Below are 115343 nucleotides of genomic sequence, written 5' to 3' on the forward strand. Positions count from 1 at the left end.
TTTGCAGCCATTCAACCCCGAGGCGAAATAAAATAATCACCGACGCTGCACATATGCCACCTATTATCCCCAATACACACAACTGAATTGACGTGCGGGGGGTGGCAAGCTCTTGTCGAAATGCGTCGAGGGACATATATTAGCAAGGATTAACGGGTGGAATATTTCTGCATCTTATCACAAGTCGCTGTAATGTAAGGAATTACCTCAAACGTTTACACAGTACCCATTCTCAGCCTGACCGGAACCGACAAATTAGTGAAATTTTCTGCCTTAAAACAACAATATGGTCCGTATCAAATCTATGCAGCGTGTTTATTAGCATTGCTGGTGATCGCTTACCTCGCCTTCACCTTGGGTCGCAATATAACTCTGGAAGAGCAACGCTATATACGGCAACTCAAACAAACCACAGCCAGTTTGCACGACGAAAATGCCCTGCTGACCAGCAAGGTCAATATAATGGCAATGGAGCTGGAACTGGCCAAAGGCGCTGAAGCTAAAACCGTTATTGAGCTTGAACACGGCTTGTCAAGAGAAGTGGCCTTGCGCAAGGAACTGGCATTTTATCAACAAGTCATGGCTCCGGAGCTAACCCCCGCCGGTCTGGCGATAGATGGCTTTGCCATAGAGAAAACCCTGAGTGAAGCCTATTACCGCTTTAAACTCGTATTAGTGCAACAGGAAAAAGTCAAAAACACCCTTAAAGGTAAGGTAGATATTACTTTGCACGGCAGCCAGGGGGGCCAGCCGACTAGTTATGCCCTGGTAAACCTCATGGAGCATCACGAAGACTTATTTACTTACAGTTTTAAATATTTTCAGATGATCGAAGGAGAATTTCAATTACCAAATGATTTTCTGCCAGAGAAAGTAAGCATCCACACCACTATATATAAGTACAAACGCAAACTAGGTGAATTGGACAAGAGCTTTGACTGGATATTATCATCAAGCGAATAGTTGATTAGATTACTCAGGTATAAGATAATAGTGCCATTCAGGTTTAACACAGTGCAAGCAGGTAAATTTGCGCTATGTTAATCTATTTATCATCAAACAAATTACAGAGGCAAATTATGTCGGTGCAAATTGCAGTACCTATAGAGTTCTCCGACGCCGCAGCAAAAAAAGTGAAGGCTTTGGTAGCGGAAGAAGAAAACCCTAATTTAAAGTTACGTGTATATGTAACGGGCGGAGGATGTTCCGGCTTTCAATACGGCTTTACGTTCGATGAGAAAGTCAACGAAGGTGACACCACCATAGATAAAGATCAGGTGACCCTGGTAGTCGACCCCATGAGCTTGCAATACCTGGTTGGCGGAGAAGTTGACTATACAGAAGGATTGGAAGGTTCGCGCTTTTTGGTTAATAACCCCAATGCCACTACCACTTGCGGCTGTGGTTCGTCTTTTACCGTCTGATCCGTAATATTCCCAGGTGTTGTCTAACCAACATCTGGCGATGGGCTCCCCCACGAATTATCCTCTTTTGTTAACGATCTCCTGGCTATCACTCAATCAAATAACCCACCACTTAGTGGGTATTTCTTTCGCATGGCAAGACAAAATTACTTAACATTGCATTAACATGTCCAATGGCATTTTTTAACCACTTGAAAAATAGCGTATTTTTCTTGGCACCAATTATGTATTAAATAACTCGACTAAAGATGTCTCCTAGGTAGTTTTAAGGAGAAAACCCTAATCGAGGAACTTAAGTATGAACAAATTAACTCTAGCCTCGCTGATCAGCGCAATTTTAGTTGCCCCAGCGATGGCCGCAGCAGCCAACAAGCCAGATGTGGCACAACAGAACCCGACTACTATGACCAGCGGGGATTTTGCGATCCTTGATACTAACCAAGACGGATTTATTTCCCAAGATGAGGCAGATGAAGACAAGGTATGGACTTATTTCGCCACAGTGGATGCAGACTCAGATGGCCAACTGAGCCCAACTGAATTTGAAAGTTATATCAGTAACCACAGCCAGACCGATGTAAGCCACGACAGTGATACCGCTGAACAAGCCGCTAACGCCAATGCTCTGACGGTGACCGACCAGCCCGTATCGGAAACTAAACAAGCGCAGCACGAGAGCAAAAAACACGCTGAGGAGGTTATGGACAGCGCTGACGTTAACGCGCAGATGACAAGTGGAGCAGAAGACCAGGTGCTAAAAGAGTCTATGGATGAGTCTATGGATGAGTCATTGGAAGAGTCCGAAAGGTACTCAGCGCGGGAACCCGTTGCGCCAACAGATATACAAGGCAGCCAGGACAACGCCAGCTCCAAGCATGCGCCTAAAAATGCGCTAGAAACTGGCCAATCCAGCAGCCAAGATACTAGCGCCGAGGTACACTCAAAAGTATCTGCAACTGTGAGCACTAAGGCTAAATCAGCCAGCATGGCTGATGCCTCAGCAGACGTCGATAATCAGGCAGCACATCAGGATGCTGAGCAAATGACCACAGAAGATGCAGAGCAGCCCATACCGGCGGATGATTTTCCTTATGTAGAAGATGAAGAAATCGAGGATTCAGACGCAAAAGACAGAGAACCCACCGGGCTTGACGGTCAAGATGCCAGTCAGATTGCTATAGATAAAGCTAATCAACTTGCCGCAGAGCAAAAAAACGCTGAGATTTTAGGCCAACCCGGGGCGATTTCCCCCACCGAGCGTGAGTTCAGTTCGGTTGATGTCGACAAAGATGGCTACATTGATCAAGACGAAGCCCGGTCCATTGACATGACGCCCCACTTTAGTGAAGCAGATAAAGATCAGGACGACCGCATCAGTGAAGCTGAATATAAAAGCTATACCAGTGCTAACGTTAAGTCACACTAGTTGTAAACACTGTTATTGCACATAGGGAGTCAAGGTTTCAGGCTTTGACGCCAGCGTATTGTTAACCCGTACCCAAGCCGAGTTCAGTAGAATTCGGCTTTTTATGATTTCCCCGCCCCCGGACCTATCCCCATAATTGAGCAGCCTTCAGTTTTTTTGATTAATGACTGCGCCAATTCAGGCCCATCAACAGCCCTTTGGCTACCCACAACAGATTAAATTCATCGCGCAAACTCCGCTAACCGAGAATATAGCAGCAGTAGCCATCCCCAAGAGCGACTAATGCACTTACCGCAGACATTGCCATCGGCACTCCCCTGCCCTTTGCTTTTATTGCCTGTGTATATCAGCAAAACTGCCAGGTAAGATTACAGGCAAGGGTGAATAAATAAAAAACACAAAAAAATGCACTTATTTAGCAAAAAAAGCTTGAGATCATTCAGCCTAACCCCATCTCTGGACGCAGAACAGTATTCTGAATAGATGAATATTCGTCTGTTCACTGTAACCTACCGAGCAATCGGCAACTTTAATATAATTCACATTTGAATTTTCAGGAGATTTGAGAATGGCAATTCGTCCTTTAAACGATCGCGTAATCGTTAAACGTCACGAACAGGAAAGTAAATCTGCCGGCGGGATCGTATTAACCGGTTCAGCAGCAGAAAAATCAACTCGCGGTAAAGTTATTGCAGTCGGCAATGGCCGTACACTGGATAATGGCGATGTTAAAGCAGTAGACGTTAAAATCGGCGACATCGTAATTTTCAACGATGGTTACGGTGTAAAAACTGAAAAGCTAGATGGCGAAGAAGTGCTTATTCTTAGCGAAAACGACATCCTAGCAGTAGTTGAATAAACGCCCTTACATAACCAGGCGTTTCATCACCCGAATCAGTTAACCAGAATTTAGAGGAAATTTATCATGGCAGCAAAAGAAGTACGTTTTTCTAATGACGCTCGCGCCAAAATGCTTAAAGGCGTTAACGTTCTTGCAAATGCAGTAAAAGTTACGTTGGGCCCTAAAGGTCGTAACGTAGTATTAGACAAATCATTTGGCTCACCTACTATCACCAAAGATGGTGTTTCAGTCGCTAAAGAAATCGAATTGGAAGATAGATTCGAAAACATGGGCGCCCAAATGGTTAAAGAAGTGGCGTCGAAAGCTAATGACGAAGCCGGTGACGGAACCACCACAGCAACCGTTTTGGCTCAGGCCATAGTGACTGAAGGATTGAAGTCAGTTGCCGCTGGTATGAACCCAATGGATCTTAAACGAGGCATCGATAAAGCCGTTATCGCCGCAGTTAAAGAACTACAAGCCCTGTCAGTACCTTGTGCCGATAGCAAAGCTATTGCCCAGGTCGGTACCATTTCTGCTAACTCTGATGTTGAAGTGGGCGATCTCATCGCTGAAGCAATGGACAAAGTCGGCAAAGAAGGCGTTATCACCGTTGAAGAAGGCCAGGCACTGCAAAACGAATTAGAAGTTGTAGAAGGTATGCAATTCGATCGTGGTTATTTGTCTCCTTATTTCATGACCAACCAAGAAAATGGCAGTGTTGAACTAGACAGCCCTTACATCTTGTTAGTAGACAAAAAAATCACCAACATTCGTGAGATGTTACCTACCCTTGAAGCCGTAGCTAAATCGTCTAAGCCGTTGTTGATCATTGCAGAAGACGTTGAAGGCGAAGCCCTTGCTACGTTGGTAGTCAACAACATGCGTGGTATCGTTAAAGTCGCTGCCGTTAAAGCCCCTGGTTTCGGTGACCGTCGTAAAGCCATGTTGCAAGACATCGCTACGTTAACTGGCGGTACTGTGATTTCTGAAGAAATCGGCCTAGAACTTGAAAAAGTGACTCTGGAAGATTTAGGTACAGCCAAACGTGTCGTTATCAACAAAGATAACACCATCATCGTTGACGGTGCTGGCGAAAACGACGCGATTAAAGGTCGTGTTGCGCAAATTAAGGCCCAAATCGAAGAATCTACTTCTGACTACGACAAAGAAAAACTCCAAGAACGTCTGGCTAAACTAGCCGGCGGTGTTGCGGTAATTAAAGTTGGCGCAGCCACTGAAGTTGAAATGAAAGAGAAAAAAGCTCGCGTAGAAGATGCATTGCATGCTACCCGTGCAGCAGTTGAAGAAGGTGTAGTACCTGGAGGCGGTGTGGCTCTGGTTCGTGCAGCTTCTAAAGTGCTTGACCTTAAAGGCGATAACGAAGACCAAACTCATGGTATCAAATTATTGTTACGTGCCTTGGAAGCACCTATGCGTCAAATCGCAGCGAATGCCGGTGCTGAAGCGTCTGTAGTAACTAACGCCGTGAAACAGGGTGAAGGCAACTACGGCTTTAACGCTGCTAACGATACCTATGGCGACATGATCGAAATGGGTATTCTTGACCCAACTAAAGTTGTGCGTTCAGCTCTGCAGTTTGCTGCATCTATCGCCAGCTTGATGATCACCACTGAATGTATGATCACCGATGCGCCCAAAGAAGAAGCGGCCGGTGGCATGCCTGATATGGGCGGCATGGGCGGCATGGGTGGAATGGGCGGCATGATGTAGTGCGACGAGAGTCGCGTAGGTCACTAACCTAACTGGGCTATACATCAACTAGCTTCCTCTGAGGAAGCTAGTTGAATTCCAGTAAATTAGTAGTCGTCACCGGCAACTGGTGTGAATATAGTTGCCGAACATTTCCTTGAAATGGATGCGCAGCTATATTATCTTTAGCTGTAATAAAGCGAGACCGTTCGGTCATCGCACCTAAGAGTAAATACTAAACTAAAATTACACTTGTGCTGCATTCTTTCACGAAGCGGTATCTCAACGAGTGTACCTGAAGTTTACGAAGGACCATCTGGCAATCGGATGTTCGAACCCTTCGACTAACCATCTGCGACTTGATATCTCGTAAAGACCTATACGAAGAGATAGCTTCTTGGAGAAATCGTATAAGTCTGATAGTTAGTGTCGTCAATCTAGGTGCTGTAGAAGGGGAACTGGCAATTGTCATTTCCTCCCTACAGTCTCCCTTTTACATCTATTACGACTATGGCCTACGTAACGTAAGCTGATTTAGTTATTGTCTCGATAGAATAATTAATTCTATTAGTGAGACCTGCTATGCGACTAGTAGTAGCCTAGGGATAATGCATTATTGGTAACGATTTTGTGTGAAGCTTCCTGACAACGTACCTCTGTGTTTTTGCAGAACTGCACCTGTGAGGGTTATGTTTAATTCATTAGCAATGAATGGATTGAGGGCTAGGCTGAACAATACGATTAACATATGTGAATTGTTGTTAAACACCGTCAACCGCAATGAGCGAAATTTTTGCTGATACGCTTTGACCAAAAGGTACGTGGCTAGCTATTCCTTTTACATCTGGGAATACGTCGTTATTAAGCCACCGGTGGATAGACAGAATCTAAGTTGTTCGTGTAACTAAATTGGAACTCGGTAAGTCCGATTGTTCGCCTGATTTCATCAAAATTTAGGCAGGTATCTTGCGAAAGATACTGTTGGATGAGCGGGTATAGGATGTTGGACTAAGCGAATGCACCGCTGTAATGGCAGTGATAGAAGTTCTAACTTTGCTTCGACCGGAAACGGTGCAGACTTCCAACTGGTCTTTAATCGTGTATTGACCTTTTAAGTCATCATTTATCAACCCAAGGGGGATTAGCTGCCCCCTTTAGGGGGGAGCTTTTCTCCTTTCTCGGTAATTGGAGGAAAGCAAGATGAGTACGGAACAGAGGTTCAATGTACCTGCGTTCTCCCACCCACCAACTGGGTGGCATACTATTAATTGGTGTGCTGTTCAAAGGCAGGTGAGAAGGCATCAGGTGAGGATCGCGAAGGCAACTAAGCAACAACAGTGGCGGAAAGCGAAAGCTTTGCAACGCATGTTGGTGCGCTCGTTTGCAGCTAAAGCTTTGGCTGTTAAACGGGTGACTGAGAATCGAGGCAAAAGGACTGCCGGTGTAGATGGGGAGTTATGGAGTACACCTAATACAAAATGGTTAGCTGTTTTTCAGTTAAAACGGTCTAGGTATAAACCTAAGCCATTGCGGCGGATTTACATTCCAAAGAGTAACGGTAAACGTCGCCCTTTAGGAATACCGACTATGTTAGATAGAGCTATGCAGGCGTTATACCTGTTGGCACTTGAACCTGTGTCGGAAACTACCGCAGACTGGAATAGTTACGGTTTTCGCCCCATGCGCTCAACTGCTGATGCGATAGAGCAATGCTTTGTCAATTTAAGCCGTAAAAGCTCTTCGGAGTGGGTGCTTGAGGGTGATATTAGGGGGTGCTTCGATAACATTAGCCACGACTGGTTACTTTCCAATGTAATGTTGGATAAACAGGTACTTAGAAAATGGTTGAAGGCGGGGTTTATGGAATCCGGTAGATTAAATCCCACTGATGCGGGGACACCACAAGGAGGGATTATTTCTCCTGTGTTAGCCAATTTGGCACTTGATGGTTTGGAGGACGTATTGCTATCCCATTTTGGGAAGAAAAATACAAAAGCCAGCTACAAGACCAAGGTTAACTATACGCGGTATGCGGATGACTTTATTATTACTGGTATCTCAAAAGAGCTATTGGAAAATGAAGTTAAACCACTGGTTGAAGCTTTTATGGCTGAACGGGGGTTAACGCTATCGCCAGAAAAAACGGTGATTACTCATATCAGCGAAGGGTTTGATTTTCTTGGGCAAAACTTACGTAAATACGATGGGAAGATGTTAATTAAACCTAGCCGTAAAAACGTAAGTAATTTGCTAAGGAAAATCCGCGATATTGTTAAAGGCAATAAGACTGTTACGGCAGGAGTATTGATTAGTCAGTTAAACCCCGTTCTTCGGGGATGGGCTAACTACCATCGTCACATTGTGGCGAAGGAAACCTATAACTACGTGGATTATCGGGTATGGAAACTTCTATGGCAGTGGTGCCGACGACGACATAACAATCGTCACAAACGTTGGATTAAAGGAAAATATTTTAAATCAACGGGCTCACGAAATTGGACGTTTTCGGGTATTCGGCCTGATGGCAACACAAACAGGTTGATATACACCATGGACACACCGATAAAGCGACATATTAAGTTGAAGGCGGAAGCAAACCCGTATGACTTAGCGTTTGAAGAATATTTTGAGAAGCGCCTTGAGCGGACTTGGGTTAATTCAATGCAAGGTCGGGATAAATTGCTAACACTTTGGCTCAGACAGCGGAAACGCTGTGTTATTTGCCACCAACTGATTACCAAAGAGACAGGGTGGAATATCCATCACGTTGTTGAAAGGGTAAAAGGCGGTGGTAATGAAATGAGTAACTTAGTGTTGTTGCACCCTAATTGTCATCGGCAGTTGCATAATTGCTATTAGTCTTATCTGATTGAGGTTAGGAAATTTATATGAAAATCATGAATGCTGATGAAGCAGCACGAAAGAGTGGCTTTGGTACACAGAATAGTAGTTATGTCGCATCAGAATCTCTTAAAGCTATTAACAAAGCAGTTGATAAGCAAAGAGAGATGACTGCGAGAGTTGAGTTCCAGAAGTTTAAACTCACAAAAACGGCTCTTGTTGAGGCTGCCAATGCTTTCAAAAAGTGTGGTTTTAGGGTTAAGGCTCAAGAAGAACATGGCGTTATAACACTCCGTTTCTACTGGGGCCTGGCTCACGGCAAACATGATGTGTTACTTCCATGATCCAAATCAGTAAAATATGATCGCGATCGCTTGAGTTTTTCAAACGCAACTGCACGACCAGTTGACTGGTCTGTCCAGTTGCGTTATGATCATAACAACAGCATCGTTCTCGGTGAGTTGCAGTTAAATTCATACGAGGGGCTGTTATTAATTCTTTTACAAAGGAAGACTTATGTACAGCAATGAATATAAAATTTTATCTGCAATTCAAGATGGAGATTTGAAAGAGTTTCATGACAAATGGCCTCCGAATAATACCTTGGTTAACAAGGACTGCTTCGACAGGCTTAATCGTGAAAATTTGATACATACTCCCATTGATGTTTCCTCCGACGATGGTTGGGGTTACATGGATGTGGCATTGAACTCTTCCGGTATTTTACTACTGGATAAGCTAAGAAGGGAACGTGAAGAGTTATCATTTACGGGCAAGCTTACGAAGTTCATTAAACAGCATGTATTTGCTTCAGTATCAATAGGAGCTTTAGTTTCGGCTGGAGTTATCGTATTGGTTCAGGAGTCTATAAAATCTCTGTTTAGGTAGTTGCCGGTCAGCATCTAGATACTGACTTATAAAGGCTTGAGCCGTATGCGGGGAAACTCGCACGTACGGTTCTTAGGGGAGGGACAAGCAGCAATGCTTGTTCCTTACCCGACATAGGTTTTTAAATCTATTACATATAGCTCTAATCATTTGAACGAAAGCCCGAATATTGTTATTCGGGCTTTTTTTATGAGTTATTTATAAATGTGCGTATTATCGACATTAGTTATATTCTAAACATCTCCAATCACTCAATGCTTAGATATGAAACTGAGATTAAAGTGTTTTAACATAAATTCCTTAAGGCTTTCATTAACTTACCACAAAGGTAAAATTTAGATTAAGGTATAAAGATTCATTTACATTATAATAGGGCAGTTTTTTTTTGATTGCATTTATCGTTTTATGATTTTACAAAGCATAGAGTTACTTCCTGTTAATATTTTACAAATTGTTTTTGCCTGTCTGATGAGCTTTATTGCTTTAGTGATATGGAATCAAAAACGTTATCGCAGTCTTGCAGTACTTTTAATGTTTCAAGCGCTTCTTAGCACAATGAATGTACTTGAAGGAACCAATACAACTACTCAATATTATCTAATCACACCTGTATTCACATTGGTTATTGGGCCAATACTGTACTTCTTTATTCGTTCTCTGGTAAATGATATTGCCTTAAGCGCACAACACAAAGCAGCACATTTTATTTTGGCGTTTCTGGCGCTGCCTTTTACTCAATATACTCAACATATTATTGCCTTGGGTACCTTAAGCCAAATTATATACTTGCTATTATCATTTGATCTTATTGCTCGATACCATGCTACTTCTAAAGCCGTCACTGCTGATGCATACAGGTATAAATTAACTTGGTTGGTAAAAGCCTTAACGGTTTTTACTATTGCACTTGTGTTTGACCTCATCCGGATGAATCTGCAAACTATCACACCAGACTTCATTAAAGGGCTATGGTATTTACTGAGTGAGGCCATCTTTTTTAGTTTATCTTGTTATTTAGCGTTTAAAATAATTAGGCAGCCATTATTATTTGATGGCATGACGTCCTATGAAAATTTAGATGAACATAAAGATACCGACGATAAACAAGCAGAAAAAGCGTTAGCAAATAGCATATTTAACAATATTGAAAGTTATATATTACAAGATGAAATGTTCAAAAAGCCACGTCTAACCGTGACAGAATTAGCAGACATAACAGGGTTTAATGTAAAAGATATCTCCTGGGCAATTAACTTAACAAGTAATCGAAATTTTTGTGATTATATAAATAACTTGAGAGTAGTAGAGGTAAAGAAAAAACTTTTAGCCTGTGACAGTCAACATACGTCCCTATTAGACATTGCCTTTGCGTCTGGATTCAATTCAAAATCTACCTTCAATGCTGTATTCAAAAAAGAACTAGGTAAAACCCCTTCGCAGTTTATTCGTGAGAATACTATGCCCGTGTAGCTCCTCAATGAGTGCGAAAAGACATTTTTACGTCTGAAATCCTGATTTCGGACGATTTTTTCTCAAAAAACACCATGATAAATTTTATTTTTAATTTCTACTAAAGGCAGTGAAATGCATTCCAATCGATTTATTTATAATTTCATCATCACATTAATGAGCATATTTTCCACCCAAGCTTTTGCCACGAATAAAGCAAGTGAAATAACAAACAATGCCATAGGCCAATCTCCTACTATTAGCAAAGTAACAGTGCCAGCAGAATATTATGCAGAGCGAGTAAAAGCACTTAAACTAGTGCGACAAGAAAATTGGCTAGCCGCTCGGCCTATTATTGAATCCTTGACCAGTCAATACGTCGATGATGGTGATACTTGGTTCCTATTAGGACTGACTTATTTTCAATTAGCGCAATGGGAAAACTCAATAGTAGCTTTTAAAAGAACATTGGCTTTAGGCACAATACTGTCGGACATTCCAACAGGCTCTGCTCCTTCAAATGATCTTATGATTAATATTGCAGAAGCTTATTCAGAGCTTGGAGATGAAGATAATGCACTCATTTGGATTAATAAATCATTACAAGCACGTTACGACGGTAGAAAAGATTTAATTAGTAATGCTCATTTTAAAAAACTCGCAAACACAAAAGCATTTCAAAAAGCATCTGGCAGTTTTATTCCTAAAAACCTAAACAGAGTTCAATCATGGCAGTATGACCTAGACTTTCTGGTGGCTGAAATAAAACGACTTCATATCAATATCTATCATTCAGTCAGTAAAGAAAAATTCGAACAAATGGTTAGCAATATTGGTAATAAAATTCCAACTCTTTCAGATCAGGAAATAGTGTTTGAGTTTATGAAACTCGTTGCTTCATTAGGAAACGGGCATAACTTTATTGTGCCAGCATACGCCGAAAAGGGATCTTTCAATCAATTACCGTTACAGTTTTATCAATTTAGCGATGGCCTTTTCATTGTAGGGGCAGACAAGGACTATCAAGACTTAGTTGGCAGTAAAGTTATTAGCATAGGAGATACAGCAGTAGCTGAAGCATTAGCTAACACTAAAATGGTTAATGCTAGAGACAATGAAATGCAACACCTTTGGTTAGGTCCGCACTATTTAGGATTAGCCGAGGCACTTAAAGGATTAAATATAGTAAATGATACTAAAGATATTTTTCTTACTATTGAAGATGTTAAAGGTGGGGTGCAGAAAGTAAAGCCTAAACTAAAGACTATGGAGTTTAATGGCTTTCCTAAATTGCCAGCATTAGCTAATAACCATGCAATCCATAATCTGCGAGCTAAGGAACGTTATTGGTATCAACATATCCCAGAGCAGGCGGCTTTCTATATCCAATATAACTACGTAAACAACGCCTCTGCGCAATCGTTTGAAGAATTCAATAGTGAACTTAGAGTAGAAATTTCGCAGCTTAAAGTTGAAAATATTATTTTAGATCTGCGACATAATGCTGGTGGCAATGGCAGCACTTATCCTCCTCTATTAAAAACATTAGTACAATTTGAAACATTAAACCCAAAAGGAAAAATATTTGTGCTTATCGGCAGAAATACGTTTTCAGCAGCACATAATTTATTACTTGATATTAATAAATTAACTAAGCCTATTTTAGTTGGTGAGCCAAGTGGTTCAAGGCCCAATGCATTGGGTGAGGCAGGTTGGTTTAAGCTCCCTTACAGCGGTACTTGGGGTCTTATCTCAACACAATTCCACCAAGCATCTAAGGCTGAAGATCATAGAGTTTGGGTGGCGCCACATGTGCCAGTGAGTTTATCCTCTAGGCAATATTTTGCAGGGGAAGATCCTGCAATGAAAGCAATCATCAATATATTAACGCATCAAATTTCAAAAGATTTATGAGTACGTTTAATTGGTTGGGGGAAAAGTGGGGTGTCAGTAATCGTTCCCATAAAACTATTGCAATGAAAACAGATGGTTATGCACTGTAAAGGCGGCTTGATGTAATCAATCAGAAATGATTATTACATAGAAGCTGAAACTTATTTAAAGAGCCCGAATAGCAATATTCGGGTTTTTTTATTGCCCTCAAATTAACACTCTTGAGATACACGCATAATATGCGCATAATACGAACTTATATGACTGGAGAGTAAATTATGAATATTACTTTAGGTAAAGAATTCGAAAGAAGGATCTCTGAAAAAGTTTCTGATGGCTTATATACCTCAGCAAGTGAAGTGATCCGTGATGGGTTGAGACTATTATTTGAGAAAGACGTTGCGAAAAGCCAACAACTTGAAATATTGCGCGAAGAAGTCGCGAAAGGTTTTGAACAGCTAGCTGCGGGCGAATCATCAAAGCACAGTGTGATGGATATATATGAAAAAGCTTCTCTTTCGGCAGGTAGCAAGTTTGTAAGCAAGAGTAGCAATGCCGAGCTATAGACTACCTCCTTTAGCTGAAGAAGATTTATTCAAAATAATTTCAACAACTATTGAATCTTTGGGGAGCACACAAGCAAAGGTGTATGCTCAAACTATTGATGCCGCATTAATGAAACTTGCTCAATACCCTGATTTTGGTAGACAAAGAAGTGATGTTTTTAACGGTGCTAAAAGCTTTCCAGTAGAGAAGCATATTGTCTTTTATCAAATTAGTGAAAGTGGTATTGACGTTGCCCGTATTCTTCATCAGCGTATGGATCCATCAAAACATTTCTAATTGTATTTTGGTAAGATTAAAAGCATGTCTGAAAGTCATATTAATAAGCTTGAGAAGTTAGATGCTCGTCTTCAATTAATAAATGAAGAGCGACTTACGTTACTTAGTGAACGGCAAGCGTTAATAACACAGCATGAAGCTGAATTAGCTCAAAATTTTAATCTGTACGCCTCCCCTGAATCTAAAATTGAGCTTTTTCTATCCTATTTTAAGGGTCGTAATGATGTTTACCCATTTAGATGGGAATCAAAAAACGGTCGAAGTGGTTATTTACTTGCTTGCTGGAATGAATGGCAACCAAAAATTTGCAACAAACCAAAGATTAGCTGCACTGAATGTAATAACCAGAGATTTAAGGTACCTGATCATCAAGCCGTCTATGGTCATTTGAAAGGTATTCAAACCATCGGCATATATCCACTATTGAATGATAATTCAACGTTTATTCTTGCTGCCGACTTTGATAAAGGAGATTGGTTTAAAGCTGTTGTCGCATTTTCATTGACGTGTGACTCATTGAATCTTCCTCATTTACTCGAACGCTCTAGAAGCGGCAATGGTAACCGTTCACCGGGGAGCTATTGACTTAAGGCCGTTAGTTCAGGGAGTGCCGGATATTCCGAGCGAGTGATCACGGCGTGGACGATTTGCCTTAGCCAGTCCAGAGGATTGGCCCCCAGCTTGCGGCAGCTTTCGACAATGGTGAGAATGCGTTGCCGAAATTGCTCGCCCCGGTGTGAGTACACGCCATAACTGCCTTTGCGCCACAGTACATAGCTGCGCAAGGAGCGCTCTGCCTCGTTGTTGGTCAGGGGAATATCCTTATCCGTCAGAAATGTCCAACAGCTTTCATCGTGTTTGAGCAATAATCCGCAGCGGTTTCGATACCGCGGGGTAACACAAGCTTCGGTGGCATGTTCCAGGGTGGCTTGCCAACGTTTGCGTAGTTTACCCATACGCTTTTGATACAAATAAGGCGATAGATCCCCTCGCTCAAATCGGTGGCGGGTACGAAAGATAAGATGGATCAAGGTTTCTAATCGCTGCCCTATGGGTTTATTCGGCCCCCAACTATCTGCTATTGCCCCCACATTACGTAAAATATGGGCCCAGCAAAATTGCCGCTGAGATGGGGGGAGATATGGTAGCCCGCATATTGATCGGTAACGATCACGGCTTCGGTGACGTCGCCTAATAATGCCCTGGCGGCATGTTGCGCCCGGGAATAGTGGATCATAAAACAGGATAATTCATCGGTGCAGGCCAGCCACATCCAGCGGTTTTCGTTCTCACGCTTGTGCCGGGTTTACTCACCTCATCCCTGAGGCTCACCGTTTCACGGCACGCTGAAGCGGTTCAAATGCTTTCCCGAAGCATTTGTCGTCAGCGTGGATAACGGTAGGATCCTGGACTAGCTGTTTGATCTGCTGATGAACGGGCGTGAGCATCGCGCTGACCTTGCCTTGGGCTTCAGATATGGCACCTCGGCTAAAGTACACCCCGAAGTTCTACTGCAACTGTTGCTGGATTTGGCTGATACTCTGATGGAACTGCCCGGCCTGTAAGGCGATAAAGGCCAACATGTTGGCCCCCATCTGACCATTGTTGACGGTTTCGGGCAACGTCGCCTGAACAGCCTCCCCACAGCGGCAACAGCTACCTTGATAAAGCGGGTGCTCCGTCACGTTGTAGGCTTGTTGAGGGATATCAAACACCTGATGACGATAATAAGGCGTGGCATTGGATACCACTTTCCCCCCGCATGCACATTCGCCGGGAGGATAATATGACAGTGTCACATCCACCTCATCTACTCGCGCGCGATTGCTGCCCTTATGCCCCGGCTGGGCGCCTCGCGGTTTGCCGCTAGTTTTACGCGGGCGATCTACAGCCGCTGGGCCATCGGAAGAAGGCGGGCGAGACGAGTTGCGACTGGATTGTTTCAGCCTGTCTTCAATGTCATTGAGCCTATCCCATAACGATTGAATAAGCGCATTGGCTTGTTCAAGCGTGTCGACTTTAGGGGCGGCTGGACGGGATTTTTTGCGTGTCATGTTGACACCATGCCACATGGGCGGGATCGCGCAATAGGATCATCGGGATCATGCAAAATAAATATTTTTTTTATGTCAATACCTGTCCGGTGAACGGTTACCTGTGGGACGGCTATGCACTTAGTGCACATATGGTCTGCGACTAGTTAAGGATGTGCGTTGCGCATAAGGCATCATTTCGTGACGGGGCATGCACTTCGTGCACCAAGCATGCGCTGCGCTTACGTCATCCTTGCCGCACCAGTTACTCTTTCTTCAACAGCTAAGAAAGAAGCCACTCTCCAGCATTCCTCCTAATCCTGCGCCTCTCGATTAAAACAGGTCGTGATTACGCGCTCCCGGCGCGGGTATCCCTTAATTTTCATCCATGAATCACGCGGTGACCGAATTAACCTGCTTTAATCTGCGCTGCTCGGGGAGTGATGAGTCGAGAATAAAAACACAGCTCCGCTGCTAGGAAAATCAAAGGCACAGAGCATCGTGAATGATTCTATCCAACAATTATTTTTATCGTGGCTGATGTCTTTGTATATCCTATTTCAATATCTCAGTCCCTTTTGATTGGGCTTGTGTCGATAAAACACCATAAAATCGACACGTAAGCTTGTTGTGTCGATGGGATCGACGTAAACTACTTTGTAAATACTATGTGTCGAAATTATTAAGGAATGTGTACATGAGTTGGCAAGCCGATCAACCTTACAACCAATTGCCATTGTTGCCACCCGATCTTGATAAGCTCGAGACTATAACCGTACTGAAGGCTTGTATTTCCGCTCGTGCAGCCTTAGCCGCACTAAAACAAGCGGGAGCGTTGATACCTAATCAAAGTATGTTAGTCAACTTACTACCTTTGTTGGAAGCTAAAGATAGTTCCGAAATAGAAAATATTGTTACAACAACCGATAGATTATTTCAGTATGCACAGGAAGATAATGGGGCGGACAACGCGACTAAAGAAGCCTTACGCTATAGAACTGCGTTATACCAAGGTTTCGTTCAATTAAAAAGTAGGCCTTTATGTAGCTCTACAGCGATTGAAATATGCAGCACTCTCAAGCACATCGAGATGGAAGTTCGTAAATTTTCAGGCACTGTAATAGGAAATCAAACGACAGGAGTAATTATTTATACGCCACCATCGGGCGAAACAGTAATTAAAGATTTGCTGACAAACTGGGAGCGATTTTTACATCAAGATGATGGGTTTGACCCACTCATAAAAATGGCGGTAAGCCACTATCAATTTGAGGCTATCCATCCGTTTTATGACGGTAATGGTCGCACTGGTCGCATTTTGAATGTTTTATATCTGATAGAACAAGATTTGCTGACACTCCCTATTCTCTACCTTAGTCGTTTCATTGTTCAGAATAAACAAGATTATTATCGGTTTCTGAATGAAGTCACTAGTGATCAAAACTGGGAACAGTGGTTACTATTTATGTTAAGGGGTGTTGAGCAAACAGCCGCTTGGACTTGCAATAAAATCTCAGCCATTAGAGTATTGATGGATGAAACGACTGATTTTATTCGCGAAAAATTACCTAAAATCTATAGCTATGAACTTGTACAACTTATCTTTGAACAACCTTACTGTCGTATCAGTAACTTGGTTGACAAAAACATTGCGAAACGACAAACAGCCTCGGTGTACCTAAAACAACTGGCAGATATTGGTATATTACAAGAGATTTCATCTGGGAAAGAAAAGCTATTCGTTCACCCAAAACTGATGAAACTCATGACTCAAGATGGTAACTAGGTAATGATGTAGACGATGTAAAAAGTTTAACGATAACCGGTAGGGGTATAAAGTGGGGTATTGATACGACTCCCACCCAAGCATTCATTTAATAACAATAACTTAACCCTGATATGGGCGGCATGATGTAATTGCATTAGATTGCACAAAAGCCCGCAGTTCACGAAGTTTGCGGGCTTTTTTTGTTTTATGATTTTGTAAGAATTTTTCCTAATATCAGCAAGTTTGGATTTTTTATGGGATATAAGTTGGGGTATCGTTTCGTTACGCGCTTGTATTTTTTTGATACACCTTCTATTTGAACGCACTAAAATCATATCGTCATATTTATCATCAATTTTATGAAGGTAAAGCACTTAAAAAACCCGAAATTCTTGACCATACATTCCGAAATATACGTATGTAACTTCCGAATTATACGGTATCGCAGTCCGAAATTAACGTAACCTATCATTATGGATTAAATGGATTTGTACTCTCGACTTATCAAACTACGAAACTACGCCTCCTTGAGTCACAGAAAGATACGCCTGTCACCTTACTTGCAGGCCCTCGTCAAGCGGGCAAAACAACCTTGGTCAAACAAATAGCAACACAGCAAAAGCTCCAGTACTTGGCGATGGATGACCAATTAAAATCAAAGGGGTCAGAGTCTGAGGGATCCCCACGAAATTCAATAACACGCTTGTGGCTCCGCGATTAATGAATTTAACTGAGCTATTGCGGCTTCCCAATGTTTTTTTAATAAAACAAGTTGCTTATCTTTATATGCCCGTAATCCAATAAATTGATTTGATAATACGTTGCGGTTTTTAATCGAATTGGCCTGGTAACGATAGTGATATTCTGCCGACTTCACTGCTAAACCCAGTAAAATTAGTAAGTATTGTGAAACCAATGCAATTAGCAATAACACTTGTAATCGAGGGGAACGCCGAGAGCCACTATTATTCATTTTCAGCCCTGTTTTTAGATCGCGAAAGCTTTCTTCTATTTGCATTCTTGTCGCATAAATTTTGACTGCTTTTTTTGATAAGTTCTTCGTTTTATTCAAAGAGGTGGCTAATAGCCAGGGCTCCTTTTCTCGCTCAGCACACGCTCTGGATTTTTTACTTCTTCTGGCGCGCTCACCTGTGGCGGTTTTATCTTTTCGCCCTTTAGATTTACGCCAGACGATGATCATTCTCGACTTAAAAGCAATTTTCTCTCCTTGTTGATATATCCCTAAATCTTTCGGCCGTAAAGTGCCCAATTGATAAAGTGATTTCACTGGAGCCCACTCGTCATCTTGCAGCTTTTTGCAATGTGTTTTATTTCGTACTCGTCCAACGAAGTCCCAGCCCAGTGATTCAACAAGTTTAAACCAGGGGATCCGAAAGCCAGCGTCGGTGACAATAATAGGGTGGCAGTCCTCGGGTAACATAGCCTTTAGCTGTTGCATAAATAGAAGATGAGTTTTAGGTTTTTCTTTCATATCTAATGGATGGATTTCTTCGTAAAGCGTTAATGAACGCCCTTGCGTGGCCAGTGAGGCTCGAATAATAAAGTGTTGCTTACGATCATCCATATCTGACCAATCAACATGTATAATCGGTCGTTTAGTGGTATGGATAAGTTGAGCACACATTCGATGATAAACCGATGATATTTCTTGTTGTAAATGAACATTACTACACAAACGGTCAACTCGTTTTATACGATGTTTTTCAAGCGCCTTATTATCAATATTTCGACCAAGTCCGGTAACGGATAACGTGCCGCCATTAAGGGTGCTTTCAATGGCGGCAAACAAACTTAATCGACGAACTTTGTGCATTGTTGGAGTGATATGAGTTAAACATTTTGATAAGATTTGTTTTACATTCATGGTGTAATCCCGTGGTTATTTTTGTTTGGCGATAGATCTGATCACCAAACACCATGAATGTTCCATTTAACTTTCAATTATCTTATTGTTTTCTAATCATATTTCGTGGGGATTCGTCAGATTCTGACCCTATTGATTCTTTAACCCAGCACAAGAATTGAAGTGCACCACCTTTACTAGCCTATGATGAAGGAAGTGCATCATGAAAGCCCTTTTACTGACGAAGTCTGTAGCCGGTTTTGAAGATCCACCAGATAAGCGTCAAGCAAATCAGCATAAACAACAAGGTCATGCCTACACTTATGCCAATATGCACATCGGCAACCCCATAAAAACTCCAGCGAAAGCCGCTGATCAAATAAACCACTGGGTTAAACAGGGTAATGGTCTGCCACAGCGGCGGTAACATACTGATGGAATAAAAACTGCCGCCCAAAAAAGTGAGGGGTGTGATGACGAGTAAGGGCACCACCTGTAGTTGCTGAAAGTTATTCGACAATATGCCCAAAATAAAGCCAAACAAACTGAAGGTAATGGCGGTTAACACCAGAAATGACAGCATCCACAAAGGATGTTCGATCTCATAGTCGACAAAAAAGCGTGCGGTGCACAGGGTCAAAAGCCCTATAACAATAGATTTACTGGCCGCAGCGCCCACGTAACCCAACACTATTTCTACATGAGAGACAGGTGCGGAAAGTATTTCGTATATGGTGCCAGAAAATTTCGGGAAAAAAATCCCAAAAGAGGCATTGGAAATACTTTCGCTCAGTAAAGAGAGCATAACCAGACCCGGAATAATAAACGCCCCGTAACTGATGCCGTCTATATTGCCCATACGTGAGCCGATGGCGGCACCAAATACAATAAAATACAACGAAGTCGACAGTACCGGAGAGGCAAGGCTTTGCATCAAGGTTCGCATGGTGCGTGCCATTTCGAACTTGTAAATGGCTTTAATGGCATAAAGATTCATTATTTGGCCCTCACCAGATTAACAAAAATATCTTCCAGCGAACTCTGGCTGGAATTGAGATCTTTAAAATCGATACCGTACTGATCCAGTTGCTTCAACAATACAGCGATACCGGTATTTTCACTTTGCGCATCAAAGGTATAAATCAGTTCATGGCCTTCGCCAGACAGTTCTAACGGCAGATCTTGTAGCTCGGGGGGAATAACAGCAAGTGGGTTTTGCAATTGTAAGGTGAGTTGCCGTTTACCCAATTTGTGCATCAGGGATTTTTTGTCGTCGACCAGAACAATTTCGCCTTTGTTGATTACACCAATTCGATCGGCCATTTCTTCGGCTTCTTCAATATAATGGGTAGTTAGAATAATGGTTGCGCCGCCTTCACGTAAGCCATGGACCATTTCCCACATGTCACGGCGTAGCTCCACATCTACTCCGGCCGTGGGTTCATCCAGGAACAGGATGTGGGGTTCATGGGATAAGGCTTTGGCGATCATTACCCGGCGCTTCATGCCGCCGGAGAGTTGCATGATCTTGTTGGCGCGCTTATCCCATAAAGACAGTTGGCGTAATATTTTTTCGATATAAGCAGGGTTAGCTGGTTTGCCAAACAAACCACGACTGAATACTACTGTATCAATAACCCGTTCAAACGAATCGGTACTGATTTCTTGTGGCACCAGCCCAATTTTGGCGCGGGCCGCACGAAAATCTGTTACCACGTTATGACCATCAGCGATAATCTCGCCACGGCTGGGAGTAACAATCCCGCAAATTGCACTGATCAAGGTGGTCTTACCCGCGCCGTTGGGCCCTAGCAAAGCAAAAATCTCACCTTTGTGAATATCCAAATTGATATTTTTTAGTGCCTCAAAGCCCGAGTCGTAGGTTTTATCCAGATTATTGATGGAAATAATCGATGCCACGGTAATTCCCTTTATAAAAGGTTAATGTAATTCAGTCTGATTAAAAAAATAGCGAATTTATACCTATTTTTGCACCTAGAAGTTAAAAAGTCAGAAATGGCGATCAGTCCGCGAGCAATTTATAGTGACATCCATGTTAATTATTTAAGGTTCATAAGACCCAGTCGCACTTCTAGGTTGAACTTAGGGGTTGTGCTTTAACTGCTCGCGATTATAGCGGTCCGGTTGTTAAAAGGTGTTCATTTTGGGGCGATTTAAGCGCCGAGTAAATCCCGCCCAGAAGAGGCTTTTACATGCAAGCAATGGTAATTACTGGTTCAAGCCCCTATGCTGGGCAACTGACGCACTGCTGTGCGATCCTAAATATTCGAAAGCGTACATAATCGAGAAAATTAAATGTCAAAATTGAATGTGGTAGCACTGCTTTTCATGACGTTTTTACTATCATCCTGTGCCACTTTGGCTCCGGATTACGAGAAACCTGATTTGCAACTTACCAACTTACAGATCCTGCCATCGCAAGGTCTGGAGCAGCGATTTCGCTTGAGCTTCCGTATTGTGAATCCCAATAACGCAGCCTTTCCGGTGGATGGCATGAATTTCAAGTTAAGCTTGCGTGGGCTACAAGTAGCCACTGGAGTGAGTGATAAGACATTTGTGCTGCAGCCATTAAGCGAAAATACGTTTGAAGTGGACGTCAGTGCCAGTCTATTTAATTCAGGTCGGGTGCTGTTGGACATTCTGAACTCAAAACCTCAGGAATTAGCCTATGAGGTCAATGCCAAAATTTTCACCAGTAAAGCTTTATGGGGTAGCATTGTGGTGACTCGCACCGGCGTCATTCCATTTGGGCCAAATAAGCAAAGCAACAACGTTAACTAAAATCAATGGGGTCAAATACCTTGTTCTGCTGGGCAAGTGCACAAACATAGATATATGCTCACATTTTAGATACAGCATTAATCAAGCTTGCTGAAAACTCAGTTTTTGGTCGTCAAAGAGATGAAATTTATGATCGTTACCGTTAAATTTTAATGCAGTTACTTTACTCAACAAGTAAAGCCCTCGACAAATGGCTAAAAGCCGAGTTACCTACATTAGAGGGGACTCAGAAGGGTAGAAATACTATTACAACTGATGTGAATACGTTAAGTTGGCAGCTCCATATCATTGATAACCGCTACCGTTCATCAGAGAAGACAATTATTGCTACAGAAGCGCATAGTCGCTTTACTTGTTTTCTACCTATATTAAGGCCACTGACTTTAACTGAATTACACCAAAAGCTATCAATGCAATGGCAACAGTTATTAGTCGAGATGATAAGAGCCAATCAACTATTAGCGAATAGTGATGCTATTCTATTGTTAAATAAGTTAGACGAACTGCAATTTGAGATTAGCTGGGCTAAAAATACTGACTTAAGCATTAATGGTCATATTACCGATGCAGCCTTATGGGTAACGCAAACCCTAGCAGAGCAGAGACTAGAAAATATGCCTATAAAACTAGCAGAAGATCTAGTGACTTACCTTAATGGGCAAGCGAAGCGGATCAAACAACGTAAAGAAAAATTTGTACCTTTAGATAGGTTTTTTAAGTACTGCCAGCAAATTACTCAACTTGATGATGATAAAATGTCTAAACAGAAATCAGACATAGCTCTACCTGACAATGTTTTAAGGTTTAATGATTATAAAAAATAACTCAGGAAATTAAAGGGGTCAGCGTCAGATTAACCAAGAATTCGTAGTACATTCTTGTACTGTCGTTGAGGCTGAGCGCTATTGCGTCGCTAAAAATCCCCGTTACCCGCCAATTGCTCCCTGCAATTCTTCAAGCGTTAGCCTGCGGTGCTCGGGCAGTATTAGTTCGAGAAGACAAACACAGCTTCGCCGATGTATTAGAAAGTTAGCGTTAACGCCCTGGTTAATGTCCTGTATTACCGACATTAAATCCATGGTTTCCTAGGGCCGTTGCTTATATCACGCGGCCCTTGGAGAGGTTGTTTTTGAGTAGGCTGGTTTTAAAATGTTATGGTTACATTACGTTAATCATTTAAACCAAACGGATCATCTATGCTGCTGCTTGGCTGTGTAAACCAGCGTGGGCCCTTGTCAGTCATATAAAAATGGTCTTCTAAACGAACACCAAACTCATCGGGTACCACTAGCATGGGTTCGTTACTAAAGCACATACCTGTGGCGAGAGGCGTTTTATTGCCGCCGACTAAATAAGGCCACTCATGAATGTCTAAACCAATACCATGGCCGGTGCGATGCGGACACCCAGGCGTTTGGTATTGCGGCCCTAATCCTTGTGATGCTATGTAACGACGGGCGGCATCATCGACAGCTTCACAGGGCTGACCAATTTTCGCCGCGTTAAAGGCAGCAAGTTGTGCGGCTTTTTCAACATCCCAAAACTCTCGTTGCCTACTTGTTGGCTCACCAAAAACATAAGTGCGAGTAATATCAGATAAATAATCGTGCACTTTACAGCCTGTATCTATTAACACCATATCGCCCTTTCCCAGTAGTTGTGCATCTTTAACACCATGGGGGAAAGACGTGGCTACACCAAATAACACAATACAAAAATGGTTACCTGGCGCACCCACTTTTTGGTGTGCTTGTTTGATAAAAGCCTCTACTTCTGTAGTGCTTATACCTTCATAAAGCATACTTGCCGTTGCTTGATGTACAGCAAGTGTCATGTTCATTGCAGATTGCATTAACGCAATTTCGTTATTAGATTTATGCATTCTGCAGTGGGCCGTGGCCGCTTGTGCGTTTATTAGCTTTAAGCCACTTTGCGCTTTGCTAATACCGTCGAAGATAAAGAATTGCGCACTTTCATCAATGCCAATAGTGGCGGTATCGCTTATATTTAGTTGCTTTAATACCTCTACAAATAAAGTGTAGGGGCTTTGGTGTTCTTGCCAGCCATGTATTGGCCCATCTACTACCTTAAATCCATTTAAGGTACCAATTTCAAAAAATGGCGCGATATAATGCACCATGCCGGCGGCCGGCAATATCGCACCGACCATGCGCTCACTCGCGTACCATTTCATACCGGTGAAATAGGTAAGATTTGTACCTGCATTGAGATAGAGAGCATCAATATTGTTGGCTTGCATATAAGCTTGCGCTTTAGCAATGCGTGCCAGATGTTCTTCAGGTTGAATTGGGCTAAGCGTGTTTGTCATATCGCTTAAGGTTGCTAATGCTTGCTCTGATGTTTGAGTGCCAACACCTTTGGTTATCATTTTTTCTCCTTCAAATTTTGGGTATACACGAACTACAAATTAGATGATTTTTGGCAGCTTGAATTATCAAACAAAACGTACAGTAATTGTCTTTAAATTTATACCCAAGTGATCACGCACCAGTTTTATTTGAATAAGCCTTTCTCAGCGCTTTTGTGGCTACTTGTTATAATTGTGTGCAAATAGCATCAGTGTTAGCAAGGGGAATAATATGGCAACGGCGAGTATTAGATTGGATGAAAGCTTAGTTCTTCAAGCAAAAGCAGTCGGTTCTGTTGAGTCACGAAGTGCCGCTAAGCAAATTGAATATTGGTCAAAAATCGGTAAAGCAAGGGCCGAAAACCCTGAGCTTCCTTACGAGTCTGTCATAGACGCATTAGTCGCAAAAGCGGAACAAGCATAGCAAAAAGGGGTCGTAGTGCATTTTTGTACTGCCGTTAACTAAGAAGTCTTATTGCGCAGCTAAAAATTTCCTTCCCCCTGTTGCCGCTGCAATTTTCCCCAACTTTAGTCTGCGGTGCTCGGGGAGTGTAGAGTCGAGAGTAAAAACGACCTTTTTCCGACTTAATACATCATTTTAAGGTACGTCCTGTTAACGTAATACGTCTACGTCTCTGCCCCTATTGAGTGGTTAGTTTTTATCTGATGTTTACTTTGTGCCAATAAGGATTTTAATGCGTAATGCAATCTTGTTAACCAGTTTTTTAGTGCTGGGTTTGAGTGCCTGTGCGGAGCCAAGAGTGGTTTCTGCTGTTCCAACTGAACCTGAACAAAATGACTTTCAATATCCATTTGGTGGAAAATGTGAAGAAGCCAAATATCAACTTGATAAAACGGTTGAAGGAGGCCAACTAGTTAATTTAAGAGAACTAAAACGCAACATTGAATTGTATTGCGTTTGGCGCAGGAATTAGTATTGCGAGCCAACTGAATCAATTGGGTCAGTGACGGTGATTGCTATCAACCAATCACCGGGTTCGAACGCACCACCTAGTATCATATAATCGTTGCGCAAAATATGTAAAACGAAGCGGTTCCACCTCCTAAGCTAAAATCGGCTAGGCTGGGATTGCGAGACTATCGTACCAGCGACCCTTTGGTAGGCATGCCTAAACCGCTGCAGTTAACAGTCACGAGCTCGGCGAAAGTTTACAGCTCATGCTGGTTTTTATAATCGGGTCGTTAACATGGCTGATTATACAAAGAGGTATGATGAAAAAGCAGGGGGTTTTCGCTCTGCTGTTTTGTTTAGCACAGCGAATATTGATTACCGGTTACCGGGTGCCTACTCCGAGTTTGAGTTAGGCGTCTTTTACGCGCTCTATTTGTTCGTTTACATAGGGCAAATGTTGGGTTTTTATCCAAAGACGGGCCCCATTGTTGCCTGTTTGGCCATTTAAGATGCTGTCGATTGGTAAGCGTAACCAGCTATGTAACTCTAACGTGTCCGTACCTGCGGTAAACTCACCATCAAGCACGATCACTTCGGCTCCTTTTGCGGCATCTAGACTGAGGGTCGCCTGTGGTGCTAACTCGTAAACGCTGACTTTTTCGTACTTATCCTGATAAAGCGTCTTGTCTATGTAGCCTTTTACTGGCGGCACAAAGACTTGTATGGTCACCTTGTTATCAGCTCGGGCAAGTGTATTTACCTGTTGTCTGTCTTGTGGGTCGAATTGCCATAATTTTACGAAAATCACGCAACCTGCATCTGACCCTGGGGTATGGGATGATTGGGGCGGATTACGAATATAGGCGCCAGCGGGATAGTCACCATGCTCATCTTGAAATACCCCCTCAAGAACGATAAATTCTTCACCGCCGGTATGCACATGGGGCGAGAAATGACTGCCCGGCGCATAACGCACGATTGTGGTGGCTCGGGCCACCTCATCCCCAACCCGGTCCAATGGGCGGCGCTGGACACCCCGCATAGGCGAAGCCACCCAAGGTTGCTGGCGGCTGTGTATTACCACGCGCTGACTAAAGTCTGCATTGATATCCATTTTCTGGCTCCTGTTCTTACTGGTTGGCGCGTGTTAGTTCGACATTAAGCAGCGCTGTTTGGCCGTGAGCCTAACTGAATACGTATTAAAAAATAGCCAGCGTAACCGGGGCTAACCATCCTGTGTTATGAAGCGTCAGGCCTTAAATACGCTAGATCTTCGTCATCATCAGCATGAAAATCATAACCACCATCAAAATCATTATTCAACTCATTGGCTACGGTTATAGGCAGCTCTAATATTTCCTGGGTATAAATAGAGATATTATCTTGTTGATTAATGATCCCCTTTAAATCGCTGAAATCTAGTAAACCTATTTCTTGCAGGTAATCTTTAGTTGGTATCGATAGTTGCTCGGTGAAGCTGGCGATACACACTTGCAACTTAACATGCAGTAAGTCTTTCTCAGTATGAGTGAGGTAAGTAATCAACTGCTGATATAAAACACTGGTAAACACTTTTTTATTAGAATCAATGAGTAATAATGCAATCGCGGTATTCAGAAATTTTTGCAATTCAAACGTCAACACGTCTTCATCAATGTCAATAAGCAGGGTGTTTGCACAATAGCCCGCAGCAATGCTTTTATAGATTTGTAAAAGCCTGGCACTTTGCTGGCCTTCCTTGACTAATGCCTCATGCATCAGCCTTATATCAGAGGTATCATTGATTGCTAAAGCATAGCTACTGATAGCAATATCTTCGAAATATGAGGGAGATATTTTCTTTAATTCGGCATATTTTGCCCAACCTGCCCTGAAGCAATAAACGATACCTTGCGTTTTTATGATATTTTTTGCTTTTTCAGTATCGTTGTCGCAAAGGTCTAACAAACCTAAGTTGCTCATACCAAGCACAATTTCACAGCCCTTTTTAATTTGGTCTGCATAAATTATCGATAAGTTGTCTGATGCTATCCGCAAAGACATATCGCTTAATTGTTGTTTGGTTTTCTGCATAAATTCCGGGGGAAAATAGCCTTCACTTTCGCCGTCTTTTAAGACTAAAAGTAGAAAGGGGTGATTTCTTAACTCTGCAATTTTCATTGATCGATCCTACTGAATTAAAGCATAAATACGGTTTTTGCTTGGCAAGTTAAAGTGGCGCAAACATATCGTCGGTATCCATTTCAAGGGCCGTCACTCTTTGTTTATTGGCATTTTGCTTTAAGGTATTTTCAATATTTTCCAGTGTGCCATTGGTGCTAACCGTCAACACTTCACGATAGGCTTCTTCGTTTAAGGATTTTATTTTCATTAACAACTCTTCGATGCTGCCTGATGTTTGTTCTTCATCTTCTTCTATTTCCGAAAAATCGTGACCCACGAACGGCAAAGATAAATATAAAAGACCGAAATCGTCTTCAACAATGACTTTTAATATTTCCAATTGTTTTTCTTCATCATCAGAAGAGAGAAAAATTTGGGTTAATAAACTGTGTGCTTCAGTTTGCGCACAAAATATGTGATCTTCATCCATATTTTGCCAGTATGACGGTTCAACGTTCAATAGCTGCTTAATTGAATCCGCATCCATTAACCATGTTGCAATAGAAGGAATGGTGGCGTCGTGCTCCCTAACAATTTTAGCTACGGTCAATATATCCATCTCGGTTAACACAGCAAGCATGGTCTCATCGCCTTGTTCAGAAGCAATAGCTTCTAATGAGGTGCCAGCGCGTCTGCCGCTATGCTGTGCCTGTTCCATGATATCGCTAGCAAGAATTAATGCATTTTTTGTCAAGGTGATTCCTTAAAACTTATATATTTATTGATTAGATTTCTTAGTTGGGTGGTTCCAGATTTTATAAAATCTAATAGTACTCATCATAGTCATTCGCTTCATAATCATTGCGTTGATCATGTTCATCTGCGTCAGCCTTTTCAGGCGTGGCATCGTAGTTGTTATAAAAATGGATGAGCAAAACGGCTGTTTTTAAGTCCTGCTCTGCGTGGGTCATTATTTCAGTAATACACGCTCGAGCATCAGCATGTACCCCCACAAAAGGTTTTACCTCGTTCCAAGACGGCTCTTGTGTCAACACGATTTTTGCTAAGTTCTTGCTATCGATCCTAATTTTGGTTGATATCGCCATCGCTAATTGATCAACCATGCCATTGAACAACAAAGGCATTTGTTTTAATTGTTCGAATAAATTTGATAAATAATTTGACAATAAATCAGGGTTTTCAGGATCTGTATATGAGGTCATATTTTCTAAATACATAGAAAAATCACCGCTTAAATAATCGGGTAAGCTTACTTGAAGTTGCATTCATTGTTTCCTAAGTGAGGGTCTTGTTCAGAGCCTAGTTCAAGGCTGTGTGCCAAAAAGAATCAGCAATTTCTCGAGGATCAGTTATTACGGTATAGTTTTTTCTTAAGTATAAAGCGCGCTTTTTAGGATCAGAAACAACATCATAAGCCTGTTGGATTAATTGAAAACTTTCTTTAGCTTGTGCACTATCATTTCTATCCGGGTGAAATTTATTAGCGAGTTTTCGATAGGCTTTTTTTATATCGATGGTCGTCGCCCCTCTACTTACACCTAACTGTTCAAAATAATCCATAAACTCACTATTACCTTTTGCTAGACAACATAAACATGACTGTTGTCACGATGGGCGCAATTTTACCTTCACAATGACATTATTAACATCAGAAAAATGGGTCGTTGTACATTAGTTCGTTGGCGGCACATCCGCTGCATTTATTGCCCTGAGTGAAGCGCCCCAAGCAATAGGGTCAGAGACTGAGGCATCCAGCAGATATACTTACGTAAAAACAGGGGGTTATTGGGATTTCATTGGAACATTCATGGCATTTAGTGATCCGAACTATCGCCAAACAGACTAATCGGTAAACCCCATCAATGCCCACACCATCTTGACTAAATTCATATCTCTTGTCAGCTACAATATGCACAAGATTCAACCTATGGTGCCGGAGTATGCTTTAGATTAGATTTGATTTCATAAATAGAAAATACTAAAAGCTCATTTTTATAAATTTGTCTAGGATATACACTCTTGTAAGCCAGTATTGCTTTGCTTAACTTGAACATGTTTGGGGATTAAAAATGTCTGTCAGGTCTATGTTGAAAAAAAATCGGCTCATTGCTTTAGTGAGCATGTTTTTATTACCCGCTTTTGTCATAGCCACTCATGCCAATGCCGTCAGCCCACAAAAAGTCTATGAGCTGCGCACTTATCATACCAATGAAGGGAAACTGCCTGCGTTACAAGCTAGATTTCGTGAGCACACCCACGATATTTTTAACCGTCTTGGAATGAAAGTAATAGCTTATTGGATCCCAACATCAGCCCCAGAAGCAAGCAATACCCTCATCTATATCATAGAGCATGACAGCCAAGATGATGCTAAGCAGAAATGGCAAACATTTATTAACGATCCTACCTGGAAAAGTGCTTACCAAACATCCATAAAAGACGGCCTTTAGTAAAAAATATTGATGTGATTTTTATGCAAAAAACAGATTTTTCGCCTGATTTATAAGAAAGAGTTCAGTCCACACGGTCAGCACTTAAATCGCTGGGAAAGGCGAATATAGTTTTCATGCGCTACACTTTGTCGACCCATTCAATCGACATGCACTCAGGTAGCCGAGTAAATCCGCTTTAGCCGCTATGCAGAGCTTTGTCGTTCACTAGTATAGCGTTGCAGAATAAGGCGAATCACATGTTAAGGCGTGAGTTTTTAAACGGTTTGGGGGTGGGTCTAGGCGCAAGCTTGTTGGTTCCAAGTGCCGTGCTTGGCGCCTCGCCTATAGCAACTATCGGCACTACAAACATTCAGCCAGGGGACTGGACAGCTTTACGTGACTTATTTCCCTTAACCCGAAAGTATATTCAGTTATCAACTTTTTTGTTGGCGTCACACCCAAAACCGGTGTCTGATGCTATCGAAAAACATCGTCTGGCATTGGATGAAAATCCTGCGGATTATTGGCATCAACAATTCCAAACCATCGACGGCGAAATCTCCAGTGCAGCAGCACAATACATGGGCGGTAAAGCTGAAAACATTGCTCTAACCGACAGCACCACTATGGGTCTGGGCATGGTTTACAGTGGCTTAAAATTACACCCTGGGGATGAGGTATTGCAGACCGTGCATGATCACTATTCCACTGACATGTCTTTGGCGTACAGGGCGGAGCGTACTGGTGCCAAAATAAACCGTATCGCACTATATGGTGATCCCGCTCAAGTTAGTGTAGACGACGTCCTAAGGCGTATGAAAGCTGCGATAACCAGCAATACTCGGGTATTTGCTGCAACCTGGGTACATTCATCCACAGGTGTCAAACTGCCTATTAGGGCGATGGCCGATACTATTAGTGAGCTCAACCAACATCGCAAAGCCCAGCAGCAGATATTATTTTGTGTCGATGGGGTTCACGGCTTTGGCATTGAAAACCAGGATATCAGCGAATTAGGTTGCGATTTTTTTATCGCCGGCACCCATAAGTGGATATTTGGCCCTAGGGGCACGGGTGTGATTTGGGGCAATGATAAAGCCTGGACTCAAAATGAGCCGGTGATACCCAGTTTTAGTGGGTCTTATGGGGTGTGGTTGGGTGGCATGACGCAAGATCAAGTACCGGTTGGTGAGCACATGTCCCCAGGCGGATTTCATTCGTTTGAGCACCGCTGGGCATTGCCAGAAGCATTTAAACTACATTTGCAACTAGGTAAAGCCAACGTGCAAAAACGCATCCATCAACTAAATCAGCAAACAAAACAGGGTCTGGCGAAAATGCCTCATGTAAAGTTATATACGCCAGCCAGCAATGCACTTTCGTCGGGATTAGTTTGTTTTGATGTGCAAGGCATGACACCTGAGTCAGTGGTAAAAACCATGCATGATAAAGGCATTATTATGAGTAGCACACCATACCAGGTTAGCTATGCCAGATTCGCCCCTTCATTGCTTAACAGTGAACAAGAAATTGAGCAGGCGCTAGCGGAAATTCAAGCCTTGGCCTAACTATACAATGGAGTCGGGATCATTGTTCAACATTGGATCCAGAATAGTTGGTCGCAATCAAAGACATTTCTCTGCCTCTGGGTTAATGGGTGCTGCGGAGCCAATACACATCACAATCAAGCTTTTTTGCTTTGATTGGTTGGGTTGATTATTGGTCAAATCGAGGATAAAAAGTACAACTCGGTGAATTGACTAACACCTTTTATTTAATCTTCAGATTGGTCACTAGGCAATGTATGAAAAGGCGGATTCAAATAGGCAGTCAAATACTGCTTAGTCCTCATTTCGCGAGTTGGTTTTTACGCTAATGACACAACTTCCCACCTGGGTTTAGGCTACTCGCCATGCATAAGGCGGGTAATGGAAATTGTCCCGCCAATGATACAAGGTTCCTGCTCACTGTGAGTAAATCGACACAGGGACTGGTGTATTGTATAGGGACACAAACCAATCCACCGTTTGGGTTCAAAAATACCGACTGACTAATTTTGGTAAGGCCATCAGTAACAATCCGACAAGCACCAGAATGCTTGAGCTATCGATTAAATAAGGAAACAGTATTAAGGCGACGCCGGTATAACGAACCACCAGATCAGCTTGTTTTTTGCCATATATAAAGTAGCCAAGACCGATTGAGCTAAACACTACCCCCCACAATAACAGTGCACTATTCATATATTACCAGCCGTGAATATTGAGCTTCGAGCGAGTGGCTACGAGTTATAAGCGAAGTACACAAATGCCGTCAACCTAGAAAGAAACATTGGCGGCAAGTTTAACGCAGTTTTATGATTTAAACGGCATGTCTCCAAGGCAATCTCTTCTCCCGTCAGATATTTACCTTCCCAGCGTGGCTGGGAAATTGAATGTCTGCTAGCCGAGAAATCTACCATTTTGCCCGTTATAAATGTCATTTTAAGGTTGTCATTGAGTCATCGAAATTCAGAGCTAGCTTACGATGTTGTTAACAATAAATTATCTATGACACTATACTCAATGATAATGCTGATCTACAGCAGGACACCGTTCACCCAGTTTACGAAATCAGCCATGACCTCATCGCGGTTGGTTTCACTGAGAATTTCGTGGCGCCCGCCTGGGTAAAACTTGTGAGTCACCCCGCTAAACTCCATTTTTTGATAGGCTGACAACAACCTCTTTACACCCTTGGTCTTTTCGCCCACGGGATCATCTGTACCAGCAAACACATAAATGGCTTTGTTTTTATCCATCTTGGTTAAGGCCTCATCAGAGGCGATCACAGGCAATGCGTTTAACAACCCTATCCAGGTACCAACTGAGCATTCAAAACCACACAGCGGATCGGCGACATATTTATCCACCTCTGCTTCATCGCGGGACAACCAGTCAAATTCCGTACGATTGGGCTTAAACGCCTTATTGTAGGCGCCAAACACCATGGCCAGAATAAGTGGGCTATGGCCTTTCACGCCGAGGCGAAGCTTTTCTAGCTGGGCCACGAGCTGGCCAACTTTCACCAGTAAACCAGGCGGACCGTTGGTCGCACTAAGCGCAGCAGCCGCTATTGAATCCCCATATTGCGCCATGTAATCCTGGGCAAGAAAAGAGCCCATTGAATGGCCCAATAGTACGATTTTTTTGCTTGGTAAGCGGGCCGCGATTTGTCGATTGACTAAATACAAATCTTCCAGTGCTTTGTCCCAAGGATCCGTGTCGGCCATATGCCCAAGTGGCTCCCCTGCTGCTAGGCTTAACCCATGACCCCGGTGATCATTAGCAATAACGGCATAACCTGCGTCATTGAGGAATTCGGCCAAGCGTTGATATCGCGCACCATGTTCACTCATGCCGTGGGCAATATGTACCACTGCCCTGGCATCGCCTACAGGCAACCATTCATAACAATGCAGTGTTAGGCCATCCACTCCTTTAACCCTGAAACTTCCCATTATTTGCCCCTCTTTATTTGACGCTTTTTTTCTAACAGAATAACCCGACACATTGCCCATCCTATTTTACTTGAGTCTTAAGGGCATAGATAATTAAGTCTTAATTTCACACAGAACGAGCTCTACGATTGGCAGAAAACCGATGTGATAATGGCTGACGTGCCAGCACCTTGGACAATCCCCCACTTTACCACCTATGATATTCTGTTGATCCTTAACCAACCTGCAACCGAGAGTGTTTTACGATGACTGCGTCCCCCATTAAAACAGCCGTGATTGGTTATGGTTTTTCCGCGAAAACGTTCCATATGCCTTTCATTACAAACATGGCTGAATTCGACTTAGTGGCCATTAGCAGCAGCCAGGGCGAGGCCGTAATGCAAGATTGGCCAAAAGCAGCGCATTATTCCTCAGCAGAGAAACTGCTCAGGCACTGTGACGCTGAACTGGTGATCATTACCGCGCCCAATGAGGTGCATTTCACTTTAGCCCACCAGGCCCTTGAAAGTAACAAACACGTTATCCTCGAAAAACCCTTTGTGACGACCATCGCAGATGGCGAATCCTTGATCGCTTTGGCAGCACAAAAGCAACGGTTATTAAGTGTGTTTCATAATCGCCGTTATGATGGTGATTTTTTGACCGTGCAAAAGCTGATCAGCGAGCAGCGCCTAGGTGATGTAAAACATTTCGAATCGCATTTTGATCGTTTCCGTCCACAAGTGCGTCAGCGCTGGCGTGAACAGGCCACGGACGGCGGCGGTATTTTATTCGATCTGGGCCCACATTTGATTGATCAAGCTTTACAGTTGTTTGGTGTGCCAGAGGCTATTACTGCCCAGTGCCACATGATGCGCGAAGGCGCCAGCACAGTAGATTATTTTCATCTTGTACTGCATTACCCCGACAAACTGGCCACTTTGCATGCGGATATGCTCAGCGCCGGACCTAATAAACGTTTCACTGTGCATGGGAGTATAGGTAGTTACCAAAAATATGGTTTAGATCCCCAAGAGTCACGCTTAATAGCCGGTGTATTGCCCAGCCAAGATGACTGGGCTGATGAGCGCCCTGACCAGTACGGTCGGCTGTACCAAGCTGACGGGGATCTGCCCATCACCACCGAACGGGGCGGTTATCAACAGTATTTTCGCGCTATGGCCAACGCCATTCGGCAAAACAGCCCTTGCCCGGTAACAGCAGAGCAAGCCCTGTGGAGTATTAAACTGATTGAGCTGGCAATCCGCAGCAGCCGCTTAGGTCAGACCCTCAAGGTTCCGCTTTAAGCCTGACAACTAAAACAGGCTCCCGCGATCTGGCTATTCATTGCTACGTTATCTGTTCGCCTGAAATGCCACAATAACCGGCACCCTCGTCGGGTGACAGGCGGGAAAGAATCCACTAATAAAACCGATGTTCAGTGCCATTAAGGCACCTTTTAGCTAAAAGTGAAAAGTAACCGAATAAAGTTGAATTGCTAAAGAGTCACAAGCGGGTAATCGCAACTTATTAGGTGCAGCAGTCTAGGGTTGATGATGTTCACCCCAGGGCAACTTATGGGGGTCAAATAATTCATTCAAAGAAGGTTTGATGATGTTGAAATAAGGTGAAATATCGAAATCTCTTGGCACATACAAACTATGATGGCGAATATGTAACACCTCGTCATAACAGTGCTGACAGTGTGGAAGGTCTGCTTTCTCAAATGCGACGTCGGGCAAAATAGGATAACCAATAGACTGGAATATTTGCGCAACTAACGAGCTACAGATTGCGCGTGTGGGATCACCACTGCCAAGGCCAATCATTTTTCGCCGCCAACGTGTAGGCACAGGCGGGGTTTGAATGAGATAACGCATCAGGTCAAACACATTTTTCATATCATACTGGTGTCCGACCTGAGTCTTGGCAAATCCGATGGCACTTTGCACGTCCGCTTCTTTGAGCCCTACTGGACGACAGATCCGGGTATGCAAATGCGCATAATGGCTCAGTGGGACTATTCTGACACCGTCAAGCACGTCGGCTTCAATCAACATCACATTCGTGCAGCTGGGGTGGGCATTTTGGCTATCATCCGCAATACACATAGCGGTATGTGACCAGGTAGATTGACTCAGATATTTTATGGCGGTACTCACCCGGCTGGAGCCATCCACCAGTACCACATCTCCCACACGTAAGGAGGCGGCCAATAATTCGGGAGTGCAGGTTGCAGGCTGGATATAACCCGTGCTGGGTTTTTCCAAATACCTGGCTAATGCCCGGCTTATTTTCGTTAATAAACTCATTTCAATCTCAACTGTAACTATTACTGAACATTATCAACATAACTGGTCACTTTGTTCCAGCCCTTTACCCAAAAGCACTTGATTTAAAGCCTCTAGGACATGCCAAGTTTGTTCATAACATGGCGTAAAAACTAGCTACAATTAGCTTACTCTGCTATCTATTTACGCTAATTACAATTTAAGGAGATACGCCATGCCACCAGTCTCACCTTCTTTATTACCCAAGGTGATCATTTTCGATGTGAATGAAACTTTACTGGATATGCAACCCGTGCGCAGCGCAATTGCCAAAGTGTTAAAAGGTAACGAAAGTTTAGCCTCGTTATGGTTCTCCACTGTGTTGCACCACTCCCTGGTGACCACAGTAACCGGGGATTATCAGGATTTCGGCGATATCGCAGTGGCTGCGCTGATGATGGTAGCGCAAAACAAGGGTATTGAGCTCAATGAAGAACAGGCTAAACAGGCTATTCTGCCAGTCATGTTGTCACTGCCGACCCATGCTGATGTTAAACCAGGCTTAGCCGCGCTTAAGACACTGGGATACCGCTTAGTGGGTTTAACCAACTCATCTACCAAAGGGCTTGAAACTCAGTTTGCCAATGCAGACCTCAACCAATATTTCGATAAAACCATGAGTGTTGAGGGCATAAAGGTGTATAAGCCCGACACACGTGCCTATCGCTGGGCCCTGAGCGAATTGCAAATTGAACCTCAAGAAGCGTTGATGGTGGCGGCCCACGGTTGGGATGTGGCGGGTGCTAAAGCCGCGGGCATGCAAACTGCCTTTGTGGCGCGCCCGGGCAAATCGCTATATCCACTGGCCCCGCGCCCTGATCATATGGTGAAAGACTTAAGCGAATTAGTCGCCGTCCTTAAAAAAGACTAACAACGTCTTATTTTTCAAAATAGTAAACCAGGTGCAGTCCTAACCAATAGCGAGCAGAGACTGACTCTTTATCTATTCAGTGACCGGGCCCTGGTAATCGATCCGTCCAAGGCCCTTAACTCATCAGTCCTCTAGTTCAATAGACTTGGCTGTAATAATGCCTTGCTCATCCATCCGACCCTTAACTTTCACTGCATCCCCGACAATAACTAACTGCCGGAACTGCTCAACTGAGACATTTTCGTCGTCAACTTCAAACTCGGTATTTGAGTTTAATAAGACATCATGATCTGACACAACCAGACCCACTTCGGTTATTTGATCAACTATGCCTTTAAATTCAGTCCGCTTCGATTTATTTTCTGCTTCAGAATCATCAGCCTCACTTTCCTCTATCTCAATCTCAAGTGCGATAAATTCGCCGTCTAACATTTGACCTTTTACTTCTACCAATATCCCATTTTGAAGTAGTTCAAAAAAAGCAGATTGGGTTAATTCATCAACATCGAGACCTTTAAATAAAGTACTTTCATTTGTATTAACCGTCACGCCAACAATGTCGAAGCTAAAGCTTGCAATATTACTGACCGCTCCTTTTAACTCAATTTCATTGTTTTCGTCGTTGTTTTCACGTTCCATTTTAGTGGCAACATTATTACCATCTTTGTCAATAAACCCTTTTATTTCAACAGAATCGCCAACAACTAAATCTGCCAAGTCAAAAAAGCGTACTGCATTATCAGATTCGTCTTTCAATTTAGTTTGATTGTTTAACGTGAACTCGACTCCTAGTACGGTCACCGTGTTAAGGTCAAGGTTAATCGCTTCAATAGCCCCCTCAATGCTCAAGTTACTACGTTGTTGAATATGTATTTTTGTGGCCAATAAATCGCCGGTCGCGTTGTATTCACCCTTGATTTTCACTTGCACATTTAACAATAAGGAATCACCGGAGCCGTATTTATACTCTGTGTTGTCGTCAGTAATAATATGAGTATTATCTACAGTAAAACTGCTGGCTGATTCAAAGGCAGTAATAAAGCCTTCTACTTGAGTGTTTTCCCCGCTTTCATGCTGTTCGTCTATATTTTTTAGCTCTATTTCATTTACCAGAAATACGTCGTTAGACAAGGCTGATGAAAGGCCTTTAACTCTTACTTCTTGACCATTTACCAAATCAGTTTCAGCAAAGTTGTCAAATGCTGCTGAGCTATAATTAATTGTTAAGTTGTGTAACGTGAAGTTTTTATTGGTTGTATCCAGCAGTTCAACTATGCCTTGCACTTTTAACTTGGCTACCTCAGTTTCTTTTTCAATTCGTGTCGCATGTAATGCTCCCTCGGCATTGAAAAAACCACTTATTTCAAGAAAATCACCCGGCGAAAGCTCGGCTAGTACGACACTATCTAAACTAGTATCGTCGTCAAACACCACGATTTGTCCTAATACAGTTAGAGTATTGGCAATTAAATCGACGCTTTTTAGTGGTCCTTTTAATTGTTCGTCATAGTGAATACTATTAGCGTTACCTGTAGTGCCATCTTCATTCACCTCACCGCTTAGGGTAACGATCATACCTACCTGCAAATCCGTCTCGTTGGCTCCTGGGTTATCGTCTGTTGAAACCGTTGCTGAGTTTGTTTCATACTCTACGCCATTGATAAAAACACTACCAAACCCCGTAATCACACCTGTGGTTTGAGTTACCACGGGTTGTGGCTCAGTGGTTGTAGTAGTAGTTGTGGCGATTGTGGCGGTTGGTGAACTTGTTGAAGAGCCTCCGCAAGCCGTAAGTATTGACGTAGTGAGCAACGTTAAAATATATTTCTTAGACATTTTTTAAACCTCAGTAAACAAATCAGATATAAAAGTCAGTGTCGACTTTTTATTTTGATTGATAGCTGCGGAAGGACTATATGATGACAAAATGAGGAAAAGGGATCACTTTGATAGACTTTCTCTTACAGAAAATAGCAAACATTAAAAATCATCTGCTACGATTATTTTATGTGTCTGGCAGACCATACACATAAAATAATTTATCAACGTTCGGCGAACCTAACACAATAAAAGCCCCTTGTTAAATAAAAAATGTGAATCTTTTAGCGGACCGATGGCCCCACGCCCAACCATCGACAGGTAGTATCGGGAATAAAAATAGACAATGTTGGGGGGCCGGTGGGGTTTCGTCATAGGCGATAGCAGCCCGTGATTTTCTGTCTGCGCTGAGTTGTTAATCGCAGCCGACATCGCAGCCAAAACTGTTTGAGAAGTTTTATTCCTTGCTAAAAATGCGCTGTTTAGCAACAGGTACATATAACACTGTGATGTATATACCCCAGGTATGCTCTAACTAGTGGCTACCAGGACTTTGCTGATATAGGTTTGGCTGCACTGATGACGGGTGGCGCAAACCACAACCTTGCGCTCAGTACAGAGCATGCTAAACAGGCTATTTTGCCTCTCAAAGTTACATTTACCTAGCAGCACTAAACTTTCTGCTACTACTGGACTCTTTATAACGACAGCTTAGTGAACTGTCGTGTACCTCCCTGGGCCGCGAAACAATTTATTGTTAGCGGCTTTTTTGCTACGCCCTTTTATACCCAAGATACCTTGTGTATTATCCTCGTGAATTATCGCCCTAACATCCAGTTACGTCGGCGGTCGCCAACCTGGAATGTATATGAGCTTGTGGATCCCGTTTACTGTAATGGCTGCCTTTATGCAGTCTTGGCGCAATGCCTTTCAGAAACGTTTAAGCGCCGACGTTGACACACTGGGGGTTACCCTTGCGCGCTTTATTTTTGCCGTGCCCATGGCGGCTATCTATGTTTCTCTGCTGTTCTATCAGGGTGACACCACCATTCCCCAATTGGACTTCAGTTTTTACCTAATCATAGTCTTAGGGGCAATTTCGCAAATATTTGCCACAGCCTTAATGGTTAAGCTATTTCGATTACGAAACTATGCCATGGGTGTAGGCTTAGCCAAAAGTGAAGCCGTTATCGCTGCTGTTTTAGGTGCGCTACTTTTTGCAGCACCGCTATCAACAATGGCCTGGTGTGGTGTACTCGTAGGCGGCATTGCCGTGTGGCTAATGAGTGTGCCAAAAGGCGTAAAACATATATCTTGGCCGACGCTAATGCTTGGCCTAGCCAGCGGGTTATGTTTTGCCCTGACGACCCTCTGGGTACGCGAGGCAAGTTTAATGACGCAGCTGCCTTTTTTACAAGGGGCGGCCTACGTGTTGTTTTGGGTCTTGCTAATACAAACAATCATCATGCTAGTTTGGTTAACCATACGCAGGCCCAGCACCTTGCGCGCTTTATGGGCACGACCAAAACTGGTGTTTACGATCAGTTTTTGTAGTTTTGTTGGGTCTATAGGTTGGTTCACGGCCATGAGCCTAGAAATCGTGGCACTGGTGAAAACCTTGGGTCAGGTAGAGATTTTTTTTACTTTATTGATATCAGCGAAATGGTTTAAAGAAAAATTGCAGCGTTCAGATAAGTGGGGGTTAGGTTTGATACTCATCGGTGCCTTGTTGGTTATTCTCGCCTAGCACCAGCACAGGTGAGTTTACCCGTGCTGGCTTTAACCCAGACTTATAAAGCTTAGAACACGTAGTTATATTGGGCTGCAATAATAAAAGCGTTACCTTGACTATTGAAATCCCATGCACCGCCAGCGTCATCTGTTTCTGTGAAGGTACGGTCTTGACCACGTATAACACTTAAACCTAAATCAACTGATGAGCTGTCATTAAGTAGGTAAGTTGCACCCGCACTTAACCACAAACGGTTGGTGTCTGGAATTGAAATAGACAACAATTGAGAGTCAGTAGGCGTTTCATCGTACGCGATACCCGCGCGCAATTTGATCTTCCCATTTAATTGGTAATCAGCACCGATGGCGTAACGAAAACTATCAGAAAAATTTTCTTCTTTTTCAAATACGGGCTCTTCTTGGCTAGGAACAAACGCTTCTAAACGCTCAAAACTGCTCCAGTGGGTCCACATTACGCTGTAATGCACACCCCATTTATCATCTAACTGATGGGTCCCTGAAAGCTCGGCAATGGCAGGTAATTCTAAGTCCACTTGCCCAGGTTGTACAGCACCGGACTGGCCATTTGGAAATAGCCCCGGAATAAGTGGTAACTCATTGCTATAAGTGCCGTCAAAGGTAATATCGACTTTGCTGCGATAATGTAAACCGAAACGAGAATTTTCATCCAGATCATAAGCCACGCCCAGGTTATAACCATAACCATAGTCGTCACCTTCCAAATCGAGTGCCAACGTACTGGCAGGAACAGATAGCCCTTGAGCCGCCAACCCGTTACTTAAATCACCTAAGTGGCGAGTGATAGTCGCATCGGCATATACGTAGTTAAGTCCAGCTGCAACACTTAAACGTTCGTTAACTTTGTACGAAACACTGGTGTTGAAGTTAACCGTCAATATTTCAGTTTTACCGGCCAATTGACCTGCAGCATAATTTTCATGGAATTGGGTGGCTAAACCGAAGTTTGAGAACAAACCAAAACCAACTGCGAACTTGTCATCAAGGGGCATAACAAAATAAGCAGCGGGTACAAATGCTTCAGGCGCAATGCTGTCATCATTTAACGCTGCTGGGCTTGAATATCCAGGTGCACTTTCGCCGGTTAAGCTCACATCGGGTACTATGTATGTACCAACAACAGACAGTTGATTTTCAGTAAACTGTGACATCAAGGCTGGGTTGCGCGCAACAATAGACGCATTTTCTGCAATGGCGGCGTCACCGGCAAATGCACGCCCCAAGCCTGAGGCACTATGCTCTGAAAGTTGGAAGGCAGCGGCAAAGGTATTGAAGGATAAACTGCTTAAACCAACAGCTAAAAGGACATTATTTAATTTCATATATTCTCTGTTACTAGCTCGATACTTACGGCAAGTTGCCAGCGAGTCAAATTGAAAAACCGGAGGCGAATAATAAAGCTTTCGTTAAGAACATGTCAGTATAAGTCGATAAAATAGTGATTATTTGGGTTAAAATCCGAGAAACTTCGTTTTCACTGCTTAGCAAACCGGTCGATTTAACACAGTAAATACATTTATTTAAATATGCATTAACAAACTGTTTAGAGAAAAATATTGCTTAAATAAAGGTTACCCACTGCCCAACCGATTCTTAAATATTTTGGGTTAACAAAAATATCCCAATACCTAAGGTAAACAGATACAAAATATCTACCACAACCAGACAAAAAAAAGCCAGTTACCTGGGCAGCTGGCTTTAATGGTGTCGTTTAGCTTATGTTATAATAGCAGCCCGTTATTCGACATTCAGCGTAATATTTCCAGTTATAACCTCACCCGCTTTAGTTTCATAGCTATATTCATAGCTCATACTATTTTCACTGCCGGCCTTGTTATCCCGCGAATAGTCATAACTATAAATATAAAATATGCTTTGACCGTCGGGTGCATTAGTTCCCAATAATAGTTGACGGTTTAGCTGTTCAGTTACTACTGACTCATTGTTTGCTGTTACCACAACATTTACATTTGAAAGCGATATGTGGCCGTTATCCACAATAGTATAGTTATTGATATCTACGCGACTCACTCCATTTTCTACAACAAGAATTTTACGCATATTAAAGTTTTGTAAACTGCTTATACTGTTTGGAAAGATCAGGTAAACATTGTTGTAAGAGTCCGACGCTGTCGACGCCTCGCCTGCGGTATTTTGCGCCGTGATCGCTGTGCCGTTAGTGGTGTAATTTTGGTTATCCAAACGTACTTGATTGATGTCAAATGTTAAATCGCCAGCATAGGGCACGGTAAATTGTTTCAAATCTGAAGATATATCTACAGTTTCGCCGGATGCAAGAACATCAACATTAGCCACTGCGTAATTATACGTATCACCCGCAACCAAAACAGATCCAGGGGTAAGTGCCAAGCGAGTATTGTTGTTCGACAATGTCATACTAACAGGTGTTTCTACTCCACCAGTGATTACCGTAGCTCCAGGCAGCACCAAATCATCAGCGCTGGCATTTCCCCGGGTAATAGTAACCTCATCGAGATTGGTGAGGCTCACTTCTGTAGCTTCTATGCGAACGGGCTGAGAATAGAATATATTGATGCTTGAATCGGTATTATTGACTTCACTAAGCAAAACAACTTCTAAAACACTGGTATTGGCGATTAGTTCTCGCGGTTGAATGACCAAATCAAGGGAGTCAGAACCGGACGGTATATCGTAAGACGTGTTATTTGTAGCACCTGAATTATAAATACTTAAGCGGCCATCGCTTTGCGAATTAATACTAATTGCAGCACTTTGATACTTGACCCCATCCACACTAAACGCAGGAATTTGAATATTCATATATTGCGCAAAAGCAGCCGTAAAAACATACTGCTCGGTTTCAAGATCGTAAGTTGCTGCTATGTCTTGGCTATATTGATCATCAACCACAATATTCGCACCAGCAATAGACACACCTAATTCATCAACCACGGCAATTCGATATTCAACTTGTGGTGGTGCGGCATCCTCAATGGTCATTAAATAGATTTCATCCAACTGTGCACTGTTTGCTGAATAGAGGGTGAAAAATCTAGCATCAGAGTAAGGACTAGTCTCTAACACATAGTCTGGCTCGCCATTTTTATCAATATCAAGAGATGCAGTTGCATCTAGGTTTATGTATTTAGGCAGCGTCATTTTATATACGCTGTTGACTTCGTCAAAAGTAGACAAATGTAAATATGGCTTCGATGCAGAACTGTTGTAACCTACCCCCGAGTTGGCTTGAAACTCCAATCCCAACACAGGGGTATTGTCCGCACTACTTAAGACTGTAATGGTCACCTCTACTGCTTCGGACACAGCAAATTCACCATAGTCTTTTTGCGCCACACCGGAATTTGATGAGCCTGTATCGTAGAAAAAGACGCGAGACATAAATTCATCATTGTCACTGCTGATGATAATTTCCACGTCTGAATCGGCGGGTAAATAGTCCACTTTAAACAAGCCGTCAATGGCCTCCACACCAGCCACCAGCACTTCAGTGCCCACTTTAACTGTTATATTAGCGGCAGCCACAGGTTCATCGGTGGCTAAATTAACAACCACCCCACGAATGGAAACCGTATTTTTTTTGGCTTGTTCACTAAGGATCTGATTTTGTTGTTGCAGGGCACTGACTACTTCTGCGTTACTATTATCTTCGACTTCCAGGCAACCATTCAATAAAACAGTGGCGGATACAGCGATGGCGATTTTTGAATATTTCAAACAGAATTCCTTTTAATACAACAGGTAGGAGCGCCCATGCACTCCTTTGCACTTTTTGGTTCGAGTAAATACTATGGTCAATCAACCGATGAGTCAAACAGGACCCTTTTACGACGCACAACCATTAGTCAGTGTTGAAAATGATAAAAGACAGGTGTGGATTGCTTCACTATTGTTTTTTTCAAAACCAAGCAAACTTTTCTGCTGTGCTTGGCGTATTGAATGGGTAAATTGAAAGTTTTTAAGATCTCACTCTTGTAATTACTAAAAGATCGACGCATATATACTAGGTGTTTAAGCAAAAACTGCAGTTTAATTTCTATTAAAAGGAGATATATATGACCAAGATTGACATAGGTATTAATGAATCGGATAGACTTGAAATTGCTGATGGATTAAAGAATTTGTTAGCTGATTCTTATACCTTATATTTACAGACTCATAATTTCCACTGGAACGTTACAGGTCCACTGTTTCGAGAACTGCATCTTATGTTTGAAGAACAATATACCGAACTTGCACTGGCGGTAGATGATATCGCCGAGCGCATACGCACTTTGGATGTAGTCGCTCCAGGCACTTATAAAGAATTCGCTAAGCTAAGTTCTATTAAAGAAGTAGATGGCGTACCCGAAGCGTCTGAGATGGTAGACATTTTAACTAAAGGCCACGAGCAGGTCGTTAAAACTTGCCGCCAAGTACTCAAACAAGCCCAAGAAGCCGCCGATGAGTCAACCGCAGCACTGGTTTCGGATCGTATGCGTCTGCATGAAAAAACCTCATGGATGTTACGAGCTACACGTAAATAGCGCCAGTGGCAAAGTCAGTACATATTTTTCCAGTTGTTTTATGATGTCAGCAAGGAGGGTTATTATGGCAGCCTATATGCAATGATAAGGTATAGGTTATTGTGCAAAAATTTGCACCCTGTCAACAAAAGGCAGGGTGCCTAAACTAACCCCTTATTAACAATCTGTATCTTCACTGTCCATTTTATCTTTGGCGTCTTCACACGCATCTTCCATGCTGTTTCCCATATCGGTTTTCATTTCTGCGGCTTTGTCTTTAGCTTTTTCGTAAGCATCTACCGTTGATTCTTTGGCATCTTCATAAGCTTCAACACTAGCATCTTTGGCATCTTCATAAGCTTCGGCACTAGATGACTTGGCATTATCATAAAGCTCTTCAGTTTTGTCTTCCGCTGCTTCCATTTTCTCTTTGCTGGTTTCCATAGCGGCATCCAGTTTTTCACCGGTAGTTTCTGCTTTTTTATCAGTACATGCAGCTAGTGATAACGAGGCTACAAACAAAACTAAGGCAGTTTTAGTAAATGTATTTTTCATATCAGTTCCTTGTATTTAAATTTGCTCGAAAATACGAGCATTACCATTATTCAGCTTAGAACGTCAGTTATGACGAAAATTCAATATAGACAGCAAAATGCTCCTGTCGAACATCGGCATAACAGCATGCATCCGGAACACTGTATTACTGTGTATCACAGAAATAAGTGCCAGTTGCAAAATGATGGGGCGAAAAACATCTGTTCCCAGAAATCTGACCTGTTCATCTTGCCTGCTCCTGAGGCAACACTTTACCAAGATAATGTTCACTATTAACTATTGTCGACGAGTTATGCCGACATCAAGTATGATAGCGAATGTCATGCCAGTTGGTAATCTATTAATTTTACAGCGTTATTATTGCGATTTGTGCAAATCTACGCGGTTAAGCGTTAATAATGTTGGTCATTGCATACAGCTAAATACTGACAAAAGCGGAAATTCCCTTGTTCTGCTGGCAAACCTCTGTGAAGATAAATTATCGACTTCATTTTCGGTCAGTAAAATCACTTTTATAAGGCTTAATATGGCACCTCCTGTTCCGGATCAAGATTTCCCTCCTCCTCCAAGCCCTGGCTATACTTTGGTTAGCCCAAAATTATGCAAAAATAAACAGGTTTATGCCTGGTTTAGCGAAAGTTTGCGCATATTTAAATTAGCGCCGGGTGCCTGGATCGGCGCCATGGTGGTTTGGTTTATCATCATGATTATCTTATCAATGATCCCCCTTGCCGGCCCTATACTGAGCAGTATAGCTAATTATGTATTAATCGCGGGTTTGATGATTGGTTGTCAGGCAGTATATGATGGTTTTAAATTTGACGTGAAATATTTGTTTTCCGGTTTTTCAGCACATTTACCGAAACTGATTGTGCTGTCGGTTATAGCATCCCTTATTAGTGCCTTGGTTATGTGGATGACAATCGGCCCAATATATCTGGATGTGGCGATGTCCAGTAGTGGTACATTACCGTCAGGTACGAACATAGTGGATCTAACTCTGTCTATGCTAATTGCCATGACATTACTCATTCCTTTAATGATGGCCATATGGTTTGCCCCCGCATTAATCGTTCTACAAAATCTCTCCGTATTAAACGCGATGCGAATGAGCTTTAAAGGTTGTTTTATCAATACCCTGCCATTTTTGATATATGGTTTAATCATGCTGCCACTTATGATTATTGGAGTCGTGACTCTAGGTTTAGGATTGCTTGTGATCATGCCGATTATTTTTATTTCAATATTTGTCTCTTATCGACAAATCTTTTTAATCGACGATAGCAGTGTCATTGCCGGGTAGAAAGTTTTCGAAGCAAAAAAAACGGCCTCCCATGAGGCCGTTTTTTATTAACGGTAAACTAAACCGAAAATTAAATTCGTTCGTTAAGCGTGGAAGCGATAGGTGACGCCATCAGGTTTTGTTCTGATACCCAGGCGCGAAGAGTTTTGCCGTCGCTTTCTGGCGCATTTAATAAGCTTTTAGGCATTTTTTTAATCATCAATTCACCTGTTTCAAGTGCATTATTTAAAAAAGCCACACGTATTAGACTTTCACCGCCGCAACTGATACCTGTATAATAATCCTGCAACTTCAATTTATAATCATTTTCCACTTTCTTCATTTTTTTACGCAATTCGCCTTTATCGTCAGCTTTAACGATAGTACAGATGTTTTGCAAATCATCATTTACATCGGCTTGGGCAAATCCGCCAGTGAACAAAGAGGCAACAGCGATAACGGCAATAGATTTAACAATTTTCAACATGATTATTCCTATGACTTAATTGGTTTGAGTTTTCAACGGGGCGGATTAAACAGCAATCCAATCGATGAAGAAATAACCAGCGGTATACAATGGTATTATTTTACATACGCATACCCTTATCTAAAGAAATCTATTTGAAAAGTAATAATAGGGGCGTCCGGTTTTTGCTGTTAATATCTGCGCCACTTTTTTAGCGCCTTGCAGGTTTTTATATGTCAAAGTTATTCTTTAAAGGCCGTATTGACGCCCGGGAGAACTACCAGCGTTTTGGTTACAATACCAAACGTGAAAACAAACCGGGTACGGTCAATTCCCCTCTTTCCCTTAGGGTGGCAAACGATGAGCGCAAAGCTGAAGTAGAAGCGATTCTGCTGGAAAACTCGCTCACGGCCAATATACAGTTCGATCCACAACAAACAGAAGATTTAGTCGAGCTAGATGCGGTGCTAAATAAACCAAGCACCCAGAAAGTTGCCCCCAGCCCCCAACGCAACGATCCCTGTAACTGTGGTAGCGGCAAGAAATACAAAAAATGCTGTGGCCAATAACACTTGGTTGTTGAGCTGATAGCCATCTAGGTTTGGGCGCTATTGGTATGATTGATAGTGAATTTTAAGGGCGATTATATGCCCTGAAGTTTGATCCCGGCTGAGATTAGGGATCCAAATCCCAAAACAAATACCGCTAATATACTATTAAACTTAAATTGCTCTATGGAAAACCTAACAAGTTAAACAGACCCCTCTGACTGCATTTTTATAATGCCGCCAACCAGTCATGCAGCTCTACTTCAACCGTTTTACCATGTTGTGACAAAAAGCTTAAAAATGTTTTAGCATCCCGATTGACTACCCTGGATATTGGGAAACCAATGCTTTGGGCGCACGCCCAGCTATACTGTTGATTTCCTACATCATAGGCAACATGCGCATCGCTTGAGAACACCACCTTCCAGTCTAGTGTATCTGTCAGTTCGAGAATACGCTGGCAATTGGGCGCACTGCCCAAACGTGAATGGCTAAATGAGCTATTGTTTATTTCCAGCAATACATTATTGTCTTTCGCAGCCCGGATCACTTCACTATAGTCGATTGGGTAATTGGGATTACCTGGATGGCCGATGATTTGGCACTGCCCCATTTCAATAGTGGCGATCATCGCTTGCGTATTGGTTTTTTGCTCTCTTGGGGGGAAAACCGGCTCATGAAAACTGGCAATGGCAAAATCAAGAAATGGCAGTAGCCCTTTTGGTATATCAAGCCCCCCTGCAGGTGGCAGGATATTAGCCTCTATCCCCCTAAGTAAAGCAACGCCTTCGACCACTCTAGGCAAAACATGACGATTGCCAAAATGCCATGGATGAGGAGAATCCGGCATTTTTGGGCCATGTTCAGTGATGGAGAACATCTGCAATCCTTTGGCTTTAGCTTGTTGAAAATACTCATGCACAGTGCTGTACGCATGTGTACTGGCGACTGTGTGTGAATGGGTATCGACTAGTATGTTCATCAATCTCTCCTGTGCTGAATTGCTTACTGTATCTTATCAGTTTTACGCTTCTGGTAATCATCCATAATAAATTTTGTTAAATATTAAAATAAAAATTGCACATTTACATAATTACTTATATTAATAGTTATGTAAATATGGAGCGTGATATGCAGACTGATTTTTTGGATGAGCTAGGCGAACTTGCCCTGGGTAGCCGGCTTAAACGTTTCAGCGAGAAAATGCTGCTCGACACCAGCCTCATATACAAACAATTCGGAATAGATTTACAGCCAAAATGGTTTACTTTGTTAGCGCTGTTGCATGAACATAAGACGGTTAGCGTGGTCGTGGCTGCTGAATCTTTGGGCTTATCCCAACCCGCCATCAGCCAGTTCGCAGCCCAACTTGCCGCAAAAAAATTAATCCATTTTATTCCGTGCAAACAAGACTCAAGACGTCGTCTTCTATCCTTAACAGACACCGGTGTGCAACAGGTAGCCAAAATGCAGCCATTGTGGGAAGCAGTGCAGCATGCTGCACAGCAGCTATGCACTGAATTGGACAATGATTTTTACGCTTCACTCGTTAAATGCGAACGCGCCCTAAAACACAAATCTTTGTTGCAACGTGTCGAGGAGGCAAAAAATGCAGCAAAATACTAAACTCACATTTTTACCCTTTACCATAGAACTGGCATCTTATTTCAAGCAGATTAATCAGCAATGGATAGAACAGATGTTCACTTTGGAGGCGTTAGATGAAGCTATGCTTAACTTCCCCCAGAAACACATTATCGATACTGGGGGCTTTATCTGGTTCGCATCACATCCAAGCTTAGGCATAGTGGGCACTTGTGCATTGATGCAACGTGAACCGGGCGTATTTGAGCTTACCAAGATGGGGGTGCTTACCTCAGCAAGAGGCCTGAAAGTGGGCGAAAAGCTACTGCAACATGTATTACTGCAAATACCAAACCTGCACATAAAACGACTGTTTCTACTAACCAATAAAAAATGCCAGGCAGCTATCCATCTTTACCAAAAAAATGGTTTCGTGCACAGTCAGCAAATCATGAGTGAGTTTGGCCACGCCTACGACCGCTGTGATGTGGCAATGTTTTACCCGCTCGCCTAATCCGCCCAGCTGACCGCATTTGCGAGTGGCTCTGGGTTTAAATGTTACCGCCAATATGCTAATTTGTTCTCTACCAGCCTGTACAGCCAATGAATTGCATGCGCCAGGTGTTGTTTAAACTGTATTTCAAGGTGAATAAAAATCAATCAATTAGCAAAGAGCATGGCAATTGCCCTGCTAACGGTGCCATCTTTGGGTTTGCTGCACGCCCAGACGCTGGATTTTGCCGTATCCATTTCAACCAGTGCCCAGCGTGAAGCATTTTACACGTTGGCCCATAAATTTGAGTCACTTCATCCCGGGGTTACAGTCAAACTCACCTCTTTTAGCAGTGAAGTATACAAGCAAAAGTTTCATACCTTACTAACCAACAAACACAATTACGATGTACTTTATTGGCACTCGGGCGAACGCCTGCTGGAACATATTAGGCATGGTGAAATAAGTCAAATTAGCGACATCTATTCGTCGCTACAGTGGCGAGAAAGTTTTGATGACAGTGTACTGCGCACTTTAACCGTTGGTGACCAGATTTACGCCTTACCTATGTCTTACTATCAAATAGGGTTTTACTACAACAAAACCCTGTTCACTGAATTGAGCCTCAGCGAACCCGAGGATTGGCCGGCGTTTTTAGCTATGTGTCAGCGCTTGAAAGAGCAAGGTATTCCACCGATATTTTTGGGTAGTAACAGTAATTGGCCAGCCATGGCCTGGTTCGACTATGTGAACCTGCGCATCAACGGTATCGCCTTTCACCACCAACTTATTGCTGGCAATATATCCTTTATGGATGCCCGTGTCAGCGCAGTATTAACGGCGCTTAAAACCCTGATTAAAGCACAATATTTTAACCAGGATCATGCCAAAATGCGCTGGAAGCAGGGTCTGCCCCCATTGTTTCGCGGTATGATCGGAGTGACTATGTTAGGAAATTATGCGATCCAAGATTTTCCGCCACAAGTCACCCAAAATATGGGCTTCTTCAAGTTTCCACTTATGGGCCCGTCCACAATCTATCAGGAAGAGGCGCCATTAGATGTGTTTGTGCTCCCAGCTAAATCTGCCAACAAAGCGCTAGCCAGGGCTTTTCTGCAGTTTTGCTCGCAACCTGACGTTCAAGCCGCTTTCAACAACAAGCTTGGTGTTATTTCGCCGAACCGGTTTTCCCAACAGCATAATGCCACGCTGGTACAACAAGCATATGAAACGTTAAATGGCGCAAGTGACATATCCCAATTTTTCGACCGCGACGCCAAAGCCGATTTTGCTGCCAAAGTGATGCCGATTATCGATGGGTTCTTTAGCTCACCCGATATAATACCAACCCAGAAATTGCTTGAGTTAAATCGTAAAAAACTCTTTGCAGGCCAAGAGCAATTCAATTTAGTAGAAGATTGAAAACGTAGAGATCGCGCAAAGGTGTGCCTGTAAACTGGCAATTTCTTAATGCTAAATGACCCAACAAAGACGAGATCATAAATGGATAAATTCATGCAAGTGGCCATAGACCAAGCGAAATTGGGACTGGCTGAAGGCGGTATTCCAATCGGTTCAGTCTTGGTGTACCAAGGCGAAATAATTGGCCGGGGGCATAATAGAAGGGTGCAAAGCGGCAGCCCTATACTGCACGGCGAGATGGATGCTTTAGAAAATGCCGGGCGGCAGCCTGCCCATGTTTATAAAAATTCCATTATATATACCACGCTTTCCCCATGCTCTATGTGTAGTGGTACGATCTTGTTATACGGGATCCCAAAAGTAATAATAGGCGAAAATCAGACTTTCACAGGTGAAGAGACCTGGTTGTCTTCCAAGGGAGTAACACTGGAAGTATTGCAAAACACAGATTGTATCCAGCTAATGCGCAACTTTATTCGCGATAGTCCTGAATTATGGAATGAGGACATTGGAATATGACTGCTTTCACAAGCATATAGTAAGTAAATAAAACAAAGAGAATGATTTAAAATACTTAAGGTTAATAATATTTGACTTATCAGGTAGGGATAACTACCTTTATGCATATTCTCGCTATGTGGATATAACTATGGATATGTCTTTTAAAGAAAAAAGTGTCTGGATATCATTGTTCAGCACGGTATTAATTTTCGGCTATTACTTTATCAATCTAATCGGCCTGACTGAGCTACCCGACGCTCAAGCCAAGTCGGCTGCTGGTGATCTTCTTATGCGGGCCGTTATATTAAGCGTCGTTGTCGAGATCATCTTTCACAGTATGCTGGCCGCTACTAACCATCAAGCTGCCACATTAGGAGCAGATGAGCGGGATAAATTTTATCAGTACAAAGCCAATAGTATCGGGTATAACGTTTTGGTCGTCGGGGTGATGATCACCCTGGGACGGATCTTGATATTAGAATTAAATCCAGGTTTTGACGAGTACGAGAGCAGTTTGAACATACCGCTTTTGACAGCGCATATTTTGATGTTCAGTTTCATTTTATCCGAAGTAGTGCGATTTTCCTGCCAACTTTATTACTACCGAAAAGGCGCCTAAATTGGCTGATCTACCAATCAAAAATAAAATTCGGGAACTACGTTTTTTTGCTGATGAAATGACGCAAAAAGAGCTGGCGGAATTGGTCGGCGTGACCCGCCAAACGATCATGGCAATCGAGAAATGTAAGTATTCACCAAGTCTTGAAGTAGCGTTTAAAATTGCCGAAGTATTTGGTCAATCTATCGAAGAAGTGTTTCAGTACCAGAGTCAGTAAGCACTCACACACTTATAAAAAAAGCCACCGCGCAATTATGTCTGGTGGCTTTCTGGTAATGTTTTTTTTGTTTAAGTGTGAAGGCTTACTTACTTGTCACCTATCCATTCTACTCGATATAGATCTCGTCGCCTATCAAGGAAATTACGCACCGAGCCCTCATTTTTAAGCTGTTTCAGTTTGTCGAAATCCAAGTCTACAATTAGTGTCATTTCAGTATTAGGGGTCGTTTCTGACACAATCGCATCATGGGAAAAAGAAAAATCAGAAGGCGAAAATACTGCTGTCTGCCCATATTGAATATCCACATTGTCGACCTTGGGCAGGTTGCCCACGCTACCCGCGATGGCCACATAACATTCGTTTTCGATGGCCCTGGCTTGGGCGCATCTGCGCACCCGTAAATAACCATTTTTGGTATCGGTCCAAAACGGGACAAATAGCACCTGAATATCCTGATCAGCCAGTAAGCGCCCCAATTCCGGGAATTCCACATCGTAACAAATCAGTATGCCGATTTTGCCAAAATCTGTGTCGAATGCTTGTAACTTGGTACCACCTTGCATGATCCAATCTTTCTTTTCATGGGGAGTGAGATGGAGCTTATGCTGACTCTCAATTGTTCCATCCCGGTGACATAAATAACTGATGTTATATAACTCGTCATTTTCAATAACAGGCATGGAACCGGCAATCACATTAATATTATAGGAAACAGCCAAACGCGACATTTCCATCAATATTTCCTCGGTATAAGCCGCCAAATTCCAAATAGCATCAATTGAAGTTTCAGCATGTTTAATACCCATTAAGGGGGCGTTAAAGAATTCGGGGAATAACGCTACATCACACTTATAGTCTGAAAGTGCATCGACAAAATATTCGACTTGCTGCAGTAATTCAGGAATGTCATTAAAGTAACGCATCTGCCATTGAATACAGCCAATTCTGGCAGTGTTTCGATGACCACCTAGTAATTCGGGTTTTTCCGGATTGTAATAGATATTGTGCCACTGCAATAAAGTGGCAAAACCCCGGGAGGCTTTATCTTCGGGGAAATAAGCTTTTAAAATTTGTTTGACTTCAAAACCATTGGATAATTGAAAGGTCAAAATAGGATCATGTATATCTTTGGATTTAACCAGTTCAACATATTCGTAGGGTGACATTTTATCTGCGTGTTTGGCGTAATTAGGAATACGTCCACCTGCAACTATGGATTTCAAATTCAGGTTTTTGCACACTTCTTTGCGTGCTTCGTACAATCTTCTGCCTAAACGTAACCCTCGGTAAGCGGGAGAAACAAATAAATCAATACCGTATAACACATCGCCCTTTGGGTCGTGTGTGGACAGATAAGCGTCACCGGTTATATCGTCATAGGTATGTTTGTCACCAAACTGGTCGTAATCGACAATAACAGAGATGGCAGCAGCAACCACCTTGCCTTTATCTTCGATACAAATCTGTCCTTGGGGAAAAACATTCAATTGTGCCTGAAAGTTTTTCAATGGCCATGCGCCGCCCACTTGGGCGTAAACCACATCCATGAGCTCTTTAACATCAGCATAATCTTCAATAGTCAGATGTCTAAGCTCTAAGATATGTTCAGGATCATCTACAGATGACGTGGTTGAGCTATTTTTGTCCTGCATAAGCGTAATTTTATACTCCGTAGTAAGAATTTTCCGGCTCCGTAAGTTAGCGCCGGGCCCTGGGTGGCTTCATCGCCATGCAACCAGCCCCTCAGAAACATGATTGTATGCACAGTTTACCCTATTAGATTAAGCAAGTATTAGTCCTACTACGTTATAGAACTAACGAAGGTTTGTTTCGCAGCCCAGTTAAGAATGAAATTATTCACCTTTTTATCTGAGTCAGCCGTGATAACGTATTTTTGGGTTTGTTTTAAGGCTTAACTGAAGTTTCGGTCATACAGACCCTAGTCACAGATATCATGGACTTTTTGTTATATTGACGATCAGCACCATTACGGATTACCTCAATATGGCAACTGACGGCTAAACGAAGGCCGGTTGATGAGGTTATCAAAGATAAGCGCCATAATTTACACTCTACAAAGGCACTGTGACATAGCCTTGAGGATATTTGTTCACTATAATGCGCAACTTTACAGCGCATCAACTGAGTAATAAAAGGTAATGACTGAGCAAGCAAAGTGGACAATTGAAGATGCAGAACGTGTATATGGCGTAAAACGCTGGGGCGCGGGCTACTTTGAGATCGGCGCAAATGGCAATTTAACCATCACCCCGGATCTTGCGAAAAAAGACATGCGTATCGATTTCAAAGCTGTCATCGATGAAATCAAAGACGAGGGCATCCAGTTTCCTGTTGTCATTCGTTTTCACGATATATTGCGCTCACAAGTTGCCAGCCTTAACCAAACCTTTATCAATACTATTGAAGAAGCTCAGTATCAGGGCAAGTACATGGGTGTGTATCCGGTCAAGGTTAACCAGATGCGTGAAGTTGTTGAAGAAATAGTCGATGCAGGTGCGCCTTTCAATTATGGCCTGGAAGCGGGTTCAAAAGCCGAACTAATTACCGTCATGGCTTACAATACCAATATTGACTCATTAACTATTCTCAATGGTTACAAAGACGCTGAATTTATGCGCCTGGCTTTATTGGGTAGAAAACTTGGGCGCAAAATGATTGTGGTTATCGAGAAGTACTCTGAATTGGGTCTCTTGGTCAGTGCAGCTAAACAGTTGGACGTCATGCCGATAATCGGCTTGCGCTCAAAAATGACCGTTAAAGGCCGGGGTAAGTGGGAAGGTTCAGGTGGGGATCGTGCCAAGTTTGGCCTAACTACTAGCGAAATGATCTGTGCCGCCCGTTACCTTGAAAGCGAAGGCATGGGAGACTGTCTTAAATTACTGCATTTTCATATTGGCAGCCAACTTACTGACATCCGTTCAGTTAAAGAAGCCGTGAGTGAAGGTGGGCGTATTTATGCCGAGTTGCACCGTATGGGTTTTGCCCTGGAATATGTGGATGTGGGTGGCGGTCTGGGCATTGATTACGACGGCACAAAATCAACCAATGATTCATCGCGTAATTACAGCATGGAAGAGTATGTGGCGGATGTGGTTTACGGCATGCGCGAGATGTGTGATCTGGAAAAGGTCCCCCACCCCACATTGGTATCAGAAAGTGGCCGCGCTATCACGGCTCATCATAGCTGCGTGGTCGCTCAGGTTGTGGGTGAGATCCGTGCAAATAGTGCAGAGTTAGCCACAGACAAGATTGACTCAGAGCATATTTTATTAAGTAATATTCGTGAACTTGCGGAAAGCGTCGATGAGCAGAATAACTTTCAAGAAATATTCAATGACGCCTCACAATGGAAAGAGCAGGCTTTAGGTGCATTTAAATTAAGAGTCATTTCCCTGGAGGAACTGGCGAAAATTGAAACCCTGTATTGGCAGATCATGGTCAAGCTACAACAACGCCTGAAACATGCGGACTTTGTGCCTGAAGAACTGCAAGAACTCGATTACAACTTGTCATCCCAGTACCTGTGTAATTTTTCGGTATTTCAATCAGCCGCCGATACCTGGGCCATTGACCAAGTTCTGCCTGTTGTACCACTTACTCGCATGAACGAAGAGCCAACCGTAAATTGCTCTTTGGTAGACATTACCTGTGACAGCGACGGAAAACTCGATCAATTTGTTGTGGATCATGGTATTTCTAATGTCCTGCCTATGCCTCCCCTCAAACCAGGGGAAGATTACTATCTGGGTCTGTTTCTAACAGGCGCTTATCAGGACGTCATGGGGGATATGCACAATTTATTCGGCCGACTGAATGAAGTACACATTTTTGGCGACGATGATGACCCTGAGGACTTCTATATTGAAGAAGTCGTAAAAGGTTCGTCGGTACAGGATGTTTTATCTATTATGCAGTATAACCCTGATGCCATGGCCCAGTCTGTTAAGCGTATGATAGATCAGCATATATCCAGTGGTGAAATGAAACCTCGCGAAGGAGTCAAATGGACTGACTTTTATGAAGATTGTCTAAAAGGTTACACCTATTTAAAAACCACTAAATAATTCAACGGTTTGACACCGGCCCCCGGTGAAACAAGAAGCCCGTTTCAATTGCTTTTGAACCGGGCTTTTTTAATGTCTTACCGTCAGGTAAATTGCCCCGGCCGGCACCCTGTAACCACTCTTCCTGTGCAGTGCTTTTATGGCATACTGGGTCTAAATCATGCTAATGGATCTATCATGGACAACACGCCAGACAATTCCCTTTCCCAACCTGAGCAGGAGCAGCTGGCACAGATTGCTCCCGGGTTAGTACGGCTGCGCCGCACCTATGCCAGCGGCCACACCAAAGGCTATCCTTGGCGTCTTGAGCAGTTGCGGCAGCTAAAAAAAATGCTCTTGGAGCGCCAAGCCGATATCCAGGCAGCCCTGAAAGCCGATTTAAATAAATGCAAAACGGAAGCTTGGTCTTCTGAAATCGGCTTCGTTCTTAGCGATATCGAACATACCACTAAACATTTAAAAAAATGGATGCAGCCGCGCAAAGTATCCACCCCAATAGTCGCCCAGCCAGGCAAAAGTTATTTGCTACCACAACCTTTGGGAGTGGTGTTGATTATCGGCGCCTGGAACTATCCGCTGCAACTTATTCTGGCTCCTCTGCTTGCCGCCATAGCAGCTGGTAATTGTGCCCTGCTTAAGCCGTCGGAATTAGCTGCCCATACCTCAGGTTTGCTCGCAAGTTTGGTACCCCAATATTTGGACGCTAGCGCTATTATGGTCGTTGAAGGTGGAGTAGAGGAAACTACAGAATTACTCAGGCAACATTTTGACCACATTTTTTATACCGGGGGAGAAGCGGTAGGCAAAATTGTCATGACCGCGGCCGCCAAGCATTTAACTCCTGTCACCCTGGAGTTAGGTGGTAAAAGTCCGTGTATCGTCGACAGTAATACAAACATAGAGGTCAGCGCGGCACGTATCGTCTGGAGCAAGTGGATGAATGCCGGGCAAACCTGTGTCGCCCCAGACTACGTACTAGTGGAAAAAAACCATTCAAGCAAACTCATTGCCGCTATCCAAAAAAAACTGACAGAGTTCTACGGCCCATCAATCAAAGACAGCGAAGATTATGGACGAATTGTTAATCACAGACATTTTTCCCGCTTGTCGGGTTACCTTGACGGACAAAATATTGTGCATGGTGGCGATATCGATGAAGCAAGTTTGTATATGGCTCCTACCATAGTGCTTGACCCTGAACTTGATTGTCAGCTTATGGAGCAGGAAATTTTCGGCCCCATTTTACCTATCATAACCCTGGACAATATCAATCAGGCGATCCCCTTCATCAACAAGCGGAGTAAACCCCTGGCTCTGTATGTCTATACCCAGGATAAAACATTTGAAAACGCAGTACTGCAAAATACCAGCGCAGGGAGCACAGGCGTAAATGACGGATTTATGTTTATGTTAAATCCGCTGTTGCCATTTGGCGGCGTGGGTAATAGCGGTATGGGCAGCTATCACGGCCAATTTGGCTTTGATACCTTCAGCCATTTGAAGACGGTGATGAAACGCAGCTTCAAATTCGACGTCAGTTTACGCTACCCGCCCTATAGTAGATTGAAGTTAGCAATACTGAAAAAATTGTTGTAAGTGACCCTGACTGGCTGCAGGTTTGCTGGCACTGTGGGTGACAGTGTCAGTTTGCTGACTGGCTCAAATACAAGCTCAGACAACTGTTATCAAGGGCGTGTCGCTATTTAGCCGCGTCGGCAATGCGCAACTTACTCTCATAATCGTCAAAATAACTGTGCCAAAAATCTGCGGTGAAGCCATTTATCAGGTTCGATTCCGCATTCATTAACATCATATAACCGATATCTTGATCTGGGGCGAATGACACTGCCGCACGATAGCCTTGAACCCAACCGCCGTGATAATTCAACTTATGCCCGGAAAAATCATACACTCTCCAACCTAATCCATAGTGGGCATCTTTAAGGTACTTCTGCCAGCCTTTACGATGAAGCTCGCGCTTGGTTTCAACCCGTGGCTGCGTGACTTCGTCCACCAGCTGTAAACCGATAATATTTGGCTGCTCACCTAATAATGCACCGAGCCAAATGATCATATCTGCACCGCTGGCATTTACCCCGGCAGCAGGAGAATAACGGTAATAATCTTCCTGGATCTTGACGCTGCGCCACTTATTTTTAGCTATGGCCACATGGGGCCTGGCCCAGGATTGCGACGATTGCAAACCAGCACTTCCTACACTGGCGTTTTTCATACCCAATGGCTTTAGCACTTCTTGCTCAAGCTGTTGTTTATACGACGTATTCTGTTGACTGAAGTGTTCTTCCAGAACGCCAAATAATGTATTTTGATAGGTATAACACTCGCCGGGGGAACATAGAGGTTTCAACGCTGCAAGCATGTTAAGCACACGCTTGACCGGATAGTTGGCCTCGATCAAATTGTCGTAAGCATTAGGTGAAAAACCACTGGATTGGCCGATAAGATGCTCAAGATTTAATTCTTTGCCATTGATGAATTCAAATTGCGGAGCCAGTTGAGTAACAGGAGTCTGCCAGTTGAACTGCTTTTCTTCGACCAGCTTAGCCATCAACATAGACGTAAAGGTTTTCGACACTGATGCCAGACGGAAAACAGTTTGTGGATCGATGGCCCCCCCGGTTTTGTGGGTTTTGCCATTCACCACTATCTGCGCAGGCTTACCTTTTTCAACTACAGCAAACAAATATCCCGGTACATTTTGTTTGCTGGCTTTGCTCTTTACCCGTTTCGCAAAGTCGTCAAGCCACTCATCGGCTGATACCGGTATAGACGAGCTGCTAAGTATAGCGGCGAATATAATCGACAACCAAGAAACCTTAAACACGGGTGGACTCATGCTCAATCAGAAAAATTCTCCACTGCTAAATACTCTTCTTCGTTAGGGTTTGACATCAGCGGCCTATTATCCGCTGTATGTTACCTGCTTATCAATAGCCAATTAGACTAAGTGATTATTGATTGTAAAAACCCGGAATAACATCAAAAGAGTTCCGTTTTCGACGGGTTCAATGGCCAATATAGGTTAATATATCCAAATAACCTCAATACGGAATAGCCAAAATGTTTACTATTCAGCATTTCCAACAAGCTCGTCTATCTCGCGATCCGCGTTTCGATGGCCGTTTTTTTGTTGCCGTTAAGTCCACGGGTATTTTTTGCCGGCCGATCTGTCCGGCCAATTTACCCCAGGAAAAAAATGTTGAATACTTCACTATTGCCCAACAAGCCATGGCCGCAGGTTACCGCCCCTGTTTACGTTGTCGGCCGGATAGTGCGCCCCAATCTTGCGCCTGGCAAGGGGTTAATACTACAGTTGAACGTGCGCTGAAATTGTTACGCTGCAATTTACACCTGAGCATCAACGAAATCGCGGACAAGCTTGGCGTAACAGACAGATATTTACGCCAATTGTTCCGTAAAAAGTTAGGGATCAGTCCAAAACAATATCAGTTATATGAACAAGTATTGTTTGCCAAACAATTATTGCACCAAACCCACCTGCCCATAGATCACGTTGCTGACGCCAGTGGTTTTAGCGACGCCAGACGTTTGCAATACAACATTAAACGCGTGACTAGTTTGACGCCCAAGCAAATTCGCCAATTCCCAAGGGCGGACGAGCAAGTGCTTAATATCGTCTTAGCGTATCGCCCGCCTTATAACTGGCCTCACCTTAGGGATTTTTTAGCGAGACGGGCCATTGATTCCATGGAGCACATTACCCAGGATAGTTATGCCCGTAACTTTACCTACAAAGGTTGTCATGGCTACTTTCACGCCCAACATCAGCCGGATAAACAATGTTTTCAGATTAAATTGAGTTTGCAACGCATTGATCAGTTAAAACCCGTATTGCAAAATATCAAACGCATATTCGACCTCGACGCCGATACTATGCTGATTGAACAGCAACTTACCCAGAGTGGTTTAGCGGATTCTAGCCATGTGCGCGGCATCCGAATTCCGGGCATCTGGGATACCTTTGAAGCTGGATGCAGAGCCATACTCGGCCAACAGATAGCCGTGAACGCAGCGATAAAATTAGTCAGTAAACTAGTCAATACGCTTGGGCAACAAAGCTGTGATCTAACCCCCGCGCTTACGGGGATGCACGAGCAAACCGTGACGCGTTACTTCCCGACCCCGGAACATGTCGCCTCAAGCGACTTGGCATTTTTAGGCATGCCTGGGAACAGACGGGACACCTTGCGCCGCTTTGCCGAGTTTTATCATCAACAGCCACAAGATATCCCGGATCAATGGTTATCACTCAAAGGTATTGGCCCCTGGACGATAGCCTATGCAAAAATGCGTGGTTTATCTGACCCTGACATCTGGCTGGGAACTGACTTAGTGATTAAAAAGCAATTGGCTGTGCATGCCGTTGATACTGAAATAGTGCGCCCCTGGCGCAGTTACTTAACGTTTACTTTGTGGAGTATGGCATGACAACTAGCCAGATATTCATCGATTATCTCGATACCCCCAGCGGGCTACTGAAAATTTCTGCAACCGACAAGGCAATAAACGCCATCACATTTGTCGTTCGCCAGGTGGAGGTTAACGCTGCTAATTCGCTCACCGAACAAGCGGTTTTGCAACTAAGCGAATATTTCGCCAATACTAGGCGTACCTTCGACTTGCCTTTGGCGGCCGGTGGAACGGCATTTCAAAAACAGGTTTGGCGACTGTTATGCGATATTCCCTATGGCGAAACTGCCAGTTATTCAGATATTGCCCGGCGCTTAGGCAACCCCAAAGCGGTGCGGGCGGTCGGTAGCGCCAATGGCAAAAATCCAATTTCAATCATCGTGCCTTGTCATCGCGTAATCGGGGTAAATGGCACCTTGACCGGCTATGCCGGGGGACTGGAAAGGAAATCCCAGTTGCTCAGGTTGGAAAACCCACAACTGTGCCTGACACAATAACTGGTTTACCAGAAAACGTTACACGATAGGAAAGTTAATGCCCTTTAGATATTTTATCGAACTAGTGGTGCTTGCCAGTGTATGGGGCAGTTCTTTTATTTTTATGCGCACCGCCGCGCCTGAGTTTGGCCCCATCATGCTCATCATGCTGCGCACCGCGATTGCTGCCTTGTGTTTGTTGCCGTTTTTGTTTAACGCTCAATCCAAAAGCCAAATGCGTACCTATTGGCGGCCGATTCTGTTTGTTGGGCTGGTTAATACCGCCATTCCGTTTTGTTTATTTAGCTACAGTTTATTGCATATAGGCGCTGGCTACGCCTCGGTACTCAATGCCTGCGCCCCGATGTTTGGCGCCTTGGTCGGCTTTTTCTGGTTAAAAGACAACATCACGCGCATTGCAATCTTCGGCCTGGTACTGGGTTTTATTGGCGTTTTGGTATTAAGTTTGGCTCACCAAGCGGCGTTTGCCGATGCCAGCCTGTTACCTGTAATGGCAATTTTGCTGGCGACGTTTTTATATGGGGTGGCTGCGTGTTTCACCAAACAATACTTGCAGGGCGTGAAGGCGTTGGTCGTGGCGGGCGGTAGCCAGTGTTTTGCCGCGCTATGCCTATTCCCAGTCAGCCTGTTTTTCTGGCCGTCAGCTATGCCTTCTCTGACTAGTTGGCTGCATCTGATAATTCTGGGAGTTTTGTGCACGGCCATCGCATACATCATGTATTTTCGTCTCATTGCCAATGTGGGCTCTGCCAACGCCATTACCGTTGCTTATTTAGTGCCTGTATTTGGAGTATTTTGGGGAATAATTTTCTTACAGGAACGTTTAACTACGGGAATGTGGATAGGAGCAGGACTGGTATTAGCCGGAGTCTGTTTGGCCACGGGCCTCGTTAGGCGCCGCAGGCTTACTATTAAGCCTGCAATGTGAAAACGTTATTGTTCGTCGAGTAATTGCAGTCGCACAGCATTACGGCCTTCTCGTTTGGCGGCAAATAATGCGTCATCCGCCGCCGCAATGACTTCATTAATGGTGCGGGGCGTAGCGGTAAACGATACACCAAAACTGGCCGTCATGCGGATCGACATGCTACCCGTAGTGATCGTCATTCCGGCTAATCTATCCCGTAATTTCTGCGCCATCTCCACTGCCTCATGGGGACCGGTATTAGGTAACAACAAGACAAACTCTTCACCTGCCCAGCGTCCCAACATATCACTTTCGCGCAGCTCTAATTGCAGCATGGAGGCGATTTGGCGCAAAACCACATCACCGGCCTTGCGGCTATGAGTCTCGTTGACCGTTTTAAAGTTATCCAAGTTAATCAGTACCAGACTCACGGAGATCTTTTGGTACATCATTTCATCGAATTTTTGAGTAATGCTGCTACGATTTGCCAGCTCAGTTAAAACGTCAATTTGACGCGTCTTCTGCATGTCTTGTTTAAAGTAATACAACAAGTTATAAATTAGCAGGAACAAACCGAAAATCACCGCCAGCAAGGTCACCACACTGATAATAAAGCCGCGGCTTATGGCGGTCTGGCGTGAATCTAGGGGAGTGAGCAAATATAATGTCCAGTTGAACGGTTGGATATTTAACTCGGCAATCAAGAAGTCGTAACCGTCGATTTTTATTAACAGGTTGTTCAACGACCCTTGTTGTTGGTCTGCTGACAATTTTTGATACCAGGGTAAATCAACCAGTTTTTTAAAATTGGAGTTTGCTGCAAGCAAGTCAGGATCAGACGACAGAGTAATGTTCTCGTCCTGATCGACAAAAATAAAATCATAACCATATGTTTGCTTGTATTCGGCGAATAACTGCAAAAAGCTGCGTAGGCTTTTACCCACACCAAAAAAACCCAAAAAACGTTCATTTTCATCAAATACTTTTAAATCGATATAAAAATGGGTGTCTTCCCATTTACCTATATCGGCCACCACTGTGGCTGGTTGGTCTTTGTATTTAAAATACCAACTGACTTCACCATCGATCAGATCAGTGGTACTGCCATCGGAATTATATTGACGCCGGCTTAGGTCGCTGGCAATGAAAAAATTCATATCAAATTCGCTCTGCAAGCGCCCCAAGGTATTGAATATCGCGGCTTCATCTAGCATAGACGGACCCATAAGATCTTTCAGCTCTTTGGCCTGAACCAGGGTTTGGGAAATATGCAGCGGCTTCATAAACTGATCGACGATAAGCTGCAAGGCGGGTGAAAGAGACTGTTGCTGGGCCCGGCTTTGTTCTGCCACAATCTTAGATACGCTAAAATGCACTAAGATAACGATTGATATGGCAACTACTGCAAACAGCAGCAAAATACTGCGGTGGAGGGTTCTAAAAATATTCACATAGGGCCTTGTCTAAAACTATTTCGTTATGAAAATCAACATCTCGCGCTGAGCATGTTAAGAGCTCGGTGCTGAAAAAAGGATCGCAATATTCTGTTCAAATTCAAATTGAGAACTTAGGTATGGGCGATTGGAGCTAGTATATAACGCTTTTGATAGGCCCAGAATTTTTATTTATCCACTCTATTGGCTCTAAATTCCCTAAGCGTTGCCAACATGGTCAACGTATCACTATCTCAACATTGTTGCTTGGATTGGGTTGAATTTGATTTTAGTTGTAGCGGATTTACTCAAACCTTAGATGTATTTTGCGACAGTTTGCCTAAAGCCACTAGCAGTTTTTTTATCCATCCGTAGAATACAGGGCAATTTAATCCAAAAGAGACATCCCATGGCATTTTCAGTGGTAATTCTAGCGGCCGGCAAAGGCACCAGAATGAAGTCAACACTACCTAAAGTATTGCACGCAGTCGGCGCAAAACCTATGGTGCAAAGAATTATCGACACGGTAAATCAGCTCGGTGCCAGCAGTATTAATTTGATCTATGGCCATGGTGGAGAGCAACTACAACAAGCCCTTGCCCACAATGATCTGAATTGGTGTTTGCAGGCTGAACAATTAGGCACTGGGCATGCGGTACAACAAGCGGTCCCGTATATAAAAGATAATGAAGATGTCTTGATATTAGTTGGCGATGCCCCGTTGATTAAAGCCAGTACCCTGCACGAGTTACTCAAGGTCAAAACTCAGGCAGATCTGGCCTTATTAACGGTAGAGTTGCCAGATCCCTCAGGCATGGGACGCATTGTCCGCCAGGGTGATCGGGTAACTGCCATAGTTGAACATAAAGATGCCAGCGAGACCCAGCGCCAGATCAAAGAGATTAACACCGGCATGATGATCATCCAGGGCGCAGACCTGAAACGCTGGCTGCATAACCTGAAAAGCAATAATTCCCAGGGTGAATTCTATTTAACCGATGTAATCGAGATGGCAGCTGAGGAAGGTAAGGTCATTAAGGCCGCCCACCCGAGCACCGCAATTGAAGTGGAAGGTATCAATAATCGCAAGCAACTTGCCGCCATAGAACGGGCGTTTCAGTTTGAACAGGCCGAAGAATTGATGATGCGAGGGGTGACCTTGCTCGACCCGCACCGCTTTGATTTGCGCGGTGATGTCGTCATTGGCCAGGACATAGTAATAGACGTAAATGTGGTGATTGAAGGTACGGTAAAAATCGGCTCCAATGTGATAATTGGTCCCAACTGCGTTCTCAAAAATTGTGAGATCGGGGATGGCGCCATTATAGAAGCCAACTCGATGCTGGATCAGGCAATCGTTGGTGAAAATTGTTCAGTGGGTCCCTATGCCCGGTTGCGGCCCGGGGCAGTGATGCACGAGGGAGCTAAGGTAGGCAACTTTGTTGAAATGAAAAAAACGGTACTGGGTAAAAACTCCAAAGCTAATCATCTCGCCTATTTGGGCGATACGGTAGTAGGCGTAGGTGCAAATATTGGTGCCGGTACTATTACCTGTAATTACGACGGCATAAATAAAGCCCAAACAGTTATTGGTGACGGCGCATTTATTGGCTCCAACAGCGCCTTGATAGCACCGGTTGTTATCGGGAGTAATGCCACTATAGGTGCGGGTTCTGTAGTCACAAAAGCGGTGGCCGATGGAGAACTGACCATAGCTCGAGCGAAGCAGCGCAACATACCAGGCTGGCAACGACCGGGCAAAAAGTAACACCCAACTGGGCTCAGCGTAGAGTATGACTGTTCAATAGTGGGTGCCGTAAACCATCCACCTCCGGTTTTTCTTCTACGTGGCCCATGTTTTTGTAGCAAACATTAAAATTTTATTGCAAATCGTAACTTAAGCCCTACAATGCCTTTCGTTTTGTAACTTAATTGGTTTCATTTATGCAGAAACGCAATACCCAGCAAAGGCGTCGCGCCATTATTGAGCGTTTAAATCAACATCGTGAAGTCATGGTTGACGAACTTGCTGCTTTGTTTTCAACCTCTGAAGTGACTATCAGAAAAGATCTGACTGAGCTTGAAAATAACGGATTGCTATTGCGTAAATTTGGCGGAGCGGTATTGCTGCCGCAAGACTCTTCGGAATTATCCAGCGAAAAATTATCTAGCCGCAAAATTGCCATAGCCAAGGCCGCAGCCCAGCTTATCAAGGATCATAATCGTATTATCATCGATAGTGGCAGTACCACGGCGGCACTTATTCCTGAGCTTAAAAGCAAGCGCGGCTTGGTGGTCATGACCAACTCCATACATGTCACCAATTCATTGCTCGAACAAGAGAACGAACCCCAGGTATTGATGACCGGAGGCACCTGGGATCCACAATCCCATGCGTTTCAGGGCAAAATGGCCGAACAAGTGTTGCGAGCTTACAATTTTGACCAGGCCTTTATTGGTGCAGCCGGACTGGATTTAGACAAAGGTACCACCACCTTCAACGAACTGACGCAGTTGAGTCAAGTCATGGCGGAGGTGTCCTTAGAGGTCATCGTCATGGCAGAATCAGAAAAGTTGCTACGTAAAATACCCAATATTGAGTTACCTTGGCAGGCAATATCAGTATTAGTGACCGATGACTTGATCGCAAAAGAAGATAAACAGCATATTGAAAAACAAGGCGTAAAAGTTATTTGCGCACAAATTAATGATATTGGAGCATAACGTATGTGTGGGATTGTAGGGGCCATTGCCGAGCGAAACGTAGTTGAAATTTTATTGGAAGGATTAAAACGTCTTGAATACCGGGGTTATGACTCCGCAGGTGTAGCGTTGCTGGATAACGACGGCAACCTGACACGTACCCGACGTATCGGCAAGGTAAAAGAATTGGCCGACGCCCTGCATGCTTATCCAGTCAAAGGTACCACAGGTATCGCCCATACACGCTGGGCAACACACGGCGGCGTAACCGAAGCCAATGCCCACCCGCATTTTTCAACCGAACGTATTGCCGTGGTGCACAACGGTATTATCGAAAATTACCAGCGTCTGCGCGCCGAACTGTCAATAAAAGGTTATGGCTTTACCTCAGATACCGATACCGAAACCATTGCCCACCAGGTCCATTTCGAGTTAGACCAAACAGGCGATTTACTCAAAGCGGTTCAGCAAGCGGTGAAGAAGTTTGATGGTGCCTATGGCACGGTGATCATCGATAAACACGCCCCGGAGCGTATGATCGTGGCTCGTTCGGGCAGCCCCCTGGTAATAGGATTAGGCATAGGAGAGAATTTTATCGCCTCCGACCAGATGGCCCTGTTGCCCGTTACCCGTCGTTTTATGTATCTTGAAGAAGGTGACGTGGCGGAAATTACCCGTACCAGCATCACAGTATATGATCAAAGTGGTACCCCCGTTGAACGTGAAGTCGTAGAATCCGATGTGGAACATGACGCCGGTGACAAAGGTGGCTATCGCCACTACATGCTTAAAGAAATTCACGAACAACCCACAGTTGTGCGCAACTGCTTGCTGGGTCGTTTGGGTCAGCATGACATCAGCCCGAATATATTCGGCCAAGATGCAGATAAAATACTTTCCACCATTAAACATGTGCAAATTGTGGCTTGTGGCACCAGTTACCACTCAGGTATGACAGCCAAATACTGGTTGGAGCAATATGCCAATGTATCGTGCAACGTGGAAATTGCCTCGGAATTTCGCTATCGCAAATCCTTTGTGCATCCCAACAGTTTGTTGATCACCATTTCTCAATCCGGTGAAACCGCAGATACTTTGGCCGCCCTGCGTCTGGCAAAAAGCAGCGGTTATTCTTCCAGTTTGGCTATCTGCAACGTTCCCGGCTCATCCTTGGTGCGTGAATCAGATTTGGCTTTTATGACCTTGGCCGGAGCCGAAATTGGCGTAGCGTCAACCAAAGCCTTCACTACCCAGTTAACCGCCTTTTTGTTGTTGACCTTGGCCTTGGGCAAATACAACGGCATGAGTGAAGCCGATCACAAAGCCATAGTTGATGGCCTGCACAGCTTGCCAAGCAAATTGGAAGAAACCCTGAGTTTGACCCAGGGCATTAAAGATTTAGCGGAGGAGTTTGCCGACAAACATAACAGCCTGTTTTTAGGCCGTGGAGCGCAATACCCCATAGCTATGGAAGGCGCACTCAAACTTAAGGAAATCTCCTATATTCACGCCGAGGCCTACGCTTCTGGGGAACTCAAACATGGCCCCCTAGCCCTAATCGACGATGAAATGCCGGTGATAGTGGTCGCCCCCAACAACGAATTACTGGAAAAACTCAAGTCAAACGTAGCTGAAGTGCGCGCACGGGGCGGTATCATGTACGTGTTTGCTGACAAAGAAGCACACTTTGAAAGCGATAAAACCATGCGCGTAATCAATGTACCTCATTGCGACTCCCCCATCGCCCCAATCATCTATACCTTACCTTTGCAGTTGTTGTCTTACTATGTGGCGGTAATCAAAGGTACAGATGTCGACCAACCCAGAAACCTCGCCAAGTCGGTCACAGTAGAATAGACAAAGGGGCGCAAGGCCCTGTGTGCGGAACATGATATTGGATTTGTACCTGTCTAGTGTTAACTGGTTGTTTTGTTTTGTTTCGTACATTGGGTTGCTCCCAATAAACCCGAAGCCCACTTTTTAGGTGGGCTTCTTTATTGTAGCCGAACAATTTTTGGGCAAATTTCGAGTGGCAAGTCTGAGCGATCTAGGCATTAACAAGGTGAATAGGAAGATTAAATCTATTGCGGTCATTTCATCGGCTCTGAACCCGCAGGTTTTTGATTTTGCATTGGAGGAAAACAACACCTGCAAAAAATTAAGCCGCCCTTACATGCCGCAGCAGAACCACATCTCCAACTCACGATTTAATATGGCATGCATGAGATCAGTGATGAAAGAAGCGACGTTATTTTATTCCACTGGATTTAATGTACATAACGACAAGCTGATTGGGTAGTGATCAGAAGAGTGGATATTTGTATGTACGTGCGCATCGATTACCTCTAAGCCGCGACAATAAATATGGTCAAGATGTTGATATAAATGATTTAGCCTTGGCTGACGTACCATTTTCACTTCCTCTAACGAAAACGACATTGCGAGCTGATGAAAGTATTTCAATCTTTTCCCATTCCAAGTATTAAAGTCACCCGCCAATAATATAGGGCCATCATGCTGTTCCAAAGTTTTAAAAACTTGATCTAGATGCACTCTGAATTTTTCAAAAGAAACAAAGTTAATAAGGTGCGAATTTACTACTAGTAACGACTGCCCCAGGGGATGTAAAGGATACGAGGTTGTCAGCAACATTTTTTTTGTTTTTGAAATGGGCTCGCTGTGTATTGAAGCTGAAAAATAATGTTTATTTGCCGCAACCGTCGATCCGGTTTTAACGCCTGTTTCGATGTTGGTTTTCACGTTCCTGAAGCTACGCGCCATAATCCACTGATGCTGTAACGATTTGTTAAAATGGATATCTAAGGGTGAGTTTAATATAGCTTCCTGCAAGAGAATTAAATCTTTGTCACACATGAGTGTTGTAAAATCTTCCCGCCATCCCTTTTTCCTGCATTTAAAAACATTCCACAGTAATATCTCGATGTTTGGTCCCAACACCTGTTTCGACGCCCGGCCCATGATTTTTAGGGCTTCAACTGTGCTATACCGACTTTTTAGCATGAAAACATTGGCCTTTATAATACGTATGACAGCAAGATGAATTATTGTACGGCTAGCATTACAGATATGGTGAAAATAAACGAAACAAGTTGTTGCGAATTTTTCTGTAGGTGGGCAAGCCATTAATTTTACCCTCTAAAACGGGGGTAGCATTCTGTTTTTTTAAGGTAAAAAATTCTGTTAGCTTTGCATTAAGATTTGCATCAAAACATTCTAGGTTAATTTCGAAATTGAGTTCTAAACTTCTGGCATCCCAGTTGGAGGAGCCTATAAATGACCAAATGTCATCAATAATGACAATTTTACTGTGGTCAAAAGGTCTTTTATTTTTGTATAACTGGATACCGTGCTCTATTATTCTCGGCAAATTTGCTTCCATTACCCAGTCCAAAAATGGAATATCACTGTGCTGGGGCACAATAATTTCGATTGACACGCCACGCAATGCCGCTGCGTGAAGAGAAGTCATTAATGTTTGGTCAGGGATAAAATAGGGTGTCATGATTTTCACGCTGGTTTGTGCACAAACTAATGCGTTAATTAATGTCCAGCGTATTTTATTATGGTCTTCATCTGGGCCATCTTGAATGATCCGGGCAATGACAGATTTAGCGTTTTTTTGCTCCTGTGTGTTTGGCTTATAGCGGGGAAATTGAATTAATTCATGTGTAGCAAAAAACCAATCCTCTATAAATACCTGACTAATTTGGTCAATCACCGGGCCTGTCACTTTAAAATGAATATCATCAATGGGGTGTACTGCGGATTTAACCACATTGTTCTTGCTTACGTTCATGCCTCCGATGTAAGCCACTTCACCATCCACGCAGAGTATTTTTCGGTGGTTTCTCAGGTTGATAAAACGAATGCTGGTAAGCGAAATTGCGGGTAAAAACCGGGCGGTTTTTACCCCCAGTTTTTTTAAAGCTCTGTCTGATTGGTGCCAGCTATAACCAATGCCGATCCCGTCCAGTAAAACGTTTACCATTACACCGCGTTGATGTGCCTCAGCTAAAGCGTTAACAAATTTTCGGCCAAGTGAATCGTCGTCAAATATATAACTTGATAAAACGATATAACGCTTGGCGCAATTGATGGATTGAATCATTGCCGGGTAGGCCTTATCGCCATTAATGAGCGGTTCAACTTTGTTATTTGCAACGTAATTAACAGGGTGAATTTTATATCCTGCGATGATGCCTGAATGCCAGTTTTTGGGCAGGTGGTGAAACTCAATGAGTTTTGCTTGCTGGCGAAAGTCTTTTTTAAGCGCCTGTGGATGTTTTTTTTGTGCTGATCGCTTGATGCGATTTATCCCAAACAACCAGTAAAACAGGCTTCCCATCACGGGGGAAAATATAACGAGGCCAATCCAGGCCAGTGATGTGCGTTCGTTTTGTTTGAACAGAAGTACATGTACCGATGTCAGTAGAGATAAGCTAAAATGCAAAACAACTACGATGGTTACCCAATGGATGTAGATCCATTCAAGTAATGTTTCAAATATTTGCATAAAACCTACCTTAAATAATGCGCGGCTAAATCAATTACGGAAAACAAAATTGCTGACAGAATCCTACAACAAAATTGCAACATACCTAATGGAGAATTTTGGCGCCAACTTTATATTCTTAACTATTTTGTTAACGACAGCTGTTTCTATCATTTATTTTATAGTGATAAGTTACTTCATTACTCAAATGGATAAGCGATACTTTGTGCGTAAGAAAATCGCAGGGGAAGTCTTTAGGGAAACCCCTTACTTAACGACGATGAATAGCAGCGTAACCTACGTGGTTAAAATTGTAAAAATCATAGTTGGAGTATTCTTGTTGGTGTGTGGGCTTGTGATGTTGGTTTTACCTGGTCAAGGTTTAATCACGATGTTAATTGGTTTGAGCTTGATCCCGTTTCCAGGTAAAAACCAGCTTGAACAAAATCTTCTTTCGCGAAAGTCAGTAAGGTCTTCTCTAAACTGGATCCGAATTAAAGCCAATAAGGAACCGTTTATTTTTGATTAAATCCACCATCAACAGATTAAATAGTTTCAAGCATCTAAAATTAAACGCCGCCACGAATTGCTACTTAGCCCAGACAATAGGAAGAATAACCGCTACCCCAGATCTATTTAATAGACCTGGATCGTAAAGATGCGGACTTTAGGTAACTGGCCATTTGTATAGGTAATGTCTGACAGAATACTGCCAGTGTGAAATAGAGGTACAAAATATAATTCAGTTCAAATAGCGTATGAGCGTGAAACGGCCTTAGCTGCTACAAATGTCTTAATCTAGTTGCTCACACTCCCCCTTATTCTTTGCAGATCAAAGCACAGTTTCAATAGCCACATCAGAGTATATAAATCCACGACCACTATGGTGTTCAAAACAATACCAAGACTTAATGGGTTGCTCATCAATCATAAAGTCGACAAGCCTCAGTTGATTAATGCTTTTTGCTACTGTGACCAATAACCTTTCCCAAGTCCTTCATACCTGTCGTCAGTCCCTTATTGAATGATTAACACATTGTAAATCTTACGCGCCATTCAGTAAACGTTACCCGGTAAGCGTTACCCGGTAAGCGTTACCCGGTAAGCGTTACAAAATTTAAGTAAAGTGATGTTAGCAGCACCAACAACCACATTGTACTCATGCGCGGTATGACGTGGTTGAAAAACACTACACTGAAAAACATACCTAACATCCAAACTGGCGAAAATATTGCATTGCGCATCTGAAGCTAATCACCAAACGATACGGTAGCGGAAGTAGTTCAGCCACCGTCCTTCTATTTACTCACGGAGTTCATCATGGCAATAGATACACATAGTACATCCGCCGCAGCTGCGGCTACTTTTAACACCCCGGTTGGACACCGTATAAGTTGGGGGGCCATCTTTGCAGGAGTCAGTTTGTTGATTGCTGTCAGTTGGCTTATGTTGTTACTTGGCTCTGCAATAGGAGTGGGCATTGCTGACGCAACAGATTTATCCGCAATCGGAGATGGCTTAGGAATTGGGTCAATCATTTGGATACTACTAAGCACCATTTTTGCTACCTTTGCCGGTGGGTTACTTGCTGCCAAAATGGCAGGAACGGCGGATGATCGCATTGGAGCGTTGCACGGCCTCACCGTTTGGTCGGTTGGAACGTTGCTCATTATCCTATTGGGCGCTTCAGGCGTCGGTGGGGCAATGAATTCAATCAGTGGCGTTTTGGGGTCCGCAAACAAGGTGAGTACGTCGATCATCTCCAGTGCCACAGGCTCAGATGAAAGCAGCGGACTACCGGACTCGGTTGCTACAAGTATCGCGGCCATATTGAAACGCCAAGCATCAAGCATAATTAGCAATACTGGTAGTGGTGCGAATAGTCCAGATCAAGGTGAAGTACGTTCGGCGATAGAATCATTAAATGCTGAAGATACTGGGGCTATCACTAGTGCATTAATTGCCGGCGATACAGAAAAAGCACGTAGCCAGTTGACGCAGCGTACTAACCTGTCAAGCGCTGAAATTGACTCGATTATCAAGGGTGCCGATGAAAAAGCTGAGAGTTGGAGTGAATCTGAAGGCGCACAGGAAGCCCAACAGTGGCTGAATGAACAAATGAATGATGTTAAAAGCTCTATAAACCAATCTGTGGCTGACTTAGGTGGCGCACAGGTATCGCCACAAGAAGTCAATCGAGCCTGGAAAGAGCTAGATTCAAAAGTCATGGTTGAAGCCGGCCAATATCTGGTAACGGGTAAACCTGAAATGGCTAAGGATGTTTTGGCAATCAATACCAACCTGTCTAAAGACGACATTAACGCCATTGTTGACGGTGCCGAACAAGAAGTACAGCAGTTGATTGACAAAGCTAAGGCGAAGCTAAACAAAGCCTCTGAAGCGATTGGCACTTATACTCAAGCAGTGCTGTGGTCAGCGTTTATTGCTGCCGCTTTAGGAATGATAGCCGGCTTAGTTGGTGGACATATGGGAGCTGGAGCGGTGCGCCGTGTGTATGCTGTTCGTCAATAACTTGATGAATTGGCATAACTAGTAATACGTACAACAAAGATATTAGCGAGGAAAATAATATGAGATTTGGTCTAATAGGATTAGTAATACTGCTGTTGGTCGCAGGCGCATTGGTTCAAAACGTATTCATTGGCGGCATAGGAGGTCTAGTACTACTTATCGTGCTGATACTCTTCTTAACTGGAAGACTCTAACGTTTGAAGCTAAATGAATCGATATTAAGTGGATTATATCAATCTACAGGTGCCGCTAGGCAAATCGAAGACTAACTCAGCACGTAGTCCCGATAGCTGAAAAACGCCATGTCCCTCCTAGGGACATGGCGTTTGTTTTTGAGTAGCATAGGAATAATAAAATTTTTTCACGCAGCTAGGCTACATATTAATGAAGTTGAAAAATAAGTTTCTGATTTGCCGCAAACATGTTCCCAAAAACTTACTGTCACTAGTAAACTATGAAAACTAATACCAAATACGCCTGAGAAGTGTTTAGCGTAGAGGTGGCAATTCACACCCACCATTTTAGACATCGTATTCATGTTACGGAAAGCCTGATGACGCTCGTCAAATGAGGCACCACTGCCCTTACATATGACGTTGGTGAATACTTCACCTTGTCTTTTGAACAAATCCGTTCCTTCATATATAGCTCAGTGTTCATGGTCGTGATCGAAGGACATCAACGGCGCTACAAGGCATTGGCCTCACTGGTATTTAAGCGCTGGTTCAAAGGCTTACACGACACGCTGTTAACTATGAACATCACGTTCGGTATTGTAAAGGCGGCGGCATTGACGATGCAATCGCCTTAGTGGCTACCGCAATCGTTGACAGAGAATTGGCAAAATCAACGATGGGTTCTTCTAAGGCGCTCAATCAGGATGTATTAGGCATTGTGGCAGAAAAAGCCATTGATACCTATTGGCACGAAAATGGATTGCGCTACTTCTTTTAGTGTATCTAGACAATCCCGTTCGCACCGATTTTATAAGCTGGAAGTATCTCAAACTGAATTGGTTTATAGGTAAAGTTGTTTGATTGTCCGGCCGAACACGCTGTCAGGCCAACTAACAAATCCATCCTCGCTCTAAATATCGTAAAGTCTCCCGGCTTGCTCTTTGGCGGCAGGACAGACACTTTCCCGTTAGCAGAAATTTCGACGTTCATGAACGTATTGAACGTGGTGTTTATTTGGCTTTCCTTAATACCAAAAGGGGCGAATGCGTTTAGCAAATTTCCATGGCATCCGGGAACCACTTCCTCGTCAGGGTAGAAGTGTCTAAATGTATCTGGGCTACAAGGCGTCAATAAAAAATCGTGATCAGAGACTCGGTCTTCAACAATTTCAAACATTGGGTTACTTAAATTAGAGTAAAGCACAGAGCCCTCTCCAAAATTGACCGATTCGTTATAATCAATGGTTCGTCCTGAGGATAAATATTCTTCTAGGTTGTTCTTGTTAAAACAATATAAGTCGGCCACTTGCTGGCCTTCAGGATCGATTACTTTAAGGCATTGGCCTTTTTTTATCGAAAAAGCTGTGCCGCTTCTTGGCGCAATAGTTTCTGTCATATTAGTTCCTTGTTGTAAATGGGCATTGCCAGTCCTTTGGCAAGTGACGCCCACTATATTGTTTAGCTTCAGACTCTTTTCCATGGTCCTGCAGCATGTGATTAGGGGATCCGCAAAACACTTCATCTTTTTTGCGGATCGAGTCTCGCAACGGTGTGAATTTATTTTCTTCTTTCATGGCCTCAAATTGTCTGTGCATATTGAAAACAAGAGCAGGCTTGGTATACCGCCGAGAGCGACGATTACTGAATGGGTTTAGGCCGATAATAAAGAATGCTTCACCGCCTAAACTAAAGCTAAATTGATTACTGTTGGGGTCACAACTAACGCTGCCGTCCCAGTCATAGAGCTCGGAATCTAGGTTATGTAGCGACTGCAATTTTGACCACAGAGCATCGTCGAAGTCTTCTTCGCTTTCAATATCTTCAAGCTCAAAGGTGGCGACGAAACTGTAAAAATGGCCTTGTATGCCACGATATTTTTTGATAAATGAGTAGAGCGCTGACAGGACGCTTTCATCACAGTCACAAGACAGCATATTTCCCGCATTAAAACTAATAATTTGATTTTTTGCATTGGCGGCACGGGCACCTAAGCACGGAAATCCGTCTTGGGATACGAACTCGTGAATATCTTTAAATTCGTTTAACGTTTTCATTATAAGAGCCTCCCTTTCGATTTAACTAGACTTAAACAAAAAGAGTGCCAATTGACTTTTTAGGCTGGATTTAACCTACAAATGTATCCTTGGCTAGCGGCGTTACTATATGTCTTATTTTAACGTTGTATTTTTGAGCGTTCATCTGTGTAAATTTTTCTCACGGTACTCACATTTGATTAAAATAGCACCCTGGCGTTAGTCGTCGATCCGCCGTACGCCTTTTAATAGGTCTTCTGAGCACTGGTCGCCATGAAGAACCGATATATCGCCGGTTGTTTCGAGCACGACTGCGCGCACCTGTGAAAAATCCAGCACGTTAGACTCCCGAAGTTTAGCGATCAGATCGCTCTGTGCGACCCGCGTTTTGGTTAACGCATCATGTAAAATGATGCCGTCTCGCATTAACAGCACCGGGGTATTTTGCATTACTGCTTCAAACGTATTCGACGCTTTGCGAATGCGCGCCGTGGAGTATTGAACAACAAACAGCGTTGCCATCGCGATCAGCGTCTGCAGAAAACTTGACCAGTTAGTCGATTGACTTGCGCCGGCTAGCAGAGAGCCCATGGCAACCGTCATAACAAAGTCAAAGTTTGTCATTTTAGAAAACGACCTTAAGCCGTTAACACGCACCAGCATGACAATCCAGACTATAGCTACTGTGGTTAACACTACTGCGCGCAGGATCAGGTCGAGTGTTGAGTCAGATACAAACATGTTTGAGTCACCCCTTAGTTAGAGAAGCACAATCGTCTACGCTCAAGCATAGTAAGGTTTTACCAAAAATGGTCTGCTACATCTTAAGCGATTTGTCCAAACGCTCTTACATAAGTATAATCCTGTTAGAAAACTATCTTCAAAAAATTGGGTAAGCGGGTAATTGTTTATCATCAAACAAGAGCGTTATTCGGTATATTTGGCCAATAGTAAGTCTGTTCACTCGGCGCCACGTGCCGAAGCCGGGGTGAGCTGAAGTCTACAAAGCACTACTGAGAGGTTCCTTTTGCAGTTGTGGCTTCCAACAGGTCCTCTACGTACAACATGTTGACTATAACCATCAGCGTTACAGTAAGCGGGGCGGCTAGCAAGATGCCCGTCATGCCGATCATTGCGCCCAGAGTTACCTGAGCGAAAAGAGTCAGTGCTGGGGGAAGGCCAGCTATTTCGGCCTGTAGCACAGGCGTCAACACATAACTTTCAACTATCTGTACAGCGATATACAAAATGGTAACGTAGAGCAGTGCGTCAAACCCGCTGATCACGCTGACCATCGCAGCCGGAATAAAAGCAATAATAGGACCGAGATTAGGAATAAAAGAAAGCAGCGCTGCAATAATTCCGAGTATCAAAGCAAGATCGATCCCCAGCGTCCAGAGGCCAACCGTAGTCAGTATGCCAACCAATATCATTGAAGCGATTTTTGCAACAAGCCAACCTGACAGCGCTGACCCACATGCACCTAGTACTTCACGGGCTCTGTGCCGGTGTGAGGGAGGTACAAGCGCTACTGCGCCGTTGATATACCATTTAGGATTAACTGAAAGAAACAACGCCAGAAAAAGAGCAAAAATAAAGCTCCCTAGACCATTCATCGTTGATGAAAAAAAACTGGATACCGCGTTCACTATCGTACTGACTTTGGGATCATACGTGCTAATATTTTTTACATTGTCGCTAAGTTGTCCGGCCCACGGAAGTGTAGATAGCTGCTCCTGCATATAACTGATGGCTTGTGGCAGACGATCCATCAGCTCACTGGCCTGTGTGGAGATCTTAGGCGCGGTATACCCGAAAAAAAGGCCAAGTAACAAAAATGGCGCAATAATGGTTACCGGAAGCCATACCTTGGAAGAGACGTTGGTTTTCTTGCCTAACCAGCTCGCTGAGCCACAAAACAGAACGGCAATTAATATGCCTCCAAAGCCAGTGAGTATAATTTTGCTGCTGTTTACCAGTATCCATGCAAGAAGCACTACCAGCGTAGCGGTACTGGTCTGAATAAAAGTACGTTTCGCCAGTAATTTGGTATTCATATAATTCCTTGAAGCAAAAAGTTGAGAGCCAGGCGCTCTGAGCCTAGCATAAAGCCTCTTAAAACATAGTTAACACCCACATGTTCCCGTGTCTACAGGCAGAATAAACGCTATCCCGGCTCTAAGCAATGAGTAACAACTGGCTATACTTCGGCTGCAATCATGAAACAAAACTGGCTATTCGAATAGCTTGTGACTGATGAAAAAACGGGAAATGGGTGGTCTAACTGAATAAAACGGAGAGGTATTGTTAGCCTAACCTCAAAATCGGTCTTAATGAGGCAGCCAAGACCCCACTCTTTTTGAGCGTGTCAATGTGTTGAAAAAGGCAATGCGTTAAAGTAAAGAATTTTACTATACACCACAGACGGTGAGTCCCGATCAGAAATCTTGTTGTGCTGAGCCGATCACCGGTGGCGGGCGCAGGGGTGGCAGCAAGTTAGGTTGTTGTGTGATAGGTGCATTCGTCCCTGAGCACGAAATCAAATACTATAAAGATGCAATCGACAAAGGCTCCATATTGGTCGGTGTTAAATACACGAGTGATAATAAAGATAATATCAAAAAGACGTTGGAATAAGCCGGTTCCGATAAAGTGTCGACAGCATAAGACACTCCCATTTTTTTATGTCATGCAGGTGTAACTCTCCTATTTTTCGATCCGTTCCCTATTGAGCTCCCCTTGTATTAATCGCTCATAAAGTTAGAACGGTAAATCCAGGCGGATACTATTGTGACCTTAGATGGACTTGGTTTATTACCGGCTCAATAACCTAGTTGAGTAAAGGAAGCCGCTACCGGGGTGGGTAAACGACACCATCACAACACGACTAATGGCTTGTTATTTGTTGCAGTTGGTAGATATTTATGGGTAAAGGGGTTGAAGCGGACCCAAATGAACAGGGCAAAACAATCGAAGTATTGATGCATGAAAACCCTATTATCAACTAAGCGGCACTAATCAAGCGAACGGCCTTTATGCCGCACAATAGTTATAATCGCCGCCTTTATTACGGATAAATCAAACCAGTTATGCAACCTGAATTGAAAATTGATGACCTAGTTCCAGGCACGGGCAAAGTAGCCGAGCGCGGTGCACTGATCACCGCCCATTATCGTGGCTGGTTAGAAGATGGCAGTGAGTTTGACTCATCATATAAAAATAATACGCCGTTTCAATGTGTACTAAGTAACAAGCGGGTCATACAGGGTTGGATCATAGGACTGCAAGGCATGAAAGTAGGCGGCCTCCGCAAACTATGGGTACCGGCTCATCTCGCTTACGGTGAACGTCAAATCGGCAGCATGATCCCCCCGAATGCCAATCTAATATTCGAAATTGAATTGTTAGAGGTACTCACACGTGACTGATGATTTAGCATATTTACAAGCAAGCTCCCATCACTTTAGTTTTTTAAACTCCTGAGGCGATACCACAGGTGACGAGGAGCAATGCAAGTCGCTAGATAACGTGCCGTTAAAATCCAAGTTAACAATCTTCGCACTTGTCAGGCTTATATTGCCCCTGCTAGCATAGCCAGCTATTTGTACCCCATAATATTTATCTGCCTGCTGAGAATCTCGGTAGTAAAAGGAGAGCGTGTTTGAATAAAAGTATCATAACCAATGGATTGGCTCTGTTGTTGGTGCTCGCTGGTTTCATTTTAGACAATGATATGGTTAAAACCGTCGGCCTGTTCGCCTTATCAGGAGCCATCACCAATTGGCTGGCCATACATATGCTGTTTGAAAAGGTTCCGGGCTTATATGGCTCGGGGGTTATTCCCGACCGCTTTGAGGACTTCAAACTGGGCATTCATAATCTAATGATGGAGCAATTTTTTACCGAGCAAAATATCGATCGTTTTCTTGCCACTGATGGCAAACATTTCGACTTGAATTTAGCGCCTATATTACAAAAAATTGATTTAACGCCTACTTTCGATTCTCTGGTTGAAGTGATTAACAATTCTTCTTTTGGTAGTATGTTAGGCATGCTTGGCGGCACAGAAGCCCTTGAACCATTAAAACAACCCTTTATTGACAAGATGTCTGAGTCATTGCAAACCATCAGTCAAGATGAGGCATTTTTAGCCTTGTTGCATAGTGAATTAGAAAACCCAGATGTGATGAATGAAATTCGCCAAAAGGTTATGTTGATTGTGCAAAAGCGCCTCGATGAACTCACCCCAAAAATGGTTAAAGACATTATCCAATCCATGATCCGCCAGCATCTAGGCTGGTTAGTCGTATGGGGCGGTGTATTGGGTGGTTTAATCGGTTTATTGGCAGCGTTAATACAATTCTAGAATGGCGTAAAGGCGAGCTGGGCATCATTAGTTCCGGCCCGATGAGTCCCAGCTCTCCTTTTTGTTTCTCACCTTTTATACCCGTTTTTTTGCCCGCTACGGTTGCGCACAAATATGCGCATCGTAGCCGTTGAGTAATGGCTTGCACTTACCAGTGCCTAGCCCGGGTCAACTTCTCCCCTTGGGAATCCCAAATACTGCACGGTGATCACCGTCACATTATCTGGGGTGTTATGTGCCAGAGCCTCTTGGATCATTTCGTGAGCGAGATGCTCGGCACGCCGATTTTGTAGTATCAGCGCTATCTCGTCGTCTGTTAACACTGAACTTAAACCGTCACTGCACAACATAAAGATGTCATTAGCTTGCGAATCGCTACTGACCCTCTCTAGTTCCAAAGATTTATTGACATCAATTGCCCGAGTGACTCTATGGGCACCGGGGTGGGATCGGTCCCTAGGCCGTGTACAGTGCATAAAGGTTATCCTTTAAGTGCATATAATTCTTGGTTAAAAAAGAATGGTGCTGCTGCGTTGCTTGCCAGCTCTATACAGGTCTTATTTTACAGATTTTCCCACATCGATTGGCGCAAACAGTGCTCTGAACTGGTGCCAGCGAAAACCGCTCAAATAATAGGCTTGAGGGCATTGACTGTCTCGGATTAAGGGTTGGGGAACCATTAGTTACGTGGGCTTCAGATAATTTGAAGACCAAGTCATCAGAAGTTAGTAAATACTTACTTCATGCTTTTATCTAATGACCAAAAACTTAGGCAGTGACCGTAAAAAATAACTGGCGGTAAAACCTCAAATATCCAAGCAAAAAACAAACACAAAACATACTTGCAAATAATTCTCATTTAGATTAACTTGACCTGGCCTGTTTGATACTGAGTTTCACTGGTCCTGGCTTAGTATCAACTTCGAGGTAGATATTCCTTGTGGATATCTACCTCACTCCTTATATATTAAGTGTTTTTGGATTTTGAGGCAGTCAAAAAATGCGCCGACAAGGTGACAAATACATTTTGATACAGCCTCTATAAATAAGCATTGCGTTCAGTAATACACTCCGCTTCCCCCATTTCAAACTCCCGACAGACTAACGGCCGATTTTCATAGATTGAACACATCATCGTGTCTCGGTCTAATGCGGCGCACCAACCATCGTCCAGCCTGCGCATGGTCTCACTTCCCCATTTATCAACCTTGATATAGCGTTGAGGCACGCCGGTATCGGTAAACAGCATCACTTCTAGGCGACAACAACAGGCTTTGCAGGTGGCGCAAGTGATGGCAACTGGCGGGATAGGATCACTTGGTAGGATTTTTACGTTAATTGGCATGCAGTCTATACTCGAGCTTGATAGCCACAGGATACCCCACAACGCGCCGTTATGCGCCCAAATCAGTGGTTTGTTTAGCCATTTTTACAAAACCGTTTTGATAGTCTGGCCGCGTTTCTTGGGCCCGAAACCCCAAATGAATATGTTTAAAGATGCCGTGTTGACCCAGGCGGATAGGTACCAACCTCAGTGTTTGCTGATACTCTTCGACCAGCCATTTCGGTAAGGCCGATACGCCCCGGCCAGCGCTTACCATCTGTAACAGTATTTCTGTGGTTTCGATCGCCCGGTGTTTTTTAACACCCACGCCCGCAGGGGTTAAAAACTGGCTAAAAATATCCAGGCGACTCATTTCCACCGGATAGGTGATCAGCACTTCCTGGCTTAAGTCCTCGGGTTTTATAAAAACACGGTTAGCTAAAGGATGATGTTCCCCCACTACCAGTACATGTTCGTATTCAAATACCGGAATATATTCCAGGCCGCTTTGAAAAAGAGGATCTGGGGTGATCAACATATCGATGTCATATCCTAGTAAGGCCCCTAACCCCCCAAATTGAAATGCCTGGCGAACATCCACGTCAACATCGGGATAACACTGCAAAAATGGTGCTACCACCTTTAACAGCCACTGGTAACAAGGATGGCATTCCATTCCAATACGCAAGGTGCCTCTGTGGCCATCGGCAATATGTTGAATAAGCTGCTCGGCGTGGTCAAATTGGGGTAATACCCGGTTGGCCAGACTTAACAGACTCTCTCCGGCTTGGGTTAAGCGCAATCGCCGTCCGTCCTTTTGCCAAACTGGGGTACCCAAATGGTTCTCCAACTTTTTAATGGAGTGGCTCAAGGCTGACTGCGTTAAACACAAGGCACTGGCCGCCTCCGTCAAGGTACCTTGGCGACTGACGGTTTGAATAATGGTCAGATGGGTACGTTCGAGCATACTATTAACAGCCTATATATGAGTAATATTCATGTATTCCTGAAAATATACCATTATTTTTAATTGTTTTTTAGCTCTACTCTCTCAATATACAAAATCAACTGGACGGATAGATGGCTAAATTACACAACCTTGGATTTCCCCGTATTGGCGAAAAACGCGAATTAAAATTCTTGTTGGAAAACTACTGGCGCGGCGATATAGACGAAACAACCCTTAAACGGGAAGCAAAAAAACTCCGTCTCAAACACTTGGCAGTGCAGCAATCCCTGGATTTTTCCCAGGTGGGAGACTTTTCATTTTACGATCATGTATTGGATACCAGCTTTTTACTGGGTAATGTGCCTGAGCGCGCCGCTGGTGAAAACCTCAGTGCTTTGCATACCTATTTTCGGGTCGCCCGGGGACAAGCGTCAACCACCAGCCATTGCTGCGGCGTCAGCGCCGGTGAGATGACCAAATGGTTTGATACCAATTATCATTATATAGTGCCTGAGTTCAGTAAAGACACCCGGTTTTCCCTGAATGCCGACAGTTTACTCCTGCAGATAAGCGAAGTAAGGGCTTTGGGAGGTAATGCTAAACCTGTGATACTCGGCCCTCTAAGTTATCTATCTTTGGGTAAAGCTACGGACAATAGTGACCCATTGGCTTTACTCACCTCCCTACTGCCTGTCTATCTGCAATTATTTGAAAAACTCGCCAGAGCCGGGGTTGAATGGGTACAGCTTGATGAACCCGCCCTGGTCACTGAGCTCAGTTCCCAGTGGCAAATGGCCTACAAATACGCCTATCAGTTTCTTAACGCTCGTCCCCTGAAGTTGTTACTAACCACCTATTTCGGCGATCTACACGATAACTTAGAACTCGTATGCCAACTCCCCGTTGACGGCGTGCATGTAGATGGGATTAAAGCCAAAGCTGAAGTGGCGGTATTGGCCCAGCGCCTCGATGTTCAGCAAGTATTGTCAGTGGGTATTATAGATGGGCGTAATATCTGGAAAACTGATCTCAATGCCGCCCTGGAATTTTTACAGCCCTTAGCCCAAACCCGGGGCGACAACTTATGGCTCGCGCCTTCTTGCTCCTTGTTACACGTGCCGGTTGATTTAGAGACGGAAACTGATATCCACAGTGAGGTTAAAGATTGGTTGGCGTTCGCTGTGCAAAAATTGCAGGAATTGTCGGTACTGGGTGATGCGTTGAACTTTGGTGCTCAAAAAGTGGCGGCCCAACTGGCCCAAAATAGCCATAGTATTGCCTGTCGCAAAACCTCACCTATTGTGCACAACCCCCAAGTTCAACTGGCGCAACACGGGATCGAGGCCGGACACAGGCAGCGTTTTAGCCAATTTGATAGCCGTAGTCAGCTCCAGGCAAAGAGACTTAGCTTGCCGCTATTTCCTACCACAACCATCGGTTCATTTCCGCAAACTGGGGACATTCGTGCCATACGTAAGGCCTACCGTCAGGGCGATATTAGTGAGCAAGAATATATAAGCAAAATGGAAGAGGAAGTCAAAGGCTGTATCAGCCGCCAAGAATCACTGGAGCTGGATGTACTTGTGCACGGCGAACCAGAACGTAATGACATGGTAGAATATTTTGGTGAACAGCTCGACGGTTTTACTTTTAGTCGTTTTGGCTGGGTACAAAGTTATGGTTCACGTTGTGTTAAACCGCCGATTATTTACGGCGATGTGAGTCGGCCCAAGCCGATGACGTTGCAGTGGACGAAATTCGCCCAGTCACTGACCACAAAACCGGTAAAAGGCATGTTAACCGGGCCGGTAACCATCTTAAATTGGTCATTCGTACGCGATGACCAGTCTCGCGCCCAGACCTGTGAGCAAATCGCTCTGGCTATCCGCGCTGAAGTGCTGGATTTGGAACGGGCCGGGACCCGTATTATCCAGATAGACGAAGCGGCATTGCGAGAAGGGATGCCTTTGCGCAAAGCTCAATGGCCAGAGTACTTGGGCTGGGCGATCGCCGCATTTAAACTGTCGGCTAATGGTGTGGCTGACGAAACACAAATCCATACCCATATGTGTTACTCCCAGTTTAACGACATTATCCAAGCTATCAGCGCCATGGACGCAGATGTGATCACCATAGAAACATCACGCTCTGATATGCGCTTACTCGGGGCGTTTGATGCTTTTGCTTATCCCAATGATATCGGCCCGGGAGTTTATGATATCCACTCTCCCAATGTGCCTAGTGTAGAGGCTATGGTGGAGCTGATTGAGCAGGCAAAAGACAAAATTCCGGCTAAGCGGATTTGGGTCAATCCGGATTGCGGCCTGAAAACCAGAGGTTGGCAGGAAGTGATGCCAGCGTTGCAAAATATGGTTGCTGCCGCCAAAATATTACGTACTAAACAGCCACTGATGCAGGATTAAAAGAAACTGGGGCCAGATTGTTGGCCCCCACAAGTCAATATAGATTTCAGCCTTAAAACTGCCTGTTTGTTGGCGATGCCTAAACACCTAGAAGGCGCTCGTTAAGGGCAAAATTCGGCCACAAAAGGCGCGTGATCCGATTCAGGAAATTTTAGATCGCTGGCAAAGGGCAGACTTTCGTCATGTAAATTTTCGTTGAATATATTAGCCCGGTTAAAATGGCTAAACAGACTTTGAGACATCAACATATGGTCCAGCAGATTACCCTGGCCGTGGTGCAGATGGCTAAATCGCACAGATTGCCCAATCGCCAGACTACAAGGGATCATCACAGTGGCACGTAAATCCGGGTTGCCGTTATTTTCCACCCGGCCGCAGATTGCCTCTACTGGTACTTCACCGGGCTCGGCGTTGAAATCGCCACACACAATAATTTTAGCTTCAGGATCCTGACTGAACAGTTGGTCTAGTAACATCCGGGTTTCCAGAGCTTGGCCGACCCGCTTAATGGAGGACAGAAAATACCCCTCAGCCCAACCCGCATTCTGGGACCAGGTGTAATTATTAATCTTTTGTCCCGCGACTGTTGATGCGTTACGGGATTTTAAATGTAGATTGATCACATGCAAACGCCCCAATTGCGGCACCTCAATTTCGATGTGCTGTACTGGCCGTTCCCAGCCAACATCCTTTGCCTCTTCTTTGGGCTGGGCAGTAACTTTTCGATACTGTAACTTGTCGATAAAGTTATTTTTATACTGCTTATTAAGGCCGATAGGCCAGCGAGACAAGATCACCAGATTACGCTTATCATACGGCACGTTGGCAGAGGTATGGGTGACAGCGCGATCAAATTGGGCGTATTCACTGTCTTGCACAATAAAATCTAAAGCGGACAAATCCCGTTTGGGGTGTTGGGTATTATGCCCGGGAAGTTCTTGGCCGTGTACTTCCTGTAGGCACAGGACATCAGCTTGCAAACGCCTGAACATGCTGCGCAGGGCCGGCGCTCTTTGTTGTAAACTGGGGTTATATTCGGAACTCGAGGTGTCCAGGTTTTCAACGTTAAAAGTGGCAATTCTCAGCATGCTATCTCCTCAGGGTTGACAGCACGAACCACCCAATAATAATGTCAGTCAGTTAAATATTGATGCGCGGATTAACTCAATAATAGTCGTACACTGTCAGTTGTACAGTTGACCCCGCCGACACTTTATTCTGTAGCTATTCCTTTGTTTGGGTATCAACGGGTACATACCAGGGCAATCTTGTTACTCTGCTGATTGGTCGTTAAACGGGTGACCCCATGTGGACAAATGTCCCCGCGTCAAGCAACGGATAACGCCACAGCTTTTGCACATCACCCTTGATGTAGATCACAGAGAAGTCTATTTCATTTGGCATCTGGGTTGGTGAGTAATCACTTTCAGGTGAGTTTGTTAGATTTTGTGAGTGCCCACTAACTAGGTCAAAAAACAAAACTGTCGGTTTGTTCTTGACCTGAAACCGTTGCGCCAGAGGTGAGCAATAAATGCTGCCCATCGGCCAAAAAGGACGGCTGATTGTCGTACTGAGGAGATAGGGTTAACGCCTCAAGTTGGCTGGTCTGCAACAGCCCTTTAACAACCTTGAGATCACCAACATACACATCTGAACTGGGCAATTGGGCATGTAAAAACAAACTGACAAACAGGCTGGGGATCAGAATAAGGGTCTTCGTATACCCTCCTTTGATAAATAAAACAGCACGGTTAGCTTAACCATTGATCTGGATTAAACGCCTAGCTTTACTTTTAATCGCCCGCCAGGGTGTTTTAGGCAACTTAGGCGCACTATGTAGCAAATGTCGATAATCAAGCTCAGTTAATTGCACCTCACCACCATGGGCCAACAAAATAGATGAAGGCTGCAATGCAATTAAACGCTGCACCGATGCCCGGTACTGGTTGGGGTAAAATACCGGAAATGGGGCAATAAAACGCTTTTTAACCCTGACGATTAAATCTGCAACATAAATGCGTTTGCTCGGCATATGCATAACACTAAGATCACGGTCGGTATGACCAGGCATTTCGAACACACACCACTGCTCAAAACCCGGGATTTGCTGGCCATCCGTTAATTTGTAGTCAGGTTTGAGCACCGGCGAATACCATAACATTTTTCTGGGTTTACCTAAGCGCCCCGCAACCCAACTCGCCAGGGCGATATCGGTCAGATGCATCAACAAACCATGCATGCCCTGATACCATGGTTTATCTTTATTGGCCGAGGCAATCTCACATCCGGTCAAACGTCTTAATTGGTGAGCGGCTCCGGCATGATCAGGATGCATATGGGTGACCAGCACCATAGTTAAATCGCTAAATGGACGCTGCAATTTCACATTGATAAACCGCTTAAGCATGGGCACATCTGCCCGGCTGCAGCCATCAAGCAGTAACAGTTTATCTGGGTATTCAATCAAATAGACGGACTGAATATAGCCTTGTAAGTGATGCAATTTCATTATTTAGCAGTCAACGTATTTCAAACCCAGTCAGTAGCTTACCGTGGCGCCACACAAAGCCAAACTTATTGTTGCGAATAGATCAGGCTAACCTAGAGCAATAGACAGACTAGTCTCAGATCGTGATTACGCTTAACGCCATTTTCGTTAATATATTCTTTTTCAGTTATCCGGCGGCTCTGATAAACTCCTTTTTTATACAATTTCCAAAATCGTCTGGCATACACAAGGTGGCAACAAGTTGAACAAACCTATTATCCGGGTGATTGTCGGCTCACTCAATCCGGTGAAAGTTAATGCAACACGCAGTGCCATGGCCGCCCTCTATCCAGAAGCTGATATCGACTGTCAGGGTATGGGTGCACCATCTGGTGTCGCAGCCCAGCCTATGAGCACAGATGAAACCCGGATCGGTGCAATCAACCGGGTAGAATATTGTAAAAAGCAGATTGCAGCAGATTTTTATGTGGCTATGGAAGGGGGCGTAGATAATTTTGATTATGGCCCAGCTACCTTTGCCTACGTAGTCGTGGCTAACCGCCACCGTCAGTCCATCGGACGAGGCGCAATCATGCCTATACCACCTAACGTTTACCAGGCGCTTAAAGCGGGTCAGGAGCTGGGAGATGTTATGGATACTCTGTTTAGTACCACAAATGTGAAACAAAAAGGCGGAGCCATCGGCCTGTTGACTAACGGTAACGCCAGCCGCGAAGGTAATTACCGCCACGCCCTGACGTTGGCCATGGTGCCATTTCTTCATCCTGAACTCTTTGGTGACAAATAAGTCGATACAAAACTTAACACCAAGTTAAAAATAATACTCATCAGGTAAATATATAAAGGCTTTAGGTGAATAACCTAATAAATATTCCTGCTAATGGATAGTAAAGGACCACGCTATGTGTCCGTTTGACAAGTCTGCCCAAAGTTAATCGAGCGGGTCAATTTTACTGATTTTCCTGCGCCTGGGTCTTTCTTCTTTTGGTGGGCCGGTGGCCCACCAAAGTTATTTTCGCCATGCGTTTGTTATCCGCCCTGGCTAGTAGTCATCGCCTGGGGGGTGCGGGGATCGCTGTTACATCTGTTGGGATTTATTAGCGAACGTGTTTGCCACCTGTCCACCCACCTTTTGCCAGCACCTGATCGCCCAACGCTTTGGGTGCAGGCTCAAGATCTGTGGCCATAGAATCATTCCAACGATTCAAAAAACCGTATAGACATATCGCGCCAAGGATCTCGACAATCTCATCTTCACTCCAAAATTGTTTCATGCGCACCATCAAAGGTTCATCCACCGCATTAGGTACGGCACCGGCGGCCAATGCATAATCCAATGCCACTCGTTCGGCCGCACTGTACAAGGGGCTTTGTTGGTAATCCCATACAGCGGCGACTTTTTCATCGCTAATACCATGAATTTTTGCCGCAACCAGCGAATGGGCTTCACAGTACTGGCAACCCGCAGCACGACTGGCAAAATGTGCCAGCAAACGCTTAAAGCCTAAATCCACCACCCCATCGACGGACATCACGGCTTTGGTCAATACCCCGAACCCCCTGACCATATCCGGTCGACGCTGCATGGTCAGTAAGCTGTTAGGAACAAATCCTAAAATTTGTTCGAAGACAGCAAAATCAGCGGCTAGTTCTGGACTCGTTTCTTTGGGTAGGGGACTAAGATGGGCCATATTTTTTACTCGCAACTTTATGAAAAATTAATTAAGTTGCCCCAGATTAGCCTAATTTTCCTGAATACCCAAAAGCGCCAAAGAAATCAAAAGGAGTTGAAAACCTTGAAATTTATTCTTCCATCGCCATATTATGATGGCTTTATCGGTGATTTTCTTCCCACATTCGGTCTCTTTACCCATCACCAATTGCCTCTGGATAGTCAATTGCCAGACTAGATGAACGATTTTAGCTCCTCAAAAAACACGCGGAATACAGCATGAAAGCATTACATATTAAAGGGTTAACCAAAACTTACAAGGGTGGTACACACGCGCTTAAGGGTATTGATCTGGACGTGCAACAAGGGGACTTTTTTGCCTTGCTTGGCCCCAATGGTGCCGGAAAATCTACCACCATCGGAATCATCGCCTCCTTGGTGAACAAAACCGCTGGCAGCGTAGATATCTTTGAACACTCACTGGATAGCCACCCAGTCGATGCAAAATCCTGTATAGGTTTGGTGCCTCAGGAGTTTAATTTTAATCAATTTGAAACTCTGCTGCAGATCGTCATCAACCAGGCAGGTTATTACGGCGTGCCCCGTAAAATCGCCAAACAACGGGCGGAAAAATACCTCAAACAACTGGATTTGTGGGAAAAACGTGACCAGCCGGCTCGTGAGCTTTCTGGGGGTATGAAGCGTCGCTTAATGATCGCCAGAGCCTTGATGCATGAACCCAAAATGCTGATCTTGGACGAGCCCACGGCCGGCGTTGATATTGAAATCAGGCGGTCAATGTGGACCTTTTTAAAAGAAATCAACCACCAGGGCATCACTATCATTCTGACCACCCACTATCTGGAAGAAGCCGAAATGCTGTGCCGCAATATAGCGATCATCGATAAAGGCATGATCATTCAAAACACCAGTATGAAATCACTGTTGGCGACCTTGAATAATGAAACTTTTATATTGGATTTGTCCAAACATGATAAGGCCATTACCCTCAACGGCTTCGAACACAGACTGATCGATGATCATACCCTGGAAGTGGATGTGCCTAAGGAGGATGCGCTAAATAAGGTTTTCGAGCAGTTAAGCTCGCAGAATATCCAAGTATTAAGTATGCGCAATAAATCTAATCGCCTGGAAGAGCTATTTGTGCGTTTGGTGGAATCCGGCCGTCAATCCCAAGCCACAGCACCTAAGGAGGCCGCTCATGGCTAGTCGTAATATGATTGCCCTGCAGACGTTATGGATCAAAGAATGTAGCCGCTTTTTGCGTATTTGGATCCAGACCTTGGTTCCGCCTGCGATCTCCATGACCTTGTATTTTGTGATATTCGGCAGCTTGATAGGCAGTCGCATAGGTGAAATGGGCGGTTTTAGTTATATGGAGTTTATTGTGCCGGGTTTGATTATGATGTCGGTGATCACCAACGCCTATGCCAATGTGTCATCGTCATTTTACGGTGCCAAATTTCAGCACAATATTGAAGAACTGCTGGTAGCCCCAGTGCCCAATTGGATCATCATAGCCGGTTTTGTGGGCGGCGGTGTAGCTAGGGCTAGCTTAACCGGCATAATAGTGACTGGTGTATCCTTACTTTTTGTTGATATCAGCATTTATAGCCTGCCCATTGTTATTGTTACCTTGTTGCTGACCTCTATTTTATTTGCCACAGCCGGGTTGATCAATGCGATTTATGCCAAGTCGTTCGATGATATCAGTATGGTACCGACCTTCATTCTCACCCCACTCACCTATCTGGGGGGAGTGTTCTATTCCCTGAGTTTGTTGCCAGAGTTTTGGCAATGGGTTAGTAAAATCAACCCTGTGGTGTATATGGTAAATGGCTTTAGATACGGTTTTTTAGGAGTCTCTGATGTGAATTATCTGTATTCACTGGGATTATTGATTGGTTTTAATGTGATCCTGCTCAGTATTGCCTATTCGCTGATCAATCGCGGTGTTGGTATAAGAAGCTAAAGACAGATTATGAGTGTAGTTAACAGTCCGGGTAACTCCCGACAAATACACAGCAATCAGACGCAAGTGCATGACAAGCTGCCGAAACTGGTTGCCAGACATCTGCGCCATATAAGCCAACGCCCCTTTACACAACATACATTAGAGGCCTTTGGGCAAGCTCAAGCCTGGTTAGCAGACCGGCAAGGACCTATTATTTTGGATGCCTGTTGTGGAGTGGGTGAAAGCACCACCCATATCGCCAACCAGCATCCTCACGCCAGAGTGATTGGTGTGGACAAGTCGGCCCTGCGCACGGCTAAACATCAACATTATAGTTTGCACCAGGACAACGCCCTGGTACTGCGCGGGGATCTGAATGATTTCTGGCGCCTGGCGGTGCAAGCAAATTGGACCCTGTACAAACACTTTTTGCTGTATCCCAATCCTTACCCCAAAGCGGCACATGTACAACGCCGTTGGCACGCCAGTCCTGCGTTTGCGGATATTGTCAAATTAGGCGGGCAATTAGAAGTGCGCAGTAATTGGCAGCTGTATATCGCAGAATTCGCCGTGGCGCTGAATGTGGCTGGGCTCACTAGTCAGATACAGGAATATCAATTTGAACCTGCTATCACACCTTTTGAGCGTAAATATTGGGCCAGCGGTCAATCCAGTTGGCGCCTGATCAGCCCACTGAATTAGTTTTCAGGATCTGGGCCTTAGGTTCACTAAAGTAAAATCCCTGGGCATAGTTAATGCCCAAATCCCGTATTCGTCTCAAGGCCTCTTCATCTTCTACGTGCTGAGCAACCAAGGCGATGCCATTGTGGCTAGCATGGCTTAGCAAAGACGCAATCATATCAAGGGACTGGCTATCACCGGCTACTAGCCGTTGAGTCATTTGTCCCGCCAGTTTTATGCCCTGCACCGGCAAGTCTATAATTGTCCGGATATCAGTGACTTGGACCCCGAAGTTATCAATAAATAAGCTAATTCCAAGCTGCTGGCAAAAAATACAAAATTCAGCAAAGGCTTGTTGGTCTGTCAGTGCATTGTCGGCCGTGACCTCCAGGGCTATGCGTTGGGGGTTAGGGTAATTTTGCACTTGTGCGGCTAAAAAACGGTGGATCCCGGGATTGTGCATATCTTCCTGGCTGATATTGATATTCCAGGGCATATTGATATTGCGAAAGTAGCGAGCGCTACGGTTAAAAATAATTTCCGTGAGCTGCGCTGCACAGTGCTGCCTGTCGAGTAAATATAACAACTGGGCGGGGATAAACGGGCTCTCACCAAGTGTGAGCAAACGAGCCAAACACTCATAGCGCCAAACGTGATTATTGCTTAAATCTATGATGGGCTGAAAAAAAGGTATTACATTTTGTATGTCATAGCTGTCAGTGACCTGAGAAATTTTCATAGGCAGAATACTATTTTTTCTTCGATACTACCTAATTGACCTCTCTATGGCGAGCAACAATATCCCTGTACCGGATTAATCTGTCATTTATTTCGTACTATTTGGGCATTATGTGCCTTTAACTAAAGCGCAAAGCAGTGTTTACCCCCTCATAGTATTGGTCTGGGCACAAAATTCATGTAAAGTTCGCGGCTTGAAAGTTTTCACAAGAGGTGTCAAGCGTGTCTGCAGCTGAAGTCAGTTTAGAGCATTTGTTTAGAGTCTTTACCCTGCCTGAAGGTAAAGACTCTAAATTGGCTCAAATTGAGCAGCATCTGTCGGATAATTTGGCGGATTTTTTGTCTCAGCACGTGGTCACTAAAGTGACGTCCCTGGAACAGATTGAAAAGAGTTTTGCTGAATTTAGCGTACCCGAACTTCCGGAGTTTGTATCGGAGCACGCGGCCAACCTGCTTGAAAAAGTGGTGGCCAATTCGGTCAATACTTACTCGCCAACATTTATCGGGCATATGACATCTGCCTTACCCTATTTTCATTTGCCTTTGGCAAAATTGCTGGTGGGGTTAAATCAGAATCTGGTCAAAATTGAAACATCCAAAGCCTTCACACCACTTGAGCGTCAAGTGCTGGGCATGATGCATGAATTAATCTACACCCAAGACAGTGATTTTTATAAAATCTATCTGCACAGTGCAAACCATGCCCTGGGGGCATTTTGCTCCGGCGGAACAGTGGCCAATATCACGGCCTTGTGGGTCGCACGTAATAAGGCCTTGGCCGCAAGAAAAGGTTTCAAGGGTGTGGCCCGGGAAGGTTTAGCAGCAGGCTTACGGCATTACGGCTATAACAATATGGCAATATTGTCATCTCGCCGGGGTCACTATTCGTTATCCAAGGCGGTAGATTTATTGGGTTTAGGCCGTGAACAATTAATTACCTTGGACTGCCCGACCCAGCGCCTGTCACCGCAAAAAGCCTTAGCTTTTGGCAAACAATATCAAAGTACAGGTAATAAATTGTTGGCTATTATCGGCATTGCCGGCACCACAGAAACCGGCCATGTTGATCCCCTGGATGAATTAGCCGATGTGGCCCAGGAGTTAGGTTGTCATTTTCATGTAGATGCAGCTTGGGGTGGAGCAACGTTATTCTCCAGCACCCATAGGCAAATTCTTAAGGGTATAGAGCGGGCCGATTCTGTTACCCTGGATGCACACAAGCAGATGTATGTACCAATGGGCGCAGGTATGGTGCTGTTTAAAGATCCTAACGACAGTAATGCGGTGCGCCATCACGCCCAATACATTTTGCGTGCTGGCTCAAAGGATTTGGGCGCGACAACACTGGAAGGCTCACGTAACGGAATGGCGATGTTGGTGTATGCCTCTTTGCATATATTTGGCCGTCAGGGTTATGAATTATTAATCGATCAAAGTATCGAAAAAGCGAAGATATTCGCTCGTATGATCCAGTCTCATCCGGATTTTGAACTGATTACCCAGCCAACCCTGGCACTGCTGACGTATCGGTTGAATCCCCAGGAAGTACAAGACAAGGTCAAGGCAGACTCAACCCTGAGCACGGACGTCAACAAGGAGTTAGATAAACTCACCGTCTATGTGCAAAAACAACAGCGCGAAGCTGGCAAATCATTTGTCTCCAGAACTCGTTTACAAACCAAGGCCTACCAACAGCAAACCCTTACGGTTTTTCGTGTCGTTCTGGCCAATCCCTTGACCACTGAACTGGATTTACAAAACATTCTGGACGAGCAAATAGCCATCGCTAGCAACAGTAAAATCTGGCGGAAATTGAGCTCGGCCTTTAAAATAGCCAGCTAAATCATTCTCTTAGTATATAAAAAAGCCGTTAGTCAGGGACTAACGGCTTTTTTATATACGTCTCAACGCGAAGATAGTTAGCCAGGCAAACTGACCTGCAAGTTGTCAATCAAACGAGTACGTCCCAAAAATGCTGCGGCCAAAATGACGATATTGTGGTCTTCGTGACCGGGTTGTAACAACGAATCCGCAGAGCGTATTTCAATATAATCCGGGTGAAACCCCGACGCAGCCAAAGATGCTGTGCACTCTGCGGCCAGGCGGGTGAAGTCGCGTCGTCCCTGGACAATTTGCTCAGCCATGGCTTGCAATTGCTGATACAAACTGGGTGCAACCTGACGTTCGGTGGTGGTTAAATACTGATTACGCGAACTCATGGCCAAGCCATCGGTTTCACGCATGGTAGGCACACCATAAATGGTTAAATTCATAGATAAATCAGTGACCATAGCCTTGATCACTTGCAGCTGCTGAAAATCTTTTTCGCCGAAAAATGCCATGTTCGGCTGCACCATATTAAACAGTTTACACACTATGGTCGCCACGCCGCGAAAATGCCCTGGACGACTGGCCCCACAAATCATGTAGGACAAACCCGGTACTTCCACAAACGTCTGGCGTTCGAGTCCGCGAGAATAGATGTCTTTGGCTAAAGGGGTAAATAATACATCTACCCCCAGCTCGCTGAGCACATTACGATCATTTTCCAGGGTACTTGGATAGGCATCCAAATCTTCATCCGGGCCAAACTGCAGGGGATTGACAAAAATAGATACCACCACTATGTCGGCTTTTAACTTGGCCGCTTTGACCAGATTAAGGTGTCCTTGGTGCAAATTGCCCATAGTGGGCACAAATGCAATCACCTTGGATTCGCTTTGCCAATTGCGCCTGACGTCGCGCAGACTGGCGATATTACTAATCACTCGCATATATCGCTCACTTATTAAAACTATGCTCAGCGGAAGGGAAACTACCCTCACGAACTTCTTCAATATAGGTGCGCACAGCGGCCCGCATATCACCACAATCTTGCAAATAGTTCTTGGAAAACTTGGGCATGTAATTGGCACTAATGCCAAACATGTCATGCATGACTAATATTTGTCCGTCAGTTTGGGCACCGGCGCCTATGCCGATAACAGGTATATCGATAGCCTGGGAAATTTTTTCTGCCAGCTCGCTGGGCACACACTCTAGCACCAGTAGTTGAATACCCGCCGCCGCCATTTCTTTGGCCTGCTCAAACATTTGCTCCGCTTGTAAATCGTCTCGACCTTGGACTTTAAAGCCACCAAATACATGCACCGACTGAGGCGTTAGCCCCAAATGCCCACAGACAGGCACACCGCGCTCATGCAGTCCCTTAATCGTTTCGACTAACCAGCGCCCACCTTCCAATTTTACCATGCTGGCACCGGCTGCCATCAATTTGGCGGCATTGATAAAGCTTTGTTCCACTGTGGCGTAGGACATAAAGGGCATATCCGCAATGACAAATGCCCGTTGCACGCCTCGGCACACAGACTTTGTATGATAAACAATATCCTCTACCGTCACACTGAGGGTATCATCGTATCCTTGGAGCACCATGCCCAGAGAGTCACCGATCAACAATACATCTATGCCTTGTTCGTCAAACAGTTTGGCAAAACTGGCATCGTAAGCTGTTAACGCGGCAATTTTTTCGTTTTGCTGCTTCATTTTTAACAAGGTTGACGTTGTGACTTTTTTCATATTGGAGCACTCCACACACCTAGACCTGAATTTAGCCTAGGATTAAAACAGGCACTATACGGATTTTTATCGGGATTTCTATCACTGAGCAAAGGTTGCTAATATTGTTAAGCCATTTAACGGACAATTGTCGAGTAGGCTTGCCACTGCTGTGCCACAAGGCAGCACGAACTCGGGGGATATTTCATACAAGGGATACAAAACAAACTCACGCTGGCGTATGCCATAGTGAGGCACGACCAAATTAGCCAAATTAATTTCTTGTTGGCCGTAAAGCAGAATATCTAAATCTAACGTACGCGGCCCCCAGCGATTATCCTTACGCTGACGCCCATGCAGCTGTTCGATGCGCTGGCATTGCGTCAGTAGTGTCAACGGTGACAACTCAGTGTGCAGCTTAACCACCGCATTGACATAAGGGGGCTGATCTTGCGGGCCCATGGGGCGACTGGCATATAGACTGGAGCATGTTAGTAGCAGGGTATTTTCCAGCACTGACAATTCCTGCAAGGCGGTACGAACCTGGCCCAGGGGGTCGGCTAGGTTGCTGCCAATCCCCAGATATGTCTCGATCATGACGTGGTTTTTTTCTTACCTCGGTTGCGACTGCGCCGTTTGGGTCCTGCGCCTTCTTGCTGGCGCAGCGTATCTAACATGTTTTGACGTTGATCGCCGTCGGCCTCTTGAAACTCAGTCCACCACTGCCCTAACTCCATTAGAGCGCCGCCTTCAATCTGTCCTCTTAACAACAGGAAATCATAGGCCGCTCTAAATCTAGGGTGTTCAAGCAACTGATAGGCCCGGCGACCGAAACGTTTAGGTAAACGCTGTTGCAGGTGCCAGATTTCCCGAATAGGGATCGAGAAACGTTTGGGGATCATGATGCGCTGTATTTGGCGATGTAATACATCATTCAAAGCTAAGTTAAAGGCATCAAAATGTGTTAGTCCGCCCTCGCTCATATGTTGCTGACAACGTTCTTCCAGTGGATACCACAGAAACGCTGCAAAAATGAAGGCCGGAGTGACTTTCATTCCGGTGTTAATTCTATTGTCGGTATTGATTAACACCTGTTCGATAAACTTAACTTCGCGACTGTCACTGGCGGTGATCAATGGCGCTAATTGCGGGAAGAGTGGTTCGAACAGGTGGAATTTGTGTAACAAACGATAGGTTGCAAGACCCTGACCGGACAATAATAACTTAAGCACTTCTTCAAACAAGCGCGCAGGGGGAATGTTGGCCATAAGCGGCGCCAACTCATAAATGGGATCCGCCGTGTCGGGACTTATCTGCATGTCCAGTTTAACCGCAAAACGCACGGCTCTTAACATGCGCACCGGATCTTCACGATAACGCGTGCCCGGATCCCCTATCATGGAGATAGTTTTTTGTTTGATCGCTTGCATACCGCCGGCAAAATCACTGATGGAGAAATCGGCAATATTGTAATACATGGCATTGACGGTGAAATCCCGGCGCTCCGCATCTTCTTCTATACTGCCAAACACATTGTCCCTTAAAAGCTGGCCGTGATCGCTCTGGCGGCTTAAATTTTGCTCGGGAGCCAAGGGTTCGGTTTGTGCGTGATGCCCTCTAAAGGTCGCCACTTCAATGATTTCCCGACCAAAAACGATATGCGCCAGACGGAAACGGCGACCGATTAAGCGACAATTTCTGAATAACTCTTTGATCTGTTCAGGGGTAGCATTGGTGGTGACATCGAAATCTTTTGGCTCTTTGCCCAACAAAATATCGCGTACGCATCCGCCCACCAGATAGGCTTGATAACCACTGTTGTGCAATCGGTATAATACCTTCAGTGCATGTTCACTGATGTCATCCCGAGAAATCGGGTGTTCAGCACGAGGAATGATAGTGGCAACAAGTGTTGATGTGGGTTTTGTTTGCGGCAGCGTGCTTTTAAACGCCCCTTTAACCTTGTTGATTACGCGAGAAATAATAAGTTAAGCTCCATAATGACAAAAAATACCCCAACTATTTTAGTTAGCGCGCCTGATCATATACTGTCTGGTCTGCCAATTCTATTGTCAAAACGTGCACTTTGGCCGCTAATTCCCTCTAATTTCCATGCATCCTGTGCCCATTGCAGTAAATCAGCTATGGGTGCTTTGCTCAAAGTTGCTGGGACGACGGCACCCAAAAAGGCCAAGGCCTGGCGTAAATTGTATTGTGCCTGGGTATTATCCAAAGCTGTAGCGTGGTTTTGTTTACTCAGTTTGTTGCCGTCATCTCCTAATACCACTGGCAAGTGTAAATATGCTGGCACAGGAACACAGAAGGTCTGATACAACGCCAGTTGATAGGCAGTGGCTGAGAGCAAATCGGCTCCTCTGACAATTTCCGTGATCCCCTGGCGAATATCATCCAACACTACAGCCAGCTGATAGCCATATAAGCCGTCTTTGCGCTTTACGACAAAGTCTTCACGGGCCGATTGATAGTTAAAGTAGATTTGTCCCAACGCTTTATCCCGCATGTGTAACACAGGGTGATCATTTTTAAAACGCGTTGAACAACCATCTGGAGCTAAAACCAACTCCCGGCAAGGACAGGCAATTTGCAAAGTAGCTAACCATTGGTTGCGGGTGCAACGGCAATGATAGGTGAGATTATGGTTTTTCAGTTCGTCCAATACCTGTTGGTAAATATCGTATTGCTGACTCTGATAGACGACTTGTTCGTCCCAGTGCAAACCATGCTGTTCCAGGGTGTGTAATATATTTGCTGCCGCCCGCGGCTGTTCTCTTGGGGGGTCGATATCTTCGATTCTGACCAGCCACTTGCCCCCTTGCTGCTTGGCACGTAAATAACTGCCCAGGGCGGCCACCAGCGAACCAAAATGCAAGGGTCCAGAAGGCGACGGTGCAAACCGACCTATATAGGGCTGATTTGATGTTCTGGTGGGTAAAGAAAAAGGTAAGTTCACGTAACCTCTCTCAATTAATTGTCAATAACTGGCGATACACTAATAAGCTGGGAGCTTATTAGAACGCCCAAAGAACGGCCGCAGGGATAGCGCGAAACAAAAAAGCTGCATAAAGCAGCTTTTTGTTAATCCAGCAAGATATTAACCTTGCAGTTGTTTTTCTTTGATCTCAGCCATGGTTTTGCAATCAATGCACATGTCTGCTGTGGGGCGAGCTTCTAAACGACGTACGCCGATCTCGATACCGCAGGAATCACAAAAACCAAAATCATCGTCTTCGATACGCTTTAAGGTCTTTTCAATTTTTTTGATCAGTTTGCGTTCACGATCTCGCGTTCTTAGCTCGATGCTAAACTCTTCTTCCTGAGCAGCTCTGTCGACCGGATCCGGGAAGTTAGCCGCTTCGTCTTGCATATGGTGTACAGTGCGATCGACTTCTTGGCGAAGTTGGTCGCGCCACGCTTTTAACAACAAACGGAAATGTTCCATTTGTTTATCGTTCATATACTCTTCGCTTTTTTGCTCCTGGTAAGGAGTCAATCCAGCTAAGGCTAATAAGCCGAGAGTTTTCATCGTTTTTCCTGTTGGCATCAGCCAATTCTCCTTAACTACGGCACAGGACGGTTTTGTGCAAGCGGCTATGTATAACAGAAAGCCATAGCGCTGGCAATTTTTCGCACCACCCTGATTATGTGGACCAAAACTTATTTTTCAGAACGGCAATATGGAGATGCTACCGAAAAAATCAACTTATATTTTCAATCAATTAGTTGCAGTCTTTGATTTATAGTGATTTTTTGTTCTGTGATCAAACACGAATAACACACAACTTCGACCCCCGCCTTTTTTGCCCTTAACAGTTCCAGCTCGTATTGCGGATCGATATGAGCGGCAACCTGGACGTTTTTGATGCCGGTATGCTGCACACAGTATAAAAGCACGGCCCGATTACCTTGTTCAACTACGCCAGCCAGTTCACGTAAATGTTTTTGCCCTCGTACTGTTTTGGCATCAGGGAAATAACCTAAACCATCTTGTAACAAGGTCACGGATTTAACTTCCACATAACAATCAGCTCGGCCCTTACTCTGCAATAAAAAGTCAATGCGACTTTTTTCTTGACCAAAGATCACCTCGGGCCGCACTGTTTGATAGTCCTGTAACTCAACGATAAGGTGTTGGGCTAACCCTGCGGCGACGATTTTGTTAGCATTATTGGTGTTCACCCCAAGCCAGTGTCCGTTATCAGTCACTCCCAGCTCCCAAGTATAGGCTAACTTGCGTTTGGGATTATCACTGGGTGACAACCAGACTTGCATGCCAGGTTCGGCGCAACCAGTCATGGCACCGGTATTCGGACAATGGGCCACCACCATTTCGCCACTGCCCAGGCGAACATCAGCTAAAAAACGCTTGTAACGTTTAATAAGCACCCCAGGTATCAGTTTATTGTTAAAACGCATTTGTCACCTTAATGCTAATCTGTGCAAAGTTGATATGATAGCAACATACTTGCTGTTTGTTATTCAGCATTCATCGCCATTTATCACGGAGTGTTTTATGTCTCGACTATCCATCCAGCTTTCTGATCAACCTGCAGCCCCTCAGTGGGGACAAAACGCGCTCCTGTCCTTCGATAACGATTGCGCGACTATTCACCTGCCACAGAGTGACTCGTGTAATCGCGCTATTCGTAAGGCGGCCAGGACACTAGATGCTTTAGCTATTGAATTTGTTACCTTAAGTGGTAAATGGCAGATTGAACAACAATGGGCTTTTGCTTGTAGTTTCACAACCACACGCAAACAGCACCATATACAATGGGCTGATAACGTCAACAGCGACGAATTAAACATGCGTTATCAGGCGCTGATTTTTACCCGGGAGCAAATCAATGCTACTCCAGAAGACTTGTCTCCGGCCATACTCGCCACACAGAGCGCAACATGGCTAACCAGCCTCAGTCCCCGCCATGTGAGCTATAAGACCTGGACAGGTGACGAGCTATTGGCACAGCAGTGGTTTGGCTTGTATCACGTGGGACGCGGCAGTTCACGTCCTCCGGTGATGCTTGAACTCGATTACAATCCCACTGGCGACGAGTTTGCGCCAATCAGCGCCGCTTTGGTGGGCAAAGGCATTACCTTTGATAGTGGCGGGTACAGTATCAAAAGTAGCGAAGGCATGTTGCACATGAAATGCGATATGGGCGGAGCGGCAACAGTAACAGGAGGATTGGGCCTGGCCATAATGCAAGGCTTGCAAAAACGCGTAAAATTGTATTTATGTTGCGCCGAAAACCTGATCAGTGGCCACGCCTATAAACTCGGCGATATTATTACCTATAAAAACGGCACCACAGTTGAAATAGTCAACACCGATGCCGAAGGTCGATTAGTGTTAGCTGATGGACTACTGGCTGCCACTGAAACGCAAGCGCCATTAATCATCGACGCCGCGACCCTAACCGGTGCAGCTCCAGTCGCCTTGGGAAGGGATTACAATGCCTTTTTTGCCTTGGATAAACCCCTCCAGCAACGTATGCTTAATTATGCTGAACAAGAATGTGAGCTTGCCTGGGCATTGCCTCTTGAACTTTGGCATAATGAAAAATGCCCCTCCAATTACGCAGATACCGCCAACAGCCGCACCCAGAAGGGCGGTGGAGCGGGTGGAGCGTCAAACGCCGCAGGTTTCTTATCGCGATTCGTCGCTAACGAGGGACAGGGATGGCTGCATATGGATTTGGCTGCGGCTTTTCATGACAGTGCCGACACTCACTCTCCAGCGGGGGCGTCTGGTCAAGGGATCAGAACCATAGCCAGAGCATTGATCGAAGAGTAACGCGAAAAACAAACAGGCTAGCACATATATTTTCGATTAAACCCACCGTAAATATATGTGTTTATAAGCCCCCCAAACGTTCGGCCAGGATTCGATATTTGGCCACATCGTTAGCATCAAACAAAGGTTTACCTTCTGCATCTTTGTCTATTGCGATTAACAGGCTTTCCCGTTCTAAACGCTCAACTCTGATTTCTTCTACGCCTAAAAATTCTGCTACTTCGGTTACTGTCATGACACTCATTAATCCTTCCTTTATAATTTATACGTAATTAGGGCACTGACTAAAGGGTCACAACACATGTACCTTTGAGACAATGGCAACGATTTCTGCTTACTATACTCAACACCTCACGCCCAGACAATTTTTTATATCCCATGGCGCTTGTTCTCAGATGATATACACTGTCGCCAATTTTGCAGTTAGATCTAATTAACATTCCCAGTGAGATACTATGGACACGTGGTCGGCAGCCATTACTTTGTTTTTAATTATGGATCCCTTGGGTAATCTGCCTGTATTCATGTCCGTTCTCAAGACAATTGAGCCAAAACGTCGGCGTTTTGTGCTTATTCGTGAGTTGCTTTTTTCCCTGCTTATTATGATGGGATTTTTATTCAGTGGTCAGGCCGTGCTCGATTTCCTCAGTGTGAAACAGGAAACCGTCAGCATTGCCGGCGGGATTATTTTATTCTTGATAGCCCTGAAGATGATTTTCCCCCAGCCCGGCGGTGTTACAGGCTTACCCTCGGGTGACGAACCTTTTATCGTACCACTGGCGATCCCGATGGTCGCCGGACCGTCAATTTTAGCTGCTTTGATTTTGTTAGCTAATCAGGATCACAGTCGCATGCTGGACTGGTCACTGGCGCTGGGTGCCGCCTGGTTTATTTCGGCTACCATATTGATGTTTTCGACTGTGTTACACCGGCTTTTGGGGGAACGAGGGTTGATTGCCATCGAACGGCTGATGGGCATGATATTAATTATGATATCCATCCAAATGTTTATGGATGGGGTAGGTCAATTCTACTCTTTAGTATAACCAGCTATTATCAACGAGGCCTCAATGGCAAACAAAAAGCTAACAATATTTCAACAAGTTAGAGACTTGAAAGAATGGCATGCGGTGGCCTTTTCGGCAGCGGTGCTAGAACGCATGTTACCCAACTATCAATTATTCTGCGACGTGACAGAATTTACCGATCCTAGCCAATACCGCAATACCTTAAATACCATTTGGGAATGGTTGTCAGTGCCTAAAGCCAAGATTAACTTTGCGGCGCAGTTGGAAAAAATAGAAGCCGCCGTGCCAGACCCTGAAGATTTTGATAATTTCGGAGTGTATCCGGCCATCGATACCGCGATGTCGATGTCTGCCATCATTTTGTTGATCATGGGAGAGGATTTACAAGGGGCAGTAGTGGTGAGCAAATTATCCCAGGGCACAGTGGAAGCTTACATCGATGCCACCGCAGAGTCCCCCTTGTCTGATGAACAAAGCAAACAACATCCCCTGATGGTGTGGGAAACATCGGTGCAACAAGCGTTACTTGATTTGCTGGCTGATTGCCCTACAAACGCCGGGACCTGCCAAATGCTCAAAGAAATAGCCATAGGCGAAGGCATGAGTAATATTGGCATTGAGATCCCTTAGGCACACAAATTCCGTAAACCTAATCATCAGCGCTTAAGTCCATCAGCCAACATACCCCCTGATGCATCTGAAAATCAGAATACGAGCAAACCTGACAGACAAATATGTGCCAAAGCCGACACAAGATTCTAATATAGAAATGGCTTAAATCGACCTATTGCGGTCCTTAGTATTGATGAAATTTATCTGATAGATGGCAATAAATTCAAGCGCTTTTGCCCGATAGATTCAAAATATTGACAAGGTAGAATGATTGCTCTACCCTACAGGTAGAATAACTATTCTACCTGTAGGGTCATAATGCTCAGAGAACAAATTGCCTCCAGTCTTGAAGATACGTTTAGCCAATATGGTTTTGCCGAGCCAAGCGTTTCTCAACTGAAGACTGCATGCGACGTCAGCCTGCGGACGCTCTACAGGCATTACCCATCTAAAGAAGCTATGATCGTTGGAGCGTTGAAATATCGCCATCAAAGATACCTCACTTTTCTACTTGGCGAATCACCCTCTCGTGGTGTTGAATCCGTTTTACATATTTTTGATAAGCTTCAACTATGGATGGAGGAATTTGCCCCCCACGGCTGTTTATCTATGAACGCAATTGCTGCATTTCCAGAGAATCCTCTGATCTGTAAGGCAGTTAAAGAGCACAAAGAAGATGTTCTTCATTTCCTAGGTGTGCAAAGCCAGAGACCCGATCTTGCTACGGCTATATTTTTAATACATGAAGGCGTATCAAGCGCATGGCCAATGCTAGGACAAAAAGCACTCATGTCCGCTAGACAAGCACTATTGCTACTTTTAAAGGATGATAAATAATGACCTTAATTCCAAAGACGATGAAAGGAATTCAACTTATCGGTCATGGTGGGGCTGAGATGCTTCAATATCGTAACGATATTCCAGTACCAACACCCACTTCAAATGATGTGTTAATCCATGTTGCTGCTGCGGGTGTGAATAATACCGATATCAATACTCGTACAGCATGGTATTCGAAAAGTGAAAGTAATAGTTCTGATGCTTCTTGGTCTGGCAATGCTTTAACCTTTCCTAGAATTCAAGGAGCAGATGTCTGCGGTATTGTCGTTGCCGTAGGTAGTAATGTCAGCGCAAAACGCTTAGGTGAACGCGTTCTAATCGAGCCATGCATTCGAGAAGCCAACAGCCAACCACTTAAATCGCCTTGGTACTTTGGCTCTGAATGTGATGGCGGATTTGCAGAGTATACAGTGGTAGCGGCTAAACATGCCTATGTGGTTAATAGTCCTCTCTCTGATATCGAATTAGCTTCATTTCCTTGCTCTTATTCAACAGCAGAAAATATGCTTAGCCGAGCCAACGTTATCGATGCCGATGTAGTGTTAATATCTGGTGCTTCAGGTGGTGTAGGCTCAGCTGTTATTCAGCTTGCCAAAGCTCGTGGATCGAACGTGATAGCTATTACCAGCCCAAGTAAAAATCAACAACTGCTAGAACTAGGCGCAGACCGAGTGGTATCGCGAGATGATGATTTAATTAAAATTTTAGGTGAAAACTGCATTGATGTTGTTATCGATTTAGTTGCAGGAAAACAGTGGTCTGAGTTTTTACAATTATTAAAACCCGGTGGTCGGTATGCTGTGTCTGGTGCAATTGGTGGAGCTATAGTTGAGCTTGATATTAGAACGCTTTATTTAAAAGACTTGAGTTTTTTCGGCTGCACTGTACTTAAATCTGACATATTTCAAAACTTAATTGATTACATTGAAAGAGGTAAAATTAAGCCCATCGTTGCTGATAACTTCCCATTGGAAGAGATAAATACAGCTCAAGACGTTTTCTTAAGTAAGAAATACGTAGGTAAAATTGTCCTTAAAATTTCTAATAAAAAACAATAAGGGTACATTTTAGTTATATACAAAAGACAAACTGCACAAAAAATGCTTATGACCGCAATGTCGGATCAGCAGACATTAGTAATTGGTAATCCCAAAAATAAAATCAAATTACCAAGACATATATGGACACTCCCGTGATGTCAACACAGCCGTGCTCTTTTCATGCTGCGCAGCAGCATGAAGTCTTGTTTGTTTTCTTATTCCAGCTCGTCTAATCGTGTGAAGTTAAGTCTAAAAGTGGCTTAGTTCTGACATATATTCAGGCTCTTAATAGGAAAACAAAATTACCAAACAAAATTACCAAAACAAAATTACCAAGACATATATGGACACTCCCGTGATGTCAACACAGCCGTGCTCTGTTCATGCTGCGCAGCAGCATGAAGTCTTGTTTGTTTTCTTGTTCCAGCTCGCCTAATCGTGTGAAGTTAAGTCTAAAAGTGGCTTAGTTCTGACATATATTCAGGCTCTTAATAGGAATAGGTTTATTATTCCAGGCCTCTGATGAACTCCGTACCTTATCGCCTTTTTATTCACTCATGCGGATTGTTATATCCGTGCCTTAGTCTGGCTTTGATGAGGTAGGGTAGACCGTTTTCTTCATCATGTGTCGACTAAGCTGGTTGGGTAAAAAAGTGTTATCCCGTGTCTAACCTTCCACAACACCCATACAGGCTTTGTACCTTTGTCTCGGACGGATTTGAGTTCGACAGGGATAACGTCAACTGTGTCATATCATGCGCTAACTTGTGTATTCGGCATGGCTTGATAGTGTTCTTGACGAGTAAGCAGTATCCACATAAGCCGAGCAAGACGGTGTGCAACGGCCACCGCCACTTGGTTAAACGGTTTACTGACCCGAAGTTTCATCGCCCATACCGATAAGGGGTCGTTACTTTTAGCGGCTCGGCTAACCAGTGCTCTGGCACCATGCACCAGCTGTTTACGTAAGTAGCGGTCGCCACGTTTGGTGATACCGCCCATCTTGCTCACATTACCTGATGCATGTTGTTTGGGCGTGAGCCCTAACCATACAGCGAATTCTTTGGGGCTGTTGAACGCCTGGCCTTTGTCGATGGCGGCTAGAAAAGCCGAAGCATTGATGATCCCTATACCCGGTATGCTGAGTAAGATTTGGCCGCTTTTGCTGTTATCCACAAAACCACGTAGTTGCTGTTCAATGTTTTTTACGCGTTTGAGTATGGCGCTGTACTCATTGAGCATATCTGCCATGATCTGTTGCAACCTGACACTGTATTGCGGGTTATCGATGACGCTTTCCAACCCAACGAGTAGTGCCGCATGACCACAAGGAAATACCACACCAAATTCACTCAACAGCCCACGAATTTGATTGCTCAACGCCGTTTTGTTTTTAATCAGGCGCTCTCGAATGCGATGTAAACACATCACTTCTTGTTGATACTCTGATTTAACCGGCACAAACCGAATATGTGCCCGTTGACTGGCTTCCGCTATGGCAAAGGCATCATTGTGGTCATTCTTATTTCCACGTACAAAAGGCGTGACATGCTGCGCTGGGATAAGCTTCACATCATGACCGAGTTTGCTTAACTCTCTGCCCCAATAATGTGATGAATAACAGGCTTCCATTACCACCACAGTCGGCGATTGCTGGCGCATAAAATCAAGTAACTCATGGCGTTTCAACTTCTTATTAAACTGCGGCTTTATGTGCTCATTCACGCCACATGCCTGAAAGACATTTTTTGCTAAATCGATACTAATTGTTTTAAACTTCATGGTGGACACTCCTTATGTAAATAGTCTGCTTAACACTACTATTTTGGCGCATTGACGCCGTATTAGGGAGTGTCCATCTCATCACCCATAATAACTTTGTCTGTTTTTTGAACTGGACTACACTTATCAAGTCTTTCATTTCTAGTCCGGTAGGTGGGTTATGCCCCAGCCTCGCAAAAGCCAAGTCAGTTTAATGGATACGCCTTATTATCATTGTGTGTCCCGCTGCGTGCGCCGCTCGTTCTTATGTGGTGTGGATAAATATTCAGGGCAGAGTTACGAGCATCGCCGGGGGTGGGTAGAGGATAGATTACTTTTCTTAGCCACTGTATTTGCCATCGACATTTGTGCTTACGCGGTCATGAGCAACCATACCCATGTAGTGGTGCATGTCGATAAAGCCCTGGCCGACAGTTGGGATACCGATGCGGTATTGACTCGCTATCATAAATTACACAAGGGCACACTGTTAACCCAGAAATTTGTGAAGGGGGACACGTTAAGCCCAGGTGAGCTGATTACCTTCGATGAAACCGTTGAGCAGTACCGGCAACGCTTATACGACATCAGCTGGTTTATGCGCGACTTGAACGAGTATATTGCGCGAGAGGCCAACAAGGAAGATGGCTGCACGGGGCGCTTCTGGGAAGGGCGGTTTAAATCACAAGCCTTGTTAGATGAAAGTGCAGTGCTAGCTTGTATGGCCTATGTAGATTTAAACCCTATCCGCGCCAAAATGGAAAAGACACCTGAAACCTCAAAACACACCAGCATAAAAAATCGCACGCAGGCTGTGAAAAACAAACAGCGGCAACCGAAAACCTTGATGCCTTTTGTAGGAAACCCCAGACTAAACATGCCTAAGTGCGTATTAACATCAGGAAGATCGCTGAATAACATTCATGGAGATCGCAAACTCTCTAATCAACAGGACCTTTGTTAATCTACTTTTCTTGATCTCCATGAGTCAATGATTTTATTTCTTTTCGCATCGATTCACCTTCCAATTCCATTTTAATTGAGCGATGAACTAAGCGATCAAGTATCGCATCTGCATGCGTTGATTCGCCGATCATTTCATACCAACTGTTGATGGGTAGTTGGCTAATGATGAGTATTGAGTGATGGTCGTAACGGCCATCAATAAGCTCCAGTAAATCGCTACGTTGATTGGCGTTTAGTGGCTCCAAGCCCCAATCATCGATAATGAGTAGGTCTGCTTTGATAAGTTTGCTAACCAATTTTCGGTAACTGCCTTCTGCTTGAGCCAGATACATGTGTTCAAGCAATGCCTTTAATCGGAAGTAAAATACGGTTTTGCCTTGTCTGCAATACTCTGCACCAAGGGCGCAGGCTATAAAGGTTTTACCACAACCGGTTTTGCCTGTTATTACTAGGTTGTGGGCATGGTGAAGCCAGTCACTTTGGCTGAGGGTTCTAATTTGTGCTTTGTCTATATTGCGACTTGCTTTGTAGTGAATATCCCCAAGGACGGCTTTTTGTCTAAATTTAGCTTCTCGAGTGAGCCGTTCAATACGTCGTTGTTCGCGCTGTGTAAGTTCATGGGCAAGCAGTAACTGTAGACGCTCTGTGAAGCTTAATTCTGCGTAGGTATTGGCTTGAACCTGTTGCTGTTCAAGGGCATCTCGTATGCCGGCCAGTTTTAGCTGATTCAGTTGTTGTGTGATTTCTTGCATAATAACTCCTTAGTGATAGTAACCGTTGCCACGGATGTTTTGATGTTTGATCGTCGAGAGTAAGTCAAGTTGTTGTTCAGGCATGGCCGTTTTATCCAGACCTTTTTTGAGTATGTTGGTGATATTTTTAAGACGCTTAGCCCCGGTAAGCAGAGCACGTTGACAGGCTTTTTCTACGCGTTCGTTACTGTATTTCGACGCTAAGCTCAGCAAGCCTAAACAAGAACGGAATGCTTGTTCAGGATGCTTCCTACTGGCAAGGTTTTCTTGTACTAGCATCAAGGTATGTGGGCCGATACTTTTAGCCCAATGTTCAAAGCGTTGGGCTGACCATTGTTGTTTTTGATGAGCTTTAGGCATGTGCGCGTCTTGGGTGGAATGACGGCCTGCAAGGTAAGAGCGAGCATGAGTCGCGACTGTATTTCCTTCGTGTTTTAAAGTCACAAGCTGACCGGTAGTTTTTGCTTCAAGCTGCTTTTTTACAAGGCTATAAGGCACCGAGTAATAGTGTTTTTCAATCTCTACGTGATAGTCGATATTGACGCGAACCATTTTGATATGGGTATATTGGTAAGCACACTCAGGCAAGGCCTTTAAGGCCGGTCTATCAATACGTTGAAATAGGGATGTGCGTGACTCATTGTACTGTTTCATGACTTTATTATTCATCCAGTTAACTAATTCTGTAATGCGTTGGTTAAGCTGTTTTAGACTGAAGAAGGTTTCTTTGCGGATCCTTGCCATTATCCAGCGCTCGACAATTTGCACGCCTACCTCGGCTTTTGATTTATCTTTTGGTTTGTATGGCCTGGCAGGAATAACGGCCGTATCGTAATACACGGATAGTTGATGGTAGGTAGGGTTGAGTTCAGGCTCATAACGACATCTTTTATGAACGCCACTTTTGAGATTGTCTGGGATAACGATGTGCGGTACGCCGCCTAGAAATTCAAAGCAACGGACATGACTCATTATCCAGTCTTCCAGTTGCTGTGACCAGGTGGCTTCGGCGTAGGTGTAATTACTGGCACCCATGACCCCAACAAACACTTGAGCTGTGCGATATTCGCCGGTCTCAGAGTTCACAATAGGCATAGTAGGTCCACAATAATCCACAAACAGCTTCTCGCCAGCACGGTGTGTTTGTCGCATGGATAAACGTAAACTGACGCTCCATTGTCGGTACATTCGACAGTAATGGTTATAGCTGTAATAACCCGCAGGATTGTCATCCACATACTCTTCCCACAAGAGCTGCAATGTCATGTATTTACGCTCTTTAAGCTCATCTTGCACCGTTTTCCAATTCGGTAAACTATGCTTTTTAAGCGGCGCTTTGGTGTTAATAAATGTATGTTTGAGCGCAACGTCATCCCACATGTCATTCAGTGGCCACGACGTGATACCCATTTTTGCTGCTCTGGCAGCATAGCGTGATACCACAGAGGGAGAGACAGATAAACTTGTAGCTATCTGCCGATGTGTCAGTTTTTGTCCGTACTTGAGACGGAGAATATCTTTTAATTTTTTCATAGTTATAGGTGCTGTCGACATAGTTACTCTCATCACATATTCAAAATGACAGAGTAAGGGCTAAACACACCTATTGACTAGAAAGTGAGCGTTCCAATAACATCGATGGAGATCGCTAAATAACATTTTGGCTCGAAATTGATCTCGATGGATGTTATTCAGCGATCTAAGTTGATGTTATTGGTTGATCTCGATGGATGTTATTGGGCGATCTAAGCTGATGTTAATATGCAACTCATCACCAACGGTTACGCGGGATGGGTAAGGCAAAAGTATTACTCAAACACGCCTGATTACCCTCGTTCACTGACATAAAACAAAAGAGCCCACCACCACAAAGCCAATGTGAGGCATGACGCTGCACGTAATCTGGCTCAAACCGGTTATTTTATTCTTTTTACAAAACCACTGGCCAAAGGAAGGCGTGAATAGCGCCGCAATGTCCTTCGCTAACAGCACGTCAATAAAATAATGTTCTATGAATAATCAATTTAGTTACAATGGATGTCTAGATAATCTTCTTACTCAAACACGCCTGATTACCCTCGTTCACTGACATAAAACAAAAGAGCCCACCATCACAAAGCCAATGTGAGGCATGACGCTGCACGTAATCTGGCTCAAACCGGTTATTTTATTCTTTTTACAAAACCACTGGCCAAAGGAAGGCGTGAATAGCGCCGCAATGTCCTTCGCTAACAGCACGTCAATAAAATGATGTTCTATGAATAATCAATTTAGTTACAATGGATGTCTAGATAATCTTCAAGCCATTTTTAATGCGATTGCCCTACCCGGTTTGGCTCTTGCTATTCGCTAGTAATTAACGTTTAATAACGGTAAGTTAATTAAACGGTGTTCTTCCTACAGAGGACTTTCATCCGGGGCGGACTCCGCTCATTAGTTCATGTCCATGCTGAGCGTACACAAGCAAATAAATCAGGACTAAAAACAGTTGGTTTTGCTCCTGCGTCGCTTATTTTAACCAACTATTTTTAGCCTATTATTTGGGCGTTATATCTAATCAAAATTTCGCTAATACCATCGAGTTATTTAAAAGGACTTAAAATGAAAAAATTATTACCTTTAACATTCACAATTCTAGCATCAACTTATGCATCCTCTGTATGTGCTGACAATAGTTGGTTTCTTGGTGCATTGTATAATGAACAAGAGATATCAATACATGGTCGAGATTTTAATACTGCAGGAGTCATAGCTGGGTATCAATATAATAAATACTTTGCGCTTGAAACCCGATTAACTACAGGTACATCTGGTTACTCAAGCTTTTATGGTACTCCAGAATTACCTAGAGGTAGCTACAAGGAAGACATTGACACTCAAGCCTCACTATTAATTAAAGCATCTTACCCTATTTTTGAATCATTCAATATTTATGGCTTAGCGGGGTACACTAATACAAAGTTAGAAATAAATGGTTTTGGGCAAACCAATGACTCAAATGGGAATATTATAGGGGATTACCCTTACAAACGTACAGAATCTGAAAGTGGTTTAAGTTATGGTCTTGGCTTGAGTTATCAGGTCAATGAAGAGTTAAATATATTCTTTGATTATCAGGTGCTTCCCGATTTCGCTCCTACCTCCAACTTTTCAGAAAGCTGGAAAAGTACGACTATTGGTGTTAACTACTCTTTCTAATATATTTAAATATAACAAGAACTTAAAACGGAAAAATACAGTTGGCTGTTTTCACTACGTTCAGCATTTTAGCCAACTATAATTTTCCGCTTAAGTAAGCATCAAATTTCAAAACATAAATCGTGGCAACCTGAAACCCTTCAGGTTACACTTTATTTTATGATTAAAAGCTTTATCCATAAAGGTCTCCAAAAAATTTACTCATCAGGCATCACTTCTGGTATCCAGAAAAAGCATGCGAAAAAGTTGCGCCTTATTCTTACTAACTTGGATCAAGCAGAAACGCCAGAAGATATGGATTTGCCTGGTTTATTTATGCATTCGCTAAAAGACGATAGAAAAGGTATATGGTCTGTGCGTGTAAGTGGTAACGGGAGAGTTACTTATCGTTTCGAAGATCGGGATGCTGAAATAGTAAATTACGAGGATTATCACTAATGGCTATGTTTAACCCTGCACACCCCCGAGAGGTTATCAAAGATCTAGTAATAGAGTCTTTGGGTTTAACTATCACTGACGTTGCAAGTCACTTGGATGTAAGTCGTAAAACGCTATCTAAAGTTTTAAACGCACGAGGTTCTGTTACTCCTGAAATGGCAGTGCGCTTAGAGCTAGCATTTGGTAAGCCATCAGCCGATCACTGGCTACGCTTGCAAAATGCATATGATCTTTGGCAAACAAGGCAACAAAAAGAGTCGCTGCATGTATCTCCATATAACTTGAAAGCGGCATAGATAAATTTAACAAAGCGTTCAAAAGGATTCAGTAATCTTGTCCCCGTTGCTGCAAAGGAACACATCAAAGTCGCTAAAATCACTTCACTGCTTAGCGAAGCGTTAGTCGTCAATTATTGAGTTGTGGTGCGCATCACGCTACACTATCGCTATGATCAAATCATTCAAACACAAAGGTCTAAGGCTTTTTTACGAAAAAGGTAAGACTTCAGGCATTCAAACTAAGCATTCGAAAAAACTTAGAATGCAATTAGCTGCAATTGATACTGCAAAAGAAATTGATGATATCAATTTACCCGGTTTCTATTTACATCAATTAAAAGGAGGGCGGTCCAGTATTTGGTCAATCTCCGTCAATGGCAATTGGAGAATTACGTTTGAATTTAAGGATGGTAATGCTTTCATCCTAAACTACGAGGATTATCACTAATGAATATGTATAACCCCCCTCACCCAGGCGAATTTATAGAATCGATTTATCTTGAACCGCATGGGGTTAGCTGTAGAACACTCGCCAGCCATCTTGGTGTGGCTGCGTCGACCCTTAGTAGGGTAGTAAAAGGAAAAAGTGCAATTAGCCCTGAAATGGCGCTTCGTTTGTCTAAAGTACTTGGAAGAAGCCCAGAAAGTTGGCTGAGTATGCAAGATAATTATGAGCTGTGGCAAGCAAAACAAAATGTGGATCTAGATAATGTATATCCACTAGACCTGCATATCGCCTAACAAGCCATTTTTGCGGATGAAGATCACTTCTAACAGTTGGCTAGTTTCGCTTCGACCACAATTTTAGCCAACTATTACAAGCCCCAAATTGGGGCGTTGGCAGTACATTAATTGACATAGCGTGCGCCTAAGCGTACGCTTTTGATTGGAGGTACTTATGACCACATTAACCGCAACAGAGGCGCGAGCAAATCTTTATCGCGTTATTGATGAAACTGCTGAATCGCATGTCCCTGTTAGGATAACTAGTAAGCGAAATAATGCAGTTCTATTGTCTGAAAAAGATTGGGATGCTATTCAAGAAACTTTATATTTATTATCTGTACCTGGGATGCGTGAATCCATAAAGGATGGTTTAGAGACCGATATAAATGATTGTTCTGAGGGCTTAGATTGGTGACATGGAAAGTTGTATACACTAAGCAAGCTCAGAAGGATGCGATAAAACTTGCTAGTAGCGGCCTAAAAAGTAAAGCTGAGGTTTTAATCGATATACTCAAAGAAGATCCTTACCAATCCCCTCCCTCTTTCGAAAAATTAATCGGTGATCTTTCTGGCGCTTATTCACGACGAATAAACATACAACATCGATTAGTATACCAAGCCTTCGAATCGGAAAAAATAGTGAAAGTACTGCGATTATGGAGTCACTATGAATAATAGAACTGCTAACAAACAAATAATGTCAGGAACGCGAAAAACAATGCGCGCCCCATATTTGAGCCGTTAATATCTGCTTTAAAGTGATAGCTCAGTCAAAAACTGAGCACCCCCAATGTCTCCTTCACGACCTGAGTCAGTCGCTATCCGTCGCTCATGTGTTATGTTGATCGATTGAACTCAAAGCTCTTTCCTGCCCTTCGCATAGTTTCGCCGTCTGTGTTGTTCAACCATTTCATTATCTAACAGTAAAAAACTGTTACTTTTCACAAAACTGGTCTTTACTTAAAATGTTTGATATCTCCTTTCAATTGACTACATTTAAGATGTGCTGCCCCCGGTGATTACTCGGGGTTTTTAACTAATTGTAAGGTTGTCTTTTCTAGCACCGGTTTATCGCTGCACTCCATAGTCATCCAACCTGTCAATCATTCAGATTGAATGTCCTCAGGTGAACGATAACGTGCAACAGGAAAATAAAATTGCCTCTGAAAATGAGGGAAATTCTCCGTGGCTCACTTTTTGATTATGAAATGTTACCGAGAAATACTGAAAGGATTGCTTCTTTTAATATCAAACGCACAAGAATAGCCAGACATATATGTTAAATATTATTCAGCAGAAAGAAAGGAGGCCGAGCTTAAAAAAATAATGCTGCCAAGTAATATATCTATCACCAACTTATCTGACTGCAAGGGGATATGACCCCACACCAAAGATACAGAGGATTAGAAAAAGCGGCTAAAATACTCTACAGTTTTAGTTGATCATTACAGCTGAGTTGATGTGTGGTGTATTTTGTTTTGCAGGTAAAGTAGTCATGGGTAATCTTACAGTTTAATCAATAACTACAGTATAGGCTTATATAGGACAGGATGACGAAGATAGACTATTGCAGTTACAAGGTGCATCGGTGAGCTACCGTATTGCCATGTGGCCGCGACCATGCGTAATAACATAAAACCGATCGAACAAAAACAAGGATCAAATCTATGTCGTTAACACTGGAAAACGTCTCCCGTGCGGTTGATGGCGTCCCGCACATTGCAGGCGCCGATATCACCTTTGAGGCTGGCTCCTTCAACGTTCTACTGGGTCGGACCTTGGCAGGAAAGACGTCTCTTATGAGACTTATGGCTGGGTTGGATAAGCCGGACACTGGCCGAGTACTTATGGACGGGCGGGACGTAACAAATGAATCGGTTCAGCGCCGCAATATTTCAATGATCTACCAGCAGTTTATCAACTATCCCAACCTGACCGTGTGGGAAAACATTGCGTCGCCTTTGCGGATGGCCAAGATGAAAGAGGCCGAGATCACCCGCCGGGTCAAAGAAACCGCTGCCATGTTGCAGATAGAGCCACTGCTTAAGCGTTTCCCATTGGAGCTTTCCGGCGGCCAGCAACAGCGCACAGCCATGGCGCGCGCGCTGGTTAAAGATGCCAGCCTGATTCTGTTCGACGAGCCCCTGGTCAACCTCGATTACAAACTTCGTGAAGAGCTGCGAGCGGAATTGCGGGAGTTGTTCAAGGAACGTAATTGCATCGCGGTCTATGCCACAACGGAGGCCAACGAGGCGCTTGCGCTGGGTGGCGTCACGACGT

At 44.0% G+C, this 115343-nt stretch carries 111 protein-coding genes and 3 pseudogenes (2 of these 114 running past the window's edge); 65 read left to right on the top strand and 49 right to left on the bottom strand.

The genetic code is table 11. The features are described 5' to 3' along the window. Positions 1–136: the 5' end (the start) of a chloride channel protein gene (locus tag AC3RV5_RS20765; RefSeq protein ID WP_489729472.1), read on the bottom strand. It extends 1544 nt beyond the left edge of the window; 136 of the gene's 1680 nt are visible here — the first part of the coding sequence; its start codon is at positions 134–136; its stop codon lies beyond the left edge, outside the window. A gap of 122 nt (positions 137–258) precedes the next feature. Here AC3RV5_RS20765 and AC3RV5_RS20770 point away from each other — a divergent pair, with 122 nt between their 5' ends. The 13 genes from AC3RV5_RS20770 to AC3RV5_RS20830 all read left to right on the top strand — a co-directional run bounded on the left by AC3RV5_RS20770 (position 259) and on the right by AC3RV5_RS20830 (position 13903). Next, positions 259–963 carry a DUF6776 family protein gene (locus AC3RV5_RS20770; protein ID WP_489729473.1) on the top strand — a complete coding sequence of 235 codons (705 nt, stop codon included), beginning with the start codon at positions 259–261 and terminating at the stop codon, positions 961–963. 116 nt (positions 964–1079) lie between these two features. Beyond that, positions 1080–1424 (top strand): iron-sulfur cluster insertion protein ErpA, encoded by a 345-nt coding sequence (erpA, locus tag AC3RV5_RS20775; protein ID WP_489729474.1) that lies wholly within the window; start codon positions 1080–1082, stop codon positions 1422–1424. Between the two features lie 298 nt (positions 1425–1722). Further along, complete coding sequence (locus AC3RV5_RS20780; RefSeq protein ID WP_489729475.1) at positions 1723–2850, top strand: EF-hand domain-containing protein; 1128 nt, start codon at positions 1723–1725, stop codon at positions 2848–2850. A gap of 568 nt (positions 2851–3418) precedes the next feature. Beyond that, positions 3419–3709: a co-chaperone GroES gene (locus AC3RV5_RS20785; RefSeq protein WP_489729476.1), complete on the top strand. Its 291-nt coding sequence runs from the start codon at positions 3419–3421 to the stop codon at positions 3707–3709. A gap of 66 nt (positions 3710–3775) precedes the next feature. Continuing rightward, complete coding sequence (groL, locus tag AC3RV5_RS20790; RefSeq protein ID WP_489729477.1) at positions 3776–5425, top strand: chaperonin GroEL; 1650 nt, start codon at positions 3776–3778, stop codon at positions 5423–5425. Positions 5426–6604: 1179 nt separating this feature from the next. Then, complete coding sequence (gene ltrA, locus AC3RV5_RS20795; protein WP_489729478.1) at positions 6605–8263, top strand: group II intron reverse transcriptase/maturase; 1659 nt, start codon at positions 6605–6607, stop codon at positions 8261–8263. A gap of 29 nt (positions 8264–8292) precedes the next feature. Beyond that, on the top strand, positions 8293–8589 hold the full coding sequence (locus AC3RV5_RS20800; protein WP_489729479.1) for a hypothetical protein: 297 nt from the start codon (positions 8293–8295) through the stop codon (positions 8587–8589). A 172-nt stretch (positions 8590–8761) separates the two neighbouring features. Beyond that, positions 8762–9133: a hypothetical protein gene (locus tag AC3RV5_RS20805; RefSeq protein ID WP_489729480.1), complete on the top strand. Its 372-nt coding sequence runs from the start codon at positions 8762–8764 to the stop codon at positions 9131–9133. A gap of 405 nt (positions 9134–9538) precedes the next feature. Beyond that, on the top strand, positions 9539–10603 hold the full coding sequence (locus AC3RV5_RS20810; RefSeq protein ID WP_489729481.1) for a helix-turn-helix domain-containing protein: 1065 nt from the start codon (positions 9539–9541) through the stop codon (positions 10601–10603). A 114-nt stretch (positions 10604–10717) separates the two neighbouring features. Further along, positions 10718–12496: a TPR end-of-group domain-containing protein gene (locus AC3RV5_RS20815; RefSeq protein WP_489729482.1), complete on the top strand. Its 1779-nt coding sequence runs from the start codon at positions 10718–10720 to the stop codon at positions 12494–12496. 257 nt (positions 12497–12753) lie between these two features. Beyond that, on the top strand, positions 12754–13041 hold the full coding sequence (locus AC3RV5_RS20820) for a type II toxin-antitoxin system ParD family antitoxin (RefSeq protein ID WP_489729483.1): 288 nt from the start codon (positions 12754–12756) through the stop codon (positions 13039–13041). Next, complete coding sequence (locus tag AC3RV5_RS20825) at positions 13028–13318, top strand: type II toxin-antitoxin system RelE/ParE family toxin (protein WP_489729484.1); 291 nt, start codon at positions 13028–13030, stop codon at positions 13316–13318. Before AC3RV5_RS20820 ends, AC3RV5_RS20825 begins: the two co-directional genes overlap by 14 nt. Positions 13319–13342: 24 nt before the next feature. After that, positions 13343–13903, top strand: a complete 561-nt coding sequence (locus tag AC3RV5_RS20830; RefSeq protein WP_489729485.1) for a TOTE conflict system archaeo-eukaryotic primase domain-containing protein — start codon at positions 13343–13345, stop codon at positions 13901–13903. Here AC3RV5_RS20830 and tnpC read toward each other — a convergent pair. Continuing rightward, positions 13897–15372, bottom strand: a pseudogene (gene tnpC, locus AC3RV5_RS20835) (IS66 family transposase). The gene AC3RV5_RS20830 and the pseudogene tnpC overlap by 7 nt on opposite strands. A gap of 676 nt (positions 15373–16048) precedes the next feature. Here tnpC and fic point away from each other — a divergent pair. Beyond that, entirely contained in the window at positions 16049–17137 is a 1089-nt protein-coding gene (fic, locus tag AC3RV5_RS20840) for a protein adenylyltransferase Fic (RefSeq protein WP_489729486.1), read from the top strand. A gap of 574 nt (positions 17138–17711) precedes the next feature. Then, a complete protein-coding gene (locus AC3RV5_RS20845) occupies positions 17712–17840 on the top strand; it encodes a hypothetical protein (protein ID WP_489729487.1) in 129 nt (42 codons plus the stop codon). On the opposite strand, the gene AC3RV5_RS20850 is transcribed toward AC3RV5_RS20845, so the two are convergent. From AC3RV5_RS20850 to AC3RV5_RS20860, 3 genes are all read right to left on the bottom strand, one after another. After that, a complete protein-coding gene (locus AC3RV5_RS20850; protein WP_489728999.1) occupies positions 17811–19004 on the bottom strand; it encodes an IS4 family transposase in 1194 nt (397 codons plus the stop codon). The two genes, AC3RV5_RS20845 and AC3RV5_RS20850, sit on opposite strands and share 30 nt — an antisense overlap. A gap of 214 nt (positions 19005–19218) precedes the next feature. After that, positions 19219–19980, bottom strand: a complete 762-nt coding sequence (locus AC3RV5_RS20855) for an ABC transporter permease (protein ID WP_489729488.1) — start codon at positions 19978–19980, stop codon at positions 19219–19221. Then, positions 19980–20903 carry an ABC transporter ATP-binding protein gene (locus AC3RV5_RS20860; RefSeq protein WP_489729489.1) on the bottom strand — a complete coding sequence of 308 codons (924 nt, stop codon included), beginning with the start codon at positions 20901–20903 and terminating at the stop codon, positions 19980–19982. The genes AC3RV5_RS20855 and AC3RV5_RS20860 overlap by 1 nt, the downstream gene beginning before the upstream one ends. 396 nt (positions 20904–21299) lie before the next feature. Here AC3RV5_RS20860 and AC3RV5_RS20865 point away from each other — a divergent pair, with 396 nt between their 5' ends. Both AC3RV5_RS20865 and AC3RV5_RS20870 read left to right on the top strand, forming a co-directional pair. Next, positions 21300–21785, top strand: a complete 486-nt coding sequence (locus AC3RV5_RS20865; RefSeq protein ID WP_489729490.1) for an LEA/WHy family protein — start codon at positions 21300–21302, stop codon at positions 21783–21785. A 152-nt stretch (positions 21786–21937) separates the two neighbouring features. Then, entirely contained in the window at positions 21938–22609 is a 672-nt protein-coding gene (locus AC3RV5_RS20870; protein ID WP_489729491.1) for an amino acid adenylation, read from the top strand. Between the two features lie 344 nt (positions 22610–22953). On the opposite strand, the gene AC3RV5_RS20875 is transcribed toward AC3RV5_RS20870, so the two are convergent. After that, positions 22954–24174 carry a M24 family metallopeptidase gene (locus tag AC3RV5_RS20875; protein ID WP_489729492.1) on the bottom strand — a complete coding sequence of 407 codons (1221 nt, stop codon included), beginning with the start codon at positions 24172–24174 and terminating at the stop codon, positions 22954–22956. Between the two features lie 211 nt (positions 24175–24385). Between AC3RV5_RS20875 and AC3RV5_RS20880 the strand changes: the two genes are divergently transcribed. Together AC3RV5_RS20880 and AC3RV5_RS20885 are read left to right on the top strand one after the other, a co-directional pair. Beyond that, positions 24386–24577 (top strand): TA system antitoxin ParD family protein, encoded by a 192-nt coding sequence (locus AC3RV5_RS20880; protein WP_489729493.1) that lies wholly within the window; start codon positions 24386–24388, stop codon positions 24575–24577. A 271-nt stretch (positions 24578–24848) separates the two neighbouring features. Continuing rightward, complete coding sequence (locus tag AC3RV5_RS20885; RefSeq protein WP_489729494.1) at positions 24849–25088, top strand: hypothetical protein; 240 nt, start codon at positions 24849–24851, stop codon at positions 25086–25088. Positions 25089–25475: 387 nt separating this feature from the next. Here AC3RV5_RS20885 and AC3RV5_RS20890 read toward each other — a convergent pair whose 3' ends face one another. The 5 genes from AC3RV5_RS20890 to AC3RV5_RS20910 form a co-directional block, all read right to left on the bottom strand. Then, a complete protein-coding gene (locus AC3RV5_RS20890; protein WP_489729495.1) occupies positions 25476–26180 on the bottom strand; it encodes a cupin domain-containing protein in 705 nt (234 codons plus the stop codon). 125 nt (positions 26181–26305) lie between these two features. Next, positions 26306–27226, bottom strand: a complete 921-nt coding sequence (locus AC3RV5_RS20895) for a hypothetical protein (RefSeq protein WP_489729496.1) — start codon at positions 27224–27226, stop codon at positions 26306–26308. Between the two features lie 49 nt (positions 27227–27275). After that, positions 27276–27923 carry a hypothetical protein gene (locus AC3RV5_RS20900; protein ID WP_489729497.1) on the bottom strand — a complete coding sequence of 216 codons (648 nt, stop codon included), beginning with the start codon at positions 27921–27923 and terminating at the stop codon, positions 27276–27278. A gap of 70 nt (positions 27924–27993) precedes the next feature. After that, positions 27994–28455 (bottom strand): hypothetical protein, encoded by a 462-nt coding sequence (locus AC3RV5_RS20905; RefSeq protein WP_489729498.1) that lies wholly within the window; start codon positions 28453–28455, stop codon positions 27994–27996. A 34-nt stretch (positions 28456–28489) separates the two neighbouring features. Continuing rightward, positions 28490–28750 carry a DnaJ domain-containing protein gene (locus AC3RV5_RS20910; protein WP_489729499.1) on the bottom strand — a complete coding sequence of 87 codons (261 nt, stop codon included), beginning with the start codon at positions 28748–28750 and terminating at the stop codon, positions 28490–28492. A 509-nt stretch (positions 28751–29259) separates the two neighbouring features. On the opposite strand from AC3RV5_RS20910, the gene AC3RV5_RS20915 reads away from it, so the two are divergent. Both AC3RV5_RS20915 and AC3RV5_RS20920 read left to right on the top strand, forming a co-directional pair. Continuing rightward, positions 29260–29640, top strand: a complete 381-nt coding sequence (locus AC3RV5_RS20915) for an NIPSNAP family protein (RefSeq protein ID WP_489729500.1) — start codon at positions 29260–29262, stop codon at positions 29638–29640. A 239-nt stretch (positions 29641–29879) separates the two neighbouring features. Further along, positions 29880–31190 carry an aminotransferase class V-fold PLP-dependent enzyme gene (locus AC3RV5_RS20920; RefSeq protein WP_489729501.1) on the top strand — a complete coding sequence of 437 codons (1311 nt, stop codon included), beginning with the start codon at positions 29880–29882 and terminating at the stop codon, positions 31188–31190. A gap of 465 nt (positions 31191–31655) precedes the next feature. Here the strand turns inward: AC3RV5_RS20920 and AC3RV5_RS20925 are convergent, their stop codons facing one another. Continuing rightward, positions 31656–31865: a hypothetical protein gene (locus tag AC3RV5_RS20925; protein WP_489729502.1), complete on the bottom strand. Its 210-nt coding sequence runs from the start codon at positions 31863–31865 to the stop codon at positions 31656–31658. A 335-nt stretch (positions 31866–32200) separates the two neighbouring features. After that, on the bottom strand, positions 32201–33121 hold the full coding sequence (locus tag AC3RV5_RS20930; protein WP_489729503.1) for an alpha/beta hydrolase: 921 nt from the start codon (positions 33119–33121) through the stop codon (positions 32201–32203). A 245-nt stretch (positions 33122–33366) separates the two neighbouring features. On the opposite strand from AC3RV5_RS20930, the gene AC3RV5_RS20935 reads away from it, so the two are divergent. After that, positions 33367–34407, top strand: a complete 1041-nt coding sequence (locus tag AC3RV5_RS20935) for an oxidoreductase (protein WP_489729504.1) — start codon at positions 33367–33369, stop codon at positions 34405–34407. Positions 34408–34644: 237 nt separating this feature from the next. Here AC3RV5_RS20935 and AC3RV5_RS20940 read toward each other — a convergent pair whose 3' ends face one another. Continuing rightward, positions 34645–35412, bottom strand: a complete 768-nt coding sequence (locus AC3RV5_RS20940) for a YiiX/YebB-like N1pC/P60 family cysteine hydrolase (RefSeq protein ID WP_489729505.1) — start codon at positions 35410–35412, stop codon at positions 34645–34647. A gap of 193 nt (positions 35413–35605) precedes the next feature. Between AC3RV5_RS20940 and AC3RV5_RS20945 the strand changes: the two genes are divergently transcribed. Further along, positions 35606–36301 carry a haloacid dehalogenase type II gene (locus AC3RV5_RS20945; RefSeq protein WP_489729506.1) on the top strand — a complete coding sequence of 232 codons (696 nt, stop codon included), beginning with the start codon at positions 35606–35608 and terminating at the stop codon, positions 36299–36301. A 123-nt stretch (positions 36302–36424) separates the two neighbouring features. Here the strand turns inward: AC3RV5_RS20945 and AC3RV5_RS20950 are convergent, their stop codons facing one another. After that, a complete protein-coding gene (locus AC3RV5_RS20950; RefSeq protein WP_489729507.1) occupies positions 36425–38137 on the bottom strand; it encodes a DUF5666 domain-containing protein in 1713 nt (570 codons plus the stop codon). A gap of 850 nt (positions 38138–38987) precedes the next feature. On the opposite strand from AC3RV5_RS20950, the gene AC3RV5_RS20955 reads away from it, so the two are divergent. Further along, on the top strand, positions 38988–39866 hold the full coding sequence (locus tag AC3RV5_RS20955) for an EamA family transporter (RefSeq protein ID WP_489729508.1): 879 nt from the start codon (positions 38988–38990) through the stop codon (positions 39864–39866). Between the two features lie 52 nt (positions 39867–39918). Here the strand turns inward: AC3RV5_RS20955 and AC3RV5_RS20960 are convergent, their stop codons facing one another. Next, positions 39919–41211, bottom strand: a complete 1293-nt coding sequence (locus tag AC3RV5_RS20960; RefSeq protein WP_489729509.1) for an outer membrane protein transport protein — start codon at positions 41209–41211, stop codon at positions 39919–39921. A 415-nt stretch (positions 41212–41626) separates the two neighbouring features. After that, positions 41627–43606 (bottom strand): hypothetical protein, encoded by a 1980-nt coding sequence (locus AC3RV5_RS20965; RefSeq protein ID WP_489729510.1) that lies wholly within the window; start codon positions 43604–43606, stop codon positions 41627–41629. A 338-nt stretch (positions 43607–43944) separates the two neighbouring features. Between AC3RV5_RS20965 and AC3RV5_RS20970 the strand changes: the two genes are divergently transcribed. Then, on the top strand, positions 43945–44415 hold the full coding sequence (locus tag AC3RV5_RS20970; protein ID WP_489729511.1) for a Dps family protein: 471 nt from the start codon (positions 43945–43947) through the stop codon (positions 44413–44415). 156 nt (positions 44416–44571) lie between these two features. On the opposite strand, the gene AC3RV5_RS20975 is transcribed toward AC3RV5_RS20970, so the two are convergent. Beyond that, on the bottom strand, positions 44572–44949 hold the full coding sequence (locus AC3RV5_RS20975; protein WP_489729512.1) for a hypothetical protein: 378 nt from the start codon (positions 44947–44949) through the stop codon (positions 44572–44574). Positions 44950–45475: 526 nt separating this feature from the next. Here AC3RV5_RS20975 and AC3RV5_RS20980 point away from each other — a divergent pair. Continuing rightward, a complete protein-coding gene (locus AC3RV5_RS20980; protein WP_489729513.1) occupies positions 45476–46252 on the top strand; it encodes a BPSS1780 family membrane protein in 777 nt (258 codons plus the stop codon). 70 nt (positions 46253–46322) lie between these two features. Here the strand turns inward: AC3RV5_RS20980 and AC3RV5_RS20985 are convergent, their stop codons facing one another. Then, on the bottom strand, positions 46323–46718 hold the full coding sequence (locus tag AC3RV5_RS20985) for a DUF3718 domain-containing protein (RefSeq protein ID WP_489729514.1): 396 nt from the start codon (positions 46716–46718) through the stop codon (positions 46323–46325). A gap of 212 nt (positions 46719–46930) precedes the next feature. Between AC3RV5_RS20985 and AC3RV5_RS20990 the strand changes: the two genes are divergently transcribed. Further along, entirely contained in the window at positions 46931–47266 is a 336-nt protein-coding gene (locus tag AC3RV5_RS20990; RefSeq protein ID WP_489729515.1) for a PBPRA1643 family SWIM/SEC-C metal-binding motif protein, read from the top strand. Between the two features lie 208 nt (positions 47267–47474). Here AC3RV5_RS20990 and AC3RV5_RS20995 read toward each other — a convergent pair whose 3' ends face one another. Next, entirely contained in the window at positions 47475–48227 is a 753-nt protein-coding gene (locus tag AC3RV5_RS20995; RefSeq protein WP_489729516.1) for a phosphatase, read from the bottom strand. 149 nt (positions 48228–48376) lie between these two features. Here AC3RV5_RS20995 and AC3RV5_RS21000 point away from each other — a divergent pair, with 149 nt between their 5' ends. The 6 genes from AC3RV5_RS21000 (at position 48377) to AC3RV5_RS21025 (ending at position 52081) form a co-directional block, all read left to right on the top strand. Continuing rightward, positions 48377–48871, top strand: coding sequence for a MarR family winged helix-turn-helix transcriptional regulator (locus AC3RV5_RS21000; RefSeq protein WP_489729517.1), 495 nt, complete (start codon positions 48377–48379; stop codon positions 48869–48871). Then, entirely contained in the window at positions 48855–49343 is a 489-nt protein-coding gene (locus AC3RV5_RS21005) for a GNAT family N-acetyltransferase (protein ID WP_489729518.1), read from the top strand. Before AC3RV5_RS21000 ends, AC3RV5_RS21005 begins: the two co-directional genes overlap by 17 nt. 162 nt (positions 49344–49505) lie before the next feature. Further along, a complete protein-coding gene (locus AC3RV5_RS21010) occupies positions 49506–50744 on the top strand; it encodes an ABC transporter substrate-binding protein (RefSeq protein WP_489729519.1) in 1239 nt (412 codons plus the stop codon). Between the two features lie 81 nt (positions 50745–50825). Beyond that, positions 50826–51263, top strand: a complete 438-nt coding sequence (locus AC3RV5_RS21015; RefSeq protein WP_489729520.1) for a nucleoside deaminase — start codon at positions 50826–50828, stop codon at positions 51261–51263. A 130-nt stretch (positions 51264–51393) separates the two neighbouring features. Continuing rightward, positions 51394–51864 carry a hypothetical protein gene (locus tag AC3RV5_RS21020; protein ID WP_489729521.1) on the top strand — a complete coding sequence of 157 codons (471 nt, stop codon included), beginning with the start codon at positions 51394–51396 and terminating at the stop codon, positions 51862–51864. A gap of 1 nt (position 51865) precedes the next feature. Further along, a complete protein-coding gene (locus AC3RV5_RS21025; protein ID WP_489729522.1) occupies positions 51866–52081 on the top strand; it encodes a helix-turn-helix transcriptional regulator in 216 nt (71 codons plus the stop codon). 89 nt (positions 52082–52170) lie between these two features. Here AC3RV5_RS21025 and AC3RV5_RS21030 read toward each other — a convergent pair whose 3' ends face one another. Next, a complete protein-coding gene (locus tag AC3RV5_RS21030; protein ID WP_489729523.1) occupies positions 52171–53736 on the bottom strand; it encodes a GNAT family N-acetyltransferase in 1566 nt (521 codons plus the stop codon). A 507-nt stretch (positions 53737–54243) separates the two neighbouring features. Here AC3RV5_RS21030 and speA point away from each other — a divergent pair. Beyond that, entirely contained in the window at positions 54244–56169 is a 1926-nt protein-coding gene (speA, locus tag AC3RV5_RS21035; protein WP_489729524.1) for a biosynthetic arginine decarboxylase, read from the top strand. 177 nt (positions 56170–56346) lie between these two features. After that, complete coding sequence (locus AC3RV5_RS21040) at positions 56347–57765, top strand: aldehyde dehydrogenase family protein (RefSeq protein ID WP_489729525.1); 1419 nt, start codon at positions 56347–56349, stop codon at positions 57763–57765. A 103-nt stretch (positions 57766–57868) separates the two neighbouring features. Here AC3RV5_RS21040 and AC3RV5_RS21045 read toward each other — a convergent pair whose 3' ends face one another. Next, positions 57869–59026: a serine hydrolase domain-containing protein gene (locus AC3RV5_RS21045; protein ID WP_489732226.1), complete on the bottom strand. Its 1158-nt coding sequence runs from the start codon at positions 59024–59026 to the stop codon at positions 57869–57871. Positions 59027–59250: 224 nt separating this feature from the next. Between AC3RV5_RS21045 and AC3RV5_RS21050 the strand changes: the two genes are divergently transcribed. The 3 genes from AC3RV5_RS21050 to AC3RV5_RS21060 are packed head-to-tail and all read left to right on the top strand — an operon-like array spanning position 59251 to position 62046. Next, positions 59251–60639: a DNA-3-methyladenine glycosylase 2 family protein gene (locus tag AC3RV5_RS21050; protein ID WP_489729526.1), complete on the top strand. Its 1389-nt coding sequence runs from the start codon at positions 59251–59253 to the stop codon at positions 60637–60639. Continuing rightward, complete coding sequence (locus AC3RV5_RS21055; protein WP_489729527.1) at positions 60636–61118, top strand: methylated-DNA--[protein]-cysteine S-methyltransferase; 483 nt, start codon at positions 60636–60638, stop codon at positions 61116–61118. Before AC3RV5_RS21050 ends, AC3RV5_RS21055 begins: the two co-directional genes overlap by 4 nt. A gap of 37 nt (positions 61119–61155) precedes the next feature. Then, positions 61156–62046: a DMT family transporter gene (locus AC3RV5_RS21060; RefSeq protein WP_489729528.1), complete on the top strand. Its 891-nt coding sequence runs from the start codon at positions 61156–61158 to the stop codon at positions 62044–62046. A gap of 5 nt (positions 62047–62051) precedes the next feature. Here AC3RV5_RS21060 and AC3RV5_RS21065 read toward each other — a convergent pair whose 3' ends face one another. Continuing rightward, positions 62052–63476 (bottom strand): sensor domain-containing diguanylate cyclase, encoded by a 1425-nt coding sequence (locus tag AC3RV5_RS21065; protein ID WP_489729529.1) that lies wholly within the window; start codon positions 63474–63476, stop codon positions 62052–62054. Positions 63477–63867: 391 nt separating this feature from the next. Here AC3RV5_RS21065 and glmU point away from each other — a divergent pair, with 391 nt between their 5' ends. From glmU to glmS, 3 genes are all read left to right on the top strand, one after another. Continuing rightward, positions 63868–65226, top strand: coding sequence for a bifunctional UDP-N-acetylglucosamine diphosphorylase/glucosamine-1-phosphate N-acetyltransferase GlmU (gene glmU, locus AC3RV5_RS21070; RefSeq protein ID WP_489729530.1), 1359 nt, complete (start codon positions 63868–63870; stop codon positions 65224–65226). 176 nt (positions 65227–65402) lie between these two features. Continuing rightward, positions 65403–66182, top strand: coding sequence for a DeoR/GlpR family DNA-binding transcription regulator (locus AC3RV5_RS21075; protein ID WP_489729531.1), 780 nt, complete (start codon positions 65403–65405; stop codon positions 66180–66182). Between the two features lie 3 nt (positions 66183–66185). Further along, positions 66186–68018 carry a glutamine--fructose-6-phosphate transaminase (isomerizing) gene (gene glmS, locus AC3RV5_RS21080; protein WP_489729532.1) on the top strand — a complete coding sequence of 611 codons (1833 nt, stop codon included), beginning with the start codon at positions 66186–66188 and terminating at the stop codon, positions 68016–68018. 396 nt (positions 68019–68414) lie between these two features. Here the strand turns inward: glmS and AC3RV5_RS21085 are convergent, their stop codons facing one another. Then, on the bottom strand, positions 68415–69182 hold the full coding sequence (locus AC3RV5_RS21085; protein WP_489729533.1) for an endonuclease/exonuclease/phosphatase family protein: 768 nt from the start codon (positions 69180–69182) through the stop codon (positions 68415–68417). Between the two features lie 58 nt (positions 69183–69240). Then, positions 69241–70695 carry a cardiolipin synthase gene (gene cls / locus AC3RV5_RS21090; protein WP_489729534.1) on the bottom strand — a complete coding sequence of 485 codons (1455 nt, stop codon included), beginning with the start codon at positions 70693–70695 and terminating at the stop codon, positions 69241–69243. 49 nt (positions 70696–70744) lie between these two features. On the opposite strand from cls, the gene AC3RV5_RS21095 reads away from it, so the two are divergent. Continuing rightward, positions 70745–71203, top strand: coding sequence for a hypothetical protein (locus AC3RV5_RS21095; protein ID WP_489729535.1), 459 nt, complete (start codon positions 70745–70747; stop codon positions 71201–71203). Between the two features lie 306 nt (positions 71204–71509). On the opposite strand, the pseudogene AC3RV5_RS21100 reads toward AC3RV5_RS21095, so the two are convergent. Next, positions 71510–71608: pseudogene (locus AC3RV5_RS21100) on the bottom strand (IS5/IS1182 family transposase); the annotation flags it as partial. A gap of 386 nt (positions 71609–71994) precedes the next feature. Here AC3RV5_RS21100 and AC3RV5_RS21105 point away from each other — a divergent pair. Continuing rightward, complete coding sequence (locus AC3RV5_RS21105; RefSeq protein ID WP_489729536.1) at positions 71995–73206, top strand: hypothetical protein; 1212 nt, start codon at positions 71995–71997, stop codon at positions 73204–73206. Positions 73207–74165: 959 nt separating this feature from the next. On the opposite strand, the gene AC3RV5_RS21110 is transcribed toward AC3RV5_RS21105, so the two are convergent. The 4 genes from AC3RV5_RS21110 to AC3RV5_RS21125 form a co-directional block, all read right to left on the bottom strand. Continuing rightward, on the bottom strand, positions 74166–74777 hold the full coding sequence (locus tag AC3RV5_RS21110; protein WP_489729537.1) for a DUF1989 domain-containing protein: 612 nt from the start codon (positions 74775–74777) through the stop codon (positions 74166–74168). 1 nt (position 74778) lies between these two features. After that, entirely contained in the window at positions 74779–75435 is a 657-nt protein-coding gene (gntA, locus tag AC3RV5_RS21115; RefSeq protein ID WP_489729538.1) for a guanitoxin biosynthesis heme-dependent pre-guanitoxin N-hydroxylase GntA, read from the bottom strand. A 198-nt stretch (positions 75436–75633) separates the two neighbouring features. Continuing rightward, positions 75634–76155: a DUF421 domain-containing protein gene (locus tag AC3RV5_RS21120; protein WP_489729539.1), complete on the bottom strand. Its 522-nt coding sequence runs from the start codon at positions 76153–76155 to the stop codon at positions 75634–75636. Between the two features lie 269 nt (positions 76156–76424). Beyond that, a complete protein-coding gene (locus tag AC3RV5_RS21125) occupies positions 76425–77471 on the bottom strand; it encodes an AI-2E family transporter (RefSeq protein WP_489729540.1) in 1047 nt (348 codons plus the stop codon). A 1032-nt stretch (positions 77472–78503) separates the two neighbouring features. Between AC3RV5_RS21125 and AC3RV5_RS21130 the strand changes: the two genes are divergently transcribed. Both AC3RV5_RS21130 and AC3RV5_RS21135 read left to right on the top strand, forming a co-directional pair. Further along, positions 78504–78842, top strand: a complete 339-nt coding sequence (locus AC3RV5_RS21130; protein WP_489729541.1) for an FKBP-type peptidyl-prolyl cis-trans isomerase — start codon at positions 78504–78506, stop codon at positions 78840–78842. A gap of 233 nt (positions 78843–79075) precedes the next feature. Continuing rightward, positions 79076–79780, top strand: a complete 705-nt coding sequence (locus AC3RV5_RS21135; protein ID WP_489729542.1) for a DUF445 domain-containing protein — start codon at positions 79076–79078, stop codon at positions 79778–79780. A gap of 158 nt (positions 79781–79938) precedes the next feature. Here the strand turns inward: AC3RV5_RS21135 and AC3RV5_RS21140 are convergent, their stop codons facing one another. The 3 genes from AC3RV5_RS21140 to AC3RV5_RS21150 all read right to left on the bottom strand — a co-directional run bounded on the left by AC3RV5_RS21140 (position 79939) and on the right by AC3RV5_RS21150 (position 82071). After that, a complete protein-coding gene (locus AC3RV5_RS21140) occupies positions 79939–80256 on the bottom strand; it encodes a PP2C family protein-serine/threonine phosphatase (RefSeq protein WP_489729543.1) in 318 nt (105 codons plus the stop codon). A 563-nt stretch (positions 80257–80819) separates the two neighbouring features. Further along, positions 80820–81125, bottom strand: a complete 306-nt coding sequence (locus AC3RV5_RS21145; protein WP_489729544.1) for a YkgJ family cysteine cluster protein — start codon at positions 81123–81125, stop codon at positions 80820–80822. Positions 81126–81174: 49 nt separating this feature from the next. Continuing rightward, positions 81175–82071 carry a LysR family transcriptional regulator gene (locus tag AC3RV5_RS21150; RefSeq protein WP_489729545.1) on the bottom strand — a complete coding sequence of 299 codons (897 nt, stop codon included), beginning with the start codon at positions 82069–82071 and terminating at the stop codon, positions 81175–81177. Positions 82072–82184: 113 nt separating this feature from the next. Between AC3RV5_RS21150 and metE the strand changes: the two genes are divergently transcribed. Then, complete coding sequence (gene metE / locus AC3RV5_RS21155; protein ID WP_489729546.1) at positions 82185–84476, top strand: 5-methyltetrahydropteroyltriglutamate--homocysteine S-methyltransferase; 2292 nt, start codon at positions 82185–82187, stop codon at positions 84474–84476. 101 nt (positions 84477–84577) lie between these two features. Here the strand turns inward: metE and AC3RV5_RS21160 are convergent, their stop codons facing one another. The 3 genes from AC3RV5_RS21160 to AC3RV5_RS21170 form a co-directional block, all read right to left on the bottom strand. Further along, positions 84578–85564 carry an endonuclease/exonuclease/phosphatase family protein gene (locus AC3RV5_RS21160; protein WP_489729547.1) on the bottom strand — a complete coding sequence of 329 codons (987 nt, stop codon included), beginning with the start codon at positions 85562–85564 and terminating at the stop codon, positions 84578–84580. Between the two features lie 380 nt (positions 85565–85944). Beyond that, a complete protein-coding gene (locus tag AC3RV5_RS21165) occupies positions 85945–86157 on the bottom strand; it encodes a hypothetical protein (RefSeq protein WP_489729548.1) in 213 nt (70 codons plus the stop codon). A gap of 75 nt (positions 86158–86232) precedes the next feature. Further along, complete coding sequence (locus AC3RV5_RS21170) at positions 86233–86985, bottom strand: MBL fold metallo-hydrolase (protein WP_489729549.1); 753 nt, start codon at positions 86983–86985, stop codon at positions 86233–86235. A gap of 241 nt (positions 86986–87226) precedes the next feature. Between AC3RV5_RS21170 and yjjX the strand changes: the two genes are divergently transcribed. Then, positions 87227–87772 (top strand): inosine/xanthosine triphosphatase, encoded by a 546-nt coding sequence (gene yjjX, locus AC3RV5_RS21175; RefSeq protein ID WP_489729550.1) that lies wholly within the window; start codon positions 87227–87229, stop codon positions 87770–87772. A 310-nt stretch (positions 87773–88082) separates the two neighbouring features. Here yjjX and AC3RV5_RS21180 read toward each other — a convergent pair whose 3' ends face one another. Further along, on the bottom strand, positions 88083–88676 hold the full coding sequence (locus AC3RV5_RS21180) for a carboxymuconolactone decarboxylase family protein (protein WP_489729551.1): 594 nt from the start codon (positions 88674–88676) through the stop codon (positions 88083–88085). 260 nt (positions 88677–88936) lie between these two features. Here AC3RV5_RS21180 and AC3RV5_RS21185 point away from each other — a divergent pair, with 260 nt between their 5' ends. Genes AC3RV5_RS21185 through trmB form a run of 3 tightly spaced genes read left to right on the top strand, consistent with a single transcriptional unit; the run spans position 88937 to position 91334 of the window. Next, positions 88937–89887: an ABC transporter ATP-binding protein gene (locus AC3RV5_RS21185; RefSeq protein WP_489729552.1), complete on the top strand. Its 951-nt coding sequence runs from the start codon at positions 88937–88939 to the stop codon at positions 89885–89887. Then, the gene (locus AC3RV5_RS21190) at positions 89880–90650 is read left to right on the top strand and encodes an ABC transporter permease (protein ID WP_489729553.1); all 771 of its coding nucleotides are present in this window, start codon (positions 89880–89882) and stop codon (positions 90648–90650) included. The genes AC3RV5_RS21185 and AC3RV5_RS21190 overlap by 8 nt, the downstream gene beginning before the upstream one ends. 9 nt (positions 90651–90659) lie before the next feature. Beyond that, complete coding sequence (gene trmB / locus AC3RV5_RS21195) at positions 90660–91334, top strand: tRNA (guanine(46)-N(7))-methyltransferase TrmB (protein WP_489729554.1); 675 nt, start codon at positions 90660–90662, stop codon at positions 91332–91334. Here trmB and AC3RV5_RS21200 read toward each other — a convergent pair. Further along, positions 91318–92052: an EAL domain-containing protein gene (locus AC3RV5_RS21200; protein WP_489729555.1), complete on the bottom strand. Its 735-nt coding sequence runs from the start codon at positions 92050–92052 to the stop codon at positions 91318–91320. The genes trmB and AC3RV5_RS21200 overlap by 17 nt on opposite strands. Before the next feature lie 221 nt (positions 92053–92273). On the opposite strand from AC3RV5_RS21200, the gene panP reads away from it, so the two are divergent. Further along, entirely contained in the window at positions 92274–93893 is a 1620-nt protein-coding gene (gene panP, locus AC3RV5_RS21205; protein ID WP_489729556.1) for a pyridoxal-dependent aspartate 1-decarboxylase PanP, read from the top strand. Between the two features lie 77 nt (positions 93894–93970). On the opposite strand, the gene panC is transcribed toward panP, so the two are convergent. The 7 genes from panC to sfsA all read right to left on the bottom strand — a co-directional run bounded on the left by panC (position 93971) and on the right by sfsA (position 100043). Next, entirely contained in the window at positions 93971–94825 is an 855-nt protein-coding gene (gene panC / locus AC3RV5_RS21210) for a pantoate--beta-alanine ligase (protein WP_489729557.1), read from the bottom strand. Between the two features lie 7 nt (positions 94826–94832). Beyond that, positions 94833–95630 (bottom strand): 3-methyl-2-oxobutanoate hydroxymethyltransferase, encoded by a 798-nt coding sequence (gene panB, locus AC3RV5_RS21215; protein WP_489729558.1) that lies wholly within the window; start codon positions 95628–95630, stop codon positions 94833–94835. A gap of 81 nt (positions 95631–95711) precedes the next feature. Then, the gene (gene folK, locus AC3RV5_RS21220) at positions 95712–96206 is read right to left on the bottom strand and encodes a 2-amino-4-hydroxy-6-hydroxymethyldihydropteridine diphosphokinase (protein ID WP_489729559.1); all 495 of its coding nucleotides are present in this window, start codon (positions 96204–96206) and stop codon (positions 95712–95714) included. After that, complete coding sequence (gene pcnB, locus AC3RV5_RS21225) at positions 96203–97546, bottom strand: polynucleotide adenylyltransferase PcnB (protein ID WP_489732227.1); 1344 nt, start codon at positions 97544–97546, stop codon at positions 96203–96205. Before pcnB ends, folK begins: the two co-directional genes overlap by 4 nt. Before the next feature lie 104 nt (positions 97547–97650). After that, entirely contained in the window at positions 97651–98580 is a 930-nt protein-coding gene (gluQRS, locus tag AC3RV5_RS21230) for a tRNA glutamyl-Q(34) synthetase GluQRS (RefSeq protein ID WP_489729560.1), read from the bottom strand. Positions 98581–98721: 141 nt separating this feature from the next. After that, complete coding sequence (gene dksA / locus AC3RV5_RS21235) at positions 98722–99171, bottom strand: RNA polymerase-binding protein DksA (protein WP_489729561.1); 450 nt, start codon at positions 99169–99171, stop codon at positions 98722–98724. A 167-nt stretch (positions 99172–99338) separates the two neighbouring features. Further along, complete coding sequence (gene sfsA, locus AC3RV5_RS21240) at positions 99339–100043, bottom strand: DNA/RNA nuclease SfsA (RefSeq protein WP_489729562.1); 705 nt, start codon at positions 100041–100043, stop codon at positions 99339–99341. Positions 100044–100140: 97 nt separating this feature from the next. Here sfsA and pepB point away from each other — a divergent pair, with 97 nt between their 5' ends. Beyond that, complete coding sequence (gene pepB / locus AC3RV5_RS21245) at positions 100141–101424, top strand: aminopeptidase PepB (protein ID WP_489729563.1); 1284 nt, start codon at positions 100141–100143, stop codon at positions 101422–101424. A 61-nt stretch (positions 101425–101485) separates the two neighbouring features. Here the strand turns inward: pepB and AC3RV5_RS21250 are convergent, their stop codons facing one another. After that, positions 101486–101668, bottom strand: a complete 183-nt coding sequence (locus AC3RV5_RS21250) for a helix-turn-helix domain-containing protein (RefSeq protein ID WP_489729564.1) — start codon at positions 101666–101668, stop codon at positions 101486–101488. Positions 101669–101879: 211 nt separating this feature from the next. On the opposite strand from AC3RV5_RS21250, the gene AC3RV5_RS21255 reads away from it, so the two are divergent. The 4 genes from AC3RV5_RS21255 to AC3RV5_RS21270 all read left to right on the top strand — a co-directional run bounded on the left by AC3RV5_RS21255 (position 101880) and on the right by AC3RV5_RS21270 (position 104962). Next, entirely contained in the window at positions 101880–102470 is a 591-nt protein-coding gene (locus AC3RV5_RS21255; RefSeq protein WP_489729565.1) for a YhgN family NAAT transporter, read from the top strand. A 24-nt stretch (positions 102471–102494) separates the two neighbouring features. After that, positions 102495–103082 carry a YjaG family protein gene (locus AC3RV5_RS21260; RefSeq protein WP_489729566.1) on the top strand — a complete coding sequence of 196 codons (588 nt, stop codon included), beginning with the start codon at positions 102495–102497 and terminating at the stop codon, positions 103080–103082. A 300-nt stretch (positions 103083–103382) separates the two neighbouring features. Next, the gene (locus AC3RV5_RS21265; RefSeq protein WP_489729567.1) at positions 103383–103901 is read left to right on the top strand and encodes a TetR/AcrR family transcriptional regulator; all 519 of its coding nucleotides are present in this window, start codon (positions 103383–103385) and stop codon (positions 103899–103901) included. Then, the gene (locus AC3RV5_RS21270) at positions 103901–104962 is read left to right on the top strand and encodes an alcohol dehydrogenase family protein (protein WP_489729568.1); all 1062 of its coding nucleotides are present in this window, start codon (positions 103901–103903) and stop codon (positions 104960–104962) included. The genes AC3RV5_RS21265 and AC3RV5_RS21270 overlap by 1 nt, the downstream gene beginning before the upstream one ends. Before the next feature lie 735 nt (positions 104963–105697). On the opposite strand, the gene AC3RV5_RS21275 is transcribed toward AC3RV5_RS21270, so the two are convergent. Continuing rightward, a complete protein-coding gene (locus AC3RV5_RS21275) occupies positions 105698–106726 on the bottom strand; it encodes an IS110 family RNA-guided transposase (RefSeq protein ID WP_489728928.1) in 1029 nt (342 codons plus the stop codon). Positions 106727–106886: 160 nt separating this feature from the next. On the opposite strand from AC3RV5_RS21275, the pseudogene AC3RV5_RS21280 reads away from it, so the two are divergent. Further along, positions 106887–107591 (top strand): annotated as a pseudogene (locus AC3RV5_RS21280) (transposase); the annotation flags it as partial. A gap of 79 nt (positions 107592–107670) precedes the next feature. Here the strand turns inward: AC3RV5_RS21280 and istB are convergent. Both istB and istA read right to left on the bottom strand, forming a co-directional pair. After that, positions 107671–108426: an IS21-like element helper ATPase IstB gene (gene istB / locus AC3RV5_RS21285; protein WP_489732228.1), complete on the bottom strand. Its 756-nt coding sequence runs from the start codon at positions 108424–108426 to the stop codon at positions 107671–107673. A gap of 6 nt (positions 108427–108432) precedes the next feature. Beyond that, positions 108433–109977, bottom strand: coding sequence for an IS21 family transposase (gene istA / locus AC3RV5_RS21290; RefSeq protein WP_489729569.1), 1545 nt, complete (start codon positions 109975–109977; stop codon positions 108433–108435). A 1047-nt stretch (positions 109978–111024) separates the two neighbouring features. Here istA and AC3RV5_RS21295 point away from each other — a divergent pair. The 8 genes from AC3RV5_RS21295 to AC3RV5_RS21330 all read left to right on the top strand — a co-directional run. Then, a complete protein-coding gene (locus AC3RV5_RS21295; RefSeq protein WP_489729570.1) occupies positions 111025–111621 on the top strand; it encodes an outer membrane beta-barrel protein in 597 nt (198 codons plus the stop codon). Between the two features lie 159 nt (positions 111622–111780). Then, positions 111781–112059 carry a type II toxin-antitoxin system RelE/ParE family toxin gene (locus AC3RV5_RS21300; protein ID WP_489729571.1) on the top strand — a complete coding sequence of 93 codons (279 nt, stop codon included), beginning with the start codon at positions 111781–111783 and terminating at the stop codon, positions 112057–112059. After that, on the top strand, positions 112059–112355 hold the full coding sequence (locus AC3RV5_RS21305) for a HigA family addiction module antitoxin (protein WP_489729572.1): 297 nt from the start codon (positions 112059–112061) through the stop codon (positions 112353–112355). The genes AC3RV5_RS21300 and AC3RV5_RS21305 overlap by 1 nt, the downstream gene beginning before the upstream one ends. 151 nt (positions 112356–112506) lie before the next feature. Next, positions 112507–112785 carry a type II toxin-antitoxin system RelE/ParE family toxin gene (locus AC3RV5_RS21310; RefSeq protein ID WP_489729573.1) on the top strand — a complete coding sequence of 93 codons (279 nt, stop codon included), beginning with the start codon at positions 112507–112509 and terminating at the stop codon, positions 112783–112785. Beyond that, positions 112785–113078, top strand: coding sequence for a HigA family addiction module antitoxin (locus AC3RV5_RS21315; protein WP_489729574.1), 294 nt, complete (start codon positions 112785–112787; stop codon positions 113076–113078). Before AC3RV5_RS21310 ends, AC3RV5_RS21315 begins: the two co-directional genes overlap by 1 nt. A gap of 157 nt (positions 113079–113235) precedes the next feature. Then, a complete protein-coding gene (locus AC3RV5_RS21320) occupies positions 113236–113478 on the top strand; it encodes a type II toxin-antitoxin system Phd/YefM family antitoxin (RefSeq protein WP_489729575.1) in 243 nt (80 codons plus the stop codon). Beyond that, positions 113475–113738 carry a Txe/YoeB family addiction module toxin gene (locus AC3RV5_RS21325; protein WP_489729576.1) on the top strand — a complete coding sequence of 88 codons (264 nt, stop codon included), beginning with the start codon at positions 113475–113477 and terminating at the stop codon, positions 113736–113738. The genes AC3RV5_RS21320 and AC3RV5_RS21325 overlap by 4 nt, the downstream gene beginning before the upstream one ends. A 992-nt stretch (positions 113739–114730) precedes the next feature. Continuing rightward, positions 114731–115343, top strand: partial view of an ABC transporter ATP-binding protein gene (locus AC3RV5_RS21330; RefSeq protein ID WP_489729577.1) — the 5' portion only. Its footprint extends 476 nt past the window's final position; the window shows 613 of its 1089 coding nt (coding positions 1–613); it begins with the start codon at positions 114731–114733; its stop codon lies beyond the right edge, outside the window.

The organism is Paraglaciecola sp. IT1134 (assembly GCF_058068185.1).

Excerpts from the sequence above, each read along its gene's own strand:
- AC3RV5_RS20925 (WP_489729502.1), bottom strand. The coding sequence starts at position 31,865 with ATGAATAGTGCACTGTTATTGTGGGGGGTAGTGTTTAGCTCAATCGGT.
- AC3RV5_RS20975 (WP_489729512.1), bottom strand. The coding sequence starts at position 44,949 with ATGAAAAATACATTTACTAAAACTGCCTTAGTTTTGTTTGTAGCCTCG.
- AC3RV5_RS21110 (WP_489729537.1), bottom strand. The coding sequence starts at position 74,777 with ATGACAGAAACTATTGCGCCAAGAAGCGGCACAGCTTTTTCGATAAAA.
- trmB (WP_489729554.1), top strand. The coding sequence starts at position 90,660 with ATGAGTGTAGTTAACAGTCCGGGTAACTCCCGACAAATACACAGCAAT.
- AC3RV5_RS21190 (WP_489729553.1), top strand. The coding sequence starts at position 89,880 with ATGGCTAGTCGTAATATGATTGCCCTGCAGACGTTATGGATCAAAGAA.
- AC3RV5_RS20910 (WP_489729499.1), bottom strand. The coding sequence starts at position 28,750 with ATGGATTATTTTGAACAGTTAGGTGTAAGTAGAGGGGCGACGACCATC.
- AC3RV5_RS21030 (WP_489729523.1), bottom strand. The coding sequence starts at position 53,736 with ATGCAGGACAAAAATAGCTCAACCACGTCATCTGTAGATGATCCTGAA.
- AC3RV5_RS21010 (WP_489729519.1), top strand. The coding sequence starts at position 49,506 with ATGGCAATTGCCCTGCTAACGGTGCCATCTTTGGGTTTGCTGCACGCC.
- AC3RV5_RS21185 (WP_489729552.1), top strand. The coding sequence starts at position 88,937 with ATGAAAGCATTACATATTAAAGGGTTAACCAAAACTTACAAGGGTGGT.
- AC3RV5_RS21300 (WP_489729571.1), top strand. The coding sequence starts at position 111,781 with ATGATTAAAAGCTTTATCCATAAAGGTCTCCAAAAAATTTACTCATCA.
- AC3RV5_RS20880 (WP_489729493.1), top strand. The coding sequence starts at position 24,386 with ATGGCAACGGCGAGTATTAGATTGGATGAAAGCTTAGTTCTTCAAGCA.
- AC3RV5_RS20780 (WP_489729475.1), top strand. The coding sequence starts at position 1,723 with ATGAACAAATTAACTCTAGCCTCGCTGATCAGCGCAATTTTAGTTGCC.
- AC3RV5_RS21200 (WP_489729555.1), bottom strand. The coding sequence starts at position 92,052 with ATGAAAATTTCTCAGGTCACTGACAGCTATGACATACAAAATGTAATA.
- AC3RV5_RS20830 (WP_489729485.1), top strand. The coding sequence starts at position 13,343 with ATGTCTGAAAGTCATATTAATAAGCTTGAGAAGTTAGATGCTCGTCTT.
- AC3RV5_RS20935 (WP_489729504.1), top strand. The coding sequence starts at position 33,367 with ATGACTGCGTCCCCCATTAAAACAGCCGTGATTGGTTATGGTTTTTCC.
- AC3RV5_RS21125 (WP_489729540.1), bottom strand. The coding sequence starts at position 77,471 with ATGAATACCAAATTACTGGCGAAACGTACTTTTATTCAGACCAGTACC.
- AC3RV5_RS20885 (WP_489729494.1), top strand. The coding sequence starts at position 24,849 with ATGCGTAATGCAATCTTGTTAACCAGTTTTTTAGTGCTGGGTTTGAGT.
- AC3RV5_RS20815 (WP_489729482.1), top strand. The coding sequence starts at position 10,718 with ATGCATTCCAATCGATTTATTTATAATTTCATCATCACATTAATGAGC.
- AC3RV5_RS21160 (WP_489729547.1), bottom strand. The coding sequence starts at position 85,564 with ATGCTGAGAATTGCCACTTTTAACGTTGAAAACCTGGACACCTCGAGT.
- AC3RV5_RS20930 (WP_489729503.1), bottom strand. The coding sequence starts at position 33,121 with ATGGGAAGTTTCAGGGTTAAAGGAGTGGATGGCCTAACACTGCATTGT.
- AC3RV5_RS21250 (WP_489729564.1), bottom strand. The coding sequence starts at position 101,668 with ATGAGTGTCATGACAGTAACCGAAGTAGCAGAATTTTTAGGCGTAGAA.
- AC3RV5_RS20905 (WP_489729498.1), bottom strand. The coding sequence starts at position 28,455 with ATGCAACTTCAAGTAAGCTTACCCGATTATTTAAGCGGTGATTTTTCT.
- AC3RV5_RS20855 (WP_489729488.1), bottom strand. The coding sequence starts at position 19,980 with ATGAATCTTTATGCCATTAAAGCCATTTACAAGTTCGAAATGGCACGC.
- glmS (WP_489729532.1), top strand. The coding sequence starts at position 66,186 with ATGTGTGGGATTGTAGGGGCCATTGCCGAGCGAAACGTAGTTGAAATT.
- AC3RV5_RS21130 (WP_489729541.1), top strand. The coding sequence starts at position 78,504 with ATGCAACCTGAATTGAAAATTGATGACCTAGTTCCAGGCACGGGCAAA.
- AC3RV5_RS21270 (WP_489729568.1), top strand. The coding sequence starts at position 103,901 with ATGACCTTAATTCCAAAGACGATGAAAGGAATTCAACTTATCGGTCAT.
- speA (WP_489729524.1), top strand. The coding sequence starts at position 54,244 with ATGACTGAGCAAGCAAAGTGGACAATTGAAGATGCAGAACGTGTATAT.
- AC3RV5_RS20990 (WP_489729515.1), top strand. The coding sequence starts at position 46,931 with ATGTCAAAGTTATTCTTTAAAGGCCGTATTGACGCCCGGGAGAACTAC.
- AC3RV5_RS20915 (WP_489729500.1), top strand. The coding sequence starts at position 29,260 with ATGTCTGTCAGGTCTATGTTGAAAAAAAATCGGCTCATTGCTTTAGTG.
- AC3RV5_RS20865 (WP_489729490.1), top strand. The coding sequence starts at position 21,300 with ATGTCAAAATTGAATGTGGTAGCACTGCTTTTCATGACGTTTTTACTA.
- AC3RV5_RS21005 (WP_489729518.1), top strand. The coding sequence starts at position 48,855 with ATGCAGCAAAATACTAAACTCACATTTTTACCCTTTACCATAGAACTG.
- fic (WP_489729486.1), top strand. The coding sequence starts at position 16,049 with ATGAGTTGGCAAGCCGATCAACCTTACAACCAATTGCCATTGTTGCCA.
- AC3RV5_RS20980 (WP_489729513.1), top strand. The coding sequence starts at position 45,476 with ATGGCACCTCCTGTTCCGGATCAAGATTTCCCTCCTCCTCCAAGCCCT.
- AC3RV5_RS20800 (WP_489729479.1), top strand. The coding sequence starts at position 8,293 with ATGAAAATCATGAATGCTGATGAAGCAGCACGAAAGAGTGGCTTTGGT.
- cls (WP_489729534.1), bottom strand. The coding sequence starts at position 70,695 with ATGCAAATATTTGAAACATTACTTGAATGGATCTACATCCATTGGGTA.
- AC3RV5_RS20810 (WP_489729481.1), top strand. The coding sequence starts at position 9,539 with ATGATTTTACAAAGCATAGAGTTACTTCCTGTTAATATTTTACAAATT.
- AC3RV5_RS20875 (WP_489729492.1), bottom strand. The coding sequence starts at position 24,174 with ATGATAACCAAAGGTGTTGGCACTCAAACATCAGAGCAAGCATTAGCA.
- AC3RV5_RS20985 (WP_489729514.1), bottom strand. The coding sequence starts at position 46,718 with ATGTTGAAAATTGTTAAATCTATTGCCGTTATCGCTGTTGCCTCTTTG.
- AC3RV5_RS21320 (WP_489729575.1), top strand. The coding sequence starts at position 113,236 with ATGACCACATTAACCGCAACAGAGGCGCGAGCAAATCTTTATCGCGTT.
- folK (WP_489729559.1), bottom strand. The coding sequence starts at position 96,206 with ATGATCGAGACATATCTGGGGATTGGCAGCAACCTAGCCGACCCCCTG.
- AC3RV5_RS21105 (WP_489729536.1), top strand. The coding sequence starts at position 71,995 with ATGGCAATAGATACACATAGTACATCCGCCGCAGCTGCGGCTACTTTT.
- AC3RV5_RS21075 (WP_489729531.1), top strand. The coding sequence starts at position 65,403 with ATGCAGAAACGCAATACCCAGCAAAGGCGTCGCGCCATTATTGAGCGT.
- AC3RV5_RS21055 (WP_489729527.1), top strand. The coding sequence starts at position 60,636 with ATGACAACTAGCCAGATATTCATCGATTATCTCGATACCCCCAGCGGG.
- AC3RV5_RS20970 (WP_489729511.1), top strand. The coding sequence starts at position 43,945 with ATGACCAAGATTGACATAGGTATTAATGAATCGGATAGACTTGAAATT.
- AC3RV5_RS20950 (WP_489729507.1), bottom strand. The coding sequence starts at position 38,137 with ATGTCTAAGAAATATATTTTAACGTTGCTCACTACGTCAATACTTACG.
- AC3RV5_RS20895 (WP_489729496.1), bottom strand. The coding sequence starts at position 27,226 with ATGAAAATTGCAGAGTTAAGAAATCACCCCTTTCTACTTTTAGTCTTA.
- AC3RV5_RS20870 (WP_489729491.1), top strand. The coding sequence starts at position 21,938 with ATGCAGTTACTTTACTCAACAAGTAAAGCCCTCGACAAATGGCTAAAA.
- AC3RV5_RS20890 (WP_489729495.1), bottom strand. The coding sequence starts at position 26,180 with ATGGATATCAATGCAGACTTTAGTCAGCGCGTGGTAATACACAGCCGC.
- glmU (WP_489729530.1), top strand. The coding sequence starts at position 63,868 with ATGGCATTTTCAGTGGTAATTCTAGCGGCCGGCAAAGGCACCAGAATG.
- AC3RV5_RS21310 (WP_489729573.1), top strand. The coding sequence starts at position 112,507 with ATGATCAAATCATTCAAACACAAAGGTCTAAGGCTTTTTTACGAAAAA.
- AC3RV5_RS20850 (WP_489728999.1), bottom strand. The coding sequence starts at position 19,004 with ATGAATGTAAAACAAATCTTATCAAAATGTTTAACTCATATCACTCCA.
- AC3RV5_RS21305 (WP_489729572.1), top strand. The coding sequence starts at position 112,059 with ATGGCTATGTTTAACCCTGCACACCCCCGAGAGGTTATCAAAGATCTA.
- AC3RV5_RS20955 (WP_489729508.1), top strand. The coding sequence starts at position 38,988 with ATGAGCTTGTGGATCCCGTTTACTGTAATGGCTGCCTTTATGCAGTCT.
- AC3RV5_RS21000 (WP_489729517.1), top strand. The coding sequence starts at position 48,377 with ATGCAGACTGATTTTTTGGATGAGCTAGGCGAACTTGCCCTGGGTAGC.
- AC3RV5_RS20820 (WP_489729483.1), top strand. The coding sequence starts at position 12,754 with ATGAATATTACTTTAGGTAAAGAATTCGAAAGAAGGATCTCTGAAAAA.
- AC3RV5_RS20805 (WP_489729480.1), top strand. The coding sequence starts at position 8,762 with ATGTACAGCAATGAATATAAAATTTTATCTGCAATTCAAGATGGAGAT.
- AC3RV5_RS20785 (WP_489729476.1), top strand. The coding sequence starts at position 3,419 with ATGGCAATTCGTCCTTTAAACGATCGCGTAATCGTTAAACGTCACGAA.
- AC3RV5_RS20940 (WP_489729505.1), bottom strand. The coding sequence starts at position 35,412 with ATGAGTTTATTAACGAAAATAAGCCGGGCATTAGCCAGGTATTTGGAA.
- AC3RV5_RS21040 (WP_489729525.1), top strand. The coding sequence starts at position 56,347 with ATGGACAACACGCCAGACAATTCCCTTTCCCAACCTGAGCAGGAGCAG.
- AC3RV5_RS21180 (WP_489729551.1), bottom strand. The coding sequence starts at position 88,676 with ATGGCCCATCTTAGTCCCCTACCCAAAGAAACGAGTCCAGAACTAGCC.
- panB (WP_489729558.1), bottom strand. The coding sequence starts at position 95,630 with ATGAAAAAAGTCACAACGTCAACCTTGTTAAAAATGAAGCAGCAAAAC.
- AC3RV5_RS20825 (WP_489729484.1), top strand. The coding sequence starts at position 13,028 with ATGCCGAGCTATAGACTACCTCCTTTAGCTGAAGAAGATTTATTCAAA.
- AC3RV5_RS21140 (WP_489729543.1), bottom strand. The coding sequence starts at position 80,256 with ATGCACTGTACACGGCCTAGGGACCGATCCCACCCCGGTGCCCATAGA.
- AC3RV5_RS21050 (WP_489729526.1), top strand. The coding sequence starts at position 59,251 with ATGTTTACTATTCAGCATTTCCAACAAGCTCGTCTATCTCGCGATCCG.
- dksA (WP_489729561.1), bottom strand. The coding sequence starts at position 99,171 with ATGCCAACAGGAAAAACGATGAAAACTCTCGGCTTATTAGCCTTAGCT.
- groL (WP_489729477.1), top strand. The coding sequence starts at position 3,776 with ATGGCAGCAAAAGAAGTACGTTTTTCTAATGACGCTCGCGCCAAAATG.
- AC3RV5_RS21145 (WP_489729544.1), bottom strand. The coding sequence starts at position 81,125 with ATGCCAATTAACGTAAAAATCCTACCAAGTGATCCTATCCCGCCAGTT.
- AC3RV5_RS21275 (WP_489728928.1), bottom strand. The coding sequence starts at position 106,726 with ATGAAGTTTAAAACAATTAGTATCGATTTAGCAAAAAATGTCTTTCAG.
- AC3RV5_RS21060 (WP_489729528.1), top strand. The coding sequence starts at position 61,156 with ATGCCCTTTAGATATTTTATCGAACTAGTGGTGCTTGCCAGTGTATGG.
- AC3RV5_RS21255 (WP_489729565.1), top strand. The coding sequence starts at position 101,880 with ATGGACACGTGGTCGGCAGCCATTACTTTGTTTTTAATTATGGATCCC.
- erpA (WP_489729474.1), top strand. The coding sequence starts at position 1,080 with ATGTCGGTGCAAATTGCAGTACCTATAGAGTTCTCCGACGCCGCAGCA.
- AC3RV5_RS21295 (WP_489729570.1), top strand. The coding sequence starts at position 111,025 with ATGAAAAAATTATTACCTTTAACATTCACAATTCTAGCATCAACTTAT.
- AC3RV5_RS20945 (WP_489729506.1), top strand. The coding sequence starts at position 35,606 with ATGCCACCAGTCTCACCTTCTTTATTACCCAAGGTGATCATTTTCGAT.
- AC3RV5_RS21085 (WP_489729533.1), bottom strand. The coding sequence starts at position 69,182 with ATGCTAAAAAGTCGGTATAGCACAGTTGAAGCCCTAAAAATCATGGGC.
- AC3RV5_RS21015 (WP_489729520.1), top strand. The coding sequence starts at position 50,826 with ATGGATAAATTCATGCAAGTGGCCATAGACCAAGCGAAATTGGGACTG.
- AC3RV5_RS20960 (WP_489729509.1), bottom strand. The coding sequence starts at position 41,211 with ATGAAATTAAATAATGTCCTTTTAGCTGTTGGTTTAAGCAGTTTATCC.
- AC3RV5_RS21045 (WP_489732226.1), bottom strand. The coding sequence starts at position 59,026 with ATGAGTCCACCCGTGTTTAAGGTTTCTTGGTTGTCGATTATATTCGCC.
- metE (WP_489729546.1), top strand. The coding sequence starts at position 82,185 with ATGGCTAAATTACACAACCTTGGATTTCCCCGTATTGGCGAAAAACGC.
- AC3RV5_RS20920 (WP_489729501.1), top strand. The coding sequence starts at position 29,880 with ATGTTAAGGCGTGAGTTTTTAAACGGTTTGGGGGTGGGTCTAGGCGCA.
- sfsA (WP_489729562.1), bottom strand. The coding sequence starts at position 100,043 with ATGCGTTTTAACAATAAACTGATACCTGGGGTGCTTATTAAACGTTAC.
- AC3RV5_RS21265 (WP_489729567.1), top strand. The coding sequence starts at position 103,383 with ATGCTCAGAGAACAAATTGCCTCCAGTCTTGAAGATACGTTTAGCCAA.
- AC3RV5_RS21315 (WP_489729574.1), top strand. The coding sequence starts at position 112,785 with ATGAATATGTATAACCCCCCTCACCCAGGCGAATTTATAGAATCGATT.
- AC3RV5_RS21170 (WP_489729549.1), bottom strand. The coding sequence starts at position 86,985 with ATGAAATTGCATCACTTACAAGGCTATATTCAGTCCGTCTATTTGATT.
- istA (WP_489729569.1), bottom strand. The coding sequence starts at position 109,977 with ATGTCGACAGCACCTATAACTATGAAAAAATTAAAAGATATTCTCCGT.
- AC3RV5_RS21020 (WP_489729521.1), top strand. The coding sequence starts at position 51,394 with ATGGATATGTCTTTTAAAGAAAAAAGTGTCTGGATATCATTGTTCAGC.
- gntA (WP_489729538.1), bottom strand. The coding sequence starts at position 75,435 with ATGAAAACGTTAAACGAATTTAAAGATATTCACGAGTTCGTATCCCAA.
- ltrA (WP_489729478.1), top strand. The coding sequence starts at position 6,605 with ATGAGTACGGAACAGAGGTTCAATGTACCTGCGTTCTCCCACCCACCA.
- AC3RV5_RS20995 (WP_489729516.1), bottom strand. The coding sequence starts at position 48,227 with ATGAACATACTAGTCGATACCCATTCACACACAGTCGCCAGTACACAT.
- AC3RV5_RS21120 (WP_489729539.1), bottom strand. The coding sequence starts at position 76,155 with ATGTTTGTATCTGACTCAACACTCGACCTGATCCTGCGCGCAGTAGTG.
- AC3RV5_RS21150 (WP_489729545.1), bottom strand. The coding sequence starts at position 82,071 with ATGCTCGAACGTACCCATCTGACCATTATTCAAACCGTCAGTCGCCAA.
- pepB (WP_489729563.1), top strand. The coding sequence starts at position 100,141 with ATGTCTCGACTATCCATCCAGCTTTCTGATCAACCTGCAGCCCCTCAG.
- AC3RV5_RS21260 (WP_489729566.1), top strand. The coding sequence starts at position 102,495 with ATGGCAAACAAAAAGCTAACAATATTTCAACAAGTTAGAGACTTGAAA.
- panC (WP_489729557.1), bottom strand. The coding sequence starts at position 94,825 with ATGCGAGTGATTAGTAATATCGCCAGTCTGCGCGACGTCAGGCGCAAT.